The organism is Chitinophaga vietnamensis (assembly GCF_902167635.1).
Taxonomy (GTDB): domain Bacteria; phylum Bacteroidota; class Bacteroidia; order Chitinophagales; family Chitinophagaceae; genus Chitinophaga; species Chitinophaga vietnamensis.
This window is the reverse complement of record NZ_CABHMS010000006.1, coordinates 1-115,343: the sequence shown is the minus strand read 5'-3', so window position 1 is coordinate 115,343 and position 115,343 is coordinate 1. Positions and strand designations below refer to the sequence as shown.

General features: G+C 47.3%; 101 protein-coding genes and 2 tRNA genes (1 of these 103 running past the window's edge). 63 read left to right on the top strand and 40 right to left on the bottom strand.

The window, feature by feature from the left end; translation table 11 throughout:
• From FPG75_RS16975 to FPG75_RS16900, 16 genes are all read left to right on the top strand, one after another.
• Positions 1-703 carry the 3' portion of an alpha/beta fold hydrolase gene (locus FPG75_RS16975; RefSeq protein WP_143308111.1) on the top strand. Its footprint begins 86 nt before the window's first position, so the window shows 703 of its 789 coding nt (coding positions 87-789); the start codon falls outside the window, past its left edge; it ends in the stop codon at positions 701-703.
• A gap of 118 nt (positions 704-821) precedes the next feature.
• Positions 822-1,484 (top strand): CBS domain-containing protein, encoded by a 663-nt coding sequence (locus tag FPG75_RS16970; RefSeq protein ID WP_161596833.1) that lies wholly within the window; start codon positions 822-824, stop codon positions 1,482-1,484.
• A 39-nt stretch (positions 1,485-1,523) separates the two neighbouring features.
• Positions 1,524-2,951: a POTRA domain-containing protein gene (locus FPG75_RS16965; RefSeq protein WP_143308107.1), complete on the top strand. Its 1,428-nt coding sequence runs from the start codon at positions 1,524-1,526 to the stop codon at positions 2,949-2,951.
• Between the two features lie 5 nt (positions 2,952-2,956).
• The gene (locus FPG75_RS16960) at positions 2,957-3,847 is read left to right on the top strand and encodes an NAD kinase (protein WP_143308105.1); all 891 of its coding nucleotides are present in this window, start codon (positions 2,957-2,959) and stop codon (positions 3,845-3,847) included.
• 167 nt (positions 3,848-4,014) lie between these two features.
• Positions 4,015-4,881, top strand: coding sequence for a type IX secretion system protein PorG (porG, locus tag FPG75_RS16955; protein ID WP_143308103.1), 867 nt, complete (start codon positions 4,015-4,017; stop codon positions 4,879-4,881).
• A 220-nt stretch (positions 4,882-5,101) separates the two neighbouring features.
• The gene (locus FPG75_RS16950) at positions 5,102-5,863 is read left to right on the top strand and encodes an isoprenyl transferase (protein WP_143308101.1); all 762 of its coding nucleotides are present in this window, start codon (positions 5,102-5,104) and stop codon (positions 5,861-5,863) included.
• Positions 5,844-8,600, top strand: coding sequence for a BamA/OMP85 family outer membrane protein (locus FPG75_RS16945; protein WP_143308099.1), 2,757 nt, complete (start codon positions 5,844-5,846; stop codon positions 8,598-8,600). The genes FPG75_RS16950 and FPG75_RS16945 overlap by 20 nt, the downstream gene beginning before the upstream one ends.
• 65 nt (positions 8,601-8,665) lie before the next feature.
• Positions 8,666-9,181: an OmpH family outer membrane protein gene (locus FPG75_RS16940; RefSeq protein ID WP_143308097.1), complete on the top strand. Its 516-nt coding sequence runs from the start codon at positions 8,666-8,668 to the stop codon at positions 9,179-9,181.
• A gap of 58 nt (positions 9,182-9,239) precedes the next feature.
• Positions 9,240-9,749, top strand: a complete 510-nt coding sequence (locus FPG75_RS16935) for an OmpH family outer membrane protein (protein ID WP_143308095.1) — start codon at positions 9,240-9,242, stop codon at positions 9,747-9,749.
• 230 nt (positions 9,750-9,979) lie between these two features.
• The gene (gene rpmH / locus FPG75_RS16930) at positions 9,980-10,135 is read left to right on the top strand and encodes a 50S ribosomal protein L34 (protein WP_012788729.1); all 156 of its coding nucleotides are present in this window, start codon (positions 9,980-9,982) and stop codon (positions 10,133-10,135) included.
• Between the two features lie 11 nt (positions 10,136-10,146).
• Positions 10,147-10,554, top strand: coding sequence for a ribonuclease P protein component (locus FPG75_RS16925; RefSeq protein WP_317130753.1), 408 nt, complete (start codon positions 10,147-10,149; stop codon positions 10,552-10,554).
• Positions 10,555-10,596: 42 nt separating this feature from the next.
• Positions 10,597-10,827, top strand: coding sequence for a membrane protein insertion efficiency factor YidD (gene yidD, locus FPG75_RS16920; RefSeq protein WP_143308091.1), 231 nt, complete (start codon positions 10,597-10,599; stop codon positions 10,825-10,827).
• Between the two features lie 45 nt (positions 10,828-10,872).
• Positions 10,873-12,552: a S41 family peptidase gene (locus FPG75_RS16915; protein WP_143308089.1), complete on the top strand. Its 1,680-nt coding sequence runs from the start codon at positions 10,873-10,875 to the stop codon at positions 12,550-12,552.
• Complete coding sequence (locus FPG75_RS26365; RefSeq protein ID WP_143308087.1) at positions 12,506-12,646, top strand: RagB/SusD family nutrient uptake outer membrane protein; 141 nt, start codon at positions 12,506-12,508, stop codon at positions 12,644-12,646. The genes FPG75_RS16915 and FPG75_RS26365 overlap by 47 nt, the downstream gene beginning before the upstream one ends.
• Positions 12,647-12,804: 158 nt before the next feature.
• Entirely contained in the window at positions 12,805-14,193 is a 1,389-nt protein-coding gene (locus FPG75_RS16905; RefSeq protein WP_143308085.1) for a Gfo/Idh/MocA family protein, read from the top strand.
• Positions 14,194-14,205: 12 nt separating this feature from the next.
• On the top strand, positions 14,206-14,997 hold the full coding sequence (locus FPG75_RS16900; RefSeq protein ID WP_143308083.1) for a 3-keto-disaccharide hydrolase: 792 nt from the start codon (positions 14,206-14,208) through the stop codon (positions 14,995-14,997).
• Between the two features lie 49 nt (positions 14,998-15,046).
• Here the strand turns inward: FPG75_RS16900 and FPG75_RS16895 are convergent, their stop codons facing one another.
• Complete coding sequence (locus FPG75_RS16895) at positions 15,047-15,649, bottom strand: superoxide dismutase (protein WP_143308082.1); 603 nt, start codon at positions 15,647-15,649, stop codon at positions 15,047-15,049.
• Between the two features lie 286 nt (positions 15,650-15,935).
• Between FPG75_RS16895 and FPG75_RS16890 the strand changes: the two genes are divergently transcribed.
• The 3 genes from FPG75_RS16890 (at position 15,936) to FPG75_RS16880 (ending at position 18,256) form a co-directional block, all read left to right on the top strand.
• Positions 15,936-16,640 (top strand): LuxR C-terminal-related transcriptional regulator, encoded by a 705-nt coding sequence (locus FPG75_RS16890; protein WP_143308080.1) that lies wholly within the window; start codon positions 15,936-15,938, stop codon positions 16,638-16,640.
• A 293-nt stretch (positions 16,641-16,933) separates the two neighbouring features.
• Positions 16,934-17,143, top strand: coding sequence for a C2 domain-containing protein (locus FPG75_RS16885; protein WP_143308078.1), 210 nt, complete (start codon positions 16,934-16,936; stop codon positions 17,141-17,143).
• A gap of 180 nt (positions 17,144-17,323) precedes the next feature.
• Positions 17,324-18,256, top strand: a complete 933-nt coding sequence (locus FPG75_RS16880; protein WP_143308076.1) for an SPFH domain-containing protein — start codon at positions 17,324-17,326, stop codon at positions 18,254-18,256.
• A gap of 48 nt (positions 18,257-18,304) precedes the next feature.
• On the opposite strand, the gene FPG75_RS16875 is transcribed toward FPG75_RS16880, so the two are convergent.
• Positions 18,305-18,724 carry a nucleoside deaminase gene (locus FPG75_RS16875; protein WP_262712059.1) on the bottom strand — a complete coding sequence of 140 codons (420 nt, stop codon included), beginning with the start codon at positions 18,722-18,724 and terminating at the stop codon, positions 18,305-18,307.
• Between the two features lie 10 nt (positions 18,725-18,734).
• The gene (gene ligA / locus FPG75_RS16870; RefSeq protein ID WP_143308072.1) at positions 18,735-20,855 is read right to left on the bottom strand and encodes an NAD-dependent DNA ligase LigA; all 2,121 of its coding nucleotides are present in this window, start codon (positions 20,853-20,855) and stop codon (positions 18,735-18,737) included.
• 175 nt (positions 20,856-21,030) lie between these two features.
• On the opposite strand from ligA, the gene FPG75_RS16865 reads away from it, so the two are divergent.
• The 11 genes from FPG75_RS16865 (at position 21,031) to FPG75_RS16815 (ending at position 39,784) form a co-directional block, all read left to right on the top strand.
• Positions 21,031-21,741 (top strand): NUDIX hydrolase, encoded by a 711-nt coding sequence (locus tag FPG75_RS16865; protein ID WP_236652817.1) that lies wholly within the window; start codon positions 21,031-21,033, stop codon positions 21,739-21,741.
• A 600-nt stretch (positions 21,742-22,341) separates the two neighbouring features.
• A complete protein-coding gene (locus FPG75_RS16860; protein ID WP_143308070.1) occupies positions 22,342-25,740 on the top strand; it encodes a methylmalonyl-CoA mutase family protein in 3,399 nt (1,132 codons plus the stop codon).
• Between the two features lie 157 nt (positions 25,741-25,897).
• Positions 25,898-28,327 carry a bifunctional YncE family protein/alkaline phosphatase family protein gene (locus FPG75_RS16855; protein WP_143308068.1) on the top strand — a complete coding sequence of 810 codons (2,430 nt, stop codon included), beginning with the start codon at positions 25,898-25,900 and terminating at the stop codon, positions 28,325-28,327.
• Between the two features lie 64 nt (positions 28,328-28,391).
• A complete protein-coding gene (locus FPG75_RS16850) occupies positions 28,392-29,822 on the top strand; it encodes a glycoside hydrolase family 125 protein (protein WP_143308066.1) in 1,431 nt (476 codons plus the stop codon).
• A 68-nt stretch (positions 29,823-29,890) separates the two neighbouring features.
• Positions 29,891-31,672 carry a MutS-related protein gene (locus tag FPG75_RS16845; protein ID WP_143308064.1) on the top strand — a complete coding sequence of 594 codons (1,782 nt, stop codon included), beginning with the start codon at positions 29,891-29,893 and terminating at the stop codon, positions 31,670-31,672.
• 72 nt (positions 31,673-31,744) lie between these two features.
• On the top strand, positions 31,745-32,827 hold the full coding sequence (locus FPG75_RS16840) for a PA0069 family radical SAM protein (RefSeq protein ID WP_143308062.1): 1,083 nt from the start codon (positions 31,745-31,747) through the stop codon (positions 32,825-32,827).
• A 211-nt stretch (positions 32,828-33,038) separates the two neighbouring features.
• Positions 33,039-33,884, top strand: coding sequence for a hypothetical protein (locus FPG75_RS16835; protein WP_143308060.1), 846 nt, complete (start codon positions 33,039-33,041; stop codon positions 33,882-33,884).
• 528 nt (positions 33,885-34,412) lie between these two features.
• On the top strand, positions 34,413-34,979 hold the full coding sequence (locus FPG75_RS16830; protein WP_143308058.1) for a DinB family protein: 567 nt from the start codon (positions 34,413-34,415) through the stop codon (positions 34,977-34,979).
• An 829-nt stretch (positions 34,980-35,808) separates the two neighbouring features.
• A complete protein-coding gene (locus FPG75_RS16825) occupies positions 35,809-36,858 on the top strand; it encodes an AAA family ATPase (RefSeq protein WP_143308056.1) in 1,050 nt (349 codons plus the stop codon).
• Positions 36,859-36,912: 54 nt separating this feature from the next.
• Positions 36,913-38,325, top strand: a complete 1,413-nt coding sequence (locus tag FPG75_RS16820; protein ID WP_143308054.1) for an RtcB family protein — start codon at positions 36,913-36,915, stop codon at positions 38,323-38,325.
• Between the two features lie 244 nt (positions 38,326-38,569).
• Entirely contained in the window at positions 38,570-39,784 is a 1,215-nt protein-coding gene (locus FPG75_RS16815) for a sterol desaturase family protein (RefSeq protein ID WP_143308052.1), read from the top strand.
• A gap of 83 nt (positions 39,785-39,867) precedes the next feature.
• Here the strand turns inward: FPG75_RS16815 and FPG75_RS16810 are convergent, their stop codons facing one another.
• On the bottom strand, positions 39,868-40,368 hold the full coding sequence (locus tag FPG75_RS16810) for an RNA polymerase sigma factor (protein WP_143308050.1): 501 nt from the start codon (positions 40,366-40,368) through the stop codon (positions 39,868-39,870).
• Between the two features lie 664 nt (positions 40,369-41,032).
• Here FPG75_RS16810 and FPG75_RS16805 point away from each other — a divergent pair.
• The 11 genes from FPG75_RS16805 (at position 41,033) to FPG75_RS16755 (ending at position 56,072) form a co-directional block, all read left to right on the top strand.
• Positions 41,033-43,420: an SLBB domain-containing protein gene (locus tag FPG75_RS16805; protein ID WP_161596832.1), complete on the top strand. Its 2,388-nt coding sequence runs from the start codon at positions 41,033-41,035 to the stop codon at positions 43,418-43,420.
• A 44-nt stretch (positions 43,421-43,464) separates the two neighbouring features.
• Positions 43,465-44,529 (top strand): Wzz/FepE/Etk N-terminal domain-containing protein, encoded by a 1,065-nt coding sequence (locus tag FPG75_RS16800; protein ID WP_143308046.1) that lies wholly within the window; start codon positions 43,465-43,467, stop codon positions 44,527-44,529.
• 177 nt (positions 44,530-44,706) lie between these two features.
• Positions 44,707-46,002 (top strand): oligosaccharide flippase family protein, encoded by a 1,296-nt coding sequence (locus FPG75_RS16795; protein WP_143308044.1) that lies wholly within the window; start codon positions 44,707-44,709, stop codon positions 46,000-46,002.
• A 7-nt stretch (positions 46,003-46,009) separates the two neighbouring features.
• Entirely contained in the window at positions 46,010-47,383 is a 1,374-nt protein-coding gene (locus FPG75_RS16790; protein WP_143308042.1) for an O-antigen ligase family protein, read from the top strand.
• Complete coding sequence (locus FPG75_RS16785; RefSeq protein ID WP_161596830.1) at positions 47,380-48,357, top strand: glycosyltransferase family 2 protein; 978 nt, start codon at positions 47,380-47,382, stop codon at positions 48,355-48,357. Before FPG75_RS16790 ends, FPG75_RS16785 begins: the two co-directional genes overlap by 4 nt.
• Positions 48,358-48,441: 84 nt before the next feature.
• Positions 48,442-49,476 (top strand): glycosyltransferase family 4 protein, encoded by a 1,035-nt coding sequence (locus tag FPG75_RS16780; RefSeq protein ID WP_161596829.1) that lies wholly within the window; start codon positions 48,442-48,444, stop codon positions 49,474-49,476.
• A gap of 32 nt (positions 49,477-49,508) precedes the next feature.
• Entirely contained in the window at positions 49,509-50,510 is a 1,002-nt protein-coding gene (locus tag FPG75_RS16775; protein ID WP_143308036.1) for a polysaccharide biosynthesis protein, read from the top strand.
• A gap of 12 nt (positions 50,511-50,522) precedes the next feature.
• A complete protein-coding gene (locus tag FPG75_RS16770) occupies positions 50,523-51,644 on the top strand; it encodes a polysaccharide biosynthesis C-terminal domain-containing protein (RefSeq protein WP_143308034.1) in 1,122 nt (373 codons plus the stop codon).
• 12 nt (positions 51,645-51,656) lie between these two features.
• Entirely contained in the window at positions 51,657-52,793 is a 1,137-nt protein-coding gene (wecB, locus tag FPG75_RS16765; RefSeq protein WP_143308032.1) for a non-hydrolyzing UDP-N-acetylglucosamine 2-epimerase, read from the top strand.
• A 10-nt stretch (positions 52,794-52,803) separates the two neighbouring features.
• Positions 52,804-54,054, top strand: a complete 1,251-nt coding sequence (locus FPG75_RS16760) for a glycosyltransferase family 4 protein (protein WP_143308030.1) — start codon at positions 52,804-52,806, stop codon at positions 54,052-54,054.
• 191 nt (positions 54,055-54,245) lie between these two features.
• Complete coding sequence (locus FPG75_RS16755) at positions 54,246-56,072, top strand: DUF4838 domain-containing protein (protein ID WP_143308028.1); 1,827 nt, start codon at positions 54,246-54,248, stop codon at positions 56,070-56,072.
• 19 nt (positions 56,073-56,091) lie between these two features.
• On the opposite strand, the gene FPG75_RS16750 is transcribed toward FPG75_RS16755, so the two are convergent.
• Positions 56,092-57,390 carry a hypothetical protein gene (locus FPG75_RS16750; RefSeq protein ID WP_143308026.1) on the bottom strand — a complete coding sequence of 433 codons (1,299 nt, stop codon included), beginning with the start codon at positions 57,388-57,390 and terminating at the stop codon, positions 56,092-56,094.
• A gap of 482 nt (positions 57,391-57,872) precedes the next feature.
• Here FPG75_RS16750 and gmd point away from each other — a divergent pair, with 482 nt between their 5' ends.
• From gmd to FPG75_RS16725, 5 genes are all read left to right on the top strand, one after another.
• Complete coding sequence (gmd, locus tag FPG75_RS16745; RefSeq protein WP_143308024.1) at positions 57,873-58,985, top strand: GDP-mannose 4,6-dehydratase; 1,113 nt, start codon at positions 57,873-57,875, stop codon at positions 58,983-58,985.
• Between the two features lie 6 nt (positions 58,986-58,991).
• Positions 58,992-59,927, top strand: a complete 936-nt coding sequence (fcl, locus tag FPG75_RS16740) for a GDP-L-fucose synthase (RefSeq protein ID WP_143308022.1) — start codon at positions 58,992-58,994, stop codon at positions 59,925-59,927.
• Positions 59,928-59,930: 3 nt separating this feature from the next.
• Positions 59,931-61,013 carry a mannose-1-phosphate guanylyltransferase gene (locus FPG75_RS16735; protein WP_143308021.1) on the top strand — a complete coding sequence of 361 codons (1,083 nt, stop codon included), beginning with the start codon at positions 59,931-59,933 and terminating at the stop codon, positions 61,011-61,013.
• A gap of 134 nt (positions 61,014-61,147) precedes the next feature.
• Positions 61,148-62,734 (top strand): hypothetical protein, encoded by a 1,587-nt coding sequence (locus tag FPG75_RS16730; protein WP_143308019.1) that lies wholly within the window; start codon positions 61,148-61,150, stop codon positions 62,732-62,734.
• Positions 62,735-63,018: 284 nt separating this feature from the next.
• On the top strand, positions 63,019-64,911 hold the full coding sequence (locus tag FPG75_RS16725; RefSeq protein ID WP_143308017.1) for an ABC-F family ATP-binding cassette domain-containing protein: 1,893 nt from the start codon (positions 63,019-63,021) through the stop codon (positions 64,909-64,911).
• Positions 64,912-64,921: 10 nt separating this feature from the next.
• Here the strand turns inward: FPG75_RS16725 and FPG75_RS16720 are convergent, their stop codons facing one another.
• Genes FPG75_RS16720 through FPG75_RS16710 form a run of 3 tightly spaced genes read right to left on the bottom strand, consistent with a single transcriptional unit; the run spans position 64,922 to position 68,687 of the window.
• Complete coding sequence (locus FPG75_RS16720; protein WP_143308015.1) at positions 64,922-66,367, bottom strand: oligosaccharide flippase family protein; 1,446 nt, start codon at positions 66,365-66,367, stop codon at positions 64,922-64,924.
• A 24-nt stretch (positions 66,368-66,391) separates the two neighbouring features.
• The gene (locus FPG75_RS16715) at positions 66,392-67,129 is read right to left on the bottom strand and encodes a 3-deoxy-manno-octulosonate cytidylyltransferase (protein WP_143308013.1); all 738 of its coding nucleotides are present in this window, start codon (positions 67,127-67,129) and stop codon (positions 66,392-66,394) included.
• Entirely contained in the window at positions 67,095-68,687 is a 1,593-nt protein-coding gene (locus tag FPG75_RS16710; protein ID WP_143308012.1) for an aldolase catalytic domain-containing protein, read from the bottom strand. The genes FPG75_RS16715 and FPG75_RS16710 overlap by 35 nt, the downstream gene beginning before the upstream one ends.
• A 264-nt stretch (positions 68,688-68,951) precedes the next feature.
• Here FPG75_RS16710 and FPG75_RS16705 point away from each other — a divergent pair, with 264 nt between their 5' ends.
• A complete protein-coding gene (locus FPG75_RS16705) occupies positions 68,952-70,031 on the top strand; it encodes a sialidase family protein (protein WP_161597040.1) in 1,080 nt (359 codons plus the stop codon).
• Positions 70,032-70,193: 162 nt separating this feature from the next.
• Here the strand turns inward: FPG75_RS16705 and FPG75_RS26045 are convergent.
• Both FPG75_RS26045 and FPG75_RS16700 read right to left on the bottom strand, forming a co-directional pair.
• Positions 70,194-70,265: transfer RNA gene (locus FPG75_RS26045), tRNA-Arg, on the bottom strand.
• 28 nt (positions 70,266-70,293) lie between these two features.
• Entirely contained in the window at positions 70,294-70,860 is a 567-nt protein-coding gene (locus FPG75_RS16700) for a MarC family protein (protein ID WP_143308010.1), read from the bottom strand.
• A 52-nt stretch (positions 70,861-70,912) separates the two neighbouring features.
• Between FPG75_RS16700 and FPG75_RS16695 the strand changes: the two genes are divergently transcribed.
• The 4 genes from FPG75_RS16695 (at position 70,913) to FPG75_RS16680 (ending at position 77,917) form a co-directional block, all read left to right on the top strand.
• Positions 70,913-71,497, top strand: coding sequence for a helix-turn-helix domain-containing protein (locus tag FPG75_RS16695; RefSeq protein ID WP_143308009.1), 585 nt, complete (start codon positions 70,913-70,915; stop codon positions 71,495-71,497).
• A gap of 126 nt (positions 71,498-71,623) precedes the next feature.
• A complete protein-coding gene (locus tag FPG75_RS16690) occupies positions 71,624-74,836 on the top strand; it encodes a SusC/RagA family TonB-linked outer membrane protein (protein WP_143308008.1) in 3,213 nt (1,070 codons plus the stop codon).
• A gap of 23 nt (positions 74,837-74,859) precedes the next feature.
• A complete protein-coding gene (locus FPG75_RS16685) occupies positions 74,860-76,440 on the top strand; it encodes a SusD/RagB family nutrient-binding outer membrane lipoprotein (protein ID WP_143308007.1) in 1,581 nt (526 codons plus the stop codon).
• A 151-nt stretch (positions 76,441-76,591) separates the two neighbouring features.
• Entirely contained in the window at positions 76,592-77,917 is a 1,326-nt protein-coding gene (locus FPG75_RS16680; protein ID WP_143308006.1) for a DUF5690 family protein, read from the top strand.
• 66 nt (positions 77,918-77,983) lie between these two features.
• Here the strand turns inward: FPG75_RS16680 and tatA are convergent, their stop codons facing one another.
• From tatA to FPG75_RS16620, 12 genes are all read right to left on the bottom strand, one after another.
• Positions 77,984-78,181 carry a twin-arginine translocase TatA/TatE family subunit gene (gene tatA / locus FPG75_RS16675; protein WP_143308005.1) on the bottom strand — a complete coding sequence of 66 codons (198 nt, stop codon included), beginning with the start codon at positions 78,179-78,181 and terminating at the stop codon, positions 77,984-77,986.
• 131 nt (positions 78,182-78,312) lie between these two features.
• The gene (gene cobC / locus FPG75_RS16670) at positions 78,313-78,870 is read right to left on the bottom strand and encodes an alpha-ribazole phosphatase family protein (RefSeq protein WP_161596827.1); all 558 of its coding nucleotides are present in this window, start codon (positions 78,868-78,870) and stop codon (positions 78,313-78,315) included.
• Positions 78,855-79,631 carry an adenosylcobinamide-GDP ribazoletransferase gene (locus FPG75_RS16665; RefSeq protein WP_143308003.1) on the bottom strand — a complete coding sequence of 259 codons (777 nt, stop codon included), beginning with the start codon at positions 79,629-79,631 and terminating at the stop codon, positions 78,855-78,857. Before FPG75_RS16665 ends, cobC begins: the two co-directional genes overlap by 16 nt.
• On the bottom strand, positions 79,628-80,668 hold the full coding sequence (cobT, locus tag FPG75_RS16660) for a nicotinate-nucleotide--dimethylbenzimidazole phosphoribosyltransferase (protein ID WP_143308002.1): 1,041 nt from the start codon (positions 80,666-80,668) through the stop codon (positions 79,628-79,630). The genes FPG75_RS16665 and cobT overlap by 4 nt, the downstream gene beginning before the upstream one ends.
• A gap of 2 nt (positions 80,669-80,670) precedes the next feature.
• Positions 80,671-81,186: a bifunctional adenosylcobinamide kinase/adenosylcobinamide-phosphate guanylyltransferase gene (gene cobU / locus FPG75_RS16655; RefSeq protein ID WP_143308001.1), complete on the bottom strand. Its 516-nt coding sequence runs from the start codon at positions 81,184-81,186 to the stop codon at positions 80,671-80,673.
• Between the two features lie 76 nt (positions 81,187-81,262).
• Positions 81,263-82,582 (bottom strand): DUF5074 domain-containing protein, encoded by a 1,320-nt coding sequence (locus FPG75_RS16650; protein ID WP_143308000.1) that lies wholly within the window; start codon positions 82,580-82,582, stop codon positions 81,263-81,265.
• A gap of 200 nt (positions 82,583-82,782) precedes the next feature.
• On the bottom strand, positions 82,783-83,376 hold the full coding sequence (locus FPG75_RS16645; protein WP_143307999.1) for a DUF6580 family putative transport protein: 594 nt from the start codon (positions 83,374-83,376) through the stop codon (positions 82,783-82,785).
• Positions 83,377-83,393: 17 nt separating this feature from the next.
• Positions 83,394-85,337 carry a TonB-dependent receptor gene (locus FPG75_RS16640; RefSeq protein WP_143307998.1) on the bottom strand — a complete coding sequence of 648 codons (1,944 nt, stop codon included), beginning with the start codon at positions 85,335-85,337 and terminating at the stop codon, positions 83,394-83,396.
• A gap of 87 nt (positions 85,338-85,424) precedes the next feature.
• The gene (locus tag FPG75_RS16635; protein WP_143307997.1) at positions 85,425-86,075 is read right to left on the bottom strand and encodes a tetratricopeptide repeat protein; all 651 of its coding nucleotides are present in this window, start codon (positions 86,073-86,075) and stop codon (positions 85,425-85,427) included.
• A gap of 77 nt (positions 86,076-86,152) precedes the next feature.
• The gene (locus tag FPG75_RS16630; RefSeq protein ID WP_143307996.1) at positions 86,153-87,046 is read right to left on the bottom strand and encodes an EamA family transporter; all 894 of its coding nucleotides are present in this window, start codon (positions 87,044-87,046) and stop codon (positions 86,153-86,155) included.
• Positions 87,047-87,078: 32 nt separating this feature from the next.
• Positions 87,079-88,302 (bottom strand): MFS transporter, encoded by a 1,224-nt coding sequence (locus FPG75_RS16625; protein ID WP_143307995.1) that lies wholly within the window; start codon positions 88,300-88,302, stop codon positions 87,079-87,081.
• Positions 88,303-88,348: 46 nt separating this feature from the next.
• Positions 88,349-89,023 carry a FadR/GntR family transcriptional regulator gene (locus tag FPG75_RS16620; RefSeq protein WP_236652816.1) on the bottom strand — a complete coding sequence of 225 codons (675 nt, stop codon included), beginning with the start codon at positions 89,021-89,023 and terminating at the stop codon, positions 88,349-88,351.
• Between the two features lie 148 nt (positions 89,024-89,171).
• On the opposite strand from FPG75_RS16620, the gene FPG75_RS16615 reads away from it, so the two are divergent.
• The 3 genes from FPG75_RS16615 (at position 89,172) to FPG75_RS16605 (ending at position 93,049) form a co-directional block, all read left to right on the top strand.
• The gene (locus FPG75_RS16615) at positions 89,172-91,565 is read left to right on the top strand and encodes a S9 family peptidase (RefSeq protein WP_143307994.1); all 2,394 of its coding nucleotides are present in this window, start codon (positions 89,172-89,174) and stop codon (positions 91,563-91,565) included.
• 121 nt (positions 91,566-91,686) lie between these two features.
• On the top strand, positions 91,687-92,565 hold the full coding sequence (locus FPG75_RS16610) for a helix-turn-helix domain-containing protein (protein WP_143307993.1): 879 nt from the start codon (positions 91,687-91,689) through the stop codon (positions 92,563-92,565).
• A gap of 22 nt (positions 92,566-92,587) precedes the next feature.
• Positions 92,588-93,049 carry a DUF983 domain-containing protein gene (locus FPG75_RS16605; protein WP_143307992.1) on the top strand — a complete coding sequence of 154 codons (462 nt, stop codon included), beginning with the start codon at positions 92,588-92,590 and terminating at the stop codon, positions 93,047-93,049.
• A gap of 5 nt (positions 93,050-93,054) precedes the next feature.
• Here the strand turns inward: FPG75_RS16605 and FPG75_RS16600 are convergent, their stop codons facing one another.
• From FPG75_RS16600 to FPG75_RS16590, 3 genes are all read right to left on the bottom strand, one after another.
• Positions 93,055-93,387 (bottom strand): PH domain-containing protein, encoded by a 333-nt coding sequence (locus FPG75_RS16600; RefSeq protein ID WP_143307991.1) that lies wholly within the window; start codon positions 93,385-93,387, stop codon positions 93,055-93,057.
• Between the two features lie 93 nt (positions 93,388-93,480).
• On the bottom strand, positions 93,481-93,786 hold the full coding sequence (locus tag FPG75_RS16595) for a hypothetical protein (protein ID WP_143307990.1): 306 nt from the start codon (positions 93,784-93,786) through the stop codon (positions 93,481-93,483).
• A gap of 135 nt (positions 93,787-93,921) precedes the next feature.
• Complete coding sequence (locus FPG75_RS16590; protein WP_143307989.1) at positions 93,922-94,317, bottom strand: nuclear transport factor 2 family protein; 396 nt, start codon at positions 94,315-94,317, stop codon at positions 93,922-93,924.
• Positions 94,318-94,463: 146 nt separating this feature from the next.
• Between FPG75_RS16590 and FPG75_RS16585 the strand changes: the two genes are divergently transcribed.
• Positions 94,464-95,468: an AraC family transcriptional regulator gene (locus tag FPG75_RS16585; RefSeq protein WP_143307988.1), complete on the top strand. Its 1,005-nt coding sequence runs from the start codon at positions 94,464-94,466 to the stop codon at positions 95,466-95,468.
• On the opposite strand, the gene FPG75_RS16580 is transcribed toward FPG75_RS16585, so the two are convergent.
• A complete protein-coding gene (locus FPG75_RS16580; RefSeq protein ID WP_143307987.1) occupies positions 95,453-96,034 on the bottom strand; it encodes an SMI1/KNR4 family protein in 582 nt (193 codons plus the stop codon). The two genes, FPG75_RS16585 and FPG75_RS16580, sit on opposite strands and share 16 nt — an antisense overlap.
• Positions 96,035-96,157: 123 nt before the next feature.
• Here FPG75_RS16580 and FPG75_RS16575 point away from each other — a divergent pair, with 123 nt between their 5' ends.
• Entirely contained in the window at positions 96,158-96,433 is a 276-nt protein-coding gene (locus FPG75_RS16575) for a hypothetical protein (protein ID WP_143307986.1), read from the top strand.
• A gap of 88 nt (positions 96,434-96,521) precedes the next feature.
• Here FPG75_RS16575 and FPG75_RS16570 read toward each other — a convergent pair whose 3' ends face one another.
• A complete protein-coding gene (locus FPG75_RS16570) occupies positions 96,522-97,016 on the bottom strand; it encodes a hypothetical protein (RefSeq protein WP_143307985.1) in 495 nt (164 codons plus the stop codon).
• A gap of 180 nt (positions 97,017-97,196) precedes the next feature.
• On the opposite strand from FPG75_RS16570, the gene FPG75_RS16565 reads away from it, so the two are divergent.
• Together FPG75_RS16565 and FPG75_RS16560 are read left to right on the top strand one after the other, a co-directional pair.
• The gene (locus FPG75_RS16565) at positions 97,197-97,997 is read left to right on the top strand and encodes a DUF4382 domain-containing protein (RefSeq protein ID WP_143307984.1); all 801 of its coding nucleotides are present in this window, start codon (positions 97,197-97,199) and stop codon (positions 97,995-97,997) included.
• A gap of 74 nt (positions 97,998-98,071) precedes the next feature.
• Positions 98,072-98,773, top strand: coding sequence for a hypothetical protein (locus FPG75_RS16560; protein ID WP_143307983.1), 702 nt, complete (start codon positions 98,072-98,074; stop codon positions 98,771-98,773).
• Here the strand turns inward: FPG75_RS16560 and FPG75_RS16555 are convergent.
• Together FPG75_RS16555 and FPG75_RS16550 are read right to left on the bottom strand one after the other, a co-directional pair.
• Complete coding sequence (locus tag FPG75_RS16555; protein ID WP_143307982.1) at positions 98,764-99,366, bottom strand: 2'-5' RNA ligase family protein; 603 nt, start codon at positions 99,364-99,366, stop codon at positions 98,764-98,766. The genes FPG75_RS16560 and FPG75_RS16555 overlap by 10 nt on opposite strands.
• 45 nt (positions 99,367-99,411) lie before the next feature.
• Positions 99,412-99,924 (bottom strand): DinB family protein, encoded by a 513-nt coding sequence (locus FPG75_RS16550; RefSeq protein WP_143307981.1) that lies wholly within the window; start codon positions 99,922-99,924, stop codon positions 99,412-99,414.
• A gap of 184 nt (positions 99,925-100,108) precedes the next feature.
• Between FPG75_RS16550 and FPG75_RS16545 the strand changes: the two genes are divergently transcribed.
• From FPG75_RS16545 to FPG75_RS16530, 4 genes are read left to right on the top strand one after another with little or no spacing between them, the layout of a single operon-like run.
• The gene (locus FPG75_RS16545; RefSeq protein WP_143307980.1) at positions 100,109-100,804 is read left to right on the top strand and encodes a pirin family protein; all 696 of its coding nucleotides are present in this window, start codon (positions 100,109-100,111) and stop codon (positions 100,802-100,804) included.
• Positions 100,805-100,813: 9 nt separating this feature from the next.
• Positions 100,814-101,125, top strand: a complete 312-nt coding sequence (locus tag FPG75_RS16540) for a response regulator (RefSeq protein WP_143307979.1) — start codon at positions 100,814-100,816, stop codon at positions 101,123-101,125.
• Between the two features lie 27 nt (positions 101,126-101,152).
• Positions 101,153-102,088 (top strand): ring-cleaving dioxygenase, encoded by a 936-nt coding sequence (locus FPG75_RS16535; RefSeq protein ID WP_143307978.1) that lies wholly within the window; start codon positions 101,153-101,155, stop codon positions 102,086-102,088.
• Positions 102,089-102,098: 10 nt separating this feature from the next.
• Entirely contained in the window at positions 102,099-102,716 is a 618-nt protein-coding gene (locus FPG75_RS16530; RefSeq protein WP_143307977.1) for an alpha/beta hydrolase, read from the top strand.
• Position 102,717: 1 nt separating this feature from the next.
• On the opposite strand, the gene FPG75_RS16525 is transcribed toward FPG75_RS16530, so the two are convergent.
• Both FPG75_RS16525 and FPG75_RS16520 read right to left on the bottom strand, forming a co-directional pair.
• Entirely contained in the window at positions 102,718-103,299 is a 582-nt protein-coding gene (locus FPG75_RS16525; protein WP_143307976.1) for a Crp/Fnr family transcriptional regulator, read from the bottom strand.
• A gap of 2 nt (positions 103,300-103,301) precedes the next feature.
• Positions 103,302-103,958 (bottom strand): alpha/beta hydrolase family protein, encoded by a 657-nt coding sequence (locus FPG75_RS16520; protein ID WP_143307975.1) that lies wholly within the window; start codon positions 103,956-103,958, stop codon positions 103,302-103,304.
• A gap of 68 nt (positions 103,959-104,026) precedes the next feature.
• On the opposite strand from FPG75_RS16520, the gene FPG75_RS16515 reads away from it, so the two are divergent.
• On the top strand, positions 104,027-105,856 hold the full coding sequence (locus tag FPG75_RS16515; RefSeq protein ID WP_143307974.1) for a CocE/NonD family hydrolase: 1,830 nt from the start codon (positions 104,027-104,029) through the stop codon (positions 105,854-105,856).
• A 356-nt stretch (positions 105,857-106,212) separates the two neighbouring features.
• Here the strand turns inward: FPG75_RS16515 and FPG75_RS16510 are convergent, their stop codons facing one another.
• The 9 genes from FPG75_RS16510 to FPG75_RS16470 form a co-directional block, all read right to left on the bottom strand.
• Positions 106,213-106,731, bottom strand: coding sequence for a hypothetical protein (locus tag FPG75_RS16510; protein WP_143307973.1), 519 nt, complete (start codon positions 106,729-106,731; stop codon positions 106,213-106,215).
• Between the two features lie 423 nt (positions 106,732-107,154).
• Positions 107,155-107,226 (bottom strand) — tRNA-Arg (locus tag FPG75_RS16505).
• Positions 107,227-107,286: 60 nt separating this feature from the next.
• A complete protein-coding gene (locus FPG75_RS16500; RefSeq protein ID WP_143307972.1) occupies positions 107,287-109,104 on the bottom strand; it encodes an AMP-dependent synthetase/ligase in 1,818 nt (605 codons plus the stop codon).
• A gap of 18 nt (positions 109,105-109,122) precedes the next feature.
• Entirely contained in the window at positions 109,123-109,410 is a 288-nt protein-coding gene (locus FPG75_RS16495; protein ID WP_143307971.1) for a 2TM domain-containing protein, read from the bottom strand.
• Between the two features lie 73 nt (positions 109,411-109,483).
• Positions 109,484-110,149, bottom strand: a complete 666-nt coding sequence (locus tag FPG75_RS16490; RefSeq protein WP_143307970.1) for a YceI family protein — start codon at positions 110,147-110,149, stop codon at positions 109,484-109,486.
• A 63-nt stretch (positions 110,150-110,212) separates the two neighbouring features.
• Positions 110,213-111,868: a phenylacetic acid degradation protein PaaN gene (gene paaN, locus FPG75_RS16485; protein ID WP_143307969.1), complete on the bottom strand. Its 1,656-nt coding sequence runs from the start codon at positions 111,866-111,868 to the stop codon at positions 110,213-110,215.
• A 21-nt stretch (positions 111,869-111,889) separates the two neighbouring features.
• Positions 111,890-112,867, bottom strand: a complete 978-nt coding sequence (locus FPG75_RS16480) for a tetratricopeptide repeat protein (protein WP_161596826.1) — start codon at positions 112,865-112,867, stop codon at positions 111,890-111,892.
• A gap of 216 nt (positions 112,868-113,083) precedes the next feature.
• Positions 113,084-113,944, bottom strand: a complete 861-nt coding sequence (locus tag FPG75_RS16475) for a CPBP family intramembrane glutamic endopeptidase (protein ID WP_143307967.1) — start codon at positions 113,942-113,944, stop codon at positions 113,084-113,086.
• A gap of 76 nt (positions 113,945-114,020) precedes the next feature.
• Positions 114,021-115,265, bottom strand: coding sequence for a DUF1015 domain-containing protein (locus tag FPG75_RS16470; RefSeq protein WP_143307966.1), 1,245 nt, complete (start codon positions 115,263-115,265; stop codon positions 114,021-114,023).
• Positions 115,266-115,343: the final 78 nt, after the last annotated feature.

Below are 115,343 nucleotides of genomic sequence, written 5' to 3'. Positions count from 1 at the left end.
TGGTGCATTGAGTAATTTCTCGCACATGATTGAATACTTCCGTCAGTACAATAAAGTGGTGATCCCGATGTTACCCTTGTATGATTTAAACATCCTGGAAACATCCGTAGGCGGCCTGGCCAAGTTTGTACACAAGTTTGTGGAAGCCAGGGGATATACGAATATCCACCTGCTTGGCAACTCACTGGGAGGTCATGTGGCACTGGTATACCTGCTCAAACATCCCGAGGCGCCTGTTAAATCACTCATCCTTACCGGCAGCTCCGGCTTGTTCGAAAACGGTATGGGCGAAACCTATCCTAAACGTGGCGATTACGAATATATCCGTAAAAAAGCAGAACTCACTTTCTATGATCCGAAAGTGGCTACTAAAGAACTGGTAGATGAAATGTTCGAGATCGTCAACAACCGTCTCAAGGTCATCAAGATCATCACCCTGGCCAAATCCGCCATCCGCCACAATCTTGGCGATGAGCTCCGGGAGATCAAACAACCTACATTACTCATCTGGGGCAATAATGATACTATTACCCCGCCAATGGTGGGTGAAGAGTTCCAGAAACTGATACCTAATTCTGAACTGCAGTTTATCGATAAATGCGGCCATGCACCTATGATGGAAGTACCTGATGAATTTAACAGGATATTGCACGCCTTTCTGGAAAAACTCAAAAGCACTGCACCGGCAGCCGTTAACAACTAATTTACAATAGCGGTATTCACTTGCCCGTATGCGCAAACAACGCATCCGGATAGCAGTACATGGAATTTCTTTTTCTGTTGGAATATTCTTTGCTATTATTGTAGTAAGAATACACGAAATGATTGCCAAAGAACTCATATCCTCATTGCCGATCCTGCATCCCTCCGATACAGGTAGCAAGGCGCTGCGTCTGATGAACGAATATCATCTCACGCAGCTGCCGGTAGTGGTGGATGGCAAGTACGCGGCATTGCTGGAAGAAGATGCTATCCTCGATTGGGAAGATCCGGATGTATTACTGGAATCCACCGATTATGCCTCCGGCCTGAAAGCCGCTATCATGGAGCAGGCGCACCTCTTCGAAGCACTCAAGCTGTTCTACGATTTTAAATTGTCGGCGCTGCCCGTTGTTACCAAAGAAAACGATTACCTGGGCATTATCACAAAAGATAACCTGCTCGCCGCGCTGGCGCAATATAATGGGGTGAAAGAAGCCGGCGGCATCCTCGCACTCGACCTCGACCCCCGCGATTACAGCCTCAGCGAAATCGCGCGCATCGCAGAATCTAACGATGTTTCCATCCTCAGCGTACAAACACTCACAGACCCCGCCACCGGAAAACTGGAAGTGCTGCTGAAAACAAACCGCCAGGAATTACAATCACTGGTGCTTACCTTCGAACGATTTAACTATGTCATCAAATATATCTTCTCCGAAGAGCCCGAAGAAGATCTCGTGAAAAAGAATTACGATCTCCTGATGAACTACATCAGTATGTAATTCTTTATATTTGATCTCATCAATAATTTTTTCACCTACATGCTGAAACACTGTCGCTACTTGCTGGTGATGATGTACCTGCTGGGATTGGTGTTGCCGGTGGCTGCGCAAGATGTTATCCCGCCACCCGGTAAAAATACCAAAGAACAAAGCGGCTACCTGATCGTAAGGAATATCGTGGTCCTTGGCAACAAAAGGACCCGCACTTCCATCATTCAGCGTGAAATAAGTACCGTTCCGGGAGATACCATCTACCTGAAAGACCTCGCCGAAACACTGGAAGAGCGCCGCAAGCAGCTGCTCAATACTTCTCTCTTCCTCAATGTTACCGCCAATGTCAAGAATTGGGACGGCAACAACGCCGATCTTGTATTTGAAGTATGGGAACGCTGGTACACTTTCGCTTTTCCCATCTTTAAACTGGCCGACCGTAACTTCAACCAGTGGTGGGTAGAGAAAGGCCGCAGTCTCGACCGCGTCAACATCGGTATCAGAGGCAGCCAGGAAAACCTCACCGGCCGCAATGATGCGGTGAATGCCGCTTTCCAGATTGGCTATACGCAAAGGGTAGCACTGCAATATAATCTCCCCTATATCGATAAACATTTTCATCATGGCCTCGGCATCCTGTTTGCGTATAGCCGTAACCGTGAGGTCAACGACAGTACCAGCAATAATAAACAACAGTTCTTCCGCAAAGATGAATTTCAGCGCCAGGTATATGTGGTGGGCCTGAGCTACAGCTACCGCAAAGCCATCAACACCCGTCACCAGGTGATACTCAATTATAATTACGAGAAAGTAGCGGACTCCATTGCCATCATCAATCCCAATTACCTCGGAAAAGGCCGTACCAGCGTACGTTTCATCGATCTGATCTATAGGCTTACCTATATCAGGGCCGACAGCTGGACCTATCCGCTGAAAGGTTTCAGCTTACTCGGTGAAGTGGGCAAACGCGGCATTGGTCCCCTCAGCGATATTGATGATATCCGCATCCGCCTCAATGCTATAAAATACTGGCAGCTGATGCCCCGCACCTTCGCGGCACTGGGCGTTCGCAGCCAGGCCAAGTTCGGCGCGGAACAGCCCTATATTAACCAACAGGCCATAGGCTACCAGGACGATTATCTCCGCGGTCTCGAATATTACGTGGTCGATGGCACCAGCTTCGCCATCCTCAAATCCACGCTCCGCCAGGAACTGCTGGCGGTGAAGCTGAAACTGCCCATCGTGCCTAAAAAGTTCAACCAGCTGCCGCTGCGCATCTTTGCCAAAGTATATGGAGATGCCGGCTATGCCTACGCCAAATTCCCCGGCAACGGCTTTCTCAACAACCGCATGTTATACACCGGCGGCGCCGGCATCGATATCGTTTCATTTTATGACACCTGCTTGCGCATAGAGTACAGCTTTAACCAGTTAGGGCAAAAAGGACTATTTTTACACGCGAACGTAGACATGTAGAAATTATGCAGGTAGCACTCTATAGCCGTGGATTTATTACAGAAGATATCGCCAACATCCGCTTGCTGCTGGATGAATTGCAACGGGCCGAAATAGGGGCGATCATTTATGAGCCCTTCTATCGTACGCTGCAACAGCATATCCCTTTTACCTCCGCGCCAGCCGTGTTTTCCAGGGCGGAAGACCTTCCCGGCCAGATCGACTTTCTGATGAGCCTCGGCGGAGATGGCACCCTGCTGGATACCGTGTGTTACGTAAGAGATACCAATATCCCCGTGATCGGTATCAACTTTGGCCGATTGGGATTCCTGGCCAGCATCGGGAAAGAAGAGATATATGCACTGGTGCAGGCGCTGCTGCATCGCACCTATGTGGTTGATCAACGTACTTTGCTCCACCTCGATGCCAACATTCCCCTCTTCGGAGACGTGCCCTATGCACTGAATGAATTTACGATCCACAAGAAAGATACTTCCGCCATGGTGAAGATCCATACTTACCTCAATGGCGAATTTCTCAATACCTACTGGGCCGATGGCCTGATTGTTTCAACACCCACCGGTTCCACCGGTTATTCGCTCAGCTGCGGCGGCCCCATTGTATTCCCGGATGCCGGCAGCTTTGTGATCACGCCTGTAGCGCCGCACAACCTCAATGTGAGGCCCATTGTGGTGCCTAACGACAATGTGATCTCTTTTGAAGTGGAAGGCCGCAGCGATCAATTCCTCTGTACGCTGGATTCCCGTATGGAAACGATCGACAGTTCCGTGCAGCTGGCCGTAAAAAAAGAAGCCTTCAAAATCAGCCTGCTCCGGCTGGATGATAGTAATTTCCTGCACACACTCCGCAACAAACTCCTGTGGGGCATCGATGCGCGGAATACGATTAAAATCTGATGAGATAGATAGAATTGTAAAATATATTGCTACATTTACAAATGTGTTGGTGATTGGCAGTAAGGTAAATTATGCCTGTGAAACAGTTGCGTATAGGTCACCGCGAAGCATAATTCGGTCACACATTAAATAAATCCGGCATTATTGCGTTTAAGTAGAACTGATTTATGCTGAAATCATTTTTATATCCTCAATACTTCGTTGTATCGTTGCTGTTAGTACTGGGCTGCTTGCTGCCCCGTACCGCCATGGCGCAAAAGGAGCTGGAATATGTTGGAGAGTTGGGCATATCGGTGGGTGGGGCGCAATATTTCGGCGACCTTAACACCAGGGGCGCGCTCAACGCTGTTAAACCCGCTGTGGGCGTATATTACCGTAAATATATGAATGATTATATCGGGGTACGGGCGCATGCACGTTTCCTGCAACTGGGCTATTCCGATGTGTATAATAAGAATGAATTTGAGCGCCGCCGTAACCTGAGTTTCAATACCAACGTATTTGAATTGGCCTTGCAGGGGGATTTCAACTTCTTCCGGTTTGAGCCGGGCAGCCTGGAGCACCGCTTTTCGCCCTACCTGAGCGGCGGAGCGAGTATCTTTCACTTCAACCCCTATACGTATTACCAGGGGGTAAAATATTATTTGCAGCCTTTGCGTACCGAGGGGCAGGGTACGGCCCTGTATCCTGACCGGAAGCCTTATAGCCTGGTGTCTTATGCCTGGCTGATCGGCGGCGGGTTCAAATATAATATTTCGAAAAAAGTGAATGTGGCCCTGGAGGCCGTTTACCGTTTCACGCAAACGGACTATCTCGATGATGTGAGCACCACCTATGCCGGGCCGGCGGCCTTCCCGCCTTTGCCTAACGGGCAACCATCGATAGCGGCGATCTTGCAGGACCGGTCCAACGCCACTGGGGAGCCGATCGGCGTACAGGGGCGCCAGCGCGGGAATAGCCGCGATAAGGACCAGTTTATAGTAATCGAGTTTTCGGTCAGCATCCTGTTCACCTCTTACCGCTGTAAATTTTAACGCAGATTTAAGGTATTGTCTGCGGGCGGGCATTCTATCCCTCCGAACCGCCTTTCCTGATCTTCCAATTTCCGTAAATGCCCGCTGGGCGCTGATTTCGTTGTTAAAACTACGTTAAAAGACCTCATCGTGCTTTGCCAAAAAAGTCATTACTCTATTTTTGTATCTTTGCACACTTTTAGTGAATCTGTATAATCCGTAATAATACGCCTGACACAAAATGAGTTTGAAGGATAAATTGGACTTACAACGGTTACCGCGCCATATAGCCATTATTATGGACGGGAATGGCCGTTGGGCTAAGGAACGTGGGCAAGACAGGTTGTATGGGCACCATGAGGGGGTGGAAAGTGTGCGCAACATTGTAGAAGCCTGTGCAGAGCTTGGAATAGGCTACCTTACCTTATACGCTTTCTCCACAGAAAACTGGGACCGTCCGGTTTATGAGGTGAATGGCATCATGGAACTATTGGTAAATACCATCCGTAAGGAGGTGAATACCTTGTCAAAAAATAATATCCGGCTGAGTGTAATCGGTGACATGGACATGTTACCGCCCCAATGCAAGCAGGAGATGGAAGAAGCCATTGCGCTTACCAGCCATAATACGGGCCTGAACCTGATCATGGCCCTCAGTTACAGCGCCAGATGGGAAATTGTGAATGCTGCCCGCAGAATTGCGGAAGATGCGAAATCGGGAAAGCTGGACCCAACCACAGTTACACCGGAAATATGGGAGCAATACCTATGTACAGCAGGGCTGCCAGATCCAGAACTCATGATCCGCACCAGCGGTGAATGCAGGATCAGCAACTTTCTGTTATATCAACTGGCTTACGCAGAACTGTATTTTACAGAAACCCGTTGGCCGGACTTCCGCAACGAAAATCTTTACGAAGCCATCTTAAATTACCAAACCAGAGAACGGCGTTTTGGCAAAACAAGCGAACAAATCCAGCAGAATGAAGAAATTATTTCCTAAGGGCCTTCTGGCTATAGCATTATGTTGCAGTGCAGGCATTCGTGTATCCGCTCAACAAAGAGATACCGTGCCACCAGTACAACCTCCTGCTAATCCGCCGGCAGTGTCCCCACTGAGCATGGGAACTCCGCAACAGTACGAGATTGCCGATATTACCGTTGCAGGTACCCAATACCTCGATAAGTCATTGCTGCTGTCGCTCTCCGGCCTCAGTGTAGGCGATAAGGTGGTGTATCCGGGCGGAGACCAGTTCACCAAAGCGATTCAAAGCCTCTGGTCACAGCGCCTCTTCGCAGACGTAACCATCTATGTTACCAAGATCGAAGACAACAAGATCTGGCTCGAGATCGGCCTCATCGAAATGCCCCGTATCTCCGGGTTCTCTTTCAAGGGCATCAAAAAATCCGAAGCCGATGATATCACTACCAAAGCCGGTCTCCGTAAAGGTAGCGTATCCACCCAGGGCGTAAAACAAAACGTGATCGGCGTAGTACACAAATACTACGGCGACAAAGGCTTTGGCAACGCCACCGTCAAGATTGATGAGAAAAAAGATACCGCCCAGGTAAATGCCGTAACGCTCGTATTCAATGTGAATAAGGGCAATAAAGTACGTATCAACGATATCAATATCGTAGGTAACTACAACATCGCCGATTCCAAGCTGAAAAAGAAAATGAAGGGCACCAAGGAGATGACCCGTATCACCCTGCATCCTGATACGTACCACGTATACCAGGATTCGCTGAAAGAAGATACCGACTTCTGGAAAACCTACGGCTTCCTGCAACCTACCCGCGCGCTGGAACAACTGGACCCTTACTTCCGTTTCAAACTGTTCAGCTCTGCTAAATTCAACGAAACAAAATATATCGAGGATAAAGGAAAAGTGATCGGTTACTACAACTCCAAAGGTTTCAGGGACGCGATCATCGTGAGAGATACTACTTACAAATCTCTTAGCAATAACCTCAATATCGATATGCAGATATCCGAAGGAAAGAAATATTACTTCGGAGATATCACCTGGAAAGGTAATACCCGCTACAGCGACTCTATACTGACCCGCATGCTGGGTATCAAGAAAGGTGATGTATACAACCTGGAACTGCTGGAAAAAAGACTGGGCAAGCAAATGTCGCAGGAAGGCGGCGATATCAGCGGCGCCTACATGGACTATGGCTACCTCTTCTTCCAGGTAGATCCGGTGGAAATTGGCATCCGTGGCGATACCATCGACTACGAGATCAGGCTGCGTGAAGGTCCGCAGGCCACCATCAAGGAAGTGCGTATCGCTGGTAACGAAAAAACCAACGAGCACGTGATCCGCCGTGAGCTGCGTACCATCCCCGGTGAGAAATTCAGCCGTCAGGACCTGATCCGTTCTAACCGCGAGATCGCTAACCTCGGCTTCTTCAACCCGGAAAAGATCGGTATGAACCCGGTGCCCAACATCCAGGACGGTACCGTGGATATCGATTATACCGTAGAAGAAAAAGCAAACGACCAGCTGGAGCTCTCAGCCGGTTGGGGTGGTTATATCGGTTTAACCGGTACGCTCGGCGTTACCTTCAACAACTTCTCCCTGCGTAACATCTTCAAGAAAGAAACCTGGGATCCTTTACCAAGTGGCGATGGACAAAAATTATCTATCCGCGTTTCTTCCAACGGTAAGGCTTACCGCTCTTATAACTTCTCTTTCACCGAACCGTGGCTGGGTGGTAAGAAAAGGAACCAGTTCTCTGTAAGCTTCTACAGCAGTTATCAAAACCCGTATGCGTACACCAACTACTACAAACCGGCCTGGGATACTACTACTTCTCCCAATGGTCACTTCAAGGTATTGGGTGCTTCCGTATCGCTGGGTAAGCAGCTGAAATGGCCGGATGACTATTTCACATTGATCTACTCTGTGAACTATCAACAATACAAATTGAAGAACTATAACTATTTCGGCATTCAGGGATTTGACAACGGTACTTCCAATAACATCAACCTGAAGTTCACACTGGCGCGTTCTTCTGTGGATCAGCAGATCTTCCCGCGCAGTGGTTCCAACTTCATGCTGTCTGCGCAGTACACGCCGCCGTATTCCCTGTTCAATCCGAACAAAGATTATCTTTCCGAGCCGAAGTCGCAGCAGTTCCAGTTTATCGAATACCAGAAATACCGCTTCAATGCAGAGTGGTATGTACCTTTGAGCCGTCCGATGGGTAGCGACAACAAAACCTTTGTGTTGAAAGTGGCTGCCAAGTTTGGTTACATCGGTAGTTACAATAGCCGTACTACCTTGTCGCCCTTCGGCCGCTTTGAGCTGGGTGGTGATGGTTTGAGTAACTTCGCGATCTATGACCGTGATATCATCTCCCAGAGAGGTTATCCGGTGTATTATACTTCCAATCCTAGTGTGAACCCGGAAACAGGCCAGCCGCTTAACTATCAAGGGTTCACTGTATTTAACAAATACGTGATGGAGTTGCGTTATCCATTCAGCCTGAACCCGAGCTCCACTATTTTTGGTCTGGCTTTCGTGGAAGCAGCGAATGGTTATGCGGATCTGAAAGACTACAATCCCTTCAGGTTACGTCGTTCAGCGGGTATTGGTATGCGTTTTTATCTGCCGATGTTTGGTTTGCTTGGATTTGACTATGGTATCGGATTTGACCGTATGCAGCCAGGTCAGGGTCTGAAGAATGCGGCCAAGTTTACCTTTATGCTCGGCTTCGAACCTGAATAATGTGAAAATAAATTATATATTGCAAGTTTATACCGGTTTCCGGTTTGCAAAAAATCCATTGTAGCATGAAGAAAATATTTATTACAGCAGCTATTGTATTGGCTACCGTGTGTGCCGCAAATGCACAGCGTTATTGTGTGATAGATACGAAATACATCCTGGAGAGTATCCCGGAGTATAAAGATTCTCAGAAGAAACTGGACGCCGTAGCGGAACAGTGGCAGAAGGAGATTGATGCAAAGTTCCAGGAAGTAGACAAGATGTATAAATCTTATCAGGCAGAGCAGGTGATGCTTACTGAAGAGTTGAAACATAAGCGTGAAGACGAGATCGTGGGGAAGGAGAAAGAGGCAAAGGATTTGCAGAAGAAGCGTTTTGGATATGAGGGAGATCTGTTCAAGAAGAGGGAGGAGCTGGTAAAGCCGATCCAGGACAAGATCTACAATGCCGTTCAGAAGCTGGCTGCCAGCAGGATGTACGATTTCGTGCTGGATAAGTCCGGCGGTGCTACGGTGATCTTCTCTGATCCCAAGTTGGACAAGAGTGATGAGATACTGAGATCACTGGGCGTAAAGAAATAATTAAGCACCTATTTTTTAACTTTTAAGTATTTAAATTTTTTTAAACACAGACAACATCATGAAGAAGTACGTAATTATTGCTTTTGTGGCAGTTAGCGGTTTGTTCAGCGTAAATGCAATGGCACAGTCGAAAATTGCGCATATCAATGCACAGGCGCTGGTAGCTAGCATGCCGGAAGCAAAGAAAGCAGAAACTGACCTGCAAACTTTCGCTCAGGGCCTGGAAGCAGACGGGAAAGGACTGGTGGATGAATACACTAAAAAAATGAAGGATTTCGACGACAAGGCAGCCAGCATGACCGATAACATGAAAGAGATCAAAGGCCGTGAAATCCAGGATGCTCAGAAACGTATCCAGGACTACCGCGATCAGGCTGAACAGAAAGTACAGGCTAAACAGCAGGAACTGCTGAAACCCATCTACGACAAAGCCCGCAAAGCGATCGAAGATGTAGCTAAAGAAAAAGGTTACGCTTACGTAATCGATAACAGCCAGGGCTTGCTGCTGGTTTCACCTGCTGGTGATGATATCCTGCCGCTGGTAAAAGCTAAACTGGGTATTAAATAAGTCACACTCGAACGTATTGAAAAGACCTTCCGCCTGGAAGGTCTTTTTATTTGATATAATACATTGATTAACAGAGGCCGAAGTGTCATTTTTTATAAGACCTTCCCAGCTTTTTGTTTTTTTAATTTTACTTTTCAAATAATTTCTGCTACCTTTGCCTTCCGTTTTAAAAAACAGTTTCCCTTAACCGGGAGGTTTTAGTATAGTACAGGTAAAAACAAAAAAAAGAAATGAAACGTACTTTTCAACCGCATAACAGACGCAGAAAGAGCGTTCACGGCTTCAGAAAGAGAATGGAAACTGCCAATGGCCGTAAGGTACTGGCTTCCCGCAGGGCTAAAGGTCGTAAGAAGCTGACTGTTTCTGACGAGCGTAAGCTGAAATAATTAGTAGATAAATACTTTTTGCCATAAAGACTTATTCTTTTAAAAAGGAAGAAAGGTTAAAAAGCAGAAAACTTATTGAAACGCTTTTTCGGGAAGGAAAAGCGTTTTCTGTTTTTCCCTACCGCGTGGTGTACATGCCGGTAAAAGCCCTGCCTGCCGGTAAATTCCCGGTTCAGGCAGGTTTCAGTGTTTCTAACCGCCGTTTTCCCCATGCGGCCGACCGTAACCGCATCAAGCGGCTCAGCCGCGAAGCCTGGCGCCTGCAAAAGCAGGAACTCTATGATCAACTACAGGCCCAATCCCGCCAACTGGCTGTTTTTCTCATCTACACCGACAAAAAAATCGCCGATTTTTCTACCCTGCGCAGCAAAATTTCGGTAATTTTAAAGAAGCTATCAGCAACTACGGACCAGCCCTGAGCTGTCGCATTGCTGCCGGCTGACTGTCATTAAAAGATCAATATGAAACGTGTAGTGAGCTGGTTGAGTTATCCATTCATCTTCCTGATTAAAATCTATCAGTGGTTCATATCCCCGCTACTAGGGAGCAAATGTCGTTATACGCCCACCTGCTCGCAGTATGGCCTGGAAGCATTCAAAAAATATGGTCCTTTCAAAGGCGGCTTTCTTACCATAAAACGTATCTTGTCGTGCCATCCATGGGGTGGCCATGGCTATGACCCAGTGCCATAGCCCATCTGCCAACAAACCGATCATTCATCTTATACACTCTATTGCATGCGTGCATTTTTCAATAACAAGAGGAAACTGGCTGCCACACTCATTCTTGCCGTGCTGGCCATTGCGGGGATATTCGCTTTTAATGAAAGCGATAAATACTTCCAGATCGCCAAGAACCTGGATATTTTTGCCGCCTTCTATCGCGAACTGAATACCTATTACGTAGATGACCTGCCGCCCGAAAAGGTGATGCACAAAGGCATCGACGCCATACTAGAAGAAACCGATCCCTTCACAGATTTCATATCGGAAGAAAACCTGGATGACCTCAAATTTATGGCCACCGGCAAATACGGCGGCGTAGGGGCCTCTATCAATACCAATGGCGACTGGACCGCTATCACCGACGTATATGAAGGTAGCCCGATGGATAAAGCCGGCGTCAAGCCCGGCGATATCATCGTGAGCATGGACGGGAAATCCGCTAAGAATATGGCCCAGGAAGATATCAGCAAGCAATTGAAAGGCGCTCCCGGCACTACGCTGGATATGGTTTTCCGCAACCCGGTAAATGGCAAGGAAACATCTAAAAAGATCATCCGGGATGAGATCAATGTGAAAGCGGTAAGCTATGCGGGGATCGTGAAAAATGATATCGGTTATATCCGCATGACACAGTTCACCGAAAACAGTGGCGCGCTCGTGCGCAAAGCCTTCGAAAAACTGAAGCAATCCAATCCTGCCATGAAAGGCGTGATCCTTGACCTGCGCGGTAATCCGGGCGGCCTGCTGGACGAAGCAGTGGTAGTAGCCAACATCTTCGTAGATAAAGGAAAACAGATCGTCAGCACCAAGGGGAAAGTGAAAAACTGGGACCGTGTATACGAAACTACCGGTCAGGCGGCCGATACCAGGTTGCCATTGGCAGTGCTCACCAACCATTCCTCTGCCTCCGCCTCTGAAATCGTCGCCGGCGCTATCCAGGACCTCGACCGCGGCCTCGTGATCGGCCAGCGCTCCTATGGCAAAGGCCTGGTACAAACTACCCGCCCCCTGCCTTACAATACCAAGCTGAAAGTAACTACTGCCAAATACTACACGCCCAGTGGCCGTTGCATCCAGGCGATTGACTACTCACACCGTGGCGAGGATGGCAGCGTAGACTATGTGCCGGACTCCCTGCGCAAAACATTCAGCACCACCGGCGGACGCTCCGTGAAAGATGGCGGCGGCATTGAGCCGGACGCTAAAGTGGAAGCTACCTATCTTAGCCAGGTAGCGCTCACCCTGCTGCGTAAACAATTTATCTTCGATTACGCCACCAATTATTATTACAGTCATCCGAAAATAGCGCCTGCGGCCACTTTCGAGCTGACAGACGAAGAGTTCGCCGATTTCGAGAAATTCCTGGACAACAAAGACTACAGCTACAAAACACGTAGTGAAGATGCGCTGGAAACATTCAAGAGCACTGCGAAGAAAGAAAAGTATTACGACGCTGTAGCCAAAGAGCTCGAAACACTCGAGCAAAAAATGAAGCACGACAAAAAGCAGGACCTGCTCAAAAATAAACAGGAGATCAAACGCTTGCTGGAAGAGGAGATCGCCAACCGTTACTATTCCCAGGAAGGCCGCATTGCAAAATCACTGGCATGGGACAATGAAGTGAATCAGGCGATCACCCTGTTGCATGATCCCGCTGCTTACAAAAAGCTGCTCACCGCTGGTAATTTATGACCGCTACTGGTTCGATAAGCTGTACCTGATGCCTATTCCGCAATCAGAAACAGATATGAACCCGAAGCTGTTGCCTAACAACCCCGGTTACTAATCGGTTTTATCACCATAGAGAGCAGCCCTGGCCTGGCCGGGGCTGCTTTTTTTTATTTTTATTCAGCTCCGGATAGCGGTTATCATTTGATTTCCCGTTTATCTTTTTTATTTTAATCTATTGAATACGTATCATTTCATCAACCTAAAGAGGTAATCATGCCAGTAAATTCCAATGAAAATTCGCGCAGGAACTTTATCAACAAGTTTGCTAAAGGTGTAGTGGGCGCGTCTTTGCTGCCTACTATCATCACTGCTGCCGACAGAAAGCGCCATATCGTTTCTCTTTCCCGCGAACGTGAAAAGTATGGTCCCAACGACCAGATCCAGGTAGCGCTGATCGGCGCCGGCGGCATGGGCACTGCCGATGCCAACACCGCCATCACCGTGCCTGGCGTAAAGCTGGTAGCCGCCTGCGACCTGTACGATGGCCGTCTCGCTGACGCCAGGAAAAAATGGGGCAACGATATCTACACCACCCGTAACTACAACGAAATACTGGACAGGAAAGATATCGACGCTGTGATCATTGCAGTGCCCGACTTCTGGCACAAGGAAATTTCTGTAGCCGCCATGAACAAAGGCAAATCTGTGTATTGCGAAAAACCTATGGTGCATGATATCAGTGAAGGCCCCGCCGTTGTAGAAGCGCAACAACGCAATGGAAAAGTGGTATACCAGGTAGGCAGCCAGGGGATGAGCTCTCTCGGTAATGAGAAAGCCCGCCAGCTGCTGAAAGATGGCGCCATTGGTAAACTCAATTATGCCGAAGGCTTCTGGGCGCGCATGTCGCCCACCGGCGCATGGCAATATCCGATCCCGGCGGATGCCTCCCCCAAAACCGTTGATTGGGACGCATACTTGAAGCATGCTCCCAAGCGCGATTTCGACCCATTGCGCTTTTTCCGCTGGCGTAATTACCGCGATTATGGCACCGGCGTTTCCGGCGATCTGTTCGTGCATCTCTTCTCCAGCCTGCATTTCGTAACAGGTTCCCTCGGTCCCGATAAGGTGATGGCTACCGGCGGTTTGCGCTACTGGAAAGACGGCCGTGAAGTACCGGATATCATGCTCGGCATGTTCGACTATCCCGAAACAGATATACATCCTGCCTTCAATCTCTCGCTGCGCGTGAATTTCGTAGATGGCACCGGCGGTACCAATTACCTCCGCATGGTGGGCAGCGAAGGCTCTATGACTGTTGAATGGGACAAGGTAACCCTTTATCGCAACCGCAACGCAGTAGATGCCAACGATCCCCTCACACAGGGCAAACACACCGCCGATGCCGGAAAATCGTATGTGTATGACCGTAAGAACATGTTGCCTCCCGAGAAGATGGAATACGCTGCAGAAGAGGGTTACAAAGGAGCTCACTTCGATCACTTCTACAATCTCTTCAACGCCATGCGCACCGGCGGCAAAGTAGCGGAGAACCCGCTGTTCGGCTTCCGTGCGGCTGCACCGGCATTGCTGTGCAACGATAGCTACTTCAGTAACAAGATCATTCAATGGGATCCTAAAAATCTCAAAGTGGTAAAATCATAAAACAGGGATCATATGAAAAAACTTTTCGTACCTGCACTGGCTGCATTGTCGGTGGCGGCTGTAGCCTGCAACAACGGCGCTTCCACTGCAACTAAAAAGGACTCCACAGAGAAAGTTGTGGATACTGTGAAGACTGTAACAGATACTGCGGTTATCGCCAATGTAATAACTGATGCAGAAAAAGCGGAAGGATGGCAACAGCTGTTCAACGGGAAAGACAAAACCGGCTGGCGTGGCTACAAGAACAAGCCTACCGATAGCTGGGTAGTAGAGCCAAGCGGCACTTTACACTGCCTCGGCAGCAAAACCGATAAAAGCGATAAACGCGCGGACCTGATCACCGACAAGGAATTTGAGAACTTCGAACTTTATGTAGATTGGCGGCTGGCGCCCCAGGGCAACAGCGGCATTCTTTACATGGTAACCGAGCAATATGATGCACCCTATCTCAGCGGCCCGGAATATCAGCTGATCGATGATAAAGGCTTTCCTGAAAAGCTGGAAGACTGGCAGAAAACCGGCGCTAACTATGCGATGAATCCCCCGCTGGTGGCGGCTTCCAACCCGATAGGGGAATGGAATCATACCAGGATCATCGTCAACAAAGGCCATGTAGAACACTGGCTCAACGACAAGAAAGTAGTGGAATATGAATTATGGACAGATGAATGGAAGAAGCACAAAGCAGAAGGGAAGTGGAAAGATGCCAAAGGTTATGGCATGTCGAAGAAAGGCCATATTGTGTTGCAGGACCATGGCAGCGAAGCCTGGTTCGTGAACATCAAACTCAAAGAGCTGAAATAAAAAAAGCCCCCACGCCATAGCGTGGGGGCTTTTTTTATGATCATTACGATTAAGCTTTTTCGAAGCGCTCACCGATCACTTTCCAGTCCACTACATTCCAGAAAGCGTTCAGGTATTCCGGACGGCGGTTCTGGTATTTCAGGTAGTAAGCATGTTCCCAAACGTCTACGCCGAGGATAGGCGTTCCTTTTACTTCAGCAACATCCATCAGTGGGTTGTCCTGGTTAGGGGTGGAAGTAACTTCCAGTTTGCCGTCTTTTACGATCAGCCATGCCCAACCTGAACCAAAGCGCGTAGCGCCTGCTGCATTGAATTTTTCTTTGAAAGCATCGAAAGAACCGAAGGTGCTTTTGATGGCTTCAGCCAGTTTGCCGGTAGGCTCGCCACCAGCTTTAGGCGCGAGGCTGGTCCAGAAGAAACTGTGATTCCAGTGGCCACCGCCATTATTTCTTACTGCAGGGCTGATCTTGCCTGCATTGGCTACCAGATCCTCCAGTGATTTATTTTCATTTTCAGTACCCGCGATAGCCTTGTTTAAATTGTCGACATACGCCTGGTGATGCTTGCCATGGTGGATTTCCATGGTCAGCTTGTCGATATGCGGTTCCAGCGCATCGGTGGCGTATGGTAAACTCGGAAGTGTAAATGCCATAACTCAGATTTTTTATGGGTTTTAAAATATTATTTCGAGATAGTCGCCAAATTTACTGCCTATCCATTTAAAAATCAATTATCATTTATCTATCTGGTTATAGAGATCGCTATCCTTAAAGGGATGCGCCAGGCCTTAGCTGCTAAAATCCCACAATGGTTGGGCTTGGTCATATGGGATTTTATTTTATATTTACATATACTCGGTTTAACAGGACGTAACTTCAGGCATCATTTTCGTATATGCCTGTCAGTTGTTTACCTATTGTTTGTTTAAAACGTTTAGTATGCAGAACGGCTCGGATACAGGGCAAAATTATTCCCTCACTACCATCCAGAAAGAAAATGAGCAACTACAGCAACGCGTACAATGGTTGGAGAGCATCCTTCATCATGTGCCTGCCATGCTCTACACCTACGATAACAGCAAGAAAACGGTCACCTGGTGTAACCAGGGACTGGCAGAAACAGTGGGTTATTCGCCGGAAGAAATGAAGGGGATGGGCATGGAGTTCTTTAAGCACATCATGCACCCGGATGATTTCAAACTGGCCACGGTGGCGCAGCAATCTTTCAACAATAACAAGCGGCAATTCGGCGGCGTGGCGCGCATAAGGAAGCGTGGCGAGTCGGAATACCGTTGGTTGCTGGGCCTGGAGGTGCCCTTCACCCGCGATGAAAATGGGCAGGTGGTGGAGATTATCTGCGCTTTCCTCGATCTCACCGGCGCTATCGATACCAATGCCGCGCTCAGCGAAGCCCTGGTAGAAATACTGCGCCGCCAGAACGAGAACCTGCTCAACAAACTCACTGCACGCGAAAAAGATGTACTGGCACTCGCTGTTCAAGGCATGAATAATAAAGAGATCGCCGGCTCCCTTAACCTGAGCCGGTATACTGTCGAAACACACCGCAAAAATATCCGCCTGAAACTGAAAGTCCGTAATACCTCCGAGTTAGTGGCCATCGCCCGCAAGATCGGATTTCAATAAATCGTATGTTAAAATAACATCAGATTATAAGATAATCTTATCAACCAATCCATCCTCTTTTTTGCTTGCATATCTGCAAAAAAAATTTAATTTGTACCATATTTTTTTGAGAACCAGCTGGTAGCGTATTCAAAAGCAGGGGGTTATGTTGCTAAATTTTGCTAAAAATTCCCAAAAAATACCCAAGCTTGGGTATTTGCTCGCTTTTGAATCTCCACTAATTTAGTGAATCATTATGACGCATGTTTTTTAAACACCTGACATGATTATTGGCTGAAACACCCCCTATCACTATGATAACCGAGGAACGAGCATTTTATATTTTGCAACTGGACCAGACTGCCACTGCTGAAGAAATTGTGGCGCGCTATGAAAGCCTGAAAACTCAGTACAGGAAGATCAAGGACGAAACAGAGGACCTGAGAACACGGCTTGCATATCAATTGAAACAGATTGAACTGGATGATGTTTTTATATTTTTCAGAAGAAAACAAAGGATCTGATTAAGCTTTTTTTATTATTCATTCGTTGTCTTTTTAAGCTCAGCTTTTCGTCCATTGTTTGTCTTCACACAAACAGCACCCTCAAACTACAACTAGCGCAAAGGCCCGGCCGGCGGCCATTACCCCATGTGCATTATTTCCTTATATTTATGAGATCAAACCCTGCCTAAATAATTAGATATGAATATCGTCTATGTAGCTTTACTGGCCATCGCCGCCATCGTGGTGTTATCCTCGTTCGTAACGGTACAACAAGGAACAATCGCCGTTACCACCATCTTTGGAAAGTATAATCGCGTGCTGTTCCCTGGCCTTAACTTCAAAATTCCCGTGATCGAAAAGGTCTTCAAAAGAATCTCCATACAGAACAGGTCTGTAGAACTTGAATTCCAGGCCATCACCGTGGATCAGGCCAATGTATATTTCAAGGCCATGTTATTATACGCCGTATGGAACCAGGAAGAAGAAACGATCAAGAATGTTGCCTTCAAATTCATGGATGAAAGAAGTTTTATGCAGGCGCTGGTGCGCACCATCGAAGGCTCCATCCGCGGTTTTGTGGCCATGAAAAGACAATCGGAAGTACTGGGACTCCGCAGGGATATTACCGAGCACGTAAAAGAACAGATTGATAAAACACTGGAGGAGTGGGGCTTTCACCTGCTCGACCTGCAGATGAACGACATCACTTTTGATGAAGCCATCATGAAATCCATGGCGCAGGTAGTGGCTTCCAACAACCTCAAAGCCGCCGCAGAGAACGAAGGACAGGCACTGCTCATCACTAAAACAAAAGCGGCAGAAGCAGATGGTAACGCCATCAAAATCGCTGCAGAGGCCGAACGCCAGGCAGCGCAGCTGCGTGGTATGGGCGTGGCCCTCTTCCGCGAAGAAGTAGCTAAAGGTATGACCATGGCCGCCAAAGAGATGCAGCAAGCCAATCTCGATACCTCTGTGATCCTCTTCTCCATGTGGACAGAAGCCATCAAACACTTTGCTGAAAACTCAAAAGGCAATGTCATCTTCCTCGATGGCTCCGCCGAAGGAATGGAACACACCATGAAGCAGATGATGGGCATGAACAAACTAACGGATGCCCGGAACGCCAAATAAGGATAAAGCCTTTGAAGCGCTCAAAGCGCTTCAAGGGCTTATCCGCTTTTATCTCCTGCTTTCAAAAAAAGTTTTCATCAACGCAAGACTTTCCTCTTTACACGGCCCCTCTTCCAGCTTTGTTTTCGGATGAAAGGGAGAACGATCGCCCGTAGAGCGGCGATAGCTGTTCTTGTCATCCGCCGCTGCATATACAATGCGGCCTATCTTGCTCCAATAGAGTGCGCCGGCGCACATCAGGCAAGGCTCCACGGTGACATATAATGTGGCTTCCATCAGGTATTTGCTGCCAAGCGTATTGAAGGCAGACGTGAGTGCGATCATTTCTGCATGTGCGGTGCAATCATTCAGCTTTTCCACCAGGTTGTAGCCACGGCCAATGATCCGGTTGTTTAATACCACCACTGCGCCGATAGGTACTTCGCCATCGTCAAATGCTTTGCGCGCCTCAATGAGCGCCTGCTTCATAAAATAAAGATCATCCATTGTTATCTCCTTTCACCATTTCGAGAAATTCATCTTCCGTCAATATCCTGATGGTATTGATCTTCTTCGCTTTTTCCAGTTTGCTGCCGGCATCTTCTCCTACGATCAGGTAGTTGAGTTTGCTGCTTACGCCGCTGAGTATCTTGCCGCCTTGTTGTTCTACCATCTCTTCTGCATCACTGCGTTTGAGTTTGGCAAGTGTGCCGGTGAACAGGAAGGTTTGTCCGCTGAGGCCACCGGAGGCTGCTGCGCTGCTTTTCGTGTTTTCCATGTTCACGCCCAGTGCTGCCAGCTGTTGCAGCATGTGGATGTTGTCTTTATTACTGAAGAATTGTTTGATGGAGCCGGCCACTTTCGGGCCGATATCTTCCAGCGCCAATATCTGTTCTTCTGAAAAATGTTGCAGGTCCATGATGTTGGAAACCGCGTTTGCCAAGGTTTTGGCAGTGGTTTCACCTACATAGCGGATGCCCAGGCCAAAGATCAAACGATGCAATGGCTGCGTTTTGGATTGTGCTATTGCTGATTGAAGATTGCTCAGTGATTTCTTGCCAAAGCCTTCCAGCTCGCCGATCTTATCAAAATCCAACTGATAGATGCCGGGAATATCATGCATCAATCCAAGTGAGTAGAACTTGCGCACATTGCTTTCGCCGAAACTCTTGATGTCCATAGCATCCTTGCTCACAAAGTGGATCATACGTTCCACCACTTGTGCTTCGCAGTTGATATTGATACAGCGCCAAACGCTTTCGCCTTCGGGCTTGAAGAGTTTATCCTTGCAAACGGGGCAGTGGGTAGGGAATACGATATCTTTTTCGGCGCCATTGCGCAGATCCGCCACTGATTTTACGATGTAAGGGATTACATCGCCGGCTCTTTCCACGAGAACGGTATCGCCCAGTTTCAGGTCTTTTTCGCGTATCACTTCTTCGTTGAAGAGAGAGATGGAAGATACGGTAACGCCGCCGATGTGCACCGGGTCTATCTTCGCCACCGGTGTGATGGAGCCGGTACGGCCCACCTGGAATTCTACGGTACGCAGCTTGCTGGTGGCCTGTCTTGCCTTGAATTTATAAGCAATGGCCCAGCGCGGGTGGTGGGTGGTCATGCCCAGTTTATCTTGCAGGGCATAGTCATTTACCTTGATCACCATGCCATCGATCTCGTAGGGGAGGTTGTCGCGTTCCTGTTCGAACCACAGGCAATAGTCGATCACGGCCTGTACGCCTTTTACCACTTTCTTTTCTTTGGCCGGGCTGCGGAAACCCAGTGTGGACAAGAGGTCCAGCGTGCCGCTATGCGTTTTGATGGCATCCGGTTCTTCTTTGCCACGTTCCATGGTGTGGTAACTCATGTGATAGAGGAAGGCTTCCAGTCCGCGTTTGGCTACTTCGTTGGGGTCTACCATGCGCAGCGAGCCGGAGGCTGCATTGCGTGGATTGGCTAGTGGTGGCTGGTTTTCAGCGATCCTTTTTTCGTTGAAGGCTTTGAAAGTATTTTTGTTGATCAGCACTTCTCCGCGTATTTCAATCTGATGAATGCCGTATTTGGAGAAGCCTGCCGACAGCGGGATGGAGCGTATCTGGCGGATATTGGTTGTGATATCTTCGCCGGCAACGCCATCGCCGCGGGTGGCGCCACGGGTGAGCATATCATTTTCGTAGATGAGGGAGATGCTGGCGCCATCGAATTTTGGTTCAATGCAATATTCAATTTCCGGCAAACCGGCAGCCTCACGGGCTTTACGGTCCCAATCTATCAGGTCGTCGGCATTATAAGAGTTCTCCAGGCTCAGCATGGGCACGAGGTGTTGCACGGTGGGGAACTCTTTGGTAAGGCCTTTGGCTACACGTTGGGTGGGCGAGTCGGCGCTTACCAGGTGCGGGTTTTCAGCTTCGAGTTTTTTGAGCCAGGCAAACAGCTGGTCGTATTCATAGTCGCTGAGCACCGGGTCACTTTGTACATAGTAACGCCAATCGTTATACGCAATCACGCGGCGCAGCGCCTCCATGGTTTCGTCGGCATTGTTGAGCAGCTTTTGCTGCTCAAGGCGCTGTAGCAGGTCTTTTGCTGTTTGCGCCAGGGTTATTTCTATTTCCTTTGTGTACATAATCTTGAAACTGAAGCGTAAATTTAAAGTTATCTTTCTGTATCGGAAGAGCGGCCAGGCAAAGCGCCAAAAATTTCATACAAAAATTGCTGAAATGTGGTAATTTTTTCTTTCATTTGAAAAAAGCAGAACCTTTTTATTGTAATTCCACGTCTTCTATCATATGATGTCTCCAATGTCCACCAAGAACATCAATACGCATCTTATTGAAATAAAGGATTATTTCAAGGTCGCCATTTCGGTCGACTGTGTGATCTTCGGTTTTAATAACGATGAACTCAAGGTATTGTTGATTGAATCCGATCTGAAGGAATATAAAGGCAAATGGTCTTTGCTCGGCGATATCGTCCGGCCGGATGAAGAGCTGGACGAGGCTGCTTACCGGGTGCTGAAAGCCCGTACAGGACTGGATAACGTGTATATGGAGCAGGTGCAAACTTTCGGTGCTATCAACCGTCACCCTGCGGGGCGTGTGATCACGGTGGCTTATTATTCCCTTGTGAATATCGCGCATGTAGAGCTGAAGATGCACAACAACGAGTTGCACTGGCATCCTGTGAAAGAGCTGCACCAGATGGCATTTGACCACAAGCAGATACTGGATACCTGCCATGAGCGCCTGAAGCAGCAGGTGATGGTACAGCCTGTAGGCTTCAATCTGTTGCCGAAGAAATTTTCACTGCGCGAACTGCAAAACCTGTATGAGGCTATCCTGGATGTAGCGCTGGATCGCCGCAATTTCCGCAAGAAGTTCCTCTCAATGGATCTGTTGATGGACCTGAATGAAGAAGAGGAGGACGTACCTCACCGTCCGGCCAGGCTGTACAAGTTCAATTTCGACAAGTACGAGCAGCGTAAAAAGCGTTATCTGGGCATTGGCTTCTAGATAATATTTTTTTGCCTGTAAATGTAATTTCTCCCACGTTTCCCGTTAATATCTTTCTCCTTTCAAAGACTTTGCTGGCAAGGTTTAGAGGGCTTTATGCCTTCACGCGTGTTCATATCGGATTAAATTTTGTGAAAAGCGAAAAAAAAGTTTGTTTTTAACAAAAATTTAATTAAGATTGTGTAAGATATACACATCCTAGGAACATATCTTATTTGATAAAAAAATCACGAGTCAGAGACGAAATTTGTTGTGCCGTTTCAAAGTATGTAGAGCTTACTTCCTTTTATCAAGTATACTAATTCAGACGATTTAAAGTTTTCAATAATTGATTTTCTAATTCCACGTTATGAAACAAAGAGACTGCCGGGTATTTCTGCCAGTTGTCTTGCATTTTACTTTCCCTTGTGCAGCTATGCACAAGGGAAAGTTGTTTTAGGGAATTACTAAGTCCTTGAATGATCAGTTAAAAATTTTGCAACGTAAATCCGTCCTTGTTCAATCTATTCTAAATCTCTTTAAACCCTTGCTGTTACGGCAGTTCAGCCGGTTTTTCCGTAACTTGCATGTTTGGGAAAAACCTCGAACAAAAGTTATTATATGTCTTATACACCACAAAACAAGGTTCGTATCGTAACAGCAGCGGCGTTATTCGATGGGCACGATGCCGCCATCAATATCATGCGGCGTATCATGCAGGCAAAGGGAGCTGAAGTGATACATCTCGGGCATAACCGTTCAGCGGCAGAGATTGTGGACTGCGCCATCCAGGAAGATGCGCAAGGTATTGCCGTTACCTCTTACCAGGGCGGACACGTGGAGTTTTTCAAATACATGTATGACCTGCTGAAAGAAAAAGGCTGCGGTCATATCAAGATATTCGGCGGCGGTGGCGGCACCATCCTGCCGGCAGAGATAGCAGAGCTGCATGCCTATGGCATCGCAAGGCTCTATTCGCCTGACGACGGCCGCCAGATGGGCCTCGAAGGCATGATCGAAGACCTCATCCGGCAATGCGATATCGCCGTGAAGCCGCTTCCGGCGGGCGCTTCAGAAGAAGATATTCCACAACTTAAAAAAGACAGGAATCCGAAAGTGATCGCCAGGGCGATCAGCCTTGCAGAAAACGACCTGCCCGTGGCCATGCTCAAAAGCGTGAAAGCCAGCAAAGCCGTGACAGTAGATGCAGAAGCAGGCGCGCACATCACTCCTACCAATGGCCCCGTAACGGCGCCGGTATTGGGCATCACCGGCACCGGCGGTGCAGGTAAGAGCAGCGTAACCGATGAACTGGTGCGCCGTTATCTCAGCCATTTCACCGATAAAACCGTGGCCGTGATCTCTGTGGACCCTTCCAAAAAGAAGACAGGCGGCGCCTTGCTGGGCGATCGTATCCGCATGAACTCCATTCATCATCCCAGGGCGTACATGCGTTCGCTCGCCACCCGCGAAAGCGATAAAGCCATCAGCGAACATATCCAGGAAGCGATCGATATCTGCAAACTGGCCGCCTTCGATTTTATCATCCTCGAAACATCCGGTATCGGCCAGAGCGATACTGCCATCACCGATTACTGCGATGTATCGCTGTATGTGATGACCCCTGAATATGGCGCTGCATCACAGCTGGAGAAGATCAACATGCTCGACTATGCCGATGTAATTGCCATCAACAAATTTGATAAAGCCGGCGCCCTCGATGCCCTGCACGATGTGCGCAAGCAATATAAACGCAACCACAACCTCTGGAACGCCAAAGAAGACGAGCTGCCGGTGGTTGGCACCATCGCTTCACAGTTCAATGATGCAGGCATTAACCTCTTGTTTGAGCGAGTGATGGAGAAGGTAGAAGAGAAAGATGGCGTCAGTTTCGGGCCGCTGCAACATGAAAGCCTGAAATCTACTACCACTAAATCGCAGATCATTCCGCCGGCGCGCGTGCGTTATCTCGCCGAAATATCTGAAGCCATTGACGATTACAGTAAATGGGTAGATGAACAATGCAAACTGGCTACTCAATTGTACCAGGTGCAGGGCGTGATAGCGTTCGATCCTTCCAAAACCGCTACCCTGGCGGATATCAAAGCACATACCGAGAAAGCGCTGCACCCGGAATGCAAGCAGCTCATCGACAGCTGGCCGGCGCTGGTGAAAAAATATGAAGCCGATTTCTACGAGTTCCAGGTACGCGACAAAGTGATCAAATTACCTTTGTTCTCCGAAAGCCTCAGCCACAGCCGCATTCCGAAGGTGAGCCTGCCCAAGTACAAAGATTGGGGCGATATCCTCCGTTGGCAGCTTACTGAAAACCTGCCCGGCGAATTTCCTTATGCAGCGGGCGTTTTCCCGCTCAAGCGCGAAGGAGAAGACCCTACCCGCATGTTTGCCGGCGAAGGCGGCCCCGAAAGAACGAACAAACGTTTCCACTATGTATCGCTCGACCAACCGGCGAAACGCTTGTCCACCGCCTTCGACAGCGTTACCCTATATGGTGAAGACCCCGCCGTTCGTCCGGATATCTATGGCAAGATCGGTAACTCCGGCGTGAGCATCGCCACCGTGGATGATGCCAAGAAACTATACAGCGGCTTCGACCTCTGCGATCCGAAAACATCGGTATCCATGACCATCAATGGCCCGGCGCCCATACTGCTGGCCTTTTTCATGAATGCCGCCATCGATCAGCAATGCGAGCAATATATCAAAGCGAACGGCCTTACAGATAAAGTAAGCGCTATCATCAAAGAGAAATTCAAAGATCATCCGTTGCCACATTATAATGGCGACCTGCCTGCGGGCAATGATGGCCTGGGGCTGCAGCTGCTGGGCATCTCCGGAGAAGAAGTGCTGGACAAAGAAGTGTATGAAAAGATCAAAGCCCATGCGCTCAGCACGGTGCGCGGCACCGTACAGGCAGATATCCTCAAAGAAGACCAGGCGCAGAATACCTGCATCTTCTCCACGGAATTTGCTTTGAAACTGATGGGCGACGTACAGGATTATTTCATCAAACAGAAAGTGCGGAACTTCTATTCGGTGAGCATCTCCGGTTATCATATCGCGGAAGCCGGCGCCAATCCCATCACGCAGCTGGCGTTCACCCTGGCCAACGGTTTCACCTACGTAGAGTATTACCTGAGCCGCGGTATGCATATCGATGATTTCGCCCCGAACCTCTCTTTCTTCTTCAGCAATGGCATGGACCCGGAATACGCAGTGATAGGGCGTGTAGCTCGCCGCATCTGGGCCAAAGCCATCAAATATAAATACAAGGGCAACGACCGTTCGCAGAAACTGAAATACCATATCCAGACCAGCGGCCGCAGCCTGCACGCACAGGAGATCGACTTCAACGATATCCGTACCACCTTGCAGGCGCTGTACGCGATCTATGATAACTGTAATTCGCTGCACACCAACGCTTACGATGAAGCCATTACCACGCCAACCGAAGAAAGCGTGCGCAGGGCCATGGCCATACAGCTGATCATCAACCGCGAACTGGGCACCGCTAAAAACGAAAACCCGGTGCAAGGCTCCTTCTTCATCGAAGAACTCACCGACCTCGTGGAAGAGGCCGTACTGGCGGAGTTTAACCGCATCACTGAAAGAGGCGGCGTATTGGGCGCGATGGAAAGAATGTACCAACGCAACAAGATACAAGAGGAAAGCCTTTACTATGAATCGCTCAAACATACCGGCGAGTTCCCGATCGTAGGAGTGAACACTTTCCTGAACAAAAATGGTTCTCCCACCGTCATCCCCGCAGAAGTGATCCGCTCTACCACCGAAGAGAAAGAGTTCCAGATCAAGACGCTGCAAGCCTTCCACGAGCGTCACCTGAACAAGAGCAATGCCGCCCTGAAGCAGCTGCAACAAGTAGCTGTGAACAACGGCAACCTCTTTGCAGAACTGATGGACACCGTGAAACATTGCTCCCTCGGACAAATTACCCACGCTTTATACGAAGTAGGCGGACAATACAGAAGGAACATGTAATCTGTAATATCAAAAACTGAATAAAGCAAGAAAGCCCCAAAAGGGGCTTTCTTGCTTTATTCAGTTTTTGATATTAAATTACTATTACTATTCATGAACAACCTGTGCTCGCTGCCGCAGGCTTTTTACTTTTACCGCTTCATCATTGGTGTTTCTTATGAAAAATTTTTTTTTCGGTTTGGCTATGGTCGCCTGTTTGCAGGTACATGCACAAACTACAGACACAGTTGCCAAGCGCATCCTGTTACCTAATGGTTGGTCTCTTACGCCGGTGGGCCATTCCCTGCAATTGGGCGATCTGCCGCTGAACGTAGCGGTGTCTCCATCGGAGAAATTGCTGGCCGTTACCAATAATGGTCAAAGTAAACACACCATTCAACTGCTGGATGCCTCTAAAGAATCCATACTGGATGAAGTGAATATTCCCAAAGCCTGGCTGGGACTCGCTTTCAGCAAAGACGAAAAAAGCCTCTACGCTTCCGGCGCCAACGATAACGTGATCTGGCGCTACGATATCAGCGACCGGAAACTGCTATTGAAAGATAGTATCCGTCTCGGATTGGGATGGCCCAAAGAAAAAATATGCCCTACCGGTATGGCGATCGATTACTCACGTAACCGCCTATACGTAGTTACGAAAGAGAATAACAGCCTGTATGTAATAGACCTGAGCAATAATAGTATCATCAAACGTATCCCGCTGGAGGCAGAAGCCTACACCTGCCTGCTGGCAAAAGATAACAGCCGCCTGTATATTTCATTATGGGGTGGCGATGCCGTAGCGGTGTATGATATTGCGGGAGATAATATTGTAGGTAAGATCAATGTAGGTAGTCATCCTAATGAAATGATCTTGTCGAAGAACGGCAAATATCTCTATGTGGCCAATGCGAATGAGAACTCCGTATCCATCATCAATACAGCTAAACAGCAGGTGATCGAAACGCTGCAAACCGCGCTGTATCCTGATGCGCCCGCAGGCTCTACTACCAATGGTCTTGCTTTATCTGCCAACAACGAGAGATTATATATCGCCAATGCAGATAATAACTGCCTGGCAGTATTTGATGTGAAAACACCCGGCAAGAGCCGCTCAGAGGGCTTTATACCGGTAGGATGGTATCCCACTTGTGTGCGTGTAATAGGTAAGAAAGTGTTTGTAGCCAATGGCAAAGGCTTTACTTCCATGGCCAATCCTGAAGGACCTAACCCGGTTAGCCGCAAGGATGCCAGCGGATCGCACGAGGCCAATACCCGTAAAGATAAACCGGTACAATATATCGCCGGCCTGTTCAAAGGCACCTTGTCTATCTTCAAAGAACCCGGCGAAGCCTTGCTGGGCAAGTATTCCAGGCTGGTATATGAAAATACGCCTTATACCAAGGAGAAGGAAAAACAGGCGGCAGGAGAGGAAGGCAATCCCATCCCGCGTGCTGCTGGTCAATCATCTCCGATCAAATATGTATTCTATATCATCAAAGAAAACCGTACCTACGACCAGGTGCTGGGCGATATCAAAGAAGGTAATGGCGATAGCTCCCTGTGTATTTTCCCGGATCGCGTTACGCCCAATTTGCACCAGCTGGCACGTGATTATGTATTGTTAGATAATTTCTATGTAGATGCCGAAGTAAGCGCTGATGGCCATAACTGGAGCATGGCAGCATACGCCACCGACTATGTGGAGAAGACTTGGCCCACCAGCTATGGTGGCCGTGGCGGTACCTATGATTATGAAGGCAGCCGCAAGGTGGCTTATCCCAAGAAAGGATTTATCTGGGACTATTGTCAGCGTGCGGGCGTGTCATACCGCACCTATGGCGAGTTTGCAGGTAAAACAAAAGCTAATCTGAAGTCGCTGGAAAATAATTTCTGCAAAGGCTATCCTGATTTCGATCTGAACATACAGGACATCTACCGTCAGGGAGTTTGGCAGCATGATTTTGATTCTTTGCTGGCAGCCGATGCAGTGCCTCATTTTAATACGATCCGTTTGGGGAATGACCATACCAGCGGTATGCGCAAAGGAGCTTACTCTCCTTACGCTGCTGTTGCGGATAATGACCTGGCCGTTGGCCGCCTGGTGGAGTATCTGTCGCACAGCCGCATCTGGAAAGAGAGCGCTATCTTCATCCTCGAAGATGATGCGCAGAATGGCCCTGATCATGTGGATGCGCACCGTTCTACCGCTTATGTGATCAGCCCTTATATCAAGCGTAAATCGGTTAATCATAACATGTATTCTACCTCCGGCATGCTGCGTACCATGGAGCTGATCCTGGGCCTGCCGCCGATGAGCCAGTACGATGCGGCTGCAACGCCCATGTGGGAGTTGTTCTCCGCTACGCCCGATCTCACGCCTTATGCTGCACGTCCGGCCAATATAGATATCAACGAGCGCAATACCGCCTGGAATGAGAGCGCTCGCCGTTCCGCTGCTTTCGACCTTGCGCATGAAGATCGCGTACCCGATCTTGAACTCAACCAAATCGTGTGGAAGGCCGTCCATGGCGAACATGCCGTGATGCCCGCCCCTCGCAGAAGCGCTTTCGTGAAGCTCCAGGCCAAGGAAGAGGAGGACGACTGATAAATCGATTAAGCAAATCCCGGAAACTTTTATATTTTACAGTTTCTTAAACGCAAAAAACTGTATGGTTGCAAGGAGAGATTTTATCAGGAACAGCGCCCTGCTGGCGGGAGCTGTGGGGCTGGGATTGCCCAAAACGGTATTGGGATGGGATGGCTATAACTCGCAACGCCCACCGCTGGCCAAACGCAAGTTCACCAGCGAGGCTGTAGAGAAAACGATCGTCAATGTAAAAAAACAGATCGCCGACAATAAGCTGGCGTGGATGTTCGAGAACTGTTTCCCGAATACACTCGATACAACGGTAAATTTCAAGACCCTCGACGGCAAGCCCGACACCTTCGTGATCACCGGGGATATCAATGCCATGTGGCTGCGCGATTCATCTGCACAGGTATGGCCTTACCTTCCACTGATCAAAGAAGATGAAAAGCTCCGCCAGATGGTAGCTGGTGTGGTTAATCGTCAAACCAGGTGCATCCTCATCGATCCTTACGCCAACGCCTTTAACGACGGGCCCACCGGCAGTGAATGGGAAAAGGATCTCACTGATATGAAACCCGAACTGCACGAACGCAAATGGGAGATCGACTCACTCTGCTACACGGTGCGCCTGGCTTACAACTATTGGAAACACGGCGGTGATACCGGCGTGTTCGATGATAAATACCGGCAAGCTGCACACCTGATCGTGAAAACGTTCAAGGAACAGCAGCGCAAGGAGGGCAAAGGGCCATACAAATTCCAGCGTGTCACCGCCTGGCAGTCGGACACAGTGCCTAATTCCGGCTATGGTGCGCCCATGCTGCCGGTTGGCCTCATCGTATCTATCTTCCGCCCTTCAGATGATGCTACGGTATTCCCTTTCCTCATCCCGTCCAACATGTTTGCAGTGGTATCATTGCGGCAGCTGGCCGAGATCAGCGAAACGTTCTATAAAGATGCGGCCTTCGCTAAAGAGTGCCTCGCGCTGGCGGATGAAGTGGATCGCGCCATCAAAGCCTACGCGATCGTGGAACACCCGAAACTGGGCAACATGTACGGTTTTGAAGTAGATGGTTTTGGTAACCGCCTCTTCATCGATGATACCAATGTGCCCAGCCTGCTCTCTATTCCCTACCTGGGCTATACTACGGCGGAAGACCCGCTGTACCAGGCTTCCAGGCATTTTGTGTGGAGCACTTTCCATCCCTGGTATTATCAGGGTAAGTATGGAGATGGAGTTGGTAGTCCGCATACCGGAGAGAATTATATCTGGCCAATGAGCATTATTATGAAAGCCTTGACCAGCCACGATAAAGAAGAAATTGCCGCTTGTATCCGCACGCTGCGTAATACTGATGGCAATACCGGCTTTATCCACGAATCTTATCAGAAAGATGATCCCGGCAAATTTACCCGCAAGTGGTTTGCATGGGCCAATACGCTCTTCGGCGAATTGATCCTCAAAGTGAGCCAGGAATATCCTGAGCTGCTGAAGCGTCAGTACGCATAAAGAAGAAATTATTAAAAGCCCTTGAAGCGCTTTACGCGCTTCAAGGGCTTTTTTGTTAACTTGTGTTTATGATGCCCGCCAATACTTACCAGCAAAGGATAGCAGCCTTCCAGACAGCCATCGCGAAAGAGAAAAAATTTACGTCTACCTTGTCGTGGGCGCGCCTGTTCAGCTTTATTGTAGCGCTGTACGCTGCGGTGGAATATTTCCGGCACGAGCGGAACCCGCTCTGGTTGCCACTTGTAGCGATCGGCCTGGTGGCCTTCGGATGGCTGCTGAAAAAGTATACCCGCGCGCAGCGGCAGCTGGAACTGCTGAAAACCTTGCTGGAGCTGAATGAGAAAGAGCTCAAACTGGTGACTGCCAACATCGCGGATTTCGATGATGGTAATATATACGTAGATGACCGGCATGATTTCACGGGCGATCTGGATGTGTTTGGTTCTTCTTCGCTCTATCAATATATTAACAGAACCGGTACGCTTTCCGGCAGCAAGCTGTTGGCAGAGCGCTTCCGTAACCCTTTACAGGATGTTGCCGCGATTGAAGATACGCAGGCTGCGCTGCAAGTGCTTACTCCCGAATTGGATTTCCGCCAGTACCTGAGCGCCAATGCTTTGCTGGCAAAGGAAGACGGTCAGGATCGCCGGGAGATAGGCCTGTGGCTGCAAATGCCGCAGCATTTCTTCGGTAAGCGTTCCTGGGAGATTGCCCGCTGGCTATGCCCGGCGCTGGCAGTGGCCATGATTTTCGTATATGCGTTTACGGGAGCCTACTACCCGCTGGTGCTGGTGCTGCTGGTGAACTGGTGCATCCTGCTCAGTTGTCAGAAAAAAGTATTGGAACAGCATTCATTGATGGCGCGCAAAGAAAGCATCCTCGACAAGCTCGATGTGTTGCTGCAATCTATTATACAGATGAATGTGGGCGAATCCAAATTGCTGAAAGAGCAGCAGGCTATTGCCGCCGGCGCCGATACCGCTTTGCGGCAGCTGGCGCGCATCAGCGGCGCCCTTGATCAGCGCCTGAACTTGCTGGTGGGCTTTGTGCTGAACTCCATCCTTTTATATGATGTGCATTGTATGGTTAATTTAGAGAGATGGAAAAGCCGTCACCGCGATCAGATGAACAGCTGGTTTGAAGTGATCGCCATCATGGAGGTATGGAACAGCTTTGCCACATTCGCTTTTAATCATCCGGGATATAACTATCCGAAGCCTGTTGGCGGCAAGCTGTTGCTGGAAGCGACTGTGCTGGGCCATCCATTGATCCCGGAGGCCGAATGTATCCGGAACAACGGCGCCGTGGGCGCCAATGCCAGCTTCCTCATCATCACCGGATCTAATATGTCGGGTAAAAGTACGTTCCTGCGCAGCGTTGGCGCTAACCTGCTGCTGGCGATGTGCGGTGCGCCGGTTTGCGCTGCCAGCTTTACTTTCAGCCCTATGCGCATCATGACATCCATGCGTATCAAAGATTCTATTGCCAGTCATACTTCCTATTTCCAGGCAGAGCTGCTGCGCCTGCAACATATCATACAGCAATTGAAAGCGGGCGTACCTATTTTTATTTTGCTGGATGAGATATTGAAGGGCACCAATTCAGAAGACAAGCTCTCCGGCTCCCGCAGTCTGATCGAGCATTTCCTGGCCTATCAATGCCTGGGCATGATCGCCACGCACGACCTGGAACTGGGCCAGCTGGAAACTGCCTACCCCGCCCGTGTTCGCAACTATTGCTTTGAAAGCACGATCCGCGATAATCATCTCTTCTTCGACTACCGCATCCGTGAAGGCATCGCCCGTAACAAGAATGCCACCTTCCTGATGAAACAAATGGAAATCATCTAAATCTCAAATCCGGAAATTTAAAAAGCCTCAAATTCCTAAATATTTTAGTATCTTTACTAAAAATATTAGTTCATGACTTTGCCGTTCCAGGAAGATGCGCCTGAAAATCCCTATTACAAAGGGCGCGGGGCGCAGATCAATCCTAAGAATAAGTACCTCAAAGGGGAATATGTGCAGGAGCACGCAGAAGGGATCGATGAGTGGTGGCAGGCGGATGTACCCACGCAGGTATTTGAGGAGCATGCGAAAACCATCGTCAACAAGGTGGATAGCCCCGATGTGGGCATGTGGTACTCTATGAACCCTTACCAGGGCTGTGAGCATGGCTGTATTTATTGCTATGCCCGCAATGCTCACCAGTACTGGGGTTTGAGCGCCGGTCTCGATTTTGAACGCAAGATCATCGTGAAGCACAATGCGCCGGAGCTGTTGCGCAAGTTCCTCGATAACAAGAACTGGGTACCCAAACCGATTTCCCTGTCGGGCAATACAGACTGCTACCAGCCGGTAGAGCGCAAGATGTGGCTTACCCGCCAGCTGCTCGAAGTGGCGCTGGAATACAAGCAGCCTGTAGGTATCATCACCAAAAACTCGTTGGTGCTGCGCGATCGCTATATCCTCCAACAGATGGCGCAGGACCAACTGGTATGCGTATACGTTTCCATCACCACCATGGATGAGAGCCTGCGCCTCAAAATGGAGCCCCGCACCACCACCGCAGCGCAGCGCCTCAAAATAGTAAAGGAGTTGAGCGAACTCGGTATACCCGTTGGCGTTATGACCGCTCCCATGATCCCCGGCCTCAACGATCATGAGCTGCCCCGGCTGCTGGAAGCCGCTGCTGCCAACGGCGCTAAATTCGCCGGCTATACCGTGGTGCGCCTCAATGATGCGGTGAAGGTGATCTTTAAAGACTGGCTCTATAAGAATTTCCCCGACCGCGCCGATAAGGTATGGCACCACATTGAAAGCATGCATGCCGGCCAGGTGAACGACAGCGAATACGGACGGCGCATGCGCGGCGAAGGCAATATCGCCGAAATGATCCGGCAACAGTTCCGCATCCACACCAAAAAGAATGGATTGAATATGGAACGCTTCGAGTTTAACTGCGATTCGTTCCGCCGCCCTTCCTCGCAATTGAGCCTTTTTTAGCAGATCAAAAGCCGTATATTCGTTAGCGTTAAAACAATATCTCTGTACATGAAAAAGCTTTTTTACCATTGCTTGTATAGCCCTGGCTGGCACTGCATCTGCCCAAACAACCGTCGTATGGGGCGATTACGGCAGCAGAACCGAAGTAAGGAACGACGCGGGCATCAAAGGCGATACGGTGCGCTCAGGTTTCTATCAAACCAATGCCCCTGTGAATTACCCCAACGGCGCCGTCAACGGCTGGTGGCACCTGCTGGATGTCAGGCATACCAATCCACTGAATAATTATGCGATGCAGATTGCCGGTGCTTTCTCGGATCAGCAGCTGTATTTCCGCAAAACCAATAATGATGGCACTACTGGCTGGTCCAGGTTCATTGCCGAGAATGGGGGAAAGGTGGGTATACGAACTGTTAACCCTCAGGCAGCATTGCAGATCGGCGATTCCGCCACCAGCAATCAAAATCAGGTCGTGATCCCTGGCGTATACAATTTTGAAAGAGTGGCCCTGGGGCAAACCGGTAATGGCAACGCAGCACTGGAATTTGTGAACCATTCCTCCAGCACGCAGTCCTATGGCGTGAAGATAGGCACCAATGTAGACGTTTATTATGGCGGGCTTTTTATTACCACGGCGCCAACAACGTCTTCCTATGGTACGCTGGCTTATAATACCATTCCGGCGGTTTTCGTAGGCACGGATAATTGTGTGGGCATCAACACCAATAAGCCCAATGGCTATAAACTGGCTGTGGGCGGCAGTATGATCGCAGAAAGAGTAAAGGTAAAACTGCAAAGCGCCTGGCCTGATTATGTGTTCCATCCGGATTATGAATTGCCTTCCCTGCAGGAAACAGCAGCTTATATCCACCGGCACGGCCATCTTCCGGAGGTGCCTGCCGCCGCTACAGTGGCCAGGGACGGCCTTGATATAGGGGATATGAATGCTACGCTCCTCAAAAAAGTAGAAGAGCTGACCCTGCATCTTTTGAAGCAGGAAGAGAAAATCAGGCAACTGGAAGATCAACTCAACACACTAAAAAAGTCATCGAGATAAAATAATTGTTAACTCCACAAAAAAAGTAGGGTATTTTTTTATGTTGGATAAAAAATAAAATTTACCTTTGTTGCATTAACAAACAAAACATAACTGTGCAACTTTCATCAACATATAAAATTTCAGCGATGGCATGCAAGCAAAAGCAGGTCCAGAGCAGGATGCGGGCACGTTGCACCGATTGTTAACGACAGAAAGTTATCAAACGATATAAACAAAGGTCCCGCACAAAAAATGCGGGACCTTTTGCTTTAGAAGCAGTTAGAAATGATGACATTGAAAGAATTTCAAGCGATAACTGTAATACATCAATACGCTAACCGAAAGGATATGCGTAAACAGGATGGCTTTGCCTTGAAAAAGCCAGACGGACCTCGTATGCAATAATGATTCGTTTACATTATTAAAACGCCTGGCTCGTCAACGCGGCCGGGCGTTTTTTTTATCCGGCATAAAAATGGCATACAAACAATTTTTTTAGAACGTTATGTACTTCGACCCGGTACATAACCCCAAAATGAAAGTATCATGAGGAACGTAATTCAAGTTGTAAGAGAGGCTTTACTCACCAATTTCAGGGAGTTAGACCAATGGTTTGAAAAAGACCAGGTACTGCTGCATTTCAAACCTGAACGCGATCAATGGAGTATCAGAGAGGTACTGGAACATATTTCACTTACCAATTACTTCCTGCTCCTGATCATTAATAAGAGCACACGCCGTGCGCTGGAACGTAAGAAAACCGGCCATACCGTAGTGTTGCCCGCTGATTACGAAGATAAATTTGCACAGATCGACGTGATAGGCAGCAAATCCTTCGGATGGGTAAGGCCCGAACATATGGAGCCTACCGGCCTGAAAAATCTCCAGGAAGTGAAAGTGCTCCTGAAACAACAATACGCACAATGCATGTATAACCTGTCGCTGCTCAAGAACGGTGAAGGCGTGCTGGTATTCACCAACATGTCTGTGAACCACCTGGGCAAGCTCGACATCTACCAATACATCTACTTCCTTACCAAGCATATCGAACGCCATATCCGTCAGATGCAAAGACTGGAAAAGCAGTTCGAAGAAAGCGCGGTAATGATATAAGATATAATGACGGTCGACCATCGCCATCTATTATTGTTAATCCTGTTATTGTGGATTGTATAGCCGGAAGCAAACAGCTTCCGGCTTTTTTATGTATATAACGTTAGCGGATATACGTAGTTGCTAAATCAATACAGCAGCAGGTTACAGCATACAAGGAAATTTTATAGAAAAAAGTTTTGAAATTTTTTGTCAAAAATTTGCAATATCAAAATAGAAGCGCTTATCTTTGCATCATCAAAAAATAATAACAACAAATACTCGTAAAAATGAAACGCTTTAATCAATATATAAACACAGCAGCACCCTCTCTGATTGAGGATCGTGGCTGTTCCCGGGCGTTTCGTACTTACAAGTAGATCAAAATATTTGTATCGATAGAAAAGCCCGGGCCATAAAAGTCCGGGCTTTTTTTATTGCCCGTTGCAATGAAGAGATTCCTACATCGCACAAATATCACCAACGGTTGGTTATATCAGGATGGCGCCTTTGATAAGGATGCCAAACGGACAAGTTATGCCTTGACGTAGTATATGCGTCAACGTTAGTAACCCGGTCCGTGCAATACAGGCCGGGTTTTTTTGTGCATGAAATCATTGAGGAGGTACAAAACAAAGCAGCAAAGCGGGGTAATCTTGCTCCGCTGATGTTTTCCCTCTACAGTATTTTTTTCGTCTCTGTTTGCATTAACTCCCCGAAGCGGCCATCAAAAGGATGGCCTTAACCCCAACAGCGGCGGCTGCGCCGCTACTATGATGATAAATTTGATTTACCAGGCGCTGGTATACAGCCCTGGTAAGTCTTTATCTAAAAAAAAGACTATACGAAAATGAACACACAAGAATGCATTTACCTGCAGAATAGTAACTTTTTAAATGCACAATCTGTTTATATACACACTTTCAACAAACTGCCAAACGTCAGTAACCTCTATAACATAGATGGAGAGAAGGCTGCGGATTGGGTTGCTACAACCTGTGCAGCACAGATTAAACAGATTTACCGAAGTACAGATTATAAAACAAAGAAGAAAAAGTATACGCACTCCGAGAGCATATTTGTGTTCGGGCATAATGTGCTGATACATTTCGACGACAATTTCTGCGATATCTTCCACGATGGCAATAATGATGAATTTATCGCGGCCATTACACCGAAGATCGCTGCTTTCAAACGTCGCCAACGGCGTGAGCCGCATGAGATCAATCTCATTGCAATCGCCGCCAGAGGCGGCCTGGCACTTAAAAGCATGGAGATCAAACGCACCCAGCTCGACCTGGATCTTTATTATGAAGACGATTTCAAAGAAGTGGATAAAATGATACAAACACGCCTGAAGAAAGATAAAGACAAAGGGATCGTGCTGCTGCACGGATTACCCGGCACTGGAAAAACGACTTATTTGCGTTACCTTATCGGGAAGATCAAAAAGAAGATACTCTTTGTATCGCCGGAGATGGCCAATAACATCATGGATCCGGGATTCATGGACCTCCTGATCGATAATCCCAATAGCGTGGTGATCATTGAAGATGCAGAAAGCGTGATCATGGACAGGCGTATCTCCGGAAAATCGGCAGTATCCAACCTGTTGAACCTGAGCGACGGCCTGCTGGCCGATTGCCTGAATGTGCAGCTGGTGTGCTCTTTCAACAGCGACCTGTCTGCAGTAGACAGTGCTTTATTGCGCAAGGGCAGGCTCATTGCCAAATATGAATTTGGCAAGCTATCGCTACAGAAAGCGCAGCGTTTATCACAACACCTCGGTTTTAACCGCGAGATCGCGGAGCCCATGACTATCGCCGAGATTGCCAATCCACACCAGGTGGCTGTGGAAAAAACACCGCAGGTGATCGGCTTCAGAAGAGCCACCGCATAATCATTCATTATACCCCGGTGCTGCTGCGGCGGCGCCGGGATCAACAAAACAGATATGACAAAACCAAACATCACCGGGAAATGGCTACTGGCCTTAGGTTACCCGCAGGCGCCGGTGATCAGTGTAGCCCTTAACGTTATAGCCCAACATTATAAACATACAGATGAAGCGGAGATTGCCGATATGATGAAAAACATCCTCGCCGATCCGCAGGCATTCATCGCAGATGAAGTATTAGGAAAGATCGCCGTTAAATTAGTAGAGGATACCAGACCGAAAGTGATACCATTACGGGAAACGCCCGTAGCGTACAACATTTTTGGTGAAGACTTTATAGAAGAAGGTGCATTGAGACAGATGAATACCGCTGTGCGCCTGCCAGTGGCCGTTGCCGGCGCATTGATGCCGGATGCCCATCAGGGCTATGGGCTGCCTATCGGTGGGGTGCTCGCTGCTGAAAACGCTGTGATCCCTTATGGCGTTGGCGTGGACATCGGATGCCGGATGTGCTTGAGTATCCTTGACCTGCCGGAACATACGCTCGAAGGCCATGCTGGTAAGTATAAAAAAGAATTGACCACCTGGACCAAATTCGGCGCTGGCGAGGAATGGAAGAAGAGAGAAGCAGATGCCGTATTGGAAAGAAATGAATTTAACGAGATCCCTTTTCTGCGTCACCTGTATGATAAAGCCGCTGGTCAGCTGGGTACTTCCGGTTCCGGTAATCATTTCGTGGAATGGGGCGTAGTAGAGATCACCGATGCCGGCAATGAATGGCAGCTGGCGCCAGGAAGGTATATAGGTCTGTTGTCGCATTCCGGCTCCAGAGGCCTGGGCGCACAGATTGCGGGGCATTATACCAAACTGGCGAAGGAACTTTGTCAACTGCCGGATTATGCTAAACACCTGGCCTGGCTGGACCTTGATACTGAAGCCGGACAAGAATACTGGCTGGCAATGAACCTGGCCGGCGACTATGCTTCCGCATGTCACCACCTGATCCATAAACGGCTGATCAAGGCTATGGGCGCTACTTTGCTGGCAAGGGTGGAGAACCATCATAACTTCGCCTGGAAAGAAGTGCATCAGGGTAGGGAAGTGATCGTGCACCGGAAAGGCGCTACCCCGGCGGGTAAGGGCGTGCTGGGTGTTATCCCTGGCTCTATGACCGCACCCGGTTTTATTGTAAGAGGCAAAGGCGATGCCGATAGTCTGGACTCCGCCTCACATGGCGCCGGTAGAAGGATGTCGAGAACAAAAGCAGAACAAACTATCACAGGTCATGAGATGAGAAAAGCCTTGGAACAAGCCGGTGTAACCCTGATTGGTGGCGGCCTTGACGAGGCGCCTGGCGCCTACAAAGATATCCGTACTGTAATGGCGCGGCAGGCGGCACTGGTAGAGGTAGTAGGGCGTTTCGAACCGAAAGTGGTGAGAATGGCGGATGGCGGCCCTGCAGAAGATTGATCATTCTCTCGTATCATATGTAATCGTGAAGGTGAAAGGCAGTTTGCTGCTTTTCACCTTTCCTTTTTATTAGTCTACAAAAATAGTAGGATAATTAAAATTTATTGCCTATTATTGCAACGTTTACCACCACCTGATAATTATAAAATGAATACCCGTGTATGGACCTGTGCCATACGCTATGCCTGTGTCATGCGTAGTGCTGGCGGCGGCAACAGATTCCTGTGTTTCAAAATTTTAAACCGTGCATTTAAACTATCTGGCATTTGCGGTACCCTTCTTTCTGGCTTTCATCGGGTTGGAGTACCTGGTATCAACGAAAAAGGGCAAGCGGTATTTCCGGTTCAACGATTCTATCAGCAACCTGAGTATAGGGATTGCAGAGCGCCTGGCCGACACGTTTACGGTGGGCATATTCTATTTCGTATATGATTATTTATACCGCCACTACGCTATTTTCAATATCCGGGCGAGTGTGCTGTTATGGGTGGCTTTGTTGTTGTGTACAGATTTTGTTTGGTATTGGTATCACCGCCTGGCGCATGAAGTCACTTTGTTCTGGTGTGCGCATGTGGTGCATCATCAGAGTGAGGAGTTCAATTATACTGTATCTGCGCGGATCACGGTGTTCCAGGCATTCATCCGGACGGGCTTCTGGGCGATATTACCGGTGATCGGCTTTCCGCCGGCGATGATCACCAGCATGTTACTGGTACATGGCTTGTATCCTTTCTTCATTCATACCCGTACCATTGGTAAGCTGGGCATCCTGGAGTATATATTGGTAACGCCTTCGCATCACCGTGTGCATCATGCCAGCAATCCGCAATATCTCGATAAAAATTACGGAGATGTTTTCATCATCTGGGATAAATTATTTGGCACTTTTACCAAGGAGGGGGAGGAGCCGGCATATGGCCTCACCAAACCTTTGCAGAGCAATAGTTTCCTGTGGCAACATTTCCATTTCTTTTTGGAAATGCTGTATTCCGTGAAACGTGCCACTGGCTGGAGGAGCCGGCTGCGTATCATCTTCGGCAAGCCGGATAATGTGGACCCGGCGGCACGGCAGGTGTTGGAAGAACGTTTCCTGTTGCGCAACGACAGTATAACGGAAACGCCTAAACTGAATAACTATGTGGTATGGCAGGTGGCTTCCGTGTTGATACTGTTGTTCAGCTTTCTTTTGATGGAACACTACGTGCCGGTGTTCATCCAGGTGTGTGTGGTCCTGCTCATTTTGTTGACCCTGATCAACTGCGGCGCCATCCTGGAGCAGAAGCAATGGGTATTCTACCTGGAATACGCACGGTATGTGGTGTTGAGTCTTGCTTTATATTATTGCTGGCCCAGCCCGGCGGTGTTGTTGGGGGCGGCCTCGCTGATGGTAATGGCTTTCTATTTTCATACACGGCTGCGGCAGCGTTATTTGCAGCTGGTGTACGGGGTGGCTAACTGATCTTTTTATACAGGTTACGTGGCCGAGAGACGAGGTAAAGGTCCGCAAAACCTTGACGACGGTTTGAATCCGTCCGTAACCTGTTAATTTATTTTCACTTTTGTCTTCAGCATTTTCCTTGCAAAGTGTATCCTGCTTTTGATGGTGCCCAGGGGCTCCTGGAGCATGTCTGCTATCTCGAAATATTTATACCCCTCATAGTATAACAGGAATGGATGTTTGAAAATAGGTGGCAGGTGAAATACTGCCAGGTGAATGTCTTTTGTCCGCAGATTGGATTCTGCCCTGTTCCCTACCATACCTTGCTGGTAGTTAATAAAGAAGTTGCTGAGTGCGGGTTCGCTGATGATGCGTTGTTTCATCTTTTTGCGGTAGTGATTGATGAAAATGTTACGCATGATGGTGAAGAGCCATGCCCGGATGTTGGTGCCTTCCAGGTATTTTTCCCGGTTAGATAATGCACGGACCAGTGTTTCCTGGTAGAGGTCTTTGGCCTGTTCGGCATCTTTGGTGAGGGTGAATGCAAAGGGTTTGAGGAAATCGGCATTCCCGACAAGCAAGGTGTTAAATTCAACAGATGACATATTTGTTTAGTTTTTGCCTTAACTAATTTAAACAAAACTAATGCTCGGGTGAGCAGCAATTCTGAAGCCTTACGTATTATAGTCAAATATTATTTTAACCGGCAAAGGGGCCACCATAACTAATCTGCCGCAAGTCTCCCTTTACAGGAAAAGCGAAAAGTGGGGATCTTTTAATTGAAACTTAACTTTATGGTTACAGGTAAATCCGCTGATTTAGTAAGCGCTCTTTATACATTAACGGAAAATCCGGGAAAATGGATTGCAGGTATCTTATATAATTATTGTCTTTTAATATTATAATTTATGTAAATATTATAATCGGCTTAAAATTTATATTTGGTTTAACCCCGGAGGAATCCGGCATGATTCTGATGGGGAGGGACGCGTCTGCAGGCAAAATAAGTTACGTGCTACTTGGGAGTAAAAAGAGGGGGTTCCTATTATAATTCCTGTAACATTTATATGTTATTTTATATAGATTTGCACCTTATTTAGCAGAATTTCAACCAGTAATCCTGAAATTGTCTGCGGAAAAAAGTATTCGAGAAAGTAATATATCCTGAAATACATGTTCAAAAAATTATTGCTGATCCAGTTTTTTCTGTTTGTTGGCTTTTGCGTAAGCGCTCAGAGTTCCTTGTTATCCAAGGAGCAGATTAAGGAAATGAAGGTCGATAATCTGTCTGATGACCAAATACGCCAGCTGGTGGCTGAAATGAAGAAAAACAATATTGCGTTTGAGGATATAGATACTTATGCTCAGCAAAAGGGTATTCCCGATATTGAAGTTAGCAAGTTGAAGGCCCGCATACAACAGATGGGATTGGACAAGGAACTGAGCAGCAATTTTCAGAAGAACAGCAGCAGAAATGACCAGTATGGTACCCGCAAGGTAGACGACGCTACATCTGAGCCCAGCATTGACCAAAAGAATAAAACGAAAGAAGAAGAGGAACAGGCCAGGAAGAGAAAACGCATCTTTGGCGCTGAGCTGTTCAGTAATAAAAATCTCACTTTCGAGCCTAATCTAAGGATGCCCACTCCGCCGAACTATCGTCTGGGAGCTGAGGATGAGATCGTGATAGACGTATATGGCTATTCCGAAGTGCAGCACCGTTTGAAGGTATCGCCTGATGGATACATCCGCATCCCTAATCTGGGCCCGGTTTACGTGAACGGCCTGACGATGGAAGAAGCAAAAGTACGCGTTACCAAACAGCTTGCCGCTATATATAGTGGTATCAAGGCTGGCAACACCTTTGTACAGATCACCCTTGGAAATATCCGTAGTATCCGGGTATTATTGATTGGCGAGATCACAACTCCCGGATCATACACCATCCCTTCCCTGGCTACTGTAGCCAATGCGCTGTATGTTTCCGGAGGCCCTAATGAAAATGGTTCCTTCCGTAATATACAGGTGATCCGTAACGGATCTGTGATCGCCACATTTGATTTGTATGATTTTCTAACGCATGGTGATCTCAGCAATAATATCGTATTGCAGGATCAGGACATCGTTAAGGTAAATCCATACAAGACAAGGGTAGAGCTTTCCGGTGAAGTGAAACGCCCGGCTATATTTGAAGCAAAAGAAAATGAAACCCTGCAACAGGTCATTGATTTCGCCGGCGGCTATACGGATGTGGCATTCAGAGACATCATCCGTGCCTATCGTGTGAACAACAAAGAAAGAGAAGTAGTGAATGTACCGGCCAGCGAAATAGGTTCTTTCCACCTGAAGTCCGGCGACCAGTTTTATATCGACTCTATTCTGAACCGTTTCAGTAACAGGGTTACCATCACAGGCGCTGTTTTTCATCCTGGCAACTATGCGCTGGAAAATAATATGACCATCGCTGATCTGATCAAAAAAGCAGACGGCGTAAAAGAAGTAGCGGCATTATCGAGAGGCCTTATCCGCCGCTTGCAGCCTGATTTTTCACCACTGTATGTGAACTTCAACGTGAAGGATGTACTGAGCGGAAAAGATAATACACAACTGCAGAAAGAAGATAGCGTAACGATCTATTCCAAAGTGGATCTGCGGGAAGAATATGAAGTGAGAATAGATGGTGAGGTCAACAAACCGGGTTATTTCAACTATGCCGACAGCATGCATCTGGAAGACCTGATCTTAATGGCAGGCGGATTGAGAGATGCGGCTTCCATTCAACATGTAGAAATATCCCGCAGGATACGCCACAGTGGAGGTTATGATCGGAATGATAGCGCCAAGGCCATCATCAAACAGTTTGATATCAACGCGGACCTGAGCAGTAATTCGGATGTAAAATTTGTATTACAGCCGTTTGATGAGGTAGTGGTACGCCGTTCGCCTTCTTATTCATCCCAGGCTAATGTGGTGATCCACGGAGAGGTGGTTTACCCCGGAGAATATACAATCAACACGCGCGCGGAACGTATCTCCGATCTGATCAGAAGAACAGGCGGCCTGCGTCCGGAAGCTTATGCGGAAGGCGCCGTTATGACCAGGAAAACATTTATCAACGAGAGTGACAGTTCACTGCTTGCCAACAAATTGGAGGTGTTTTACAATAAATTACAGGATAGTAGTGATATCAAACGTTTACAGACAGCTGTAGACAGAAGAGAGCAGCTGTTGGGCATTAACCTGGATCATATTCTGAAACATCCTGGTTCTAAATACGATCTGTTGCTGGAAGAAGGCGACGTGATCAAAGTACCAAAGAGATTGCAGACTGTACAGGTATTCGGTGAAGTGTACTTCCCCAAGAAGATCAGGTATGATAATAAGAATACATTCAAGGACTATATCCATGGAGCGGGCGGATTTACAGCCCAGGGCCTGAGAAGAAGAAGTTATATTGTTTATGCAAATGGAGAAGTGAAGAATACCAGGAAGGTATTATTCTTCAACTCTTACCCCAGAGTGAAACCCGGAGCAGAGATTTATGTACCATCCAGGAAAGAACGAAAAGGACTGAATGGCCAGGAAGCGGTTGGCATAGCAAGCGGATTGGCGGCAGTTGCTTTGCTTGTCGTTACACTATTGGATAAAATCAAGTAACAGTTCTTACAGCATATTTAAAGGTATAACATAAATTAAGCTCAATGGATCAGCAAAATATTGCAGGAGACGCAGAAATGTCGATCAAGGAACTGATACTAAAAGTCCGTAAATGGACAGGTTTTTTGCTGAAGAGATGGCTGCTGATTCTCATCTTTGGCGTTGTGGGAGCGGGTTTGGGAATAGCTTATGCTATTCTTAAGAAACCTACTTACAATGCTGAACTTACTTTCGTGTTGGAGGATAACAAGTCTAATCCTCTGAGTGCGTACGCAGGTATTGCGAGCCAGTTCGGTATTGACTTGTCGGGAGCTTCGACCAGTGGCGTATTTGCGGGAGATAATGTGATCGGCTTCCTGAAATCCAAATTGATGATCGAAAAAACCTTGCTGGCGAAAGCGTCTACATTAGGCAAGGATTCAAGTCTGGCAGATCTCTACATCGCTATTTATAACAAACATAAGCTCTGGAAAAATAAGCCGGAATTGGCCAACATAGCCCTCCCGGCAAATGCCAACCGTAAATTTTCGCCAGTGCAGGATAGTGTGCTGGGCGCACTGTATGAAGAGGTATCGGAAAAAAATCTGGTAGTTGAGAAAATAGACAAGAAGCTGAGCTTTATCTCTGCTACTTGTAACTCAAAAAGTGAAGTTTTCTCTCAGGAGTTCGTGGAGAATCTGGTGCGGAATGCGACAAATTTCTACATCGAGACCAAAACGATGCGGTCCAAGGTGAATGTAGACAGGCTCCAGCAAAAGGCAGATTCCCTTGAACACTTGCTGAATAAGAAAACATATACTACTGCCGCCGCCCAGGACATTAACCAGAATCCTGCGAGAAGGGTGGCTACAGTTAACCTGGAATTGGACACGCGAGACAAAATGATTTTGCAGACTATTTATGGAGAGGTATTGAAGAATCTTGAAGTGAGCAAAATGAGTATGCTACAGGAAACCCCCCTGATTCAGATTGTGGACCGTCCTACCTTACCCCTAAAAAAAGAGAAAATAAGCAAGCTGAAAGGAGCGATCCTGGGAGGCTTCATCGCTGTGTTTTTTACGTGTGTGTTTCTCGTGTTGAGGAAATTATACAGGGAAGTGATGGCATAATTGCACCGTTCAGGGAACAAACTGTTGAAGGGTATTCTTTTTTTATTTGCCTGGTTTTAAATGACGTGCCGCTACAAAGCATTATATATTCCGGACTAGGGGGATTCGCAAAACCTGCTGTTATGTGTGTGGGTATTTTGCCTTGGCTTTTAAGCCGTAAAAATTAAAAAAAAAGAAATGCTACAGTATTTCAAGAGGTTGGTGGGAGGTAATGCGCACCGCTCGGTTCTGGTTAAAAATTATATGTATCTTTCAATGTACCAGGTCATCAATTTTCTGGCGCCCATACTGATCATACCACACATTGTGAAAGTATTGGGGATCGCGAAATATGGCGCTGTGGTATTTGCATATGCGTTTGTAACCTACTTTGCTATCTTCACTGATTACGGTTTCAATCTTTCGGCAACAAGAGATATTTCCATCAACCGGGACAACAAGGATACGATCAACCGCATTTTTAACCGTGTGTTGCAAAGCAAGCTGCTGCTCTTTTTCATCGCTTTGCTGGCGTTTACGGGTATTGTATGGGCCATTCCTTCTTTCAGAAAAGAGTTTTGGTTGTACTATTGTAGTTTCCCGCTGGTACTATCACAAACACTGCTTCCGATCTGGTTTTTTCAAGGTATAGAAGACATGCGGTTTATAGCCATGCTGAACGCGATCTCAAAGCTATGCTTTGTGGCACTGATCTTTATACTGATCCATTCTCCCGAGCAATACGTGTTGGTGAATCTCTTGCAAGGCGCCGGAGGCCTGGTGTCTTGTGTGATCTGTTTTTTCCTGGTGGTCAAAAAATACAACATCACTTATGTACGCATACCGTTAAAGGAGATAGCACAGGAGATCAAGGAAGGAACTGCACTGTTTATATCTGGTTTCGCTGTGAATGTCTATGTCAATTCTAATACCTTTATATTAGGTATGTTTGTAGACAGAACTATCCTGGGATACTATGGTATAGCAGAAAAAGTGGTGCTGGCAGTGAAACAGTTGCTAATTGTTTTCTCGCAGGTGGTATATCCGTATATGTGTAAAATTACGGTGGAATCTTATGACAAGACGCGCCAGTTCCTCAAAACGGTATTCATTCCCTTCACCTACCTGGTTATCGGATGCTGCCTTTGCATATTTTTCTTTTCTGATTTGATCGTGTTATATGCGCTGAAGGCGAGGAATCCGGAACTATCCAATATGTTGAAGTTGTTTTCTTTTTTACCTGTGATCGTGCTGTTTGATATTCCGGCATATCAGGTTTTGCTGGCTTATAACCTGCGAAAGGCATATAGTACGATATTGGTGAGCGGTTGCGTGTTGAATATCCTGCTGAACTTTGTATTGGCTTATTATTTCAAGGCATGGGGAACAGTGGTTTCCGTGCTAGTAACTGAATTATATATCACCGTGGGGCTGAACATGCTTTTGCAGTTTAAATACCCACAGTTCGCACTGTTGAAGCGAACGAATAAATAAGATCCGGATGGAGGAATTGCTGACATATGACTATGGCCGGGGTGGGCAATCGGGAAATCTCGGTATAAGGTTATTTGTGAAGCTGGAAAGGCTACTGGTATATGTTGGAGCCTTGCTGCTGGGATTAATGCTCTTTGCACCTTATAAGCTGATGCCTGTGAAGGCAGGGCTGATCGGCATCATATTGTTGGCTGTTATTATGAGAATGTGCATGCGGAAGAAGATAGGACTGGCGAGACCCGTATTCATCTGGTTCGGTATATTCATCCTATACGGCGTTTTCTTCACTATCACTGCTTTGTTTACCCAGGGAAATGTGATCTCCTATATTCTTCGTTCCACCACTGTCAACATCGTCTGGCCACTCTTGTACCTGTTTTTTGTTACAGGCGTTCACAAGAACTACATGGCTGATGTAATGTACAAGACGATGGTGTATGCGACCCTGTTCATCGGGATCTTCTGCATTGTAGCCACCATGATGATGTTGGGACTGCTTCCCCAGGTAATTCCGTTGGACAACATGGTGGAAGTGGCTGTAGACCCGGATAACGACAACTATCAGAAGGTCGTGATCCCTTCGGCTACGGCATTGATCTTTCTGATCCCCTATGTATTAACGTTGATCATCTTCTTCAGGCAACTGCCGTTCAAGATCAACAGGCTTGTGCTCTATCTGGCTTTCATAGCAGGGGTGGTAGCGGTGGTATTTACCGCGAGAAGAATTCTTATTCTTAATATTCTGTTGACACCCTTTTTTGTATGGATATTCCTGAAACTGGGCAACGTGAAAATGGGTGTTGCATTCGGGCGACATGTAAGAAAAATATTGTTATACTTCTTTAGTGGTATCATTATTGTCGGAATTTTGCTCAGCATTTTTGAGCTGGTTGACTTTACCGCCCTGTTCAACGTATTTTTTGCCGGATTTAACTTTGATACGTCGAGTGCTGGAGAAAGTCCTTACCTTAGGGCGCTCCAGTTCAATGGCTTATTGAAGAGCTGGATGGACTATCCGATCCTGGGGCAGGGGCATGGGACTGCTTCACACTACATTATCAGGAGCCAGGCTACGCCATGGATCTATGAATTGAGCTACCTGGCATTACTGTTTCAGACCGGATTGGTAGGTATTATCATATACCTCTACTTGCTGGCCTGGATCTTTATCAAGGGGATCGGGATACTGAAGCGTTCCAGTACCTACAGGTTTTATATGATGCCGGTGATGGTAGGCGCCTGTAGCTTTCTGATCGCGAATGCCACCAACCCTTATTTGCAGTCATATGAAAATATGTGGACGATATTCATACCAGTAATGATAATTAACATCTATCATATCTATGGTAAACAACAAAATAATAAATGGAAAGCCCGATGATGAACTATAATCCGGAAGTAACTGTTGTTATGGCTACTTACAATGGAGGGAAGTATATCACCGAGCAAATTGAAAGTATCATTAATCAAACGTATTCCAATTGGAAATTGGTGATCAGGGATGACGGTTCTACGGATGATACCGTGAAGATCGCCAAGATGTATGCTGAAAGAGATCGCCGCATAAGCCTTCTCGAAGATGACCGCAAGAATCTCGGCGCCCGTGATAATTTTGGCGCATTGATCAAGTATGTGGCCGGCAAATGTGAGTACCTGATGTTTTCAGATCAGGACGACAAATGGAATAGTGATAAGATTGCACTTACATTGCAACGAATGTTGGAAGCCGAAAAAACATATGGGAAAGATACGCCCTTGCTGATACATACTGACTTTACTTATGTAGATGATAACCTGCAACCGTTAACAGCAAAGCAACATATTGCTCACCTGTTTTCACAGCAGTCCGATAAAATATTGAACAAACTGGTAAGCCAGAACTTCCTCTGGGGGTGCACCATGATGGCTAACAACAAATTGGTCGGATTAATAGGCCCCATCTCCAAATGGGGTGTCAATCACGACTACTGGATTGCGATGGTAGCGGCAGCCACTGGACACATTATTTTTATCCCCCAGCCAACACTGCTCTACCGGCAACACCAGGACAATGCATCTATCGGATTAAAATCCGGCTCCCTCTCTCATCGGGTAAAAAGAATACTTGGAGGATGGAAAGATGTAGTGGCTACAAAGAATAAGAGAATATTGTTGACAGAAGATCTGCTGGCCTGGGCTGGCAATAATATGTCCGCTAACAAAAAAGACTTTCTTGAAAAATTTGTGAAGGTCGCCAGGAAAGGAGGAATATCGGCAGTACTGTTTTGTAGCAGGAATGATGTCCGCCGCCAGGGACCAATACAAACATTGTTATATTATGGCTCTCTGATGGCGAAATTCCGGGATCCACAATAGAAGAAGATTAGTATGAGATTAGTAATTGATTGTCTGATTTTTGAGGATAAGAAGGCATTTGGGTATCAGGAGTATTTATTTAACTTGCTGGACTATTTTTTTTCGCATTATGACAAATTTAAAGCGGAAAAGATCGTCATTGCCTGCAACGAAAAGTCTGTGGCATCTTTTGATAAATATATTTCCCGTTTCCAGGTGCAGCCATTCGCTATCAAGGGAAGACTGCAATTGCTGATTGCCCAGAACCAGATCGCCCAACAATTACAACTCAAGCCGGATGATGTGGTGCTATCTACCTACAACTATTCCGCTATCACCAAGAGGTGCAAGTCGGTCTTGGTTATACACGACCTGCTGTTCTTGCGCAAACGTCTGCTGAACAATACCCTGATGCGCCTTCAGCGGAAAGTACTCATCCCTCTCTCCATCAGGAATGCAGACAGGATCATTGCCATCTCTAATTTTACGGCAGCCGATATACTGCGTCACTACAAAGCAGCCGAAGGAAAGGTAAGCGTGGCTTATAACTATTTCAACTTTAAAAAATTTGAAGGCCCTATCCCCGAACGTCTGACAGATTATCCTCTGGATGCGCCTTATTTCCTGAGTGTTTCTTCCATTCTCAAACACAAGAATGTGATCACCCTGTTAAAGGCATATGAACAGTATGCAAAGCAAGGGGGCGCCGTGAATCTGTTGCTGGTAGGATATTACGAAAGAATGGACCCGGAATCGAAAGCTTGTTACGACGCACTTGATGAAAATATCAGGAAAAAGATCCTATTAACGGGGTATATATCAAATCAGCTGCTCAGGCATTGTTACGAGCATTGTGAGTGCTTTGTGCTGCCAACGAAGTTTGAAGGGCTCGGAATGCCGATCGTGGAAGCCATGTATTTTAATGCTCCCTGTGTGTTATCCGACATCGAAGTATGCCGGGAAGTTTCTGCCAACCTTGCGGTTTACTTCGCTGCTGATGATTATAAAGCGCTTGCTGAAATATTGCTTGGCAAAATATACATACGTGAAAAAGGCGTAGACCTGAGAACACCAGTGGAACAACAATTCTCGGAGTCCGAAACAAGCGAAAGGTATGTGAAAATACTCAATGCTATTTAGATACTATTACACAATCTCAAAAAGGTAAGCATATGTTTGCAGGAAAAACACTTTTAATAACTGGCGGAACAGGCTCTTTCGGAAATGCAGTGCTGAAACGCTTTCTTAATTCAGATATCAAAGAAATAAGGATCTTCAGCCGCGACGAAAAGAAGCAGGACGATATGCGCCTTCAGCTGAATAGCGACAAGCTGAAGTTCTATATCGGAGATGTCAGAGACTCCCAAAGTATTGATTTCGCCATGAAAGGTGTCGACTACATTTTTCATGCGGCAGCCCTGAAGCAGGTACCTTCCTGCGAATTCTACCCTTTTGAAGCTGTTAAAACCAATGCAATAGGAACAGAAAATGTACTGAACTCGGCCATCAAATACGGTGTGGAGAAAGTGATCTGCCTGAGCACAGACAAGGCAGTGTACCCCATCAACGCAATGGGTATCTCTAAAGCCATGATGGAGAAAATTGCCGTAGCTAAATCACGCGTGGATTCAAACACCACTATCGTATGCACCCGCTATGGAAATGTGATGGCTTCAAGAGGTTCCGTGATCCCTTTATTCGTAAATCAGATCAAACAAGGACTGCCTATCACAGTAACAGACCCCAATATGACCAGGTTTATGATGTCGCTGGAAGATGCCGTGGAACTGGTATTGTTTGCATTCAAGCATGGTAATACCGGAGATATCTTCGTGCAGAAAGCGCCAGCCGCTACTATTGAAACCCTCGCCCATGCCCTGTTTGACCTGTTCAAACCCACAGACCTGAAAGTGATCGGCACCAGACATGGTGAGAAATTATACGAAACCCTCGTTACAAGAGAAGAACTAGCGAAAGCAACGGATCTGGGAGATTATTACAAAATATCTCCTGACGATAGAGACCTCAACTACGGAAAATATTTTGTTGAAGGCGAACAGAAAATAGCAGTGATGGACGACTATCACTCTCACAATACACATCGCCTGGACAAAGAAGAAATGAAAGCGCTGCTGCTGAAGCTTGAATTCATCAAGGAAGAATTAAACGGCTAAAAAAGTTTATTCATGGATGTTATAAAAGTTGTGGTAACAGGCGCCAAAGGATTCGTAGGAAAGAACCTGACAGCCCATCTGAAACAGCTTAAGGATATCGAGTTGCACGAAATTACGAGAGCTACCCCTGTTGCAGATTACGCCGGCATACTTAAGGATGCCGCGGTAGTGTACCATCTCGGAGGAGCCAACCGTCCTGTTCATACAGACGAATTCCATACAGATAATACGCTGCTCACTGCTCAGGTGCTGGAACATCTGAAAAACAGTACAAGGCCAGCTAAAATAATTATCTCTTCCTCTGCTCAGGCTACGATGGATAACCCATATGGCAAAAGCAAGCTGGCGGCTGAAGAACTGGCTACAAAGTTCGTTGCAGGAACGCCGCATGAAGTAGTGTTGTATCGCCTGCCCGGCATCTTTGGCAAATGGTGCAAACCAAATTATAATTCCGTGGTGGCAACCTTTTGTTACAACGTTGCCAGAGATATACCACTGGAAGTAAGGGACCCTGACTATCAGGTCACACTCTCTTATGTGGATGATGTGATAAGCTCCTTCCTGGAACACCTGCGTACACTGGTTCGCCAGGGCCAATCTTCATTTGATGAAGTGGCCACCCGGTTTACAGTGTCGTTGGGTAAACTTGCTACTATCATCACTTCTTTCAAGACAAGCCGCGAATCGCTACAGTTGCCGATTAATGGCGATACACTGACCAAATACCTTTATTCCACTTACCTGAGCTACTTACCTGATGATAAATTCAGTTATGCTATGAAACTGAATGTAGACAACAGGGGCGGCCTTTTCGAGTGGATCAAACATGAAGCGATGGGACAGGTATTTGTATCCAGCACGCATCCAGGCATCACCAGAGGAAACCATTTTCATCATACAAAAACGGAAAAATTCCTGGTAATAAAAGGAGAAGCTGTTATCCGATTCAGAAAAATAGATGAAGACAAAGTAATAGAATACCCGGTGAACGGTGATCAGCCACATGTGGTAGACATTCCGCCCGGATATACCCACAACATTACCAATACAGGTAATACAGAATTGATAACATTGTTCTGGGCCAACGAAATATTTGACCAGAACAGACCTGATACTTATTTTTTACAAGTGTGACATAATTCCAGCATGCAGAAATTAAAAGTAATAACAGTTGTAGGAACACGACCGGAGATTATTCGGTTATCCAGGGTGCTGGCCAAACTCGACGAGTCTGATGCCATCGATCATATACTGGTTCATACCGGTCAGAACTATGACTATGAACTAAATCAGATTTTTTTTGAAGATCTGGGATTGAGAAAGCCGGACTATTTTCTCGATGCCGCTGGTGCAAACGCTACCGCCACCATCGGGCAGATACTGATCAATATTGATCCCATTCTGGAAAAAGAACGCCCGGATGCTTTTCTGGTACTGGGAGATACCAATAGTTGCCTTTGTGCCATCCCTGCCAAAAAAAGAAAGATACCGATCTTTCACATGGAAGCAGGTAACAGATGTTTCGACCAACGCGTACCGGAAGAAACCAACAGAAGGATAGTAGACCATATCAGTGATATCAATCTTACCTATTCTTCTATCGCTCGCGAATATCTTTTAAGAGAAGGTCTGCCGGCAGACAGGGTCATCAAAACAGGTAGTCCTATGTTTGAAGTGTTGCATCATTATCTGCCGAAGGTACAGGCCTCCAATGTGCTGAATACCTTGCAACTCAAGCCCGGACAGTATTTTGTTGTATCGGCACATCGTGAAGAGAACATCAACCTCGAACGCAATTTCAATAACCTCATATCTTCCCTGAACCAGATTGCCCAGGTATTTCAACTGCCGGTGATCGTTTCGGCCCACCCAAGAACCAGGAAGATGATAGAGGCAAAACAATTGACACTGGACCCGCTGATCCAGTTGATGAAACCATTTGGATTAAGCGATTACATTGCTTTGCAAATGAATGCCAAAGCGGTATTATCTGATAGCGGCACTATTTCAGAAGAATCATCTATACTCAATTTCCCCGCACTCAATATCAGGGAAGCACATGAAAGGCCGGAAGCTATGGAAGAAGCAGCCGTAATGATGGTGGGTTTACGTCCCGAAAGAATCCTTCAGGGACTGCAACAACTGAAATATCAACAACGCGATCAGCGAAACTTTAATCTTGTCGGTGATTATTCCATGCCAAATGTTTCAGATAAAGTGGTAAGGATCATTATCTCGTATGTAGATTATGTTAAAAGGGTAGTTTGGAGCGAAAACGCTTAAATGCAAGCACATGGCAAGGATACTGATACACACATTGACATTTAAGCCTGATGGCGTGTCCACTGCCTATCTTTATTCAGATCTGGCAGCGGAACTAAAAAGACACGGGCATACAATTGATGTGTTGACAACAACTCCACACTTCAATATTGTCAAGGAACAAATTGAGCGGCAGCCTTTGAGGAAAAGATGGGGTGGCCTTTTTTATGAAAGCACCTTCCTGGATAATATCAACGTATATCATATCCGGATGAAGAAGTCGAAACGAATGCTGGTGAGAATTATCGACTTCGTATGGTTCCATATTTTCGCTTTCCTTATCGGCATCCGCCTGGGCAGATATGATATCATACTATCACCTTCCCCGCCACTGACGATCGGCCTGATTTCAAACTGGCTGGCCAAAATGAAAGGAGCAAAATCTGTCTATAACGTACAGGAAATATATCCCGACTTTGCCGTAAAGCAGGGAGCTATCAAGAATAAATGGGTCATTTCTATGCTGGAAGGCATGGAACGCAGCATTTATAATAACAGCGCCGCCGTGGTGGCCATTGATACCAAGTTTGAAGAGATCATTGCACCAAGGATCAAAGATCGAAGCAAGCTGTGGGTAATTCCCAATTTCGTAGATACAGAACTGTATGTGCCGCTGCCAAGAAATAACGCTTTTTCAAAAGAACATGGCCTCGACGACAAATTTGTTGTAGGCTATGCTGGCAACATCGGCCATGCGCAGGACTGGCAACCAGTAATCGATGCTGCCAAAGCCTTGATAGCACAGCCGATCCGATTCCTTATCGTAGGGGACGGCGTAAAAAAAGACTGGCTGAAAAAACAGATAGAAGAACATCAGCTCCACAATATACTATTGCTGGACTATCAGCCAAGGGAAATGATGCCAGTTATCAATGCAAGCATTGATATACATACGATCGTCATGAGCCCAAGCAGCAGCAAGGAAGGGTTTCCTTCCAAAATTTACACCATCATGTCTTCTGCAAAATCAGTGATCGTCGTTACAGAAGAGAGTTCGCCGTTAGGCATCCTAATGAAAAAATCAAGTTATGGCATACTGGTAACACCCGGCGATATTGCCGGCTATATCAATGCTATCAAAGAAGCCAGCGAAAAAAGAGCATGGCTGCTGGAGGATGGAGAGAAAGGCAGAAGTTTTATTATCGGCAATTTTTCAAAAGAAGTAATAGGAGAGAAATATAACAATCTGATGTTAGCGCTCGTTCAAAAGACCGACAGATAAGGATTTGACGGGAAGAGAACAAAGATGGTCCTGACTTGTTATAGTGTAAAATGGATGTACTTGAAAATCAATATTTTTCGTCGTATTTTCCATAAACGCTGTGAAACCGAATACAGGACCAGTTTTTGCACAGAGCTATTGAAATAACCAACACAACAGATTATATATATTTCTAACCTAAATAGTTGAACATGCGAAACGTCTGCTTGCTTCTTGCATTTATACTGTTCTCACTTGTAACTGTCAACACTTCCTGTGCACAAAGCGGAAGTATGCGCATTGTGGATAACGGGAAAACGAACTACGTGATTCAGATACCCGCTAATCCAGACCCGATAGAAACACAGGCCGCAAACGTTTTGCAGCAATATTTGCAAAAGATCAGCGGCGCTCAGCTACAGATTAAAAAGGTAAACGGACAGGCCGGCCCTAATTCAATATCACTTGCTAAATCGAATGATGCCAGCCTGGCGGAAGATGGGTTCGCTATCACCTCCGGCGCCGGAAAAGTAAACATAAAAGGAGGTAGCCGGAAAGGCGTCCTGTACGGCGTTTACACACTACTCGAAAAATATCTCGGCTGTAAAATGTATGCTGGCGAAGCTTATGATGTCCCCAAACAGTCTATTGTTTCGCTCAGTAGCAATATCAATCTCAAAGAAACACCTGCGTTCGCCTACAGGACCGAGTTCTTCCGCGAAATGATCTCCAAACCTGAATATACAGACTGGCACAAGCTGTATAATATATATAACTGGCAAACGCAAAAATATGAATATGAAGACTGGGGCCTGTTTGTACACACGTTCGATATCCTGGTGCCTCATACACAGTATTTCTCGCAGCATCCCGAATATTACGCCTTAGTTAAAGGTAAAAGGGTGCCTACGCAGCTTTGCCTTTCCAACCCGGATGTATTCAATATCCTGGTGAGCAATCTCAAGAAAGAGATGGCTAAGAAACCAGATGCCAAATACTGGTCGGTAAGCCAGAATGATAATTTCGATTATTGCCAATGTGATAACTGTACAAGGATCAATAACCGTGAAGGTGGGCCACAGGGAAGTATTATTGCCTTTGTAAACAAAGTGGCTGCCCAGTTTCCGGATAAAGTGATCTCCACACTTGCCTACCAGTATTCCAGGGCCGCGCCTAAAACATTGCGCCCCCTGCCTAACGTTAACATCATGCTCTGCTACCAGGTAGACCGGTCAAATACTATATCACTGGACAAGGCCTCTGCCAGTTTCAGAACTGATCTCGATAATTGGCTTGCACTTACAAAAAATATTATGATCTGGGATTACGTAGTACAATACACCAATGTTTTGAGCCCTTATCCCAATCTGCATTTCCTGAAACCCGACATTCAGTATTTTAAACAAAAGGGAATTAAAATGATGTTCGAACAGGGCTGGAGCAAAGGTGAATTCTCCGAATTGAGATCATACCTCATTGCAAAACTGCTCTGGAACCCCGACATCAATGATGATGCTGTGATCAATGATTTCCTGAAGGGGTATTACGGTAGCGCCGCACCCTATTTAAGAAAGTATATCGACCTCGTAGAAAGTGAGTTCAAGAAAAGTGGTAACAGTTTGCAGTTGTTCGGAAAACTGGACAACGCAAAAAACTCCTACCTTTCCTTGCCCTTGCTGGGACAATACAACAGTCTTTTTGACCAGGCTGAAGCAGCTGTGAAAAGTGATAATGCTCTGCTGGATAGAGTACAAACAGCCAGGCTCGCAATCGATTATGTTTTCCTGGAAACAATGAAATCATCCAAAAACACTTTGCTGGCGCCCGCTAACAACAGGGCCATGAGCGTGATGTCTAAAGCCATGCCCGCAGCCTCTCAGAGCGCAGCTGCAATGGGCGTTAAATCCGTTGATGATGTAAAAGCAAAGCTGGACAATTTTATCAATAATTGCCGCAAAGCGAAAATAGTGGAGCTGTCAATTGATGGTAAAGATCTGAATGGCTACAAAAGTGACTTCCTCAAATCATTAGATAAATAATAGTGTTCACCGGCAGTGACTAGTGTATAGTCATTGCCGGTTTATAAAACTGTTCTGTGTGCATGATCGCACGATAATAGTTATCTACATTATATCCAATCGCATAAGTTAGCTGCGCAGCAGCCTGAGACGACAAGCCATCCTGCTCTCCTGTTTCATACAATGTTTTCAAATGACGTTCGAGCGACGGATTATCCGTAAAAAGATCATCTGCCACACCTATGCTCTGATCAAAGGTGCCATCCTCGAAGCGGAAACATGGAAGATGAAAAATGTAAGATTCGTAATAGGTGGCTGTATTAACGGCAATAGCGAAATCAAATGATTTCTTACTGAGCAGTTCACTAATGGTAATATGAGAGGGCAGTATCTCCAATTTGCCGCTGGAATCACTGATGTGGTTAGCGTAGTGTTGCTCTTTCAGGCTGGGATGCAGCTTTATCTGAAACCGGATGTCGGCATGGGATGCAGATAATTTTTTCAGAATATTCAGCATCCTGATATTGGTGCCTTCAAACGCGCTTCTGGCAAGAAAAACCACCGCCTTCCTCGTCAATGGCCCTTTGCCGGAAGCCTGGATAACAGGGATGGTACGCGGATATCCACCCACCAGCAAGCGTTGCGCCGGAATACCATAACCATACATTTCATCCTTAGTATATTGCCCCCAGCAAATATGGTAATCGGAAATCATGTTCTCATATGCAATCGCATCAAACGGAATATTCCTGGTAAACACATAGCTCACGCCATGCTGCAGCGAATAAGTTGGAACGCGGCGCTTGATAAAGTATTGTGTGAGTAGATTCTCAAGATAATGTACCCCACAGAAAGCCACGTATTTATTGACAACCGGCGTTCTCTGTTTTTCGAGATGATCAATAGTATTTCTTACAAACGCAAACTCCGCCACCAACATCAGTTTATCCCTGAATGAAATTCCTTTTCCCCTGCTGAAAACATGACGGAAAGAAAATAACAGGTTGCGCAAACCCCAAACGGGAATAAAGCCGGTATCCTTTAGATCATAGCTGCCAAATTCACGTGCTTCAAATTTCTGCTGAACATAGTCCCATATCTCGTAATAATCTTTTCTCCTGAATGGTTCTATTGTGAATAAAATTTTTTTCTCAATCTTTTCTAGAAAGCTGAAATCCCTGGCACACCATCCTTTACCCAACTGGCGCATATCAAATGGATTTGTCTTGTAAACCATCTTGGCAATTACCACAGACAATATCTTTTCAAGGTGATATCCCTTGTAATGATATGCAAGGCGCTTCTTCGTCTTGATGTACTTTTCAAAAGTCTCAGGCATCTCAGGCGTATGGTATTTAGTGTTCGATCATTTAATAGTTTACCTAGAGTGGAAACAGGTCTGGCCCCATAGTAAAGCAATCAACCTGTTGGCTCATCATTCGACTGTTGTTTTTACATACTTGTCTGACTGCGGAAACCTTGATAGGTAAAAAGGCTATAATGGGACAGGTATGATTTTTTTATTGATTGAAAGCAGGACAGATCTGCCATAAAGCATTTTTGTTATAAGAAGATTGATTTAATGGTTTTTTAAGTGAACTTTAATCTGGGATTAAATATATAAACTTTTATAGAAAAGAATAGAGGGGATGGAATTTATTTAGATATTTAATGAAAAAGTATATAAATTAAATTAATTATGTGTAAGTCTTAACAAGCGACCTGAATCATGCGGGAAATGAACATTTTGTAACAACCGCTTCCTATTTTGTTCTCTGAACGGAATCCTTAAATTTGCATAAATTCAAAACGGAAGACTTCATGAAAATAGCCCTTATTACAGGCATTACAGGACAAGATGGGGCCTATCTGGCGCAATCACTGCTTAAGAAGGGTTACTTTGTACATGGTATCAAGAGACGTTCCTCCTTATTCAATACAGACAGAATAGATCATTTGTATCAGGACCCGCATGAAACGGATGTGCGTTTCAAATTGCATTACGGGGATCTGACGGATTCGACTAACCTGATCCGCATTATCCAGGAAGTACAGCCTGACGAAATATATAACCTCGGGGCTATGAGCCACGTACAGGTAAGTTTTGAAACACCGGAATATACGGCCGATGCCGACGGTATAGGCACTTTGCGCCTGCTGGAAGCTATTCGTTTATTGGGACTAACCAATAAAACAAGGATCTACCAGGCATCAACTTCCGAGCTGTACGGACTGGTACAGGAAATCCCGCAATCGGAAAAAACACCTTTCTATCCCCGTTCACCATATGCTGTAGCCAAATTATATGCTTACTGGATCACTGTTAACTACCGGGAGGCTTATAACATCTACGCCTGTAACGGGATACTGTTCAATCATGAAAGCCCCTTACGCGGCGAAACATTTGTGACCAGAAAGATCACCAGGGGGGTCGCAAAGATGGCATTGGGCCTGCAAAGTAAACTGTATATGGGCAACCTCGACGCCAAACGCGATTGGGGCCATGCAAAGGATTATGTAGAAGCCATGTACCTTATGTTGCAGCAAGATAAGGCCGAAGACTTTGTGATTGCCACTGGCATCACCAATACAGTACGCGACTTTATAAGAATGGCATTTGAAGAAATAGGTGTGGAACTGGAATTCAAAGGCTCTGGTATTGACGAGAAAGGAATTGTCAAAAGTGTAGCCGATGCCAATCATATATTGAAGCCAGGACAGGAAGTGGTAGCCGTAGACTCCCGCTATTTCAGGCCTACCGAAGTGGAGTTGCTGATAGGCGATCCTGCCAAAGCGCAACAAAAACTTGGATGGAAACCACAATACGATCTGGCAGGTATTGTGAAAGAAATGGTGGCCGCCGATCTTGAATTATTCAAGCGTGAAAGAGTGCTTAAAGATGCCGGCTTCAAAGTATTAAACCAGTTTGAATAGCAGTATATGGACAAAGACAGTAAAGTATATGTGGCTGGGCACCGTGGAATGGTAGGGTCAGCGATTGTAAGAAAGCTGCAACAGAACGGGTTTGACCGGATACTTACAAAAACTTCCTCGGAGCTGGATCTGCGCAGTCAGGAAGCAGTGGCCGGCTTTTTTGAGACGGAGAAACCTGATTATGTATTCCTGGCTGCCGCTAAGGTGGGAGGAATTATGGCCAATAATACCTATAGGGCTGAATTTATTTATGATAACCTGATGATCCAGAACAATGTTATTCATCATGCCTGGAAAGCGGGAGTGAAGAAACTGTTGTTCCTGGGTTCATCCTGCATATATCCTAAAATGGCTCCGCAGCCACTCAAGGAGGAGTATTTGCTTACCGGACTGCTGGAACCTACCAATGAGCCATACGCCATTGCCAAAATTGCCGGTATTGAAATGTGCAATGCTTACCGCGACCAATACGGCTGTAATTTTATTTCCGTAATGCCCACTAATCTGTACGGCCCCAACGATAATTATGATCTTAATAACTCTCACGTGCTTCCAGCCTTGTTGCGGAAAATCCATGAGGCAAAAGAAAATAATGCATCGGAAGTGGTGGTATGGGGCTCCGGAACACCGAAACGTGAATTTCTGCATGCCGATGATATGGCCGATGCCTGTTTCTATCTCATGCAACATTACAACGAAAGAGGACTGGTGAACATTGGCGTAGGGGAAGATATCAGCATTGCAGACCTGGCAAGGCTCATACAGAAAATCGTTGGCTACGAAGGGAAGCTGGTCTTTGATACCAGCAAACCTGATGGCACGCCCAGAAAGCTGATGGATGTTACAAAACTTCACAGCTATGGCTGGAAAGAAAGCATACAATTGGAAGAAGGTATACGTAATGTATATGAGGAATTGAAAAACAATAAGAGGTTTGCCTGAATTATGAAAAACTCGAACAATCACGTTTTTATTATGGCAGGTGGCGTTGGTAGCCGCTTTTGGCCGAAAAGCCGGAACAATTTCCCCAAGCAGTTTATTGATATTCTGGGAATCGGGAAATCGCTCCTGCAATTGACCACCGAGAGATTTCTGAAACTTTGCCCGCCAGCCAATATCCACATCGTCACCAATAAGCAGTATAAAGACCTGGTCTCAGAACAATTACCCAATATCCCCGAAGAGAACATACTTTGCGAGCCATCGCGCAATAATACAGCTCCGTGTATAGCGTACGCGGCATTCCGGCTGATGGCAAAAGATCCGGCAGCCAACATGGTGGTAGCGCCATCCGATCATTTTATTTTGTATGAAGATATTTTTATTGATAAAATAAGACAAGGGCTGGAAGCCGCTGCCGTACAGCCGATACTGTTGACCCTCGGTATCAGCCCCACAAGACCGGATACCGGTTACGGCTATATCAAATATGGCAACACAGATCGCAATGGCATCAATAAGGTGATGCAGTTCACAGAAAAACCGCCACTCGAAAAGGCACGCGAATTTTTAGCAAGTGGTAACTATCTGTGGAATGGCGGTATCTTTATCTGGAATGTGAAAACGGCGATAGAGGCGTTCCGGCAATATGCTCCGGATATCTTTGAGTTGTTTGAAAAAGGAAAAGACGTATACCATACGCAGGAAGAGCAGGCCTTTATTGACCGCTATTATCCGCAGTCCCCCAACATCTCTATCGATTTTGCCATCATGGAGAAGGCTGATAACGTGTATACGATACCGGCAGATTTCGGTTGGAGCGATCTCGGTACATGGGCCTCTCTTTATGATGTTGCAGACAAAGCCGAAGCTGGTAACGTTATTTCGGCAGAACACCTCAAATTACAAGATACCGAAAGCTGTATCATACATATACCCGACCAGAAACTGGCGGTGATTCGAGGGCTCAAGGATTATATTGTAGTGGATGATCAGGATGTGCTGCTCATATATCCGAAGAGCGAAGAACAAGAAGTAAAAAAAGTTACTGAAGTACTGAAAGCAGAAAAAAAATCCCGGTATTTATAAATATAAACAAAGTAGCACGTTTGTTGCCGGGTAACCGATAACTTTTGCTTTACACCTATTTTAGCAAGATTATTGATAACATGTTTGTGTAGCCTGAATCTGTGCGTCGATTTACTTAACTCAAAATTAAATGAATGAGACATCTCATGTGGATGGTGGCAGTCCTATTGCTGGCTGATACCGTAAGCGCCCAGGAAAAATTGCCTGTAGTATTACCGTACAACCCCCAGAATATCCGGGAGCTGTATCTGGACACCAATAACCATCATACGGCCTTCAAACCGATTTTACATGTGGACACCAGCGCTATGTATACTGCCCCGGATACGACTAAACGAAGCTGGATCTATCGCAAACTTTTTAATGAACATTTGTTAGAGTTCCGACATGAAGACTATAACGTTTTCATTGACTTCCTGCCCGATTTCCAGATCGGAAAAACACATGAGGGCAGCCGCACTACCTGGTTAAATACCCGCGGGGCCATTATACAAGCCAATATTGGTCGCAAATTTTATTTTGAATCCTCCTTCTTCGAGAACCAGGGGAAATTTCCACTCTACCTCGATGAATATATCCGTCGCAACCAGATCGTGCCCGGACAAGGAGGGATCAAGGATTATGCTAATAACAAAGCTTTCGATTACAACTATGCCAGCGCCCTGTTATCTTATACACCCAATAAATACCTGAATATCACCGCAGGCTATGGCCAGAACTTTATTGGAGATGGCTACCGCTCGCTGATCCTGTCTGATATCCAGTTCAGCTACCCATATCTGAAATTGACAGGCACACTTGGAAGCGTTCAGTATACCGCCATGTGGGCGCAGTTTATGGACAAACACAGTAAAGACTTCGCGCAAGCATATAGCGATCTGGGCTACTACAAAAAATGGGGCGTGTTCCACTTCCTCGACTGGAATGTGAGCAAGCGACTTACTATTGGTTTATTTGATGCGGTGATCTGGCCGGATGCAGATTCCTCCGGTCGCAAACGCGGCTTCGATTGGAGCTATATGAATCCGATCATCTTCCTGAGATCAGCCGAATTTTCAGAAGGCTCATCAGACAATGCACTGGTAGGCATGAACGCAAAATTTAAATTGCTGCCCAAAACAACCATATATGGCCAGGTAGTACTGGACGAATTTAAATTGAAAGAGTTCTTTGGAGGAAAGGGCTGGTGGGCAAACAAACAGTCTGCCCAGATCGGCTTCCGCTCGTTCGATCTCTTCCGCGTCAATAAACTGGATCTGCAAGGTGAATTCAATATAGTAAGGCCTTACACCTACTCCTATAAAAGCACATTGATCAATTATGAACATTATAACCAGTCGCTGGCCCATCCTCTTGGCGCCAATTTCTGGGAAGTGCTGGGCATCGCTACCTATCAGCTTAAAAGATGGTATGCAAGAGGAGAATTGATGTATTCAAAATATGGCGACGATCCGGATAGCAAAACCAACTATGGCCACGATATCTCAAAACCATATACCAACCGTGTTAATGACTATGGCAACTGGATTGGCCAAGGCATTAAAACCAATCTGCTCTATGCGCAGGGAACTATTGCATATGTGCTCAATCCCAAATATAATTTACGCCTGGAAACCTCTCTGGCTCTACGCCAGCTGAAGAATGACCTTCAAAAAAGTAACGACCTCATCTTCAGCATCGGGCTACGCAGTACTTTCCGTCAGTTCTATTATGATTTCTGATCGTGATACAGATTATTATATTATACACACAAGCCCTTACGTGATCACGTAAGGGCTTTTTATCTTATCGCATAAGGGGCTGCGTAATGGACAAAGGCCGTTGCGGGTAGTTGCGTCGCAACAATAATACTATCGGTTGAAAAATGATTGCCGTCATTACAGATCACACGCTCCCTAACACATATTTTCTTAATGAATATACGAAAAAAAATCTATTGTATCACCAGGCATAGAACACCGGCAACTTGCGAGGATAATTGGAATTATCCTTATAACTTCGCCACATGCATTATGTAACCGTAGAGAAGCTGACTAAATCATATGGCATAAAGCCATTATTCAAGGATATTTCATTTCACATCGAAGAAGGGGATAAAATAGCGCTGGTAGCCCTGAATGGCTCCGGTAAATCTACTTTGCTCCGCATCCTGTGCGGTAAGGAAGTGCCCGATGATGGCAAAGTATGGATACATAAGGATGTTACGGTAGTGATGCTGGAGCAGCAGGCCAATTTCGATCTCGCCAAATCCGTCATTGAAAATATCTTCGATCATGCTCACCCGGTGCTGGACGCCATTAAACAATATGAGCTGCTGACAGATGAGCCGGAGCCGGATGCCGACAAACTCGCCGCCTGTATTGTGAAGATGGACGAGTTGAACGCATGGCATTTCGATTCCAAAGTCAAGCAGATACTGGGCAAGCTGAATATTCACAAACTTGATCAGCCCGTTGGCTCACTTTCCGGAGGACAGCAAAAAAGGGTGGCCCTGGCGAAAGTGCTGATCGATATCGGATTTGAACATAAACATGTGTTGCTGATCATGGATGAACCAACCAACCACCTGGATGTTGGTATGATCGAGTGGCTGGAAAATTATCTCGACCAGGAAAAGGTAACCTTGTTGCTGGTTACCCACGACCGCTATTTCCTGGATAGTGTTTGCAACGAGATCATGGAGCTTGATCAGGAGCAATTATTCATTTATAAAGGAGACTACGAGAATTACCTGGAAAAGAAAGCATCCCGCGAAGAGAGCGAGCGCTCCAGTGTAGAAAAAGCCCGGAACCTTTACAGGAAAGAGCTGGAGTGGATGCGTAAGCAGCCGAAAGCCCGTACAACCAAGTCCAAGGCCCGCCAGGACGCATTTTATGACGTGAAGGAGAAAGCTGCCACCCGCTTGCAGGAACAGCAGCTGGAGCTGAACGTGAAGATGACCCGTCTCGGTGGAAAAATTCTCGAGTTAAAGAAAGTATATAAAAAATATGGTGATCATATTATACTGAAAGGATTTGATTATACCTTCAAAAAAGGAGAGCGTGTAGGCGTAGTCGGTAGAAACGGTGTGGGAAAATCTACTTTCCTCAACATGCTCCTGGGTATTGAAATGCCGGATTCAGGAAAGATCAATGTGGGCGAAACAATTGTATTTGGCAACTACTCCCAAACCGGCCTGGTACTGAAAGAGGATCTGCGCGTAATCGAGTTTGTCAAGAACATTGCGGAGAATTTTCCCCTCGCAGATGGCACGAAAGTGAGCGCTGCGCAATTTCTTGAGTTGTTCCTCTTCCCCGCAGAAAAGCAATATACCTATGTTTCGAAGTTAAGTGGTGGTGAGAAGAGAAGGCTGCATTTATTATCCATCCTTTTCCGTAACCCTAACTTTCTGGTGCTGGATGAGCCTACGAACGACCTCGATCTGCCAACACTCAGTATCCTTGAAAGTTTCTTGCAGGAGTATCAGGGTTGCGTGATCATCGTTAGTCATGACCGTTACTTTATGGATAAACTGGTGGATCACCTGTTCGTTTTTGAAGGAAATGGCGAAGTACGGGATTTCCCTGGAAACTATACCCAATACAGGGAATGGGAGAAGGATGAAGAAAAGAAGATCACGGTCGAAAAGCAGGACGCCAGGCCGGCAGCTGCTGTTGTTACGGCAGCTCCTCCCGACAAGCCCCGTAAAATGTCCTTTAAGGAAAAGCGGGAAATGGAGCTGCTGGAAAAAGAAATAGAAGAACTGGAACAGGAAAAAGCCAGCATTACTACTGCATTATCTGCCGGTAATCTTCCCTATGAACAGATAGAGCCGCTTACCCGCCGTATCGGAGAAGTGATCCAGCTGCTGGACGACAAAGGAATGAGATGGCTGGAATTGAGTGAAATGAATGGCTGACGCGTGCAGATCAGCGCTTGAGCATCAGCCTGATCTGCTGCAATGTTCTCTTTACACCTAACGTATACGCATAAGTGAACGCCATATATACAGGGGTAACAAGCAGAATAATATATTTGCCCGGTAACAGGTATATCATACCTGCTTTCAGCACAATAGAGATCATACAACATACCGCCAGTGTCTGTAGAAATATGCGGCCGGGGAAATAGTCTTTTATGGAAAGATGAAGATATCTTTTTGTCAGCCAAACCGGCAGCTTGTACCCGATAAAGGTAGAGATAATAGTAGAGAAGATAGCGCCATCAAGGCCCCAAACAGGGATCAGGAGAAAGCATAGGGTAGACAGCGTGATCACGTTAATAATGGCATTCAGCAACATCCATTTCTCTTTGCCGATAGCATTGATGATACTGCCGAAGATAACCACCGTAAAAATAAACTTGATATTATAGAGCTGGAATAACCTGGCCGCATTTTCAAATTTGGGTGGATAGATCAGGAGGATGATCTTGTCGCCGAAAAAAATTGTGAAAACGATCAAGGGCAGCAGCAGCCTGCATGAGCGGCTATTTACCCGGCGCCACATTCTGCCTATCAACGGGAAATTGTGCTCGTGATAAAGTTTGGAAAACAAAGGTAACAGTACGGTCATCAATGAACCGGTGATCAAGCCAATGAACGGATTGGCAAAGGTACCTACCGCATAGTCGGAGTATTTCACCGGCCCCAGCATATTGGAAACGATGAAACGGTCGGCCTGCATATTCAGCATGGTGATCAGCATAACGGCCATCAGTGTAACCAGGTATTTCCATTCTCTTGGAATGGGCGCCAGGAAAGCATGTCTGAAGCTTATAAATTGCGGACTGTCTTTTAACAGATATACGAATCGGAAGAGTTCCAGTACCACCAGACCAACGAAAATCTCTGCTACAGGGAGCGTTACATGCGCTGCATACAGCAACCATCCTATACTCAGCACCAACTGTACCGTGTTAATGATCAGCAGGTGTTGGAGTTTGTTAGTAAGCAGGTAAAAACCATTTGCATAGTTATTGATGCACTTCAGCAGGAAATAGCCTGCCAGGTACCAGGTCCAGGTGTTGAAGTAAGGGTTGCCGAAATATCCGGCGATAACGGGCCGCAGGGCCAGTTGCAGTAATACAGTGCCCAAGCCTACAGCGATTGTAGCAAGAAAGTATTTCTGGAAGAAAGTACTTTTGTATGTTTCATCATGAAATGATTTCCCCCAGAAAAAACTCATAGTAGAAGGGATAGCGGTACCCACGGTTGCAAACAATGAGCCCACCAGGAATATTTGCTGTAATAGCCCATATTCATATTTGGAGCTGATGCTGTGCGCCAGGAATACAGACTGGTTGAGTGCTACCAGAAACTGAATAACATTGCAAAGCGTCAGTATAACGCTGTTCCTTCCTATAAACCCTTTCACTAAGTTGAGTGTTGAAACTATTTACTAATACGCATTTTTGCTGAGGAACGCTTCTACCTTGATCACATCTTCCGGCGTGTCTACTGCAATGGCAGGAGATTTCATTTCGAGCATTCTGACAGGTACCCCGAGTTCGAGAAACCGGAGTATTTCTATATCTTCAAAAGCTTCAGCAGGCGTTTTTGCAGGCTGCTTGCCAAATATAGACAGCTCCTGGTATGAAAAAGCATAAACGCACACCTGCTTTTTATATACCGGCGGATGTGCGGGATTTCCTTTGATGCCTGGAATGGGAAGCCTCGACATGTACAGCAATTGCTGGTCTGGCTTTGTCAGCACTTTGGGGATATTGATGTTTGCTGGATCATCATCGGCCAGCAATGTTTGCATACCATTTATAACAAACTCAGGATAGCGCTGTTTCTCTGCGATGGCATTTTGTATATCTCCCGGATCGATCAGCGGCTCATCACCCTGGACGTTCACATAGATATCTGCAGCAATTTGTTGCGCTACCTCCCATACCCTGTCAGTGCCCGTAAGGCAGCTGTCTGAGGTAAGCACCACTTTGAACCCATAAGATTCGCCCACTTTGCGTATCTCCTCGCTTTCGGTAGCGATGACAACATTTTCTTTACCTACCGCCCCGCTGGTTCGTTGCGCCACCCTTATCATCAGTGGTATGCCTTGTATGAGTTGTAAAGGTTTTCCCGGAAACCTGCTGGATTTATATCGAGCGGGTATAATGGCTAATATTTTCATGAGTTAAAAAGTAGTTCAACGATTGCTGCTTGATCTGGTACCTGGTTGGTGTAACAGCAATGAGTTCAAAATGGTCCCTGGAGAATTGATTGATCAGATGTTGGTTTTCCTCTGCCAGTTCTTTTTCATTGGCATTCATGTACACATCGTATCCATCAAAGCCAAAAAGCAATACAGCATTGCAATGAAGCTCAAGGGCCAGCTGTAAGGCGATGCTCAAGGGAGAATCATCATAAACAAGTTCTTTTGATTCGCCTTTGAGCTCATAGCAGTATTCCTTCAGCCAGTCTGGTATATAGGTGCCCATTTTGGTAGGTGAAGGCGGGAGAACACATTGGAGGTTGGACAGGTTGTTGATGCCGCTTTCCTCCAGGCGTTTGCCTTCATATCCGGTAAGACAGCAATATTGATCTACCTCTACATCCAGGAATCTCGTGTAATGTCGGCTGCTCGAATGTATCAGGCAGGTGTTGATATTGTTCTCTGCACATTGTGCAATATATTTCTGCAATGCACTTACATGTTGCAAGCCTTTTTTGCCGCCACCAACGATGATCGCCTGGTGATACGACCGGGTATCTGAAAGTTTTGGGAAAGAGGCGGCATTGCTGTTAACCGATTTTCTGTGCTGCAGATTATTGACGATAGTTTCGAGAGAATACCGGTTTTTGTTGATAAGGCTCATGATCTCTTTCTGTGGAAGAGAGTAGGCGCCTGAAATGATATAAGGCAGGTTAGTGCCCCAGCCAAATTGTTCCCGGAGCTTTTCAAACTGGCCAACGATGTTGCTCAGGTTATTTAAATCGAACGATAATTGTCCGTTCGCGCTGAGATAAGTGAGGAACAATTCCGTTTTAAGGTTGCCTGCGCCGCGGCCCATTCCCGTAAAAGTTGCATCGATGGCGCTACAACCTTCTTCCATCGCAACGATGGCATTGGCCAGTGCCAACTCCATATTGTTATGGCCATGGAATCCCAAGGGGATATCAGTGGCGGCTTTCAGGCTTTTAATGACTTCTTTCAACATGGATGGCGTCACACTGCCAAAAGAATCCACGAGATATAATATGTCCACGGTTTCTGGTGCAATATTGCCCAGCTCCTGGATCACTTCCGGAACATTATACCAGCGCGAAAGGTACATCACATTCAAACATACTTCGAATCCCATTGCTTTCGCTTTCCGGGCAAGCGCTATCCCTTTGCTTAACCTGCCTGGATCAACAGGTATTCTGATCATATGGATATAAGGAATGCAAGGGTGCAGCAGTTGCTCGATCTCGGACTCCTTTACATCTTTTTCATCTATACAAATGGAAAACTTCAGAGAAGGATGCTCGTTCTTGATTTGACTCATCAAATGAGTGGGCAAATAAAAATATTCACCATAATAAGCGTCGCTCTTAACGCCTCTATAGCCAATTTCAACAATATTTATCGGTAATTTTTCACATGCCGTAAGATAGTTCTTTACCAGCTTCTCGTCAAAATCCCAATCTGTGTAATAGCCACCATCCCTGATGGTGCAATCAAGCAGTGTGACAACATTGCGGTCCATAGTCAGCTGTTTCTAAAGTCAATAAATTCATTAGGTTGACACTAAAGGTTGCATCAGGTTAAAATCTTAATCATTTTTTAATCTGATTAAGAGATTTTTAAGGAGCTAATTTAGGAATATTATTCTAACTTTTCGTAAAATTTGGCTGCTTGATACCTACAGCTGTAGATGAATATGGAAAAAAAATTATGTGTTTTGTACGCAGTATTGCCTTTCTGCTTTTTTATCCTGTTATCATGTACTAAAAGAAATGTGAATGATGATTTGAATCCCGGAAGAATAGATTCCATTCCTATGGAAGATGACGGGAGTGCCATCGTGATGACTAATCAGGCAATGAACAATCTTTACAATGAAAGAGCATGGCAGGGGATCCCTTCCGTGGAAATCGTTGGCCCCAATCACTTGCTGATGACGTGGTACAGCGGTGGAAAGGGAGAGGGTAGTGGTAACTACGTTACCGTTGCCGAGAGTATGGACAATGCCAGGACCTGGAAGAAGAACGCGTTGATCATCGCTCCTCCCGGAAAGGAGTATCGCGTTTTTGATCCGGCCATCTGGAAAGATGCCAAAGGGAAAGTGCATCTATATTGGGCACAGTCCAAAGGCATGTGGGATGGTAAAGGCGGAGTATGGACTTCCGTACTTACTTTCAAGACAGATACCATCATTGCATCAAAACCGATCAGGCAGATGGCGGGCGTGATGTTGAACAAGCCCACCAATATTTCACAGACCACCTTTCTGATGCCTGTTTCCTATTGGCGCTTCCACCCCAGTCCTGAAGCCTCTTCCGGCGCAATGGTTTTTCAAGCTACCTATAATACAAGCAGCACAGGATATGCTGTAAGCACCGCACATCCGGTGAAAATACCGCTGGATAACAGTATCAGGATGTTTGATGAACATGATATCGTTGTTATTGGTGTTAATAAGTTGTTATGCTTGCTTAGAACCACTAAGGGTATCTATTACTCTCAAAGCAATGATAATGGCCTTACATGGACTAAAGGCCAGCCCTTTACTGCGGTAGGACCCACAATTGCCAGCCGCTTTCATATCGCCAAATTGAAGTCAGGTAATATCCTGCTGGTGCTGAACGCAAGCGGTACTATCCGTAATAATCTCAAAGCATTCCTGTCTACAGACAACGCGAAAACATGGACGCGCTCTCTCTTGCTGGATCCACGCGACAACGTTTCTTATCCGGATGCCGCTTTTGATAATAATGGAAATATTTTTGTCTCTTACGACAGGAACAGAAGTACTGATAAGGAGATCAACCTGGCGGTATTTAAGGAGTCTGATTTCTTCACACGGGAGCCAGGGCAAAGATTATGCTGATAGATAAATAATTATCGTATATACTTTAATTAAATAAAGGCGCCACTGGCGCCTTTATTTTTAACATTAAAGTATATACGAACAAAGTAGTTTTTGAAATGCCCGTCCTTAAGAAATTCGCCTGAATCTGGTAAAACCAAATTCAGGCGAAATATGTTTTTGTAGCCTCGTCAAGAATCGAACTTGAATCTGGAGCTTCGGAAACTCTTATACTATCCATTGTACTACGAGGCCGGGAAGGCTGCAAAACTACACAATTTATTTAAAGATTGATATTGGACTTGAAGATTTTTACCGCGATGGCCAGCAATATCACCCCGAAGAACTTACGCAGCACCATCAGCCCGGCCTTGCCCAGCAGGCGTTCTATGTAATTGAGGCTGCGCAGCACCGTATAGATCACGATCAGGTTTACCAGGATACCCGCCAGGATATTGTATTCGCCGAAATTGGCCTTCAGCGACATAATAGTCGTAAGCGTGCCCGAACCCGCTATCAGCGGAAAGGCGATAGGCACCACACTGCCGGAACGCGCATCCTGCTCGCCTTTGAAGAACTCGATGCCCAGGATCATTTCCAGGCCAATCACAAATATCACAATAGAGCCCGCTACCGCAAAGGAATGCACGTCCACGCTCATCAGTTTCAAAAAAGGCTCGCCCACCAACAGGAATAGCACCATCAGGAAACCCGAAGCCAGCGTGGCTTTGCCGGCATCTATATGCCCCAGCTTCTCCTTCAAACTCACCAATACCGGTATAGACCCCAAGATATCAATAACAGCAAATAACGTAAAGGTAATCGTCAGAATTTGGTCGATACTGAACATGGAGCTTCATTTGTGTAAATGTAATACATTTGTTATCTATATAAGTGCTACTATGACGGAGGATATCATCATTCAGATCAGCAACAAAATAAAGGAAAAACGAAAATCAAAAGGCATCACCATCCAGGAACTCGCGGATAAAGCACAGGTGAGCAAAGGCCTGATCTCTCAAATAGAAAATAACCGTACCGTTCCCTCGCTCCTTGTGCTGATCAATATTATCAAAGCCCTCAACCTCGATATGAACGAATTTTTCAACGAGATCGATCAACAAACACAGGGCGCTAAAGTTATCATCAAACAAAAATCATCCTACCAGGAATTTGAAAAAGAACCCGCCAAAGGTTTCCTCTATAAACGAGTGCTCACCAAAAATGTAAAGAACTTCCCCGTAGATATCGTACTGCTGGAACTCAAAAAGGGCGCCCGCAGAACACATACCGTTAAAACCGATGCCTACGAATATAAATACATCATCAAAGGAAAAGTAGAATACCATATCGATAACGAAAAATACCTGCTCGAAGAAGGCGACTCCCTTTTCTTCGACGGCCGACTTGGCCACAAACCCTCCAACGTAGGTGATACCGACGCGCAGATCCTCGTTGTTTATTTCTTCCTCGAAAATGATAAATAATTGCCCCGCAACCTTTTAATCTGTTTTTTATAAATACTTAACATTAATTTTAGTATAACTTAACATTCCGGTCATATTGCCCCTTAACCTTTGCATGGTAAATCAATTACCCTAATCTAAATTGCCATGCAATTAAATCTACGACTAGCGCTACGTCAGCTGAGTACCCTGCTCATGCTGCTACTGATTGTAACAACTGCCTATGCACAACAGGCCATCACCGGAAAGGTGATATCCGGGGATGACCAACAACCTGTAATTGGAGCATCTGTAAAAGTTCAAGGCACCAACCGCGGCACCGTTACTGACGCCAGCGGTAATTTCTCTATCAACGCCAAACCGGAAGAAGTACTGGTAGTGACTTTCATCGGATTCACGCCGGCACAACAGCCCGTGAACGGCGCCCATTCCATTACCATCACCCTGCGGCCTGATAAAAAAGCGCTGGACGAAGTGGTAGTAACGGCACTGGGTATACGAAAAGAAGTAAAACGAGTAGGCTACTCCGTACAGGAAGTGAAAGGCGCCGACCTCGTAAAAGCCCGTGAACCTAACCCGGTAAACGGCCTGGTAGGAAAGGTAGCCGGCCTCACCGTTGGCGCTTCCGCCGAACTGCTCGGACCTCCGCTGGTATTGCTGCGTGGTAACAACATCAACCTGTATGTGGTAGATGGCGTGCCCATCAACTCCGATACCTGGAACATTTCTCCTGATGATATCGAGAGCTATACCGTACTGAAAGGCGCCACCGCATCTGCGCTGTACGGCTCCCGTGGCCTCAATGGCGCCATCATGATCACTACTAAAAAAGGTACGAAAGACAAACGCGGCTTCTCCATCGAGTTCAATTCCAGCACCATGTTCGATAAAGGCTTCATCGCCATTCCGAAAGTGCAGGATGAATACGGTCCCGGCGACCACGGTAAATATGCTTTCGGCGATGGTAAAGGCGGCGGCGTGAATGATGCCGACTACGATATCTGGGGCCCTAAATTCGAAGGCCAGCTGATACCACAGTATGATAGCCCCGTAGATCCTGCTACTGGCAAACGTACCGGCACGCCCTGGATAGCCCGCGGTAAAAACAACCTGCAACGCTTCCTGCAAACAGGATTGCTGAGCACCAACAACCTCGCGGTATCTTCACATACAGAGAAAGCAGATCTGCGTTTCTCCATCACGCATTCTTACCAGAAAGGCCTGGTACCGAATACGCAGCTCAACATCACGAACTTCAACATGTCCGGCGGATACAACTTCAATAAACGTCTTCGCCTCGATGCCTATTTCAACTACAACAGGCAGTATACCGATAACTTCCCCGATGTAACCTATGGGCCGAACAGCTTGATCTATAACACCCTGATCTGGGCAGGCGCCGATTGGAGCATGGACGATATGCGCAACTACTGGCAGCCTGGTAAAGAAGGTATCCAGTCTATCTATGCAGAGTACCAGCGTTACCACAACCCCTGGTTCATGACCTACGAGTGGTTACGCGGCCACTATAAAACCGATATGAACGGCTATGCAAAACTGACTTACAAAATCAACGATAAGCTGGAACTGCTGGCCCGTACGCAGATCACCGGTTACGATATGATGAGAAATGAAAAGATGCCATACTCTGCGCACCCTTATGGTCGTGAAGAAGGCAAGGGCGATTATCGGGAAGATAAACGCTCGCTTTTCGAAAACAACACTGATGTATTACTGTCGTACACCGATGTATTCCCGCACAAGATCGGCCTGCATGCCTCTGTGGGCGGCAATGCGCGTTCATTTAAATACAATTCCAGTTTTGTATCTACCAACTATCTCAACGCACCGGGATGGTACGGTTTCGCCAACTCCCGCGATCCGCTGTTTGCCACCAATTACGTTGCTAACATGCTTGTGTTGAGCACTTATGGTTATGCGGATATCGACCTCGGTAAATATGCAACCGTATCACTGACCGGTCGTATCGATAAATCATCCAGCTTGCCAACCGGCCACAATACTTACTTCTATCCATCTGCTTCACTCAGCACGGTGGTATCGGATTATGTAAATCTGCCGGAAGTAATCTCCTTCCTGAAGTTCAGGGGTTCTTATGCGAATGTGAAAGGAGGTTTAACAACACCTACCATCGGTGCTACGCCAATGGCTTCTTACCCGATCGGTTACGGCACAGAATACAAGTCATCTTATGATGGCCCTACTTTCCAGAACTCAGCCACCTACAGTGTGGCGCCGGTTTACCAGAACCAGGCAGGTGCTTACTATACGCAGGTAATCGCCAATGCCAACCTGCAACCCTTTACCAGTAAGGTGTATGAAGCCGGTATGGATATCCGCTTCCTGAAGAACCGCTTGGGCCTGGATGCAACCTGGTTCACCAACCTCAATGGTCCACGCATCTATACGCTGCCGCTGCCGGTGAGCACCGGTTTCAACGGAACGCTGGTGAATGGTGTAACCACCCGCCTGAAAGGATGGGAAGTGGCACTAACAGGAACGCCTATACGTAGTAACAAGGGCTTCTCCTGGGATATCACCGCCAACTGGTCTACTTTCAAGGAACATTATGTAAGTATTTATGGAGATCAGACAAAACTGACACCGTTTATAGGTGTGGGTGATCGCATAGACAAATTCTATGGAACTAAATTCGTAAGAACGCCTGATGGTCAGATCATCAACGGTCCTGATGGCCGCCCGATTGTGAACCCTACGCAGCAATTCCTCGGATATGCAAGTCCCGACTGGGTTTGGGGTGTTAACAACACCTTCCGTTACAAAGGCGTAACCCTCAGCTTCCAGTTCGATGGCCGTGTAGGTGGCAGCATGATCGATTATATCCAACAGCAAACATTCCGCGGCGGCCGCAACATCCTCACCACGGAAGGCGCTATGGGAGCGGCCCGCTACCAGGATTATAAAGGTGTGAAATCATACGATGGCGGCGGCGTAGTAGTAAGCAATGGCGTTCCTATTCAGTACGACAACAACGGTAATGTTACCAATGCCGACAAACTTCAGTTTGCGCCTAACACTACCAAAACCTTCCTGCAAGACTATATCAGCGTATACTACAGAACCAACGAAGCAAACCTGATCAGCAAAACATTTGCGAAACTGCGTGAAGTAACATTGGGTTATACCCTGCCACAATCCTTGCTGGCACATACTTTCATCAGATCGGCCAACGTATCGTTTGTAGGCCGTAACCTGCTCTACTTCGCAAAAAATAAAGACGTAGACCTGGATCAGTATCCGGGCGCCGACCAGGGATCGTCTTCCCTGCAAACGCCTACTACCCGTAGCTATGGCTTTAACGTAAATCTCACATTCTGATCCATCTGAAAACTATGCATTGTATGAAATCATTGAAAATATTTGTACTTACTGCCTTGACTGGTATCGTGGTAAGCAGCTGTAACAAGAAGTACGACCAATATCAAGTGAACCAGAACAGACCCTCCAAAGTGCCGCCCAGTCTCGTGTTGGGAGGGGTGCTGGCCGATATGAACGGCGACAAGCCCTGGAGCAACGTTATGCGCTGGAACCAGTTCGATTGCTGTAATTATAACTATTATGGCGACCAACGTTACGACTGGGGGGGCGCCGATCTCAACAGCTTCTACTCCCTCCTGAACGTGAAACAGATGGAGAGTGAAGCCGCCAGGCTGGGAGGTAAGGATGTGAATCCTTACACCGCGCTGGGTAAGTTCTTCCGCGCTTTCTACTACTACCGCATGACCAACCTCACAGGCGATCTGCCACTGGCAGATGCCCTGCAAGGCCAAACGATCGTAGCGCCCAAGTATAACTCTCAAAAAGAGGTATTCAAACAGATACTGCAATGGCTGGAAGATGCCAACACGCAGCTGGATCAGCTGGTGAACAACCCCGACAAGAGCAATACTGCTGATGGTCAGGTGTTGAAAGGCGATTTCTATTTCGGCAACGATCTTTCAAAATGGCAACGCACTGTTAACAGTTTCCATCTGCGCGTACTGATCACCCTCAGTAACAAAACCAGCGATGCGGATCTGAAAGTAGTGGAGCAGTTCAAGAACATCATTGGCAACCCGGCCAAATACCCGCTGATCACGGGTATGGACCAGAACCTGCAATATATCTATAACAACATCAACAAGTATCCATCCAACCCGGACAACCTGGGTAATGATGCTACCCGTTATAACATGTCTGCCACCTACCTGAATACGCTGGTAGGCCTGAAGGACCCGCGCGCTTATGTCACTGCGGAACCGGCTACACAACAGCTGAACCAATATCACAAGAAGCCGAGCGATATCACGGCTTATGTAGGTGCACAGTCTGGTCAGAGCCAGGAAGATATGTCGTCACAAATGTCGAACGTAGATACCGCCGCTTACTCGCTGCGCAGCAGAAGCCGCTACTACAGCAGCTATGCGGCTGAACCAGGTATCATCGTGGGTTACCCTGAAGTATGCTTTAACATCGCAGAGGCCATCAACCGCGGCTGGATCACCGGCGATGCAGAGAGCTGGTACAAGAACGGTATCAAGGCATCCCTGGGCTTCTATGGTATCCCGCTGAGTGGAGTGGTATCAAAAACGTATGCGGGTGTACGTTATGATATTCCTTTTGATTTTGAAGGCAGCTACTACATACAGCCAACTGTAAAATATCAGGGTAACAATGCCGCCGGCCTGCAACAGATCCTGACCCAGAAATACCTGGCCTTCTTCGAGAACTCTGGCTGGGAAGCTTATATCAACTGGCGCAGAACCGGCGTACCTGCCTTTAGCGTAGGCGCTGGTACTGGTAACAGTGGCGTGATCCCTAAACGTTTCAAATACCCTGATAGCGAACGTACCGCCAATAGCATCAACTGGGCTGCTGCGCTGCAAAGCCAGTTTGGTGGCAGCACCGACGATATCAATGCAAGTATGTGGTTACTGAAGTAACCCGTTTAAGTTTGATTCATATCCCGCCCCGCGTTTGCGGCGGCGGGATTTTTTTATAAATAATGTTCAATAATACTTAACAATTAGTTCAGTATTTATTAACATTTAGTTTACATTGGATCTTCACCTTTGGCCCAAATCATTTGTGCTAATGTTGAATATTCCCTGGATTCAGAAGCGGCTGCAAAGGGCGCATCATTTTACTTTCTCCCTGTATGCTGCGTTGGTGGCGTTCGGAACCTATTCGTGCATGTATGCATTCCGTAAACCCTTTACGGCAGGGATATTTGAAGGCATTTCTTTTTTAGGTATCGATTACAAGATATGGTTGGTGATCGCACAAACAATAGGTTATGCGTGCAGTAAATTCTATGGTATCAGGTTCATTGCAGAGATGAAGGGCAACAAACGGGCGCGTAACATCCTGATGCTGATCCTGATCTCCTGGGCAGCTTTGTTATTGTTTGCCATCATACCGGCGCCTTATAATATTCCTTTTCTCTTTATCAACGGTTTCCCGCTGGGCATGATATGGGGCCTGGTGTTCAGCTACCTGGAAGGCAGGCGCAGCACGGAATTCATGGGAGCCGTATTATCCATCAGCTTTATTTTTTCATCCGGGTTTGTGAAGTCGGTGGGCAAGATGACCGTCGTGAACTGGGGCGTAAGCGAATTTTGGATGCCTTTCGTAACAGGACTGGTATTCGTAGTGCCGATCATGATCTTTGTGTTGTTACTGGAGCAAATACCGCCGCCCACGGCCGCTGATGAACAGATGCGCACCAAACGTGCGCCCATGAACAAACAGGACCGCAAACGTTTCCTGCACCTCTTCCTGCCGGGCCTCGTGTTGCTCATCGCGAGCTATGTGCTGCTCACCGTATTGCGCGACATGCGCGATAACTTCGCCGCCGACATCTGGAAAGACCTGGGCTATGGCTCGCAGGCAGCCATCTTCACACAAACCGAAGTACCGGTATCTGTTGCCATCATTCTTATTATGAGCCTGCTGGTATTTGTGAAGAACAATTTCCAGGCCTTCATGCTCAATCATCTCATCGTGATCGCGGGCTTTCTCATCGCGCTCCTCAGCACCATTCTGTTCAAAAGGCATGTGATGGGACCTGTATGGTGGATGACGCTCACCGGCCTTGGATTGTATATGGGATACATCCCATTCAACTGTATCTTTTTCGAGCGACTGATAGCCGTATTCAAATACGTGAGCAACGTAGGTTTCGTGATCTATGTGGCGGATTCATTTGGTTACCTGGGCAGCGTAACGGTAATGCTGGTGAAGAACTTTTGCGGGATCTCTTTATCCTGGAGCCAGTTTTTCATGGATGCGGTATTCGGTGTATGCGTTACCGGTATCATCATGATGATGATATCTTCATGGTATTTTAAGAAGAAATACGATGCAGTGAACAATGATACAGGACCTGCGATAGAAGGAGAAGTGCGGATCGCAGCGTAAACAAAAAAGTGCAAATGGTGAACCGGAAGGTTCACCATTTGCACTTTTGCAATCGTGAATATTTTATTATTCGCTTTTTTCTTTCTTTGCAGGCTCGTCTTTGGCATCTTTGAACTCACGAATGCCGCTACCCAAACCACGCATTAATTCAGGAATCTTCTTACCACCAAACAATAACAGTACCACGAGGGCGATCAGCAGTAACTCTTTGATACCGATTTCCTGCAGAAACAAAAGCGGAATATTCAAAAATGAAGTTGTCATTATACACCAGATTTTATTGTGTTCACTAGTTACGATAAAATAACCACATAAAGTTAATACGAAATCCGAGTTTTTCAGGATTTTAGAAAGATATTTAAAAAAATTAAGATAACATATCCATTTAGAAGACCTTACGCATTATAGAATATCATTTCTATCTGGCCGTTTAAGGCGCTCAGACGGGCTACACGGCCGTATTCGGTTCTTCTGTCGAAAGATTTTTCCAGCGGCGTATGGGTCACATGGGCCAGCAGAGCGCGGATCACACCGCTATGAGTCACCAGTACAGCATCACGGCCTTTGGCAATTATCTCCTGTAATATATCAAGGCTGCGCAGGTAGAGATCTTCATAGCTTTCGCCATTAGGCACCCGCTCGTACACAAAATCATCCATCCATTTTTGCAGGGCATCAGGCCCGAGGGCCTCCCAGCGCTGCATTTCCCAATCGCCGAAATTGAGTTCCATTAAGCGCCTGTCGATGCTCACCTGCTCGCCGAAGAGACGGGTGGCCAGCTTGTGGCAGCGTTGTAACGGGCTCGTATATACGTCGAAGGGCTGTTCAGGCAGCAAGGGTACAATACGAGCTGCCTCTGTTTCAAAGGTGTCGGCCACATCGATATCGGAAAAGCCGTAACAGATGCCGCGTTCCACGGCCGGTGTGGTGTGCCGGATCAAATATATTTCCATGCCAGAATGCAAAAGCACAAATATATAACTGTTTCCGCTACCTGTTGCATAGCGCCAAGACAATCGCCAGTATAGCCGCCGATCCATTTGCGCATGAGGCGCGCCATATACCAGCGTACCAGCAGCAATGCAGGAAGCACCAGCAGGAGGGTATAATTTTGCAGACAGATGATTGCCAGGAAGAAGGGGAGCAGCCCGAAAACGCCTGCGATGGCGAGATCGGCGCCGGTGATACCTTTGGATACAGGTTTCGCCTTGCTGTCTTCATTCTCTCTTACATATTGTTGTGTGTAGATGATCGTAATGGCTGAAAAGCGGCTCAGCGGCTGCGCCGCGAAGATGGCGAACATGATTTGCCCCATCGGGAGATACATGAGAGAGAGCAGCTTCATCGCCATGAGCAGCAAGAGGCCTAACATGCCATAAGTGCCGATACGGCTGTCTTTCATGATTTCGAGAATCTTCTCTTTGGTCCAGCCACCGCCGAATCCGTCGCACATATCAGCAAATCCATCTTCATGAAATGCGCCGGTGGTCCATACGCCGGCGATGATGCTGAGCAGCACGGTCACGGGGCGGGGAGCAAAGGTGCTGAATACATAGGCCACTGCGATCATAATGGCGGCCACCACCCAGCCTACCAGGGGGAGGTAACGGGTAGCTTTGCTGAGCATATCACCGTCATGCGGCGTACCAGTGGGCACGCGTATGCGGGAATAGAACATGATGGCTACAAGGAACAGCTGCCACTGTTTTTTCATATCGTCCGGTTTGAAACCTGTGCACTGTTGAAGCTGGCCATTTCGTTGAGAAAGGCGATGGCGCTGGCGATCAGCGGGATGGCCAGTGCGGCGCCGGTGCCTTCACCAAGGCGCATATCGAGTTGCAGAAGCGGCACACATCCAAGGTGTTGCAGCATGGCCTTGTGGCCTTTCTCTTCTGAACAATGCGCAAAGATGCAATAGTCTTTTACCGCAGGATGCATGCTGGCGGCGGCCAGCAGGGCGGATGTTACAATAAATCCATCGATCACTACCAACATGCGCAACGCGGCCGCTTGCAGGATGGCGCCACAGGTCATCGCTATTTCAAAGCCGCCAAAGGTGGCCAATGCCAGCATCGCGGTGGGCGGAGCAGGATGAAAGGCCATCACCTGCCGCAGTATTGCCTTCTTCTGCGTCAGCTGCTGGGCATTGCTGCCCGTGCCAATACCCACGCATTCATCGATAGGGACACCGGTAAAATGACTCATCAGCAAAGCGGCGGCAGAAGTGTTGCCAATGCCCATTTCGCCGAAGCCGATGATGTTGCAGCCTTTTTCATGCAGTTCCCTCACTTCCGCTGCGCCGGCTTCCATGGCGCGTTTGCACTGCTCTTCCGACATGGCGGGCCTATGCTGGAAGTTCTGCGTGCCCATGCCGATCTTCCGGTTTTTTAACAGCGGGTGAGCGGCAAATTCATGATTAACGCCCGCATCCACTACGCTGAGTTGTAATTGGTGCTGACGACAAAATACATTGATGGCGGCGGCGCCGTTGAGGAAATTGTATACCATTTGTGCGGTAACGGCCTGTGGGAAAGGGTTTACCAGTCCTTCCGCCGCGATGCCGTGATCGCCTGCAAATACCACGATAGCAGGTTGCTGCAACACGGGCGACAGCGTTTGCTGTACCAGTCCTGCCTGCAAGGCCACCTGCTCCAGCTTGCCGAGGGAGCCGGGCGGCTTTGTCTTCTGATCTATCTTCTCCTGTAAGGCTGCTCTCAGCTCCTGTGATATGGGCGCGATCTCGATATGCATCTTTATAAACCTTCTTTTTTTATTACAACGGGAATACCGGAAACCATTAATACTACGGTGCCGGCTAAACGCGCAATGTGCTGGTTCACCCAACCCTGAAGGTCGGTAAATTTGCGCCCGATGGGCGTTTCCGCATGCACGCCCATGCCGATCTCGTTGGTAACGATGATAAAAGTGCCTGCTTTCTGATGCAAGGCGTTAAGTTCTGCTTTCATGGCCTGCAAAGTGGCTTCTACATCATACTCATAATGCACGAAAAAGTTGGTGAGCCACAACGTTACGCAATCGATCACCACCGTATGACCATCTATCGGAAGACGACTCACATGCATCTCTTCTTCATAATTCACCCATTTATCATCGCGCTCGTTCTTATGTCGTTGTACGCGCGCCGCAAAATCATCATCCCATACTTTGGCAGTAGCCACATACACCGGATGCGCACTCTGTGTGAGCGCTAACTCTTGCGCATGGCTGCTTTTGCCTGATCGCGCGCCGCCGGTTATTAAATAGAACATAAAAAATTTTTGATTGAGGGATTTACGGATTTTTTGATTTAATCAAAAAATCCGTAAATCAAAAAATTCACCAATACTATAATGCGGGCATGGCCGGGAAAAAGAAGCCTGTATAAAGAATGCTTTTTCTCAGTGCGCCGGTGGCAGCATCGTAGATGAAGAGGGTGTTTTCTTTCGAGTTCTGGCCATAGCCAGGTTTGATGCCGGTTACTACGAGGGAGTTATCGGCGGGATTATATCTTACGCTTCCGCCATACAGTTCTCTGTCGGCAGGTAGTGTGATGAATGCGTTTTGTAAAGAAGCGGCGTTGCCGGGGATGTATTTATATATCTGTGTGCCGCCGCCCCACTGGCCTGTTTGCGCAAAGAACACGGCATTTTCAACACTGGAAGCGCTGAAGGTACCGGGGTTCCAGAAGCCCCAGGAATCGTAGATGGTGAAAGGTACGGTTACTGTGCTTACAGCCAGTGTTTGTGAATTGATGCTGTATAAAGTATTGCCGGCAGCTGCCCAGATGTTGCCGTCGGTGGTTTTAGCGAAGCCCACTGCGGCTTTCGCCGGTTTGCCTGCGATGGATAGATCGGCTGCATTCAGCGCTACTACGCCATCTGCCTGCGTTAACACAAATACATAATTGCCTGCTTTGATCATGCTGCCTGCCTGGCCGGTGATACCGGCTATTTTAGCGCCTACGGTAAAGGCTTGCAGGTCTACCGGGTATACGCCATCAGCAGTGCTCACCAGTCCGCGGTTATTATCGATGCCGCAGAAGGCGCGCCCATCGGCGGGTAGCTGCGCAATGCGGCCGGTCTCTTTCATAGAGAAAGCATCGGTGGCAATGAAAGGTCCTTGTTTGGATACCACATACAGGGTGTTATTGAAAACAGCGCCGTATTCGGTGGTCACGCCCAATTGTTTGCCAGGATTGGTTTGTGAATATACGTTGAGGTGCAGGGTATCTTCATTATAGCGGTAGAAGTTCACATCGCCGGTAGCGGGATAGCTGCCTTCATTGATGATATAAAAACCGTTCTCATAGCGGCCCAGTACCTTCACGCGGTAGTAGTAGGCGTTGAGACTGTTGCCAGACGATACTTTGAAGGAGATGGTATAATCGCCTTTATCGGTTGGGGTAAAAGTATAGGTAGAATCAGTACCGGCGGGCACACCATTTACGAGCCAGAGGAAGGTAGGAGGCGTGGTGATGTTGCCCAGTGTTGGCCGCAATACGCGGGTATCACCGGCATAGATCGTATCTTTTCCGTCTTTAAGACCCGGGCTAACAATAGTAGGAACAACTGTTTCGCTGCTGTTTTTCTGACAGGCGGAAAAGCCTATCACAGCCAGCGCTGCCAGTACAATCGGAAATTGGAATTTGCGTGAAAATTTGCGCATGTTGAGTTTATTTGTTGTCAGAACATTCTTTTTCGTAGATGCATCCACGTTAGATACACTTTTTCAGGGCCGGCGACAGAAATGTAGGTATGGGAGAGGAGCGCTATAGCGCATCCCTGAAATGATTAGAGACCCGGAGCGTAGGAGATTTTGCTTCTTCCATCTACTCTCCGGATCTCTAAAAAATTTATACTCATTTATCAGAGTGCCAGGCGGAGCCTGCGTTGTATCAGTGCGAAACTGCCGAAGAAGATCGTGCAGTAGATCAGGTTACCGATCAGCGTGTATTTCATGTAAGGGATGGCTTGCACATAGCAGCTGCTAAGGCCTGCGAGGTCTTTGGTGAAGGGCTGGCCGGTCAGCAGATTGGTAGAGCCGGAGATCCACACACCGAAATCGGAAATGAGCCAGTGTGTTACTGCGGCCGCTACAGATGCCAGTACGATATTACCAACAGCGATTTTCTTGATCATTACCTGACCAATCAGCACGATGGCCACAAAGCTGAGGTAATTCCACATCCAGCCTTTGTACAGGAGGCCGTCGGCATATTCACGATGAAATACCTGCATCAGCACGAGGTCACTGAAAAACAGCGCCAGCAGTGGAAATGCATAGGATTTCCATTTCTCTGAGAAAGAAGCGCCGCCGAACAATGCCATGGCGCCTACCGGTGTGAACATAGCGATGGGCGACATATCCTTGTCTGCTCCCAATACTACACGGATCACGCCTGCCGCCAGGATAAACAGCAGCAGAATGCCAAATCGCGGATTAAGATTTTTTAAAGACATATGTTGGTTTTATATGTTTACAAATTAAAGATAATCCCTGTATTGAAATTAAATCTTCGCGAATTGTAACCTAACAGATCAAAATATTGATAATCTGTGATGTTCCTGAACCCGGCAAAAATTTTAAGCAAGTTAGCAAATTTATACTCACCATAGAGGTCTAAAGTGTAATAATCCCCCATGGGCGTATTGCCCTGGTAGCGCTGGCCGATGTAGCGGTACGATGCGCTGGCATAAAATGCCTTGGTCACCTGGTAGCCCAGCGTGGCGTTTACCGCATGCCGCGGCACCCGGTACAGGTTATAATAGGAGGTATCCTTGTTGTTGCCCAGGTCTTTGGTAACACGGCCGTCTACATAAGTATAATTCACGTTGAGGTCGAGGCCCTTGATGATCTGCCAGTTGGCTTCTACTTCTGCACCATATGCCTTTTGTTTGTCGGCATTGCGGTACTGACTGGCATAGGTGACCGGATCGGAATAGAAAATGATCAGGTCTTTGGTATTCCGCGCAAAACCGGTTACACGGAAGTTCAACTGCTTCAAAAAGGCCTGGTAGCCTGCTTCGTAGCTGATGGTGGATTCAGGCTTCAGGAGCTTGTTACCATAACCTGGCGCATACAATTGGTATAAACTGGGCACTTTATAGGCACTCGCCACGTTCACGAATACTTTATGGTGATCGTTGATCAGGTAAGATGGATTAACAGAGAAGGTAAAATTATTACCGTAGATGTTATGATGATTGTAACGGCCGCCGGCATCCAGGTTGAAGCCACCCATATCATGCAGTAGCACGGAGGCATAGCCGCTGATCTGGCGGGTATGGGAACTGTCTTTGGTAAGATCGGTGATAAAAGGTGTGGCGCCGGGATAATTACCAAGGTACCAGTCATGCTGATCGATACCGGAAGCTGTAAATACGCCACCGCCAATCAGTCGCACTTGTCTCGCTACGTTCCAGTTCACGTAGGTTTCGGCCTGGTGCGTGTTGGAGGCGAAGGTGGTTTTATCATATTTCGCGAAGCCATTAGGCGCCACGTAGCCGGAATCGTTCAGGATGTCGCGGTTATTTTGTTGATAGCTGTACAATACATGCCAGCTGCCATTTTTGAAGCGATATTCGCTGCTGAAGCCATTGAGGAGATATTTGAATTTACCGTTATAGTCTTTATCATCGATGAAGGCGCCTTCATCGAGTGCGTGGTGATAATCGCTGAAGTTGAAAAGGTACTGGAAGTTCCAGCGGGAGCCTGCGGTGAGGCCCAGTTTGGCGAATACGCTATGCTGGCGGAAACCGTCTTTATCGAAATTGGCGGTGTGGGTAGAATCGTAGGCATCTGAGAAGCCGTCGGTTTTTTCATACTTATAACCCAGCAGGTAAGAGAAGCGGGAGATGTTACCATGTATGTTCACGGCGGCCTGGCGGTCGTTATAGCTGCCATAGCCCAGACTGGCGCCTGCACCGAATTTTTTGTCGCCGCTCTTGCGGGTGATGATATTGATTACGCCGGTCACGGCGTTGGTGCCGTATAAGGTCGATTGTGCGCCGCGCAACACTTCAATTCTCTCTACCATCTCCGGGGAAATAAAATTAAGATCGAAAGTGCTGGCGATCTGCGATGCGTCGCTTACGGGCAGGCCATCTACGAGGATGAGGGTATTGCCGCTGAGGGAGCCGCGCATATACACATCAGGGATGGTGCCCCGTACATTTTCGGAGCCATTCACGATAAGGCCGGCCTGTTCGTTGAGGATAGAGGCAATGGTTTTGCCGCTGTTCTTTTGCAGGTATTCCCTGGTGAGGATGGTCACCACTTTGCCGGTTTCGCTGGCTTTCTGTGGCCCTTTGGTGGCTGTTACCGTAATTTCATTGAGTTGGCTGATACGGCTGGAATCCTGTGCCCTGGCTGAAAAGAAGGAGCAAGCCAATAATAGTGCAATAGTAGATCTCTTATACATCTGATGAATTTATAATTAAAAAACCCTTCAAGCGCTCAAAGCGCCTGAAGGGCTGATCCTTCGCTTCAAGCAATCATTTTTAATTTCTTATCCCGGCATCCTGGAAATGTACTTGTCCATTTCCTTGATCTGGTTCACGATCTGTGCGGTGGTAGGCTTCTGCGCCTTGGCACGGCGAAAATAATCTTTAGCGGTTTTGAAGTCGCGGCGCGTCATGGCGATAGAAGCCAGTGTGAGCAAGGCGGCGGCGGTATTCTCTTTATCAGGGAGGCCCATGCGTACTGCCTTTTTCAGGTTCTGGTCTGCGGTCTTCAGATCATTCTTCTGATAAGCAATGGTACCCAGCTGGAAGTACTGCATGCCTTCATATTCTTTCATCGGGCTGCCAGACTGAATACTCTGGCGGATCGTGGCTTCTGCTTTATCAAGGTCATTGCTATACATCGCCATATTGCTCTGCATAAAATAGTATACGGAGCGGATAGGTTTATACAGCAGCTTGGGGAATTTCACCTGGTTCATCAGGGCGGTGGCGCGCTCAAGGTCGCCAGCTTCCACTGCTTCCTGTACCAGCCGCATAGGGCCGAAGAGCACATGCGTAACGAGGCATATCAGTGCCAGTACCAGCACGATGGTAGCTTCCCACCAGCCAACCGTAAATCCGAGGGCAATACCGCCCAACAACAACACGATGCCTATTGGGAAACGATATAGAATAAAAAAGTTAAATGCTTTCATGGAACATTTGCTTCTAATAGCGGGGGCAAAGATAAATAAAAAAGCAGTCTGCCAAGGGGCGGTATGAATCTTTCTGTTTATGCCACGGGCTGTACGGCCGGCCTCCTTCGCTTCAGGTTCGCCAATGCGATGGCGCTGAGTATGATGATCACGCCTGCCACCTGTAGCATCGTTACGCGTTCATGCAGCATCACAGTGGCGGCAGTGGTAGCCACGGGCAGCTCGGCGGCGCTCAGGATGGCGCCCAGCGCCACACCGGTTTGCGGCATGCCCTTGGAAAAGAGAAAGGGCGGTAATACCGTGCCGAAAGCCGCCAGGGGCAAGCCCCACAGCCAAAGCTCACTGCCGAGGAAACGGCCATTCACCAGGTATAGCGGCGGAAATAGTATCGTAATGATCACAAAAGCGCCGGTAACGATCCACGCACTTTTCAACACTGGCGTTAAAGATTGCCCCACACGGCCACTCACCACAATGAATACCGTATAGAACAAAGCGGCCAGCAAGCCGAAACCAATGCCCCGGATATCTACCTGCGCCGGACCGCTATTCAAAATGCCGCCTGCCAGCAAAGTGCCGCCCAGTATGCATATTACAGCGATCCACTGTATCGCATTGGGACGTTTTTTATAGATCAGCCATTCGGCCAGCATGCTCATCCAGGTAAACTGCATCAGCAAGATGATACCCAGACTGGCAGGAATATATTGCACGCTTTGATAATAGGTGATGCTCACCAAACCGGTGGAGCTGCCGAGAATAAAACAGGTACGCGCATCTTTATCGCGAAGGCCCATGGTTGGGCGGCGCGAGAGCCAATGGATGATCCACAGCGCCAGCATCCCGAAGCCAGCCTGCACGCTGCATAGCTCTCCCAGCGTAAATCCTTGCTGGTAGCCCAGCTTCACGATCGTAGATAATATCCCGAAGCTACAGGCTCCCAGCAACACAAGCACAATGCCTTTCCACATATCATTAAAAATTTCAGCGAAAGTAGCGAAAACTAGGATTTACGCTTTTCGAGGTTAGGAAGAAGACCTGTCAGTAAGCCTATCAGCGGCAGGTACGCGCATACCTGGTATACATAGTTGATGCTGGTAGCATCGGCCAGTTTACCCAGCAGGGCAGAGCCCACACCGGCCATACCAAAGGCCAGGCCGAAGAACAAGCCCGCTATCATGCCTACTTTCCCCGGTACTAACTCCTGCGCATATACGAGAATAGCGGAGAAGGCGGAAGATAATATCACCCCGATGAACACGCTGAGCACCGCGGTGAGCGCGAGGTTCACATGCGGCAGCAGCAGTGAGAACGGCGCCACGCCCAGTATGGATATCCAGATCACATATTTCCTGCCGATACGGTCGCCTACCGGCCCGCCAATGAAAGTGCCCGCTGCTACGGAGAAGAGGAACACAAACAAATACACCTGTGCTGTTTGTACAGAAAGATGGAATTTACTCATCAGGTAAAAAGTATAATAGCTGGTCATGCTCGCCATATAAAAGTATTTGGAGAAGATGAGCACGAGCAATATAGCCAGAGAGAAGATCACCTTGCCGGTAGACAGCCGCTGATGCTGCTGCAATTGCGCCGCTTTTTTTGGTTTGATGCGATGCGTATTGGCCTTGTACCATTTGCTGATGTTAAGCATCACGAAAATGGCCAGCAATGCGGCAAGAGAGAACCAGATGATATTGCGTTGCCCGAAAGGCACTACAATGGCCGCTGCCAGCAAAGGTCCCAGCGAGCTGCCCGCATTGCCGCCCACCTGGAAAAGCGATTGCGCCATGCCATGCTTGCCGCCGGATGCCATATGCGCCAGCCTGGATGCCTCCGGATGAAATACCGCCGAGCCAACGCCCACAAGGCCTACGGATACCAGCACCATCTCGAAACTGCCCGCGCGTGATAAACATACCAACCCTATCAGGGTGAACATCATACCGATAGCAAGTGAATAGGGTTGCGGCCTTTTATCTGTGAAAAGGCCCACCAGTGGCTGTAATATCGATGCCGACAGCTGAAAGGTAAAGGTGATAAGGCCTACCTGCGAAAAGTTCAATTTCAGCGAATCCTTTACCAGTGGATAAATAGCAGGTATCAACGATTGCAGGGTGTCGTTGAGCAGATGGGTGAAACTCAATGCCAGCAATATAGAGAGCACCGTTTGTTGTGCGGCCTGATTCGTAGTTTGCGCGGACTGTTCTTGTAATGTTGTTTCCATGGTTTTCAATTGTGATCAGATCATCTGATGTTTAAGGATAAATTTTTTACTTATTGTGTGTGGCGATCTTTTGCGCCCAGTACAGCGCTTTTTTAGGATCCTTGTCTATAATGCTTTGCAGCAGCGCATCATGGAGGTGCTGGGTAGCGGTGAAAGAATCGGTATTACCATAGCGCAGCACAAACGACTGTTTCAGATGTGATGATACAGTATGGTAAAGATCTATCATGATCTCGTTCTTACCCGCTTCCGCGATAGAATTATGAAAGTTGATATCCGCCTGAATACAGGCCTCCAGCTGATTAGCGACAGCGTATTCATAGCGTTTTTTCAAAAAGCCTTTCATCTTCTCAATATCTTTATTATTACGGTGCATGGCGGCTTTCTCGGCAATCTTCACTTCAAAGAGGAAACGCACTTCGTTCAGGTCTTCAAAGTCGGCACGCTGCAGGCGTTGCGACAGCGGCTCGCCGGGGCCTGTTTGCGATGCGACGAAAGTGCCTACTCCCTGCTGCACCCGTACAAATCCTTTGTGGGCCAGTATCTTCACGGCTTCCCGCACACTGGAACGGCCTACGCCAAACTGCAACATCAGCTCAGGCTCTGTAGGCAACTGCTGCCCCACGGCATATTTGCCGGAAACGATCTGGTCCTGCAACCGGCGGGATACCTCCTCAGCCAGGCTGGAACGTTTTAAAGGAGAAGTATTCGAATACATCATATCATCAGATGACTGCAAAGATAAAAATCTTTGGATGAGAAATGCAAGTGAATTTTTCTTCCTTCGCCCTTCATCACTTTCTCCTTTGCTTTCCCCGCCAATATCCCTATTTTGGCGGGATTGGTTCCGACCTTAATTCAACCGCTATATGAGAAAACTAGTACTGTCGTTATCCCTGTTACTTACAGTAAGGGCTTATGCACAAGACGCGCTGAAGTATCAGACGCCTCCGCAGTCTATCATGGAACTGGCCATGGCTGCGCCTCCGCAACAAGTTGATTTTAATCCGAAAGGAGATGTAATGCTGATCATGGAACGCTCCGGCTTTCCTACCATCGAAGAATTGTCGCAGCCGGAATACCGTTTGGCAGGCGATCGTATCAATCCATCCAACTTTGGCCCCAGCAGGGCAGCGTATGTAACGTCTATCACCATCAAAATGGTGAATGGCAATAAACAATACCCGGTAACAGGCTTGCCGGCCGATGCCCGCATCAGCAAAGTGTCCTGGTCGCCCGGACAAAAGCGTATAGCCTTCACCGTTACCGACAACAACAGCATCACCCTGTGGACAGCAGACGTGGCTACCGGCGCCGCCAAACAATTCAGCCAACGCCGTTTGAATAACACCGGCGGCCATGCATTCACCTGGTTAGATGAAGACCGTATCCTGGTATTGTCTGTACCGGCTAACATCGGCCCCGCCCCGCTGAAACCCGTTGCGGCAGAAGGCCCTACGGTTCAACAAACCAGCGGGAAAGCCGCTCCTGCCGCCACTTTCCAGGATATGCTCAAAAACCCCTATGATGAAAAACTGTTCGAATATTATTTCCAGTCAGAACCTGTGATCATCAGCAGCAAGGGCGAACAGGTGATTGGCAAACCCGGCATCTACGCGGGTATCGAGCCATCTCCCGATAATCAATATCTGCTGATAGAAACCCTGCACCGTCCTTTCTCTTATCTCGTTGGCGCCGACCGTTTCCCGACAGAAGTGGAGATATGGAAGATGAATGGCGAGAAAGTGAAAACCTTAGCCAGCAAACCGCTGGATGAAGTGCGGCCCAAAGGCTTCGATGCCACCAGTAATTATCCCCGTCACCACGCCTGGCGCAGCGATGCGCCGGCTACCATTACCTGGGTGCAGGCCCTCGATGGCGGTGATCCTAAAAAGAATGTGCCTTTCCGCGATGAAGTGGACATGCTGGCCGCTCCATTCGATGCACAGCCCGTAGCGCTCACCAAAACAACAGACCGCTTTGGCGGCATCGCCTGGGGAAATGCACAGCTGGCGCTGGTTACAGCCCTTAATAACACCCAGCAGAAAGTGAAAGTGACCCGTATCGATCCATCACATCCGGAGCAGGAACCCGTAACAGTGATCGACCGCTCGCTGAACGACCGCTACAACGATCCCGGCGATCCGCTGCTGGTGAAAAATCAGTACGGCAAATCCGTATTGTACATATCACCCGCAGATGAGCTGCTGATGACCGCTCCGGGCGCCTCTCCCGAAGGCGACCGCCCTTTCCTGTCGAAGTTCAGTTTGAAAGATAAAAAGCAAACCATCCTGTGGCGCTCACAGGCTCCTTACTACGAACAGGTGACCAAAGTGATCGATCCGGCAAAAATGACGCTGGTGATCTCAAAAGAATCCGTTACCATGCCGGCGAACTATTACCTGCAAACGCTGAAGAAAAAAGAAACAGTAGCACTGACCGCTTTCCCGCACCCACAGCCACAATTGCAGGGCGTTCAAAAACAGCTGCTCAAATACAAACGTAAAGACGGCGTGGACCTCACCGCTATGCTGTACCTGCCTAAAGGCTATGACCCTAAAAAAGACGGCCGTTTGCCCGTGCTGATGTGGGCTTATCCCCGTGAGTATAAATCTGCCAGCGATGCCGCACAGGTGCGCGGCTCTGAATATCGCTTCACCAGGGTGTCTTACGGCTCGGCCATCTTCTGGGTTACCCGCGGATTTGCCGTGATGGACGCTACCGAAATGCCGATCGTAGGCGAGGGCGACAAAGAACCCAACGACACTTTTATCGATCAGCTGGTGATGAACGCAGAAGCGGCAGTGAACAAGATCGACGAGATGGGCGTGGGCGACAGGAACCGCATCGCTGTGGGGGGCCACTCTTACGGCGCTTTCATGACGGCTAACCTGCTCGCACATACGAATTTATTCAAGGCCGGCATCGCGCGCAGCGGCGCTTATAACCGCACGCTCACGCCTTTCGGCTTCCAGAATGAACAACGCACCTATTGGCAGGCGCCGGATGTGTACTACAAAATGTCGCCCTTCTCTTATGCCGATAAGATGAAAACGCCGCTGCTCATGATCCACGGCGAAGCTGATAATAATTCCGGCACTTTCCCCATTCAAAGCGAAAGACTGTACAATGCTATCAAAGGCAATGGCGGCACCGCCCGCCTGGTATTCCTGCCGCAGGAAAGCCACGGCTATGCTGCCAGAGAAAGCATCCTCCACATGCTGTGGGAAATGGATGAATGGCTTAACAAGTACGTAAAATAGATCTCCGTTCCTGTTGATGGCGACTACTGCCGCCATCAACAGGAACAATATGTAAAAAGTACCATTAAAGCCCCCAATTCCACAATCTGGCTATCCTCCCGCTCCGTACCTTTGCCCTAACATGTCAAAGGCGCATATTCCAACATATGATATCTGTTCCCTTGTAATGGGGAAGCCCGTTTCAGCCGATATACTCGTGGCGCGGTTCTCCGATTATCTGGAAGCCCACCAGGATATTCATTTCCCGCACCGGCACTCTTTTTACCATTTGGTACTTTTTACCAGCGGTAAAGGTAGCCATACGATCGATTTTGAGCGGTTTCCGGTGAAGGCAGGGCAATTCTACTTCATGGTGCCGGGCCAGGTACATAGCTGGTATTTTGAAGGGAAGACAGAAGGATATGTGCTCAATGTTTCCACGGCATTCTTCAACGAATTTTTGAAAGATGCCGATTACGTAGAACGCTTCCCTTTTTTTAGTGGCGTAAGTACCGAAGGCGTAGTGCAACTGCCCCGTGAGGGCCTGCATGCCATCACCGCCCTGCTGGAAGAGATGCTCGTGGAAGTGGCCGCTGGCCATGCTTACAGCCTCGACATGCTACGGCTCCTGTTGCTGGAAGTATTTATCAAAACAGCACGCACCACGCAATGCGGCAAAGAGCGCCCGGAGATGCTGCATAACAATATGTTGTTACGCAACTTCCGCAAGCTGGTGGAACAGCATTACATGCAACTGCGGCTGCCAAAGGATTACGCGGCATTGCTGTATGTAACGCCTAATTACCTCAATGCCTTCTGCCAGCATATGTTGGGCCGCTCGGCCGGAGAGATCATCCGCGACAGGGTACTGCTGGAAGCCAAACGCCTGCTCATCAACGCAGATGTGCCTATCTCGTCGATCGCCTACCAGCTTAACTTCCAGGATAATTCCTACTTTACGAAGTTCTTCAAGAAGTACGCAGGCGTTACCCCGGAGGAGTTCAGGAAAAATATTATCTGATGAAGAAATAAATCAACAAAGTATGTGTGCAGATAAAAATCATGAGAAGCCCGGTCTGCTGAAAAGCCTGCTGGGCAATAAATGCGCCCGTTGCCGCCGTGGCAATATTTTCAAAACGCAAAACCCTTACAACCTGAAGAACTTCATGAAAATGCCCGATGTATGCCCTGTATGCGGCCAGCAGGTGGAAGTAGAAGTAGGGTTTTATTATGGTACCGGTTACGTAAGCTATGCCTTGTCTATTGCCGTTTGTGTAGCCAGCCTGATAGCGTGGTGGTTATTTATCGGGTTTTCTATTTACGACAACCGTATTTTCTGGTGGTTGGGCGCCAATGCCTTGCTGCTGCTGATTTTACAGCCATTGATCATGCGATGGTCCCGTACCATCTGGATGGCCTTTTTTGTGTATTATGATGAAGACTGGTACCAGGGGCCTCCTCAAGGCACCGGCAGGGCCAACGCTACTTTCCGTAATGCCATCTGATGCGCTCAGAGGCGGTTACAATCACATATCACGGCCAGCCCTTGTTGCAGCCACTGCTGAAAGATAGATTCTTTTTCAAACGGAGGGAAATTGAGCGGCCGTCCGCCAACATCGCGAAGCACTACGCCATCCGCATGCGATTCCACAATACGCCTGGTATCGGCTTCCTGCCGGACGGAGATGCGGGGAAGTACTTTCACCAGTTCAAATATGGCGCTGTCGGAAGTATCATTGGCGTGTATCAATCTCACAATGAAATGGTATTCGCCATGGCGCGTAAGCAGCGAGGGGACCGCGACGGAGCTGACCTGGTAACAGGTGCCTGGGGTGAGTAACATAGGAAGCGTTTTGTAATAGTGAATATACAGCAAAAAAGCCGGTAGGTGCTCCCTGATCCGGCTTTTTTATATTCGACTAAAACTGGCCTCTTATTACTTGTCTTTTTTGTCGTGAATCTGTGATTTCTTCAGATACACTTTCTTACCTTTCCCGTCTACAATAAATTTGCGGTCTTTTTTATCGATGTAGACCGTCTCGCCATTGGGTCCTTCTTTTCCTTTGTAGATCTTGTCGGTAACAGCGGAAGTTCCTTTTACCGCAATGGACGCTGTTTTATGGCCTATCTTTTTTAAGGTGCTATCTATCCCCTGTGCAAATGCGCGCTGGCCTGAGAAAGAAGCTACTACGCCCAATGCTGTGGCAAACATGAATCCGGTGAGGTTTTTTGGAGCTTTCATGATAATAATTGTTTTAGTTAAAAGAAAATCTGCTTTTTAACTTTCAACAATAATGCCATCTTGAATGTTCGCTAAAATTAATCTTCCGGCGTGATAACATCGCGCCGGAAGACCTGTTGCCCGTATTTTTCTACATCAGTTGCCCCAGAAATGATCTTCCTGCGCAATATCTTCCGCAAATACTTTAGCCGCCACGATCTGGCCATCTTTCACCGTATATACGTCTACGTTATCCGTATATAATTCGGCGCCGGGACGGGATGCCTTCCAGGTAAGCACGCAGGTGGCCTGGTCGCCGTTTACAGCAATGGTTTTGATGTCGCTGAGACGGAGGGTATTTTCAGATACCTCAAACATGCCGCCCACCATCTGGAACACTTCACCACTGGATTTCTTAGTGCCGGAAAAACGGTTGTTACCCGGCTGTTGCCAGCTGATCTCCGGGTGAAGCAAGGCGCCCAGCTTTTCGAGATTTACTTCCTGGACTGCGTGTACAAATTCAGCTACTACTTTTAAAGTTTGATTTTCCATTTCTTTATTTTTTTTGAGATGAATAATGTTGATGATGATGCAAAACTACATCGGGGGAGATGTGTTACATTTATCATCTCACGACAAAGACTTACCATTTTGCGACAATCTTTTTTTATGCCGTGAGAGGAGGATACCTTTATCATATGGAAGATCAACAACTACTTTTAGCCAGGAATATGATCGCATATGCAGTACAGCGGGATGTAGATGCAGCGGAGCTTTGCAGCCTCGCCCGCATTGATCTGAAGGCTTTGAAAAAGACCGGCGCCGTTATTACGCATCAGCAAGTGCATGACCTGTGGCTCAATGCCAGCCGCCTTGCCAATGATCCTTTGTTCGGCCTGCATTTTGCCGAGTCGCTGAAACCCGCCGCCCTTGGCGTAGTGGGCGCCATCATCCAGAGCAGCGCCACCGTGGGTGATGCGCTCACACAGGCGGCCGCGCTCACACATCTCATTACCAGCGAATGCCGCATGGAACTGATACGCGGCCATAAACAATTTACCGTGAAACTGATACCGGCAAAGGATCATGGCGCCACGCCGCCTTTCGCCTTCCGGCAGCTGATGGAATTATTGATCGTTATGGTGATACATGAAATGGATGGCCTGCTGTTAGAGAAGATCGTGCCGCAGGCGGTGAAGCTGCCCTATCACGTGGCCGATGAAACGGAATATGCAAGAGTGCTGCGTTGCGTGCCGGTGCGCCGTTCCGGCGAATACGCCGTGGTATTTGATAACCGCTACTGGGATGAGCCGGTACTAACGGCCAACTATGAATTGCAGGGGCATCTGCTGAAGAAGGTAGCGGTGATATCGCAGGAGGCAGAAAAGCCGCAATCGCTGCAGGTAAGGATACATCATTACCTGCTGGCTAATTCTTACCTGGGGGTGCAATCCCTGGAGCAGATTGCAGCCAATTTCAATGTGAGCCCGCGCAGCCTGCAAAGGCGCCTCAAAGAGGAAGGGGTGAAATACCAGGATGTGGCGGATGCGGTCCGTAAATCACTGGCTTTGTATTATCTCTCCTCGGGTAATTACCAGCTGAAAGATATTTCCTATATGCTGGGATATAATGAGCTGAGCGCTTTCACCAGGGCTTTCAAACGCTGGACTGGCGCCACTCCTGCGGATTACCGGTCGTTGTAGTTAAAGGCGGCATCTTTGTGTACGATGCCCCACTTTTTCAGGTAGATGTATTCGCCTCTTTCGATGGCATTGATATAATCACTGATCCAGGCTTCAAAAGAAGGAGCTACAATTTCACGGTGAGGATCGTCGTGCCAGAAAGTGATCACCTGGCCGGGAGTGCCGCCTGGCGTGGGGTCCAGGTCAATACAGAGATAGTTGCCCAGGCCATCGTGCGTAAACGGGATCCACAGCGGGTTCCACCAGTTGTAGCAGATGCCCGTATCCGGCTCGCATACCAGTTGCGTTTTGAAAGTGCCTTCATCCAGCAAGCGTTTCCATTGCTGCCACTGCAAAATGATTTCATGCAGAGGCAGGAGGGTATCGCCATTTACCAGTCCGGCCTTATCGGCCTTTTGACCGTCGTGGATAGCGTAAAATGCTTTGAAAGTAGCCGGCAGCGCGGCTCCTGTGAGGTCTTCAAGGGCGGCTATGCTATCAGCGGAAACACCAGGATAGAGGAGGCTGATCAGTCGGGGTGCATATGTCTGCATCCATGTTTCCCATCTTGTCCAATACTGTTGCATATGGATAGGGTTTAAACTGCTATAAAGATGTAAAAAATTATGAATAAATTTATCTCCTGACCTGTAGCAATAACGATTTTTATACTCTTTTTATCAATACTTTTGTAATTCAAATAACTCACTATGGCACAGTTACCTAAATTTCTCATTGCCGACGATCCGGTAACGGATCCTGAAAATGAATATATATTTCATACCGAAAAGCCCCGCTTCTTCGCCAAACGTGTAGAAGAAGACGAAGAAACTGCTTACATCGACATCGTGTCCGAAATTGATAACGTAGAAGAGTTCTTCAAAAATGCTCCCGAGAAAAAGCAGGAATTGCTGGAGCAGCTGGAAGACTGGTACTACTCTTACATGGAGTGGTTGGATGATGATGGAGAAGAAGAGGAAGAGTAAATAATTACGAATTACAAATTAAGAATTACGGCCTACCGGGTAGATCTACCCGGTAGGCCGTAATTCTTAATTTGTAATTCGTAATTATTTATTGTTCATCTTCACGATCATGTCCGTGTGCACGGCGGCCGTTATCGTGGCCGTTTTCTTTCCATCTTCCATGACCATGGCCCTGATCATTGTCGTTATCATATCTTCTGTAGCGTTCATCACGGCTATCGCGGATCAGGTCCTGACGGCCATACCAGCCTTTATAGCGTCTGTATTGCCTGCGATAGTAATCATCGCGCAGATAAGGTCTGTCGGCATTGATCACTACTTTATAGCCACGGTAAATATCGTAATCATAAGGTAATGAACGGGCGAATACCCATCTGTTGTCGTTGTAATAAATGAACTGTTGCTGCGGGATATAATAATAAGCATCGATATCAGGGAAATAGTAGTATTCAGCATAGTCATAGCCTACGGGGCCCCACTGTGGCTGATTGCCGATGTTTACGTTTACATTCAGACGAACCTGGGCTTGTGATGAATAGATACCTGCAATCAGGAGAAAGGCTACTAACGCGATCTTTTTCATATCAATATGGTTTATACTCATGCATATGCCAAAGCAGTGCCAAAGCGAATAACAGGTGATCAGCCTGTTATAAAAAGTTTCTGTGCATCCGTAAGGTATTCATTCTAAATACTTAGCAAAATGTTAAAGAGATTGGTACGGGGCTTGTTATGGTGGAGGCAGGATATAAAACCTACAAGCATGAAAAACCAGATCACACTTACCTTTGCCGCTTTAGCGGCTGCTGCTACACTGTTCACCTCCTGCAGTAAAAATGATGATAACAGCAGCGGGAATGCACGCATGACAGTGCTGTTGACAGATGCACCTTCTCCTTACGACGCTGTGAATGTAGATGTACAAGGCGTACAAGTGAATGCTTCTTCCGATGCTTCCACTACCACCGGATGGCAATCGTTACAGTTATTACGCCCCGGCGTTTATAACCTCCTTAAATTCAGAAACGGCCTCGACACTGTTATCGCATCGCAAGGCCTGCCCGCCGGTCAGATCTCCCAGATCAGATTGGTATTAGGCACTAACAACAGCGTAGTGATAGGAGGTACTTCCTACCCGCTGGAAACACCTTCCGCACAACAATCAGGGCTGAAACTGAACCTGCACGCCAATCTCACGGCAGGCGTGGAATACCGCCTCTGGCTTGACTTTGACGCCAACCGCTCTGTAGTGATGACGGGCAACGGCAAATTTATGCTCAAACCGGTGATCCGCGCTTACAGCCAGGCTGATGGCGGTTCTATCAAAGGTGTTGTGCTGCCGCCAACAGCAGTGAAAGGCATTTTCGCCATCCAGGGAACGGATACCGTGGCATCTTCTATCCCCGATCCGGTTACGGGCGTTTACCTGATGGCAGGCATCAGCGCGGGTACTTATAACGTAGCCATCGCAGGTAATGGCACTGTGAAAGATACCACCGTTACAAATGTGAATGTAAGCACAGGACAAGTGACTTCTATCACCAACATCACCTTGCATCCATAATCTGTTTTCGATCATGAAAAAAGCCTCCGACATTAGCGGAGGCTTTTTTATTTTTGTTTGTAAACCCGCTCGCCATGAATATTTTCCGACTTACACCCGAAGGACTTGCCGCTATGCGTAAAAGGATTATGATCCGTGTGATTCCCGTGTTCCTGGTAGTGGTGATCGTGTTGGCTTTCGTTGCCAGCAAGAATAAAAACGATGTGATGCTCATGGCCGGCTTTGTGATCGTCGTGGGCGCATGGTCCGTATTCAATATCAGCAGGAGGCTGAAGAAAGTATATGAAAGCTATGAGATTGAAGTAGACGAGCACGCCGTCATCCGCCGGCAGGCGGGCGCGCCAGATCTGAACCTTTCCGTTTTTGATATCAAGCTGATCAACCAGAAGAAAACGGGAGGTATCATTATTCGTGGTGAAGGCAAGGGCGAAACGATCATTATTCCACCGGAGATCGAGCGGTTAGATGAACTGACAACCCTGCTGAATCAAATGGTGCCTTTCTCCGAGAAAGATATACAGCCCGTGGCGGAGCGCTTTGGCGCTGTATTCGGGCTGTTTAGCCTGGCGCTGTTACTAGGGTTTGTGCTCATCGATAACAAGATACTCTCCAGCATTTGTGGCGCAGCGCTCGCAGCGATCATGATCCGTGCTTTTGTATTACGCAGCAAAAATACCAACCTGCCCGACAGTGTGCGCCGTTCCGGCTGGATACTGCTGCTGGTGGGCGCGGTCATCCTGGTCAATATTGTTATCCGCTGGATGGGCTATTGGTAATCCGGTATTTTTTCCAGCGCTACCTGCGTTAATACTTTGAACTTTTTTTCGCCCGGCAACTTCTTTAAAATGGTGATGTGATCGCATTCAAATTCATCATCAAAATCAAATGACAGATCAGCTATCTTATCGAAGATACTAACTGGTATGTTTCTTAGGATCGTTAGATGCGGGGTGAAATGTCCTGGCTTCAGCCGGAACCGCGACACGATCAATTGTTGTATGATCTTTACCGGATAAGGGTTTTCAAGGGCTGCGTATAAAGTTCTTGCCTTGGCGCCATGCCTGAAAATATCTACGCCGTTTAATTTTACAGGAAACGAGGGGAAGTGAAAAACTGCATTGTTCACCCGGCCGATCACATCTGCATCATCATCTTTATAAAGAAATTTAAACAAAGAAATATGCGCCAGGTTCCCCAGGTTAACGACTGATAGCGGTATAATGCTGTTAGCGGCGGTTACTGAAAGTTTTACTTTTTCTTTGAGCCAGGATGGTGGAGAGATGATGATAAAATAAGTACTGGCGGCCCTTTGCGGGCTTTGCACTTCTTCCGGGAAGCAGCTCAGTTGTATGACATTACCGCTTTGCATGCTACATTATATGACAATCGCAGCGGTACAGGGAGGGCAGCGCTTTCAGGAAAGCGCTGCGAGTTTAGCTTGTATATTTTTCATCTGCCTGATGTGCCGGGTGGCGTGGCAAACCACGAACACGGCCCATTCCAGCCTGGTAAATTCACCTAATACCGGGAAAGGGGCGCTGGTGCAGATTTCCGTGAGATCCAGCTGGCTGGCGAGTCGTTGTATCTCTTCGCGGTTGCGTTTCAGCGCATCCAGTATAGCCGCTTTGTCCTTCGGCGTATCCGAAGGTACGATCATTTCGGGGGATGTCATTTTGATAGTGTAATCCAGGAACATGGACTGGATAGCGGGCGCTTTTTCGTCGGGCAAGCGATCTAACGGGCGGGAGCTGCCTGCCAGTACATGTGGAACGCCCCGCTCCGATAGCAACAGGTGCTCGGCTACCTGGCCGGCCGTCCAGCTGCCTTCAAAAGGAATGGTGTTGAATTGTTCTTCCGGAAAGCTGGAAATGGTGTCCAGCAAGGATTTCGTAGTGTTGTCTATCTCTTGCAAAATATTGTTTGTCATCGTAGTGGTGGTTTTGTACAACAAATCTACTCGCGTATCATCAGTTCAAGAGGTGGCACTCGGGACTAGTTAAGGGGGTATTTGTGACATTGATTTCTTAACCTGGATTAAGTCCCTTTCTTAATCCATATTAATGGACCCGGAGGTACTTGTGTAGGATCTTTGTATCGTAAAAAACAAAGCAATGGCACAATACACTTATCATAAAGCGGATACCCGCGGGCACGATTATCTCGGCTGGCTGGACAGCAAAAAGACCTTCAGCTTCGGCGAGTACTACAATCCCAAGCGGATGGGCTTTGGCGCCCTGCGTGTGCTCAACGATGATATTGTTGAAGGTGGCAAAGGCTTCGGTGAGCATCCTCACGATAACATGGAGATCGTGAGCATCGCACTGGAAGGCGGCCTTGAGCATAAAGACAGCATGGGCAACGTAAAAGTGCTGCTGGAAGGCCAGGTACAGGTGATGAGCACAGGCAGCGGCATCTTCCATAGCGAATACAATCATTATGCTGACCGTCCCGCTGCTTTTTTACAAATATGGTTATACCCGAATCAACTGAATATAACGCCCCGTTATACGCAGTTATCGCCTGAAAAAGGGCAGAATACCCTTCTGCCGATCATCTCCCCGGATAATATTCAACAGGATGCCTGGTTCTATAGCGGTGTTTTTGAGAAAGATATTCAAACCGCTTACCGCCTGCAAAAGCCGGGCAATGGCATCTATGCATTTGTGATCAAAGGTAGTTTTACAATAGATGGCAAAACGCTGCAAACACGCGATGGGATGGGAATACAGGAGATTGATGTAGTCCATATCACATCGCTGGAAGACAATGGAGAGATCTTGTTGATGGATATTCCAATGGACATATAACTGATGAAGATGAACAACGAATTAAAAATATTGGCAGTTGGATATAACGAAGCGATCATGGAAGTGATCCTCCGCTTGCTGAACAAACAGGAAGGCTGGTCGGGAAAAGTGGCGCTGTCGCGCGATGCGGCCGAATCACTTTTCCGCAGTGAACCTTTTGATGCGGTGTTGTTATGCGCCGGCGTCAGTAAGGAAGAGGGGCAGGAGTTAAGGGAATTGTTTAAACAGTTACACCCGCAGGCGAAAGTGATCCGCCATTACGGCGGTGGCAGCGGGCTGCTGGAAAACGAGATCCGTGCTGCCTTTGAGCACAACAAATAATAATACAGACACGTAAAAACTTATCAGATGAAAGAAAATATTTTAGGCCTGCATCACATTACTGCGATCGCAGACAATGCGCAACGCAACTATGATTTCTATACAAAAGTACTTGGATTGAGAATGGTGAAGAAGACCGTCAACTTTGACGACCCGGGTACCTATCATTTTTATTTCGGCAATGAAACCGGTACGCCGGGCACTATCCTGACCTTTTTCCCTTGGGAAGGTATTGGCCAGGGCCGCACGGGTACAGGTATGGCTACCGAGATCGGATATGCCGTACCGGCGGGCAGTCTGGCTTTCTGGGCCGATCGTTTCAAACAGTTCAATATCCCGCACCAGGAAGTGGCGGAGCGCTTTGGTGAAAAGTATCTTTCCTTCACTGACCCCGATGGACTGAACATCAGTATGATCGAGCCGGCAAAGGCCGACAACCGTGCGTCGTGGGAAACGGCTGAAGTGAAGCAGGATGCCGCCACCAGAGGGTTTCACAGCGTTACCCTTACACTGAAAGGAATCGATCCTACCGCAAAAGTGCTGACGGATATCTTCGGTTATCATCTGTTATCGCAGGAAGGTAACCGTTACCGCTTCATAACAGATGCGGTGGAAAATGCCGGTGTAATTGACCTGCTCGAAACGCCCGATGGCCAGCAGGGCCGCACGGCGGCTGGTACCAATCACCACGTGGCATTCCGGGTGGCAGATGATAATATCCAGATGGCGTTTCGGGAGAAGATCGTGAGCAAAGGTTTGCAGATCACACCGAAGATCGACCGCGACTATTTTTACTCCTTGTATTTCCGGGAGCCGGGCGGCGTGCTTTTCGAGATCGCTACCGATAATCCTGGTTTCACTGTAGATGAGCCACTGGCGGAGCTGGGCAGCAAATTGAAATTGCCAAAGCAGTACGAACCTGCAAGAGCCGATATTGAAAAAGTATTACCTGTTTTAAAATAAGGATGGACATATGCATAAAGCGCATATCATTACTGCCGGCGCGCCTTTGAGCAGCGCCGGCAAAGCATTGATCATGATACATGGCAGAGGTGCTACTGCTAACAGTATTCTCACGTTGGCAGACCACCTTAACGTGGACGGTTATACGTTGTTTGCGCCAGAGGCTACCAATAATACCTGGTACCCCTATTCTTTTCTGGCGCCGCCGGCGCAGAATGAGCCCTGGTTGTCATCTGCCGTTGATATTATCGATAAACTGGTGGCGGATATTGAGCAGAAAGGTATCAGCAAGGAACGTATCTATCTGCTTGGATTTTCACAGGGCGCCTGTTTGACGCTGGAGTTTGCAGCGCGCCATGCGGCGAGGTATGGCGGCATTGCCGCTTTCACCGGTGGTTTGATCGGGGATAAGATTTACAGAGATAATTATAAAGGAGATTTTGCACAAACGCCGGTATTCATCGGCAGCAGTAATCCTGATTTTCATGTGCCGGTAGAGCGTGTGTATGCCTCTGCCAACATACTGCGCGAAATGGGCGCTGATGTTACAGAGAAGATCTATGATAACATGGGGCATACGATTGCCCAGGATGAACTGGACATCGTTAATAAGTTGATATTTTCCTGATTTATTTTTTCTTGTTCATACCACCTCTCACTTTGCTCAGAAATTCAGGCGATACGCCCAGGTAGCGTGCGATCTGGTTTTGAGGCACCCGCTGAACGATTTGCGGATATTTATTGATAAAGGCGATATAGCGTTGTTCCGCAGTCTGGGAAACCAGGCTGTGGAAGCGCTTTTGCAGGGCAAACAAGGAACGCTGTACCAATAGCCGGAAGAGCGTATCGAACTTCGGTATCTGCTGGAAAAGTTGTTGTTTGCTTTTATGATCTATCACCAGCAGTTCACAATCTTCCAATGTTTCAATGAACATATCTGTCGGCTTTTGTTCTGTAAAGCTGTACAGATCGCTCACCCACCAGTCTTCAATGGCAAAAGACAAGATGGTTTCTGTGCCGTCATCGCTGAGGAAATACGTGCGGATACAGCCTTTCACGATATAGGCTTCAAAGTCGCAGATCTCCCCTTCCTGTAGCAGATAGCTTCTTTTGCGTACCCGTTTGAATTTAAGGAGGGAGTGAAAGAGCGCTGTTTCTTCCGGTGTGAGCGTAAGGCAGGTAGCCACGAATTTATCTATCTGTTCGAACATAACTATTTGATTATTTTCTGTACCCACTTTTCTGTTCCTTTTACTAACAACGACATCACATCATTTTTTCCTGCTTTGAAAGAGTGGTCAGCGCCTTCCAGTCTCACTAGGGTAGCTTTTTTCAGCGATGCGCAAACGGATTCGATCAGATCCCAGGTGGCCAGCGTGTCTTTGCTGCCTTGTAAAAAGAGCATGGGTATTTTCAGTGCTTTCAGGTGTTCGGCCCGGTCGATAGAAGGCTTGCCGGCGGGATGCAGCGGGAACCCGTAAAATACGATGCCTTTCGCGGGACTGTTCGGATGTGCAGCGAGATATTGAGAGCTCATCCTGCCGCCAAAAGATTTGCCGGAGGCGAACAGTGGCAGTTTGGGTTGCAGTTCCTGTGCTTTCGCGATCGCCGCAGCGATGGTAGCTTGCGCCACAGCAGGCGAATCCGGCCGGCCTTTCTTGTGTTCTGCAAAAGGGAAATTAAATCGTAGTGTGGCGATGCCGGCCTGGGCAAGGGCATTGGCCAGTGTTTCCATGAAGCTATGATCCATGCCGGCGCCGGCGCCATGCGCCAACGTGAAGATGCACCTGGGATGATCAGGCGTGATGTACCTGGCAGAAACGAGGCCTGCTTCAGGTGAGATGTGTATGTTGAGCGTGGATGTATTCATGATGAGAGAAATTTAGTAGTTTATTTTTAAATTTATGAAAAGTTACTCTGCTACTTGAGATAAATAATATGAAAAAGTACTACGCCCTCTTTACGTTAATTATAATCGTTTTATTAAGTGTACTTGCAAAGGCGCAGGTTACCGACTACAAAAAAGCAACGATAAAAATCCCGATGCGTGATGGCGTTCATTTATTTACGATTATACGTACACCGGCGAACGAAACAAAACCACTTCCAATATTGATAATACGTACGCCTTATGGCGCTGATAACCTTGATGATCGCAAGTTCATTGAGTGGGACTATGTAGCAAAAATGGCGGCTGAGGGGTACATCTTTGTGATACAGGATATCCGTGGTAAATATAAAAGTGAGGGTACTATGCAGATTCATCAACCACTCATTCATGCAAAGCAAAAGAATGCTATAGATGAGAGCACAGATACCTGGGATACAGTTGATTGGTTGGTGAAAAATGTAGCCAACAACAATGGTAAGGTAGGTATTTTCGGTATCTCTTATCCCGGTTGGCTTGCATTGGTTGGGGCTGTGGACCCACATCCTGCGTTGAAGGCTGCAAGTCCACAGGCGTGTATGGGAGATCTGTTTTTAGGTGATGATTTTCATCACAATGGTGCGCTTCGGCTGAGTTATGGTATGGAGTATACCTATCAGTTAGAAAATGATCTAAGTAAGGATAGTGAATTTCCATTTCCACAATTCGATTTGTTTAATTGGTACCTGAGATTAGGATCGTTGAAAAACGTTAATGAGAAATATTTTCATGGTAAGATACCGACTTGGAACAACTTTGTCGCACATCCCAATTACGACTCATTTTGGGAAGAGAATTCGCCGCTGTCTTATATTTCTTCCCCACAGATTCCTATGTTACATGTTGGCGGATATTATGATCAGGAAGATATTAATGGCCCTCAATTGATGTATGATCATATGGAAAAGAAGGATTCTTTCAACAGGAATTTTATCGTATTGGGTCCTTGGAACCATGGACAATGGGCAAGAGCAAAAGCAGATAGCCTGGGGAAGATATCTTTTGAAAGCAATACGGCGGCCTGGTTTCAGGATTTACAGAAGAAATGGTTCGACTATTGGCTAAAAGGGATTGGAGATGGGAAATTTGAAGAAGCTTATTGTTTCCAGACGGGCACTAATCAGTGGAAGACTTATACAGCGTGGCCTCCAAAAGAAGTTGTTTTAAGAAAGCTATACGCAGGACCTAATAATATGGCGTCTTTCAACAAGCCAACGCTCGCAAATGGTGCAATAAATTTTGTGAGTGATCCTGCGAGGCCGGTTCCATATCGTGTTCAGCCCATCGAAGCTACTTACGGCGTTGGAAGCCGTTGGCGTTATTGGCATGTGGAAGATCAGCGCTTTGTTTCGTCAAGACCTGATGTAGTGAGCTTTACTACCGATACGCTTTCAGAGGATTTAGTGGTTACCGGCAAAATTATTACACATTTATTTGCAAGTACCACGGGAACCGATGCCGATTGGATTGTAAAGCTCATTGATGTTTATCCGGATATGTATGCCCGGAATGTGTTCATGAGTCAATATCAATTGCCGGTAGCTATGGAGGCCTTCCGCGGAAGATTCAGGAAAAGTTTTTCAAATCCATCGCCACTGATTCCAAACAAGCCGGAGGAATTTGTAATTGACTTGCACGATATCAATCATGTTTTCAAAAAAGGGCATCGCCTGATGATCCAGGTACAAAGCACATGGTTTCCAGTGATCGATAGAAATCCGCAGAAATATATACCTAATATTTACGAAGCGAAGGAGAGTGATTTCGTAAAGGCCACACACACGGTGTTTTTTTCACAGAAGTTTCCAACTTATATTGAACTGCCGGTAATGAAACAGTAATAATTAGAATGGTTTTATCATTGATCACGTCGCGGTCATTGTTAAGTGTTGTAATGTGTATAATTCATTTTGGTATTAAGGTGGATAGTTTTATCTTTATTACCGAAAGCAGAAAAGGTAGAACCATGGTTCTACCTCTTTTACCTACCTAGTTTGAGAGCATGATAGGTTTCTGCTCATAGACAAATGGATGATGATGTTTGGAGTATAGCAAATGAAGCTGGTTCCAATAGTCACACCTCTTTCATAGGCTGCGGCATATTTTGACCGCACTTTCCATTCGTATCTAAGTCATTCTAAACCGCTGCAATCGCAGCGGTTTCATTTTGTTTAAGCACGTTCTCTTAATATCTCGACTAAGCTCTTGCTTTTGCTTTTTTTTGCTGTACTACATCTTCTTTGTAGTGATATTTGGGCTTTACATTCTTTGTCGAATCCAGCCAGTCCTTAAATCCCCAGAATGTAGTATTTTTTGACCTGCCTTCTCTTATATTAACAATATCATGCTTGCCCTTGGAAGCTGCAGCTGAAAGAATTGATGAGAGGTATTTAAATCTTTCCCGATCTTCTTCACCAATCAAATTTTCAATTTCATTTTTGTGCAAGAAACGACCTGCTGACCTGATAATAGACGCAATTTGACCGGCTGCATCTGTCGCTACTTCATTCTCAGCTGTTTCACTGATACTCATAATTGGATGACTGTATTCATCCGTGTTGAGTGAGTTACTGTAACTGGAAGATTTGGCATTACCATGTTCATTCGAGGATTCCAACTCACTTAATATGTCAGCAGCCTGATAGAGCCTTTGGGCTTTATCTTCGAACTCACTCGCCTGCTTCCGCAATTCTGCTATTATTTGTTTGTTGTTCATCGTCTTGTTTTTTGGACTTGTGCAAATATAGACGAAAAGCAAATCAAAAAACAAATTGCGAAAATTTTTTTCTCATAAAAAACAAGTCAATTTTCAATGTTAATGGCTTGTTAATCAATAACTCATTAAGATGTGATTTGTACGGTTGTTTAAAATATTGCTTTTGACTTGTGCGGCTATGTTGTGCTGAAGAAGGAAGAACAAGACGTGAATTAATCAGAAAACTATACTGGCCCTAATCACCATTAAAATGAAATACTATTCGCACTGTCGACCATTAATACAATAGCATATCATGTTATTAAAAATTATCATCAATTATTCAATGCTTTGAGTAATTAATATTTTCTGAAATCTCTACTGCCTGCAAATGAAAAACGCCCAACCTTAGTAAAGCTAAGATTGGGCGAATAAACGTTTTCGTAGCCCGGACAAGAATCGAACTTGTATCTAAAGTTTAGGAAACTTCTATTCTATCCATTGAACTACCGGGCCAGCGGTTCCAGTCCCATTTCAGGGGATCGGGTTGCAAAAGTAAGGGTTTTAATTTTAATTTTAAAGACTTTCTATATCCACTTTCCCCGCCGCAGGCGCATAGATACTGTCTATCTCCTGCCGGAATTTCTCCAGGATCACTTTGCGCTTCACTTTGAGGGTGGGAGTGAGCTCCCCGCCATCGACGGTCCATTCCCGGGGCAGCAATACAAATTTTTTCACCTGTTCAATGTGGTTAAAGAACTGGTTATACTTGTCTGTGGCCTGTTTGAAGATATCTTTGATGTCGGGCAGCTGTAGCATTTCTTCGTTGGTGGTCCAGGGGATGCCACGTTTTTCGGCCCATTTTTGCAGGTTGCTGAAGGAAGGCACGATAAGGGCCGCCGTAAACTTGCGGTCTTCTCCCACCACCATGATCTGTTCTATATAAGGCGATTCCTTGAACTTGTTCTCTATCGGCTGTGGGGCAACGAATTTGCCGCCAGAGGTTTTGAACAGTTCCTTTTTGCGGTCGGTGATCTTCAGGAATTTATTGTCGATGATCACGCCGATGTCGCCGGTATGGAACCAGCCGTCTTTGATGGCTTCGGCGGTGAGATCGGGGCGCTTGTAATAGCCGATAGTGATATTAGGCCCTTTACAAAGTATCTCGCCGTCTTCAGCGATTTTCACTGCTACCTGGTCAATGATCGGACCAACAGTGCCGAACATACGATCGGCAACATCATAGCGGTTTACGCTGATCACCGGTGAGGTTTCAGTAAGTCCGTAGCCTTCCATGATAGGAATACCGCCGGCAGTAAACACTTTGAGCAGGCGCACCTGGCAGGCGGCGGCGCCATTGACGATCGCCTGTATATTCCCGCCCAGCGCGGCTCTCCATTTACTGAAAACAAGTTTGTTGGCCAGCTTCAATTGCAGGTTATACCAGAAACCGAGGTCTTTATTGATTTCGTAACGTTTGCCAATATCGAGCGCCCAGAAGAAAAGCGCGCGTTTAATGCCTTTCAATTCAAGACCGGTGGCCATGATCTTCTCATATACTTTTTCGAGCAAACGCGGTACGGTAGTGAAGATGGTCGGTTTCACCTCTTTGAGGTTATCTGCGATCTTGTCCATATTTTCGGCGTAGTAGATGGGTACGCCTGCTGAGAGGAACAGATAGGTAACCATCCGTTCAAAGATATGATTGAGTGGCAGGAAACTGAGCGCCTTGGCGTCTTTGTTAACAGGCAGATACCCTTTGCAGGTAAGCACATTGCTCATGATGTTGTGATGTGTCAACATCACGCCTTTAGGGGTACCGGTGGTGCCGGAAGTGTAGATGATGGTCACCAGTTCTTCAGGAGATATCTGTTCCCTGGAGCGGCGTATCTGCTCAATATCCGCTTCCTGCGCCAGTTCCAGCACCTCTTTCCAATGCCGCGCGCCCTCTGCTTTATCGTAGGTGAATATCTCTCTGATGGTAGGAAATTTATCTCTCGATGCTAACACTTTTTGTAAAAGCTCCTGATCACTGACAAAAAGTATACGTGCTGCTGCATCGTTCAGCACAAATTCCAGTTCCTGTTGGCTGATGGTAGGGTAGATAGGCGTGAGCACTGCTCCCAGCTGCTGACAGGCCAGGTCGGTGATCACCCATTCTGGTCTGTTAGGTGAGATAATTGCGATCTTGTCTTTCTCTTCATTCTTTGTAATCCCGGGTCTGATGCCGAGTTGCAGCAAGCCGGCGCTGAAACGTAAGGTGAGCTCGGCTATCTCTTTCGTACTGTATTTTCTCCATTGACCATTCTCTTTTCCTGCAAGCATATCCTCTTTCGGATAATTCTTCAGTTGGTACTCGATCACATCAAATAGTCGCTGCGGTTGGTCTGTCATGCTGCTTGTTTTTAGTGCTTAAATGCGGGTCTGTTGCTGCTCTTTTAGTTTTTCATATTCTTTCAGTCTGTCACCGAAAGGATCCCGGTGGAATGCGTTGAAATATTGGAATGCGAGGATGAGGCCCCAGGATAATGCGGGCCATGCGGGCCAGGGCGTGCCGTGGAGTTTGTGATTGTCCGTAAGGAACCACACTGCCCACAAACCGGTGTTGACCACCAGGTACACAATTAGATGCGATTTGAAGGCGGCCCTGGCTTTTGCAATACGCCAGAGACGTTCATCTCTTTCCTGAGTAGTTTCCATTTTGATCAGTTTTTACGTGATAGAGGCTGTACTAAATTTAAAATATTTTATTGGCTTCACGTAAAAAAGATACTCACCTGCGGGCGATAATATTGAAACTGATATTCACTTGTGAGTTGATGAGTTTGTCCTGTACCGATTTATCGGCGCGGTAGCTGATGCCCCAAAGTGTGCGGTCGATATTGAAGGAGGCGGTGGCGCTTACTTTTCCGGAGTTAATGGAGATAATAGCAGGGAAAGTGATGTTTTTGGTAACAGCTTTCATCGTGAAGTTACCCTGGATGATATGCGTGGCGTCTTTCAGATCAATTTCTTCGTTAACAGAAGGATGGTAAGGTTTTATGCCGGTGATCTCGAAGATGGCGGTGGGATATTTTTCTACATCAAAAAAGAGTGGTCCTTTCAATTCCCTTTCCAGTTTGTTTTTCATGGCGGTATCGCCTGCGAGGTCGATATCCTGCATGGTGTGCATATTGATCACGAAGTGTCCGCCGGTGATGCTGGTATCTTTCACATGTAGCGTGCCGCTGGCCAGCCGGATGCTGCCATGATGCTTGCCGGTAGGTTTAGTGCCTATCCAGCCGATGCTGCTCGCGGCGGTATCGGCCAGGTAGGTGTCGCCGGCGCCGGGCTGTACTGCCTGCGCATCGGTCACTTTGGCCTTGTCGGCCTGCGGTGCTTCCTGACAGGCGGCCATCAGCGCTACTACGATGAATAATATCGATATCGCTTTGTACATACGGAGAGATAAATATTTTAAAGAGATCCCTGTGTAAGATGCACAGGGATCTCAAATATCCGTCTATTCTACTACTTCGCGATTGCCCACCCACACGAACCGTTTCACAATAAATTCCTGGTTGGTGAAACTGGCGTTGCCAGCGGGATTGCCACCGGTTACGTGGAAGTCGGAGAATGCTGCATGCTGGTTTACCCAGATGAAGCCGGTGAGGTTGAACGATACTGGCGTAAATACGCTGTTCATCTCTTCCTCAATTTTATCTTTCACCACTGCATCTGTTGTATAAGCGCCACAGGTGATTGCGCCATGTTTGATGGCCATCTGTTTCGCCAGTTGCAGGGAGTGATTGGTATCTTTTGTTTTGATGATGAGCACTACGGGGCCGAACAGCTCCTTTTCATAGATGTTGTTATCCGCGCTGCTCACTTCAATGATAGTAGGCGCAAATACTCTCGCTTTGCTGTACTCTTCATTGTTGACCGGCGATCCTTCGAGGATCACTTTACCGCCAAGGTGGGCGGCTTCTTTGGCGCGCTGTAACGTGACTTCGTTCTGCACTGCTCCCAGTGTGCCCGCGCCCATCTTGGGATTGCTGGCGAGACCGCTTACGGCGTCGCGGAATTTTTGTACCACATCATTGAAGCTCACATGCCCGGATGCCGTACTGATGCCCTGTTCCGGGATGAAGAAATTTTGCGGCGCCGTACACATCTGGCCGGAATACAGGCTTACGGAGAAAGCGAGGTTTTGTATCACGGCATCGAGGTCTTTGACGCTGTCGATGATCACAGAGTTGACGCCGGCCTTTTCCGTGAAAACGGTTTTGCCTGGCAGCGATTCTACATAATCACCGAAGGTATTACCGCCGGTATAGTCGATCAGGCGCACTTCCGGATGTTCGCAAAGGTCTTTGGTGATGAGATGCTCAGAACTGTCAGCAGCCAGCTGGCAGAGGTTCGGGTCGTAACCGTTTTCCTGCAATACCTGCTGGATGGCACTAACGGCAATGGCTATAGGAAGAATGGCGCGCGGATGTGGTTTCACGATCACAGCATTGCCGGTAATCAGGTTTGCATATATGCCTGGCAGTGAATTCCAGATCGGGAAAGTAGAACAGCCAATTACCAGTCCGATGCCTTTGGGAATGGCTTTGAAGGTTTTTTCCAGTTTCACGCTCACCTTGCCCATGGGTTTTTCCCAGAGGATTTGCCCGGGATAGCGCTGTAACTCATGATAGCCGGTGGCAATGGCTTCCAGCGCGCGGTCGTTGGCATGCGGTCCTGATGCCTGGAAGCTCATCATAAAGCTCTGGCCGGTAGTATGCATGGTGGCGTTGGCGATATCAAAGAAGTGGTCTTTAATTCGTTCAAGCGTTTCCGTTAGTATGGCGGCGCGTTCTTTTACAGGTGTTTTGCTCCATGATTTTCCTGCGGCGGCAGCTTTGGCGATCAGGTCGGGAATGGCGAAGAGCGGGTAAGTTACGCCCAGCACCTCCTGGGTATACGGCGATACTTCTTCGCCGGCCCAGGCGGTTTCGCCGGTTTGCAGCAACTGTTTGAAGGGCTTGTTCAGCATCTGCTGATAACTCTGTACGCCAATCGCATGCGCTTCATCCCCGTACGCTTTGGGGTGCTCCGGATATTGCGAATAAAAGGTTCTTGCGTGGTTGGCTTTTACCGCGTTGTCAATAGTGTTTTGGTGTTTAGCAACAAGCATATATGGATTTTGAGATTTTTACTAGTATCCCGCGTTCACCAGTGTAAATTTCCCATTGTTATAATACTCGTCCGGCCTCGGTTTCAGCGGATGATTGCGTTGATATTTGGAGAAGGCGTCATAGTCCTGTTTATGCAACGCCACCCAACCTTTGTACGCGGATGGACTGGCAGCAGGACCAAAGAGCCATTGATTATAAGCTTCGAACATGCCCTCTTTTAACAGCTGCTGCTGAAAATCGAACAGCGCATAAGGGAACTTCATACTATAGAAGTTATACCAGTCTAACAGGAAACGGGTGCGTACCATAATGAGCGCATCCGGATCCACACCGCCGGTCACTACGCTGATCTGCTTGCCCATGCACTGTTTATAGGCATTCACAAAATCGTTGTTATCTCCCTTGTTGCCTTTTCTTCCTCTCTTGTCTTCGTCCGGGACCAGGCTGTTAAACAGCGAGGGATCATTAAACAGCCGTTTATACGCTTCCATCACGATATTACGGATCTCGGCGGTACGGGTGGTGAAGCTTTCCATGTTCATGAATGTTTCGCCATAGAGGATGCACCACAACGGATCATTGCTGTAATAGTAGGTTTTGGTGGCATTGTAGTAGTTGCCCGGAAAGGTAGGGTCCTGCTCAATGCCTTTCAGCCAGCTGCGGAGCGCCGCATCGTACATCTTGAAGTTCATCTGGAGCTGGCCATTGTCATTATACAATTCGCCGCTCTGTGGAAACTTGCGGATGGCCTTATCATACATCTTTTGCGCCGTCTTCCATTCTTCCCGTCCCTGGTAAATATTACCTGCGATCTGGAACACTTGCACATCGGCCTCCTTGCTGTTCAGCAAAGGTTCTATGACGCTCTTTGCTTTGTTGAGGTCTCCTTTCAGGTAAAAGGTAAATCCCAGTTGTTTACGGTATTCAAAATTGTCGGGGTCCAGCTGCAAAGCCTGGTTCAGCACCAGTATGGCATTGGAGTAATCTCCGGTACGCATGAAATTGGTCGCTGTCTTGTACAGCTCCTTCGCATCTTGACCCAACGCTGTTTGAGTAAATAAAATTCCCGCAAAAAGTAATGTTCTCAATAAAGAAGACCTCATATGCATTCCTGTCTGTTGTCGTTTGTTGTAAAAGTAAGGAAAATGAGGTAATGTGCAGACGCTTAATCTGCCAATGTTTGCCGTCTTCTCTACCAGGTATTAATATATTTTTTATTTATCATGTAATAAAGAGGGATGACGGGAGAAATACCCGCGCAGGAATACCAATCCGGCGATCAGCAGCAGGGTCATTGCCACGATGGTATAGTAATACAACTGGCTGTCGTAGAAAAGGCTGTCGATATAGCAGTAGCTGTTGCCGTTGGTCCTGGTAAAGATGTCCAGCAATACCACGGCGCCCCCGAACCGGCCCAGCAGCGTGGGGAGCAGGCTCTTTGTTTTGTAATAAACCCAGTTATTGAACAATACCTGCGGGAAGACCCAGAGGAACATGGGGAAAGACAGATAAATTACACTGATGACAACCGCTGCGCAAAACAGCGCAACAACAGGACGGGTATTCTTCAGCAAACCGTCCACCAGCACGCCCCGCATCCACATCTCTTCCATTACGAGGAACAGGAAGGAGGCCAGGAGGAACATCGCCGGCCTGTCCATGAAAATGTTGAGCAAACGGTTAGATGGCATATTAATGTGTAACATGCGCAGATAGGCCGCCGGCACAACTGTCAATAACATAGCGATCACGATCACCGTTACAGTCACTGCCAGTCCCGGATACCGGAAGTTGGGCCTGTAACCCGGTTCTGCCTTACGTTTGAGCCAGTAGTAAACGATCAGCAGGTTCGCTATGTTCACACAGGTAATGGTAATGACCACCATCCAGAAGGGCGCCAGGTAGGGCTGAACGTACCGATATAAAACAGGTAGTAAGAACCAGAAAAACAGCTGGACGGCTATCAGCACCGGCACCAGGGCAAAGGCCTGCCAGAGCTTGGGAAAGGGTTGGGGCCGTGGCCGGAAAGTGGCGTCCAGCACAGGGTCGTTATCAAAGATAGAATCAGTATGCATAGGTATAAAAAAGCCTCCACTTCAAGTGGAGGCTTTAAATTTAATATGCAGTGGCCGAACTTCCAAATGATGCAGCCTAGATCACATGTGTGATAAGACCATCACGCAGCTTGGGTTCAAACCAGGTGGATTTGGGAGGCATCACATTGCCACTGTCGGCAATATCGAACAATTGTTGAATGGTAACAGGGTAGAGGGCGAAGGCTACTTTCATTTCGCCACTGTCTACACGTTTTACCAGCTCCTGCAGGCCGCGGATACCGCCTACAAAGTCGATGCGCTTATCGGTACGCTGATCTTTGATGCCCAATAATTTGTCGAGCACATTGTTCGACAGGATCGTCACATCCAGCACGCCGATAGGATCGGTGGTATAGGTGCCTTCTTTGGCAACAAGGCGATACCATTTGCCATCGAGGTACATACTGAATTCATGCAGCATAGTGGGCTGTTGCGGCAGGTGGCCGATCTCTTCCACGGTGAAATCGTAATCAAGACGGGAGAGCAGCTCCACTTTGCTAAGGCCGTTGAGGTCCTTTACCACCCTGTTGTAATCAAGGATGGCGAGCTGACTGGCCGGGAAGATGGTGGTGAGGAAATAGTTCACCGGGTTTTCTACAGAAGTGATCTTTCCTTTCTCCTGGAACTCTTTCTGCACCAGGCTGGCGGAAGCGGCGCGGTGGTGGCCATCCGCGATGTAGGTACAAGGTACTTTTTCCGCGAACAGGGTTGTGATATCCTGCACGGCAGACGGGGTATTGATGACCCAGATTGTGTGCTGGATGCCGTCTTCAGCGGTGAAGTCGTACACGGGCTGATGCTGTTGCTGCCAGTGTTCGATAAGCGCATTCACTTCGGGTACATCATTGTAAGCGAGGAATACGTTACCGGTTTGTGCCAGTGTGGTTTTGATGTGGTTGATGCGGTCCAGTTCTTTGTCGGGCCGGGTAAATTCATGTTTCTTGATGATACCGTTGTTATAATCGGCCACCGAGGAAACGCATACCAGGCCTGTTTGAGCGCGGCCGTTCATCACCAGTTTATAAATATAGTAGCAAGGTTGCTGATCCTGTGAAAGGATACCTTCTTTAACGAAGCGTTGCAGGTTTTCTGCGGCTTTATCATATACCTGCTGACTATGTGTATCGATACCTTCCGGCAGATCTATTTCTGATTTGGAAACATGGTAGTAAGCGTACGGGTTACCGGCTGCTTCGGTCTTTGCTTCTGCTGAGCTGAGCACATCGTAAGGCCTGGCGGCTACTTTTGCTGCCAGTTCTTCTTTGGGCCTTAATCCTTGGAAAGGTCTGATAATAGCCATGATAGATCATTGTGTGAGTGAGGGCATAAAAATAATAGATATAATTTATAATTACGAATTACGAATTAAGAATTACGG

Excerpts from the sequence above, each read along its gene's own strand:
- FPG75_RS16970 (WP_161596833.1), top strand. The coding sequence starts at position 822 with ATGATTGCCAAAGAACTCATATCCTCATTGCCGATCCTGCATCCCTCC.
- FPG75_RS16965 (WP_143308107.1), top strand. The coding sequence starts at position 1,524 with ATGCTGAAACACTGTCGCTACTTGCTGGTGATGATGTACCTGCTGGGA.
- FPG75_RS16960 (WP_143308105.1), top strand. The coding sequence starts at position 2,957 with ATGCAGGTAGCACTCTATAGCCGTGGATTTATTACAGAAGATATCGCC.
- porG (WP_143308103.1), top strand. The coding sequence starts at position 4,015 with ATGCTGAAATCATTTTTATATCCTCAATACTTCGTTGTATCGTTGCTG.
- FPG75_RS16950 (WP_143308101.1), top strand. The coding sequence starts at position 5,102 with ATGAGTTTGAAGGATAAATTGGACTTACAACGGTTACCGCGCCATATA.
- FPG75_RS16945 (WP_143308099.1), top strand. The coding sequence starts at position 5,844 with ATGAAGAAATTATTTCCTAAGGGCCTTCTGGCTATAGCATTATGTTGC.
- FPG75_RS16940 (WP_143308097.1), top strand. The coding sequence starts at position 8,666 with ATGAAGAAAATATTTATTACAGCAGCTATTGTATTGGCTACCGTGTGT.
- FPG75_RS16935 (WP_143308095.1), top strand. The coding sequence starts at position 9,240 with ATGAAGAAGTACGTAATTATTGCTTTTGTGGCAGTTAGCGGTTTGTTC.
- rpmH (WP_012788729.1), top strand. The coding sequence starts at position 9,980 with ATGAAACGTACTTTTCAACCGCATAACAGACGCAGAAAGAGCGTTCAC.
- yidD (WP_143308091.1), top strand. The coding sequence starts at position 10,597 with ATGAAACGTGTAGTGAGCTGGTTGAGTTATCCATTCATCTTCCTGATT.
- FPG75_RS16915 (WP_143308089.1), top strand. The coding sequence starts at position 10,873 with ATGCGTGCATTTTTCAATAACAAGAGGAAACTGGCTGCCACACTCATT.
- FPG75_RS26365 (WP_143308087.1), top strand. The coding sequence starts at position 12,506 with ATGATCCCGCTGCTTACAAAAAGCTGCTCACCGCTGGTAATTTATGAC.
- FPG75_RS16905 (WP_143308085.1), top strand. The coding sequence starts at position 12,805 with ATGCCAGTAAATTCCAATGAAAATTCGCGCAGGAACTTTATCAACAAG.
- FPG75_RS16900 (WP_143308083.1), top strand. The coding sequence starts at position 14,206 with ATGAAAAAACTTTTCGTACCTGCACTGGCTGCATTGTCGGTGGCGGCT.
- FPG75_RS16895 (WP_143308082.1), bottom strand. The coding sequence starts at position 15,649 with ATGGCATTTACACTTCCGAGTTTACCATACGCCACCGATGCGCTGGAA.
- FPG75_RS16890 (WP_143308080.1), top strand. The coding sequence starts at position 15,936 with ATGCAGAACGGCTCGGATACAGGGCAAAATTATTCCCTCACTACCATC.
- FPG75_RS16885 (WP_143308078.1), top strand. The coding sequence starts at position 16,934 with ATGATAACCGAGGAACGAGCATTTTATATTTTGCAACTGGACCAGACT.
- FPG75_RS16880 (WP_143308076.1), top strand. The coding sequence starts at position 17,324 with ATGAATATCGTCTATGTAGCTTTACTGGCCATCGCCGCCATCGTGGTG.
- FPG75_RS16875 (WP_262712059.1), bottom strand. The coding sequence starts at position 18,724 with ATGAAGCAGGCGCTCATTGAGGCGCGCAAAGCATTTGACGATGGCGAA.
- ligA (WP_143308072.1), bottom strand. The coding sequence starts at position 20,855 with ATGTACACAAAGGAAATAGAAATAACCCTGGCGCAAACAGCAAAAGAC.
- FPG75_RS16865 (WP_236652817.1), top strand. The coding sequence starts at position 21,031 with ATGTCCACCAAGAACATCAATACGCATCTTATTGAAATAAAGGATTAT.
- FPG75_RS16860 (WP_143308070.1), top strand. The coding sequence starts at position 22,342 with ATGTCTTATACACCACAAAACAAGGTTCGTATCGTAACAGCAGCGGCG.
- FPG75_RS16855 (WP_143308068.1), top strand. The coding sequence starts at position 25,898 with ATGAAAAATTTTTTTTTCGGTTTGGCTATGGTCGCCTGTTTGCAGGTA.
- FPG75_RS16850 (WP_143308066.1), top strand. The coding sequence starts at position 28,392 with ATGGTTGCAAGGAGAGATTTTATCAGGAACAGCGCCCTGCTGGCGGGA.
- FPG75_RS16845 (WP_143308064.1), top strand. The coding sequence starts at position 29,891 with ATGATGCCCGCCAATACTTACCAGCAAAGGATAGCAGCCTTCCAGACA.
- FPG75_RS16840 (WP_143308062.1), top strand. The coding sequence starts at position 31,745 with ATGACTTTGCCGTTCCAGGAAGATGCGCCTGAAAATCCCTATTACAAA.
- FPG75_RS16830 (WP_143308058.1), top strand. The coding sequence starts at position 34,413 with ATGAGGAACGTAATTCAAGTTGTAAGAGAGGCTTTACTCACCAATTTC.
- FPG75_RS16825 (WP_143308056.1), top strand. The coding sequence starts at position 35,809 with ATGAACACACAAGAATGCATTTACCTGCAGAATAGTAACTTTTTAAAT.
- FPG75_RS16820 (WP_143308054.1), top strand. The coding sequence starts at position 36,913 with ATGACAAAACCAAACATCACCGGGAAATGGCTACTGGCCTTAGGTTAC.
- FPG75_RS16810 (WP_143308050.1), bottom strand. The coding sequence starts at position 40,368 with ATGTCATCTGTTGAATTTAACACCTTGCTTGTCGGGAATGCCGATTTC.
- FPG75_RS16805 (WP_161596832.1), top strand. The coding sequence starts at position 41,033 with ATGAAGGTCGATAATCTGTCTGATGACCAAATACGCCAGCTGGTGGCT.
- FPG75_RS16800 (WP_143308046.1), top strand. The coding sequence starts at position 43,465 with ATGGATCAGCAAAATATTGCAGGAGACGCAGAAATGTCGATCAAGGAA.
- FPG75_RS16795 (WP_143308044.1), top strand. The coding sequence starts at position 44,707 with ATGCTACAGTATTTCAAGAGGTTGGTGGGAGGTAATGCGCACCGCTCG.
- FPG75_RS16790 (WP_143308042.1), top strand. The coding sequence starts at position 46,010 with ATGGAGGAATTGCTGACATATGACTATGGCCGGGGTGGGCAATCGGGA.
- FPG75_RS16785 (WP_161596830.1), top strand. The coding sequence starts at position 47,380 with ATGATGAACTATAATCCGGAAGTAACTGTTGTTATGGCTACTTACAAT.
- FPG75_RS16775 (WP_143308036.1), top strand. The coding sequence starts at position 49,509 with ATGTTTGCAGGAAAAACACTTTTAATAACTGGCGGAACAGGCTCTTTC.
- FPG75_RS16770 (WP_143308034.1), top strand. The coding sequence starts at position 50,523 with ATGGATGTTATAAAAGTTGTGGTAACAGGCGCCAAAGGATTCGTAGGA.
- wecB (WP_143308032.1), top strand. The coding sequence starts at position 51,657 with ATGCAGAAATTAAAAGTAATAACAGTTGTAGGAACACGACCGGAGATT.
- FPG75_RS16760 (WP_143308030.1), top strand. The coding sequence starts at position 52,804 with ATGGCAAGGATACTGATACACACATTGACATTTAAGCCTGATGGCGTG.
- FPG75_RS16755 (WP_143308028.1), top strand. The coding sequence starts at position 54,246 with ATGCGAAACGTCTGCTTGCTTCTTGCATTTATACTGTTCTCACTTGTA.
- FPG75_RS16750 (WP_143308026.1), bottom strand. The coding sequence starts at position 57,390 with ATGCCTGAGACTTTTGAAAAGTACATCAAGACGAAGAAGCGCCTTGCA.
- gmd (WP_143308024.1), top strand. The coding sequence starts at position 57,873 with ATGAAAATAGCCCTTATTACAGGCATTACAGGACAAGATGGGGCCTAT.
- fcl (WP_143308022.1), top strand. The coding sequence starts at position 58,992 with ATGGACAAAGACAGTAAAGTATATGTGGCTGGGCACCGTGGAATGGTA.
- FPG75_RS16735 (WP_143308021.1), top strand. The coding sequence starts at position 59,931 with ATGAAAAACTCGAACAATCACGTTTTTATTATGGCAGGTGGCGTTGGT.
- FPG75_RS16730 (WP_143308019.1), top strand. The coding sequence starts at position 61,148 with ATGAGACATCTCATGTGGATGGTGGCAGTCCTATTGCTGGCTGATACC.
- FPG75_RS16725 (WP_143308017.1), top strand. The coding sequence starts at position 63,019 with ATGCATTATGTAACCGTAGAGAAGCTGACTAAATCATATGGCATAAAG.
- FPG75_RS16715 (WP_143308013.1), bottom strand. The coding sequence starts at position 67,129 with ATGAAAATATTAGCCATTATACCCGCTCGATATAAATCCAGCAGGTTT.
- FPG75_RS16710 (WP_143308012.1), bottom strand. The coding sequence starts at position 68,687 with ATGGACCGCAATGTTGTCACACTGCTTGATTGCACCATCAGGGATGGT.
- FPG75_RS16700 (WP_143308010.1), bottom strand. The coding sequence starts at position 70,860 with ATGTTCAGTATCGACCAAATTCTGACGATTACCTTTACGTTATTTGCT.
- FPG75_RS16695 (WP_143308009.1), top strand. The coding sequence starts at position 70,913 with ATGACGGAGGATATCATCATTCAGATCAGCAACAAAATAAAGGAAAAA.
- FPG75_RS16690 (WP_143308008.1), top strand. The coding sequence starts at position 71,624 with ATGCAATTAAATCTACGACTAGCGCTACGTCAGCTGAGTACCCTGCTC.
- FPG75_RS16685 (WP_143308007.1), top strand. The coding sequence starts at position 74,860 with ATGAAATCATTGAAAATATTTGTACTTACTGCCTTGACTGGTATCGTG.
- FPG75_RS16680 (WP_143308006.1), top strand. The coding sequence starts at position 76,592 with ATGTTGAATATTCCCTGGATTCAGAAGCGGCTGCAAAGGGCGCATCAT.
- tatA (WP_143308005.1), bottom strand. The coding sequence starts at position 78,181 with ATGACAACTTCATTTTTGAATATTCCGCTTTTGTTTCTGCAGGAAATC.
- cobC (WP_161596827.1), bottom strand. The coding sequence starts at position 78,870 with ATGGAAATATATTTGATCCGGCACACCACACCGGCCGTGGAACGCGGC.
- FPG75_RS16665 (WP_143308003.1), bottom strand. The coding sequence starts at position 79,631 with ATGAAAAAACAGTGGCAGCTGTTCCTTGTAGCCATCATGTTCTATTCC.
- cobT (WP_143308002.1), bottom strand. The coding sequence starts at position 80,668 with ATGCATATCGAGATCGCGCCCATATCACAGGAGCTGAGAGCAGCCTTA.
- cobU (WP_143308001.1), bottom strand. The coding sequence starts at position 81,186 with ATGTTCTATTTAATAACCGGCGGCGCGCGATCAGGCAAAAGCAGCCAT.
- FPG75_RS16650 (WP_143308000.1), bottom strand. The coding sequence starts at position 82,582 with ATGCGCAAATTTTCACGCAAATTCCAATTTCCGATTGTACTGGCAGCG.
- FPG75_RS16645 (WP_143307999.1), bottom strand. The coding sequence starts at position 83,376 with ATGTCTTTAAAAAATCTTAATCCGCGATTTGGCATTCTGCTGCTGTTT.
- FPG75_RS16640 (WP_143307998.1), bottom strand. The coding sequence starts at position 85,337 with ATGTATAAGAGATCTACTATTGCACTATTATTGGCTTGCTCCTTCTTT.
- FPG75_RS16635 (WP_143307997.1), bottom strand. The coding sequence starts at position 86,075 with ATGAAAGCATTTAACTTTTTTATTCTATATCGTTTCCCAATAGGCATC.
- FPG75_RS16630 (WP_143307996.1), bottom strand. The coding sequence starts at position 87,046 with ATGTGGAAAGGCATTGTGCTTGTGTTGCTGGGAGCCTGTAGCTTCGGG.
- FPG75_RS16625 (WP_143307995.1), bottom strand. The coding sequence starts at position 88,302 with ATGGAAACAACATTACAAGAACAGTCCGCGCAAACTACGAATCAGGCC.
- FPG75_RS16620 (WP_236652816.1), bottom strand. The coding sequence starts at position 89,023 with ATGATGTATTCGAATACTTCTCCTTTAAAACGTTCCAGCCTGGCTGAG.
- FPG75_RS16615 (WP_143307994.1), top strand. The coding sequence starts at position 89,172 with ATGAGAAAACTAGTACTGTCGTTATCCCTGTTACTTACAGTAAGGGCT.
- FPG75_RS16610 (WP_143307993.1), top strand. The coding sequence starts at position 91,687 with ATGTCAAAGGCGCATATTCCAACATATGATATCTGTTCCCTTGTAATG.
- FPG75_RS16605 (WP_143307992.1), top strand. The coding sequence starts at position 92,588 with ATGTGTGCAGATAAAAATCATGAGAAGCCCGGTCTGCTGAAAAGCCTG.
- FPG75_RS16600 (WP_143307991.1), bottom strand. The coding sequence starts at position 93,387 with ATGTTACTCACCCCAGGCACCTGTTACCAGGTCAGCTCCGTCGCGGTC.
- FPG75_RS16595 (WP_143307990.1), bottom strand. The coding sequence starts at position 93,786 with ATGAAAGCTCCAAAAAACCTCACCGGATTCATGTTTGCCACAGCATTG.
- FPG75_RS16590 (WP_143307989.1), bottom strand. The coding sequence starts at position 94,317 with ATGGAAAATCAAACTTTAAAAGTAGTAGCTGAATTTGTACACGCAGTC.
- FPG75_RS16585 (WP_143307988.1), top strand. The coding sequence starts at position 94,464 with ATGGAAGATCAACAACTACTTTTAGCCAGGAATATGATCGCATATGCA.
- FPG75_RS16580 (WP_143307987.1), bottom strand. The coding sequence starts at position 96,034 with ATGCAACAGTATTGGACAAGATGGGAAACATGGATGCAGACATATGCA.
- FPG75_RS16575 (WP_143307986.1), top strand. The coding sequence starts at position 96,158 with ATGGCACAGTTACCTAAATTTCTCATTGCCGACGATCCGGTAACGGAT.
- FPG75_RS16570 (WP_143307985.1), bottom strand. The coding sequence starts at position 97,016 with ATGAAAAAGATCGCGTTAGTAGCCTTTCTCCTGATTGCAGGTATCTAT.
- FPG75_RS16565 (WP_143307984.1), top strand. The coding sequence starts at position 97,197 with ATGAAAAACCAGATCACACTTACCTTTGCCGCTTTAGCGGCTGCTGCT.
- FPG75_RS16560 (WP_143307983.1), top strand. The coding sequence starts at position 98,072 with ATGAATATTTTCCGACTTACACCCGAAGGACTTGCCGCTATGCGTAAA.
- FPG75_RS16555 (WP_143307982.1), bottom strand. The coding sequence starts at position 99,366 with ATGCAAAGCGGTAATGTCATACAACTGAGCTGCTTCCCGGAAGAAGTG.
- FPG75_RS16550 (WP_143307981.1), bottom strand. The coding sequence starts at position 99,924 with ATGACAAACAATATTTTGCAAGAGATAGACAACACTACGAAATCCTTG.
- FPG75_RS16545 (WP_143307980.1), top strand. The coding sequence starts at position 100,109 with ATGGCACAATACACTTATCATAAAGCGGATACCCGCGGGCACGATTAT.
- FPG75_RS16540 (WP_143307979.1), top strand. The coding sequence starts at position 100,814 with ATGAACAACGAATTAAAAATATTGGCAGTTGGATATAACGAAGCGATC.
- FPG75_RS16535 (WP_143307978.1), top strand. The coding sequence starts at position 101,153 with ATGAAAGAAAATATTTTAGGCCTGCATCACATTACTGCGATCGCAGAC.
- FPG75_RS16530 (WP_143307977.1), top strand. The coding sequence starts at position 102,099 with ATGCATAAAGCGCATATCATTACTGCCGGCGCGCCTTTGAGCAGCGCC.
- FPG75_RS16525 (WP_143307976.1), bottom strand. The coding sequence starts at position 103,299 with ATGTTCGAACAGATAGATAAATTCGTGGCTACCTGCCTTACGCTCACA.
- FPG75_RS16520 (WP_143307975.1), bottom strand. The coding sequence starts at position 103,958 with ATGAATACATCCACGCTCAACATACACATCTCACCTGAAGCAGGCCTC.
- FPG75_RS16515 (WP_143307974.1), top strand. The coding sequence starts at position 104,027 with ATGAAAAAGTACTACGCCCTCTTTACGTTAATTATAATCGTTTTATTA.
- FPG75_RS16510 (WP_143307973.1), bottom strand. The coding sequence starts at position 106,731 with ATGAACAACAAACAAATAATAGCAGAATTGCGGAAGCAGGCGAGTGAG.
- FPG75_RS16500 (WP_143307972.1), bottom strand. The coding sequence starts at position 109,104 with ATGACAGACCAACCGCAGCGACTATTTGATGTGATCGAGTACCAACTG.
- FPG75_RS16495 (WP_143307971.1), bottom strand. The coding sequence starts at position 109,410 with ATGGAAACTACTCAGGAAAGAGATGAACGTCTCTGGCGTATTGCAAAA.
- FPG75_RS16490 (WP_143307970.1), bottom strand. The coding sequence starts at position 110,149 with ATGTACAAAGCGATATCGATATTATTCATCGTAGTAGCGCTGATGGCC.
- paaN (WP_143307969.1), bottom strand. The coding sequence starts at position 111,868 with ATGCTTGTTGCTAAACACCAAAACACTATTGACAACGCGGTAAAAGCC.
- FPG75_RS16480 (WP_161596826.1), bottom strand. The coding sequence starts at position 112,867 with ATGCGTACCGGAGATTACTCCAATGCCATACTGGTGCTGAACCAGGCT.
- FPG75_RS16475 (WP_143307967.1), bottom strand. The coding sequence starts at position 113,944 with ATGCATACTGATTCTATCTTTGATAACGACCCTGTGCTGGACGCCACT.
- FPG75_RS16470 (WP_143307966.1), bottom strand. The coding sequence starts at position 115,265 with ATGGCTATTATCAGACCTTTCCAAGGATTAAGGCCCAAAGAAGAACTG.